This is a genomic window from Paenibacillus sp. NRS-1781 (genome assembly GCF_050467745.1).
In the GTDB taxonomy this organism is placed as follows: Bacteria; Bacillota; Bacilli; order Paenibacillales; family Paenibacillaceae; genus Paenibacillus; species Paenibacillus terrae_A.
The window spans coordinates 1-104944 of record NZ_JBITPI010000051.1 but is presented as its reverse complement, the minus strand read 5'-3'; the positions used below and the strand labels follow the sequence as shown (position 1 = coordinate 104944).

The 104944-nt window shown below is 46.6% G+C and carries 88 protein-coding genes and 4 pseudogenes; 20 read left to right on the top strand and 72 right to left on the bottom strand.

Features of this window, described 5'->3' with window-relative positions; genetic code table 11:
• Positions 1–109: 109 nt before the first annotated feature.
• The gene (locus tag ACIFO6_RS19635) at positions 110–1069 is read right to left on the bottom strand and encodes a radical SAM protein (RefSeq protein WP_430043080.1); all 960 of its coding nucleotides are present in this window, start codon (positions 1067–1069) and stop codon (positions 110–112) included.
• A gap of 366 nt (positions 1070–1435) precedes the next feature.
• Between ACIFO6_RS19635 and ACIFO6_RS19630 the strand changes: the two genes are divergently transcribed.
• Complete coding sequence (locus tag ACIFO6_RS19630) at positions 1436–1999, top strand: NAD(P)H-dependent oxidoreductase (protein ID WP_430043078.1); 564 nt, start codon at positions 1436–1438, stop codon at positions 1997–1999.
• Between the two features lie 85 nt (positions 2000–2084).
• On the opposite strand, the gene ACIFO6_RS19625 is transcribed toward ACIFO6_RS19630, so the two are convergent.
• The gene (locus ACIFO6_RS19625; protein WP_430043076.1) at positions 2085–2444 is read right to left on the bottom strand and encodes a winged helix-turn-helix transcriptional regulator; all 360 of its coding nucleotides are present in this window, start codon (positions 2442–2444) and stop codon (positions 2085–2087) included.
• 286 nt (positions 2445–2730) lie between these two features.
• On the opposite strand from ACIFO6_RS19625, the gene ACIFO6_RS19620 reads away from it, so the two are divergent.
• Positions 2731–4239 carry an aminotransferase class V-fold PLP-dependent enzyme gene (locus tag ACIFO6_RS19620; protein WP_430043075.1) on the top strand — a complete coding sequence of 503 codons (1509 nt, stop codon included), beginning with the start codon at positions 2731–2733 and terminating at the stop codon, positions 4237–4239.
• Between the two features lie 131 nt (positions 4240–4370).
• Here the strand turns inward: ACIFO6_RS19620 and ACIFO6_RS19615 are convergent, their stop codons facing one another.
• Complete coding sequence (locus ACIFO6_RS19615; RefSeq protein WP_430043073.1) at positions 4371–5423, bottom strand: LLM class flavin-dependent oxidoreductase; 1053 nt, start codon at positions 5421–5423, stop codon at positions 4371–4373.
• Positions 5424–5673: 250 nt separating this feature from the next.
• Here ACIFO6_RS19615 and ACIFO6_RS19610 point away from each other — a divergent pair, with 250 nt between their 5' ends.
• The gene (locus ACIFO6_RS19610; RefSeq protein WP_430043072.1) at positions 5674–6429 is read left to right on the top strand and encodes an AIM24 family protein; all 756 of its coding nucleotides are present in this window, start codon (positions 5674–5676) and stop codon (positions 6427–6429) included.
• A gap of 153 nt (positions 6430–6582) precedes the next feature.
• On the opposite strand, the gene ACIFO6_RS19605 is transcribed toward ACIFO6_RS19610, so the two are convergent.
• The 4 genes from ACIFO6_RS19605 to ACIFO6_RS19590 all read right to left on the bottom strand — a co-directional run bounded on the left by ACIFO6_RS19605 (position 6583) and on the right by ACIFO6_RS19590 (position 10167).
• Positions 6583–6924 (bottom strand): zinc ribbon domain-containing protein YjdM, encoded by a 342-nt coding sequence (locus tag ACIFO6_RS19605; RefSeq protein WP_025686189.1) that lies wholly within the window; start codon positions 6922–6924, stop codon positions 6583–6585.
• A gap of 258 nt (positions 6925–7182) precedes the next feature.
• Positions 7183–8049, bottom strand: coding sequence for an SDR family oxidoreductase (locus ACIFO6_RS19600; RefSeq protein WP_430043069.1), 867 nt, complete (start codon positions 8047–8049; stop codon positions 7183–7185).
• Between the two features lie 192 nt (positions 8050–8241).
• Positions 8242–8598, bottom strand: a complete 357-nt coding sequence (locus tag ACIFO6_RS19595; protein ID WP_430043067.1) for a hypothetical protein — start codon at positions 8596–8598, stop codon at positions 8242–8244.
• A 189-nt stretch (positions 8599–8787) separates the two neighbouring features.
• Complete coding sequence (locus tag ACIFO6_RS19590) at positions 8788–10167, bottom strand: PLP-dependent aminotransferase family protein (RefSeq protein ID WP_430043065.1); 1380 nt, start codon at positions 10165–10167, stop codon at positions 8788–8790.
• A 109-nt stretch (positions 10168–10276) separates the two neighbouring features.
• Between ACIFO6_RS19590 and ACIFO6_RS19585 the strand changes: the two genes are divergently transcribed.
• From ACIFO6_RS19585 to ACIFO6_RS19575, 3 genes are all read left to right on the top strand, one after another.
• Entirely contained in the window at positions 10277–11173 is an 897-nt protein-coding gene (locus ACIFO6_RS19585; RefSeq protein ID WP_430043063.1) for a DMT family transporter, read from the top strand.
• 104 nt (positions 11174–11277) lie between these two features.
• Complete coding sequence (locus ACIFO6_RS19580; protein ID WP_430043060.1) at positions 11278–12105, top strand: GNAT family N-acetyltransferase; 828 nt, start codon at positions 11278–11280, stop codon at positions 12103–12105.
• A 191-nt stretch (positions 12106–12296) separates the two neighbouring features.
• Complete coding sequence (locus ACIFO6_RS19575; RefSeq protein ID WP_430043058.1) at positions 12297–13427, top strand: RDD family protein; 1131 nt, start codon at positions 12297–12299, stop codon at positions 13425–13427.
• Between the two features lie 78 nt (positions 13428–13505).
• On the opposite strand, the gene ACIFO6_RS19570 is transcribed toward ACIFO6_RS19575, so the two are convergent.
• Complete coding sequence (locus ACIFO6_RS19570; RefSeq protein WP_430043055.1) at positions 13506–13631, bottom strand: hypothetical protein; 126 nt, start codon at positions 13629–13631, stop codon at positions 13506–13508.
• Between the two features lie 66 nt (positions 13632–13697).
• Positions 13698–14654 (bottom strand): endo-1,4-beta-xylanase, encoded by a 957-nt coding sequence (locus tag ACIFO6_RS19565; protein ID WP_430043053.1) that lies wholly within the window; start codon positions 14652–14654, stop codon positions 13698–13700.
• 309 nt (positions 14655–14963) lie between these two features.
• Between ACIFO6_RS19565 and ACIFO6_RS19560 the strand changes: the two genes are divergently transcribed.
• Complete coding sequence (locus tag ACIFO6_RS19560; RefSeq protein WP_430043051.1) at positions 14964–16409, top strand: DEAD/DEAH box helicase; 1446 nt, start codon at positions 14964–14966, stop codon at positions 16407–16409.
• 106 nt (positions 16410–16515) lie between these two features.
• Here ACIFO6_RS19560 and ACIFO6_RS19555 read toward each other — a convergent pair whose 3' ends face one another.
• The 3 genes from ACIFO6_RS19555 to ACIFO6_RS19545 form a co-directional block, all read right to left on the bottom strand.
• Positions 16516–17595, bottom strand: coding sequence for a PRK06851 family protein (locus ACIFO6_RS19555; RefSeq protein ID WP_430043050.1), 1080 nt, complete (start codon positions 17593–17595; stop codon positions 16516–16518).
• Between the two features lie 178 nt (positions 17596–17773).
• The gene (locus ACIFO6_RS19550; protein ID WP_430043048.1) at positions 17774–18712 is read right to left on the bottom strand and encodes an alpha/beta hydrolase; all 939 of its coding nucleotides are present in this window, start codon (positions 18710–18712) and stop codon (positions 17774–17776) included.
• Between the two features lie 22 nt (positions 18713–18734).
• Positions 18735–19796, bottom strand: a complete 1062-nt coding sequence (locus ACIFO6_RS19545) for an LLM class flavin-dependent oxidoreductase (protein WP_430043046.1) — start codon at positions 19794–19796, stop codon at positions 18735–18737.
• A 370-nt stretch (positions 19797–20166) separates the two neighbouring features.
• On the opposite strand from ACIFO6_RS19545, the gene ACIFO6_RS19540 reads away from it, so the two are divergent.
• Positions 20167–20748 (top strand): TetR/AcrR family transcriptional regulator, encoded by a 582-nt coding sequence (locus tag ACIFO6_RS19540; protein ID WP_430043044.1) that lies wholly within the window; start codon positions 20167–20169, stop codon positions 20746–20748.
• Positions 20749–21011: 263 nt separating this feature from the next.
• The gene (locus tag ACIFO6_RS19535; RefSeq protein ID WP_430043042.1) at positions 21012–21458 is read left to right on the top strand and encodes an N-acetyltransferase family protein; all 447 of its coding nucleotides are present in this window, start codon (positions 21012–21014) and stop codon (positions 21456–21458) included.
• Positions 21459–21573: 115 nt separating this feature from the next.
• On the opposite strand, the gene ACIFO6_RS19530 is transcribed toward ACIFO6_RS19535, so the two are convergent.
• The 4 genes from ACIFO6_RS19530 to ACIFO6_RS19515 all read right to left on the bottom strand — a co-directional run bounded on the left by ACIFO6_RS19530 (position 21574) and on the right by ACIFO6_RS19515 (position 31916).
• Entirely contained in the window at positions 21574–24699 is a 3126-nt protein-coding gene (locus tag ACIFO6_RS19530) for an ATP-binding response regulator (protein WP_430043040.1), read from the bottom strand.
• A gap of 39 nt (positions 24700–24738) precedes the next feature.
• Complete coding sequence (locus tag ACIFO6_RS19525; RefSeq protein WP_430043038.1) at positions 24739–25899, bottom strand: response regulator; 1161 nt, start codon at positions 25897–25899, stop codon at positions 24739–24741.
• A gap of 419 nt (positions 25900–26318) precedes the next feature.
• Complete coding sequence (locus ACIFO6_RS19520; protein ID WP_430043036.1) at positions 26319–30167, bottom strand: glycosyl hydrolase 53 family protein; 3849 nt, start codon at positions 30165–30167, stop codon at positions 26319–26321.
• Positions 30168–30416: 249 nt separating this feature from the next.
• On the bottom strand, positions 30417–31916 hold the full coding sequence (locus tag ACIFO6_RS19515; protein WP_430043034.1) for a malate:quinone oxidoreductase: 1500 nt from the start codon (positions 31914–31916) through the stop codon (positions 30417–30419).
• A gap of 464 nt (positions 31917–32380) precedes the next feature.
• Between ACIFO6_RS19515 and ACIFO6_RS19510 the strand changes: the two genes are divergently transcribed.
• The 4 genes from ACIFO6_RS19510 (at position 32381) to ACIFO6_RS19495 (ending at position 36073) form a co-directional block, all read left to right on the top strand.
• Positions 32381–32923: a PadR family transcriptional regulator gene (locus ACIFO6_RS19510; RefSeq protein WP_430043033.1), complete on the top strand. Its 543-nt coding sequence runs from the start codon at positions 32381–32383 to the stop codon at positions 32921–32923.
• 83 nt (positions 32924–33006) lie between these two features.
• A complete protein-coding gene (locus ACIFO6_RS19505; RefSeq protein WP_430043031.1) occupies positions 33007–33825 on the top strand; it encodes an SDR family oxidoreductase in 819 nt (272 codons plus the stop codon).
• A 327-nt stretch (positions 33826–34152) separates the two neighbouring features.
• Complete coding sequence (locus ACIFO6_RS19500; protein ID WP_430043029.1) at positions 34153–35040, top strand: LysR family transcriptional regulator; 888 nt, start codon at positions 34153–34155, stop codon at positions 35038–35040.
• A 91-nt stretch (positions 35041–35131) separates the two neighbouring features.
• Positions 35132–36073: an NAD(P)H-binding protein gene (locus ACIFO6_RS19495; protein ID WP_430043027.1), complete on the top strand. Its 942-nt coding sequence runs from the start codon at positions 35132–35134 to the stop codon at positions 36071–36073.
• A gap of 166 nt (positions 36074–36239) precedes the next feature.
• Here ACIFO6_RS19495 and ACIFO6_RS19490 read toward each other — a convergent pair whose 3' ends face one another.
• The 6 genes and pseudogenes from ACIFO6_RS19490 to ACIFO6_RS19465 form a co-directional block, all read right to left on the bottom strand.
• Positions 36240–37958 carry a diguanylate cyclase gene (locus tag ACIFO6_RS19490; RefSeq protein ID WP_430043026.1) on the bottom strand — a complete coding sequence of 573 codons (1719 nt, stop codon included), beginning with the start codon at positions 37956–37958 and terminating at the stop codon, positions 36240–36242.
• Positions 37959–38197: 239 nt separating this feature from the next.
• Entirely contained in the window at positions 38198–38959 is a 762-nt protein-coding gene (locus ACIFO6_RS19485; protein WP_430043024.1) for an AAC(3) family N-acetyltransferase, read from the bottom strand.
• Between the two features lie 181 nt (positions 38960–39140).
• Positions 39141–39659, bottom strand: coding sequence for a hypothetical protein (locus ACIFO6_RS19480; RefSeq protein WP_430043022.1), 519 nt, complete (start codon positions 39657–39659; stop codon positions 39141–39143).
• A 165-nt stretch (positions 39660–39824) separates the two neighbouring features.
• A complete protein-coding gene (locus tag ACIFO6_RS19475; protein ID WP_430043087.1) occupies positions 39825–40133 on the bottom strand; it encodes an immunity 51 family protein in 309 nt (102 codons plus the stop codon).
• A gap of 42 nt (positions 40134–40175) precedes the next feature.
• Positions 40176–41537, bottom strand: a pseudogene (locus tag ACIFO6_RS19470) (SMI1/KNR4 family protein); the annotation flags it as partial.
• A gap of 270 nt (positions 41538–41807) precedes the next feature.
• The gene (locus ACIFO6_RS19465; protein ID WP_430043020.1) at positions 41808–42737 is read right to left on the bottom strand and encodes a helix-turn-helix transcriptional regulator; all 930 of its coding nucleotides are present in this window, start codon (positions 42735–42737) and stop codon (positions 41808–41810) included.
• Positions 42738–42834: 97 nt separating this feature from the next.
• Between ACIFO6_RS19465 and ACIFO6_RS19460 the strand changes: the two genes are divergently transcribed.
• On the top strand, positions 42835–43269 hold the full coding sequence (locus ACIFO6_RS19460) for a pyridoxamine 5'-phosphate oxidase family protein (protein ID WP_430043017.1): 435 nt from the start codon (positions 42835–42837) through the stop codon (positions 43267–43269).
• A 218-nt stretch (positions 43270–43487) separates the two neighbouring features.
• Here the strand turns inward: ACIFO6_RS19460 and ACIFO6_RS19455 are convergent, their stop codons facing one another.
• Positions 43488–44384, bottom strand: coding sequence for a LysR family transcriptional regulator (locus ACIFO6_RS19455; protein WP_430043016.1), 897 nt, complete (start codon positions 44382–44384; stop codon positions 43488–43490).
• Positions 44385–44518: 134 nt separating this feature from the next.
• On the opposite strand from ACIFO6_RS19455, the gene ACIFO6_RS19450 reads away from it, so the two are divergent.
• Positions 44519–45529, top strand: a complete 1011-nt coding sequence (locus ACIFO6_RS19450) for an alpha/beta fold hydrolase (RefSeq protein WP_430043013.1) — start codon at positions 44519–44521, stop codon at positions 45527–45529.
• Between the two features lie 22 nt (positions 45530–45551).
• Positions 45552–46736, top strand: coding sequence for an MFS transporter (locus ACIFO6_RS19445; protein WP_430043011.1), 1185 nt, complete (start codon positions 45552–45554; stop codon positions 46734–46736).
• Here ACIFO6_RS19445 and ACIFO6_RS19440 read toward each other — a convergent pair.
• The 14 genes and pseudogenes from ACIFO6_RS19440 to ACIFO6_RS19375 form a co-directional block, all read right to left on the bottom strand.
• A complete protein-coding gene (locus ACIFO6_RS19440; RefSeq protein ID WP_430043009.1) occupies positions 46677–47006 on the bottom strand; it encodes an NADPH-dependent FMN reductase in 330 nt (109 codons plus the stop codon). The two genes, ACIFO6_RS19445 and ACIFO6_RS19440, sit on opposite strands and share 60 nt — an antisense overlap.
• Positions 47007–47098: 92 nt before the next feature.
• Complete coding sequence (locus ACIFO6_RS19435) at positions 47099–47563, bottom strand: phage tail protein (protein ID WP_430043008.1); 465 nt, start codon at positions 47561–47563, stop codon at positions 47099–47101.
• 90 nt (positions 47564–47653) lie between these two features.
• Positions 47654–48988, bottom strand: coding sequence for an SMI1/KNR4 family protein (locus ACIFO6_RS19430; protein WP_430043007.1), 1335 nt, complete (start codon positions 48986–48988; stop codon positions 47654–47656).
• A gap of 344 nt (positions 48989–49332) precedes the next feature.
• Positions 49333–49443: pseudogene (locus ACIFO6_RS19425) on the bottom strand (CatA-like O-acetyltransferase); the annotation flags it as partial.
• Positions 49444–49513: 70 nt separating this feature from the next.
• On the bottom strand, positions 49514–50881 hold the full coding sequence (locus ACIFO6_RS19420) for an FAD-binding oxidoreductase (protein WP_430043006.1): 1368 nt from the start codon (positions 50879–50881) through the stop codon (positions 49514–49516).
• A 481-nt stretch (positions 50882–51362) separates the two neighbouring features.
• Positions 51363–52142: a class B sortase gene (locus tag ACIFO6_RS19415; protein WP_430043004.1), complete on the bottom strand. Its 780-nt coding sequence runs from the start codon at positions 52140–52142 to the stop codon at positions 51363–51365.
• A 19-nt stretch (positions 52143–52161) separates the two neighbouring features.
• Positions 52162–58311 carry a DUF7601 domain-containing protein gene (locus ACIFO6_RS19410; protein WP_430043003.1) on the bottom strand — a complete coding sequence of 2050 codons (6150 nt, stop codon included), beginning with the start codon at positions 58309–58311 and terminating at the stop codon, positions 52162–52164.
• A gap of 1070 nt (positions 58312–59381) precedes the next feature.
• Positions 59382–59561, bottom strand: a pseudogene (locus tag ACIFO6_RS19405) (IS3-like element IS655 family transposase); the annotation flags it as partial.
• An 81-nt stretch (positions 59562–59642) separates the two neighbouring features.
• Positions 59643–60041 (bottom strand): ATP-binding protein, encoded by a 399-nt coding sequence (locus ACIFO6_RS19400; RefSeq protein WP_430043000.1) that lies wholly within the window; start codon positions 60039–60041, stop codon positions 59643–59645.
• 321 nt (positions 60042–60362) lie between these two features.
• On the bottom strand, positions 60363–60680 hold the full coding sequence (locus ACIFO6_RS19395; protein ID WP_430042998.1) for a hypothetical protein: 318 nt from the start codon (positions 60678–60680) through the stop codon (positions 60363–60365).
• Positions 60681–60961: 281 nt separating this feature from the next.
• Complete coding sequence (locus ACIFO6_RS19390) at positions 60962–61798, bottom strand: ImmA/IrrE family metallo-endopeptidase (protein ID WP_430042996.1); 837 nt, start codon at positions 61796–61798, stop codon at positions 60962–60964.
• A 9-nt stretch (positions 61799–61807) separates the two neighbouring features.
• Positions 61808–62158, bottom strand: coding sequence for a helix-turn-helix domain-containing protein (locus ACIFO6_RS19385; protein WP_044648108.1), 351 nt, complete (start codon positions 62156–62158; stop codon positions 61808–61810).
• Between the two features lie 196 nt (positions 62159–62354).
• On the bottom strand, positions 62355–62834 hold the full coding sequence (gene rlmH / locus ACIFO6_RS19380; RefSeq protein WP_430042993.1) for a 23S rRNA (pseudouridine(1915)-N(3))-methyltransferase RlmH: 480 nt from the start codon (positions 62832–62834) through the stop codon (positions 62355–62357).
• 161 nt (positions 62835–62995) lie between these two features.
• A pseudogene (locus ACIFO6_RS19375) lies at positions 62996–63773 on the bottom strand (DNA-binding protein).
• A gap of 165 nt (positions 63774–63938) precedes the next feature.
• On the opposite strand from ACIFO6_RS19375, the gene ACIFO6_RS19370 reads away from it, so the two are divergent.
• On the top strand, positions 63939–64283 hold the full coding sequence (locus ACIFO6_RS19370; protein WP_430042991.1) for a helix-turn-helix domain-containing protein: 345 nt from the start codon (positions 63939–63941) through the stop codon (positions 64281–64283).
• A 72-nt stretch (positions 64284–64355) separates the two neighbouring features.
• Positions 64356–65231 (top strand): hypothetical protein, encoded by an 876-nt coding sequence (locus tag ACIFO6_RS19365; protein ID WP_430042989.1) that lies wholly within the window; start codon positions 64356–64358, stop codon positions 65229–65231.
• Between the two features lie 41 nt (positions 65232–65272).
• On the opposite strand, the gene ACIFO6_RS19360 is transcribed toward ACIFO6_RS19365, so the two are convergent.
• The 5 genes from ACIFO6_RS19360 to ACIFO6_RS19340 all read right to left on the bottom strand — a co-directional run bounded on the left by ACIFO6_RS19360 (position 65273) and on the right by ACIFO6_RS19340 (position 69745).
• Entirely contained in the window at positions 65273–66367 is a 1095-nt protein-coding gene (locus ACIFO6_RS19360) for a DNA cytosine methyltransferase (RefSeq protein ID WP_430042987.1), read from the bottom strand.
• Between the two features lie 760 nt (positions 66368–67127).
• Positions 67128–67619 carry a DinB family protein gene (locus tag ACIFO6_RS19355; protein WP_430042985.1) on the bottom strand — a complete coding sequence of 164 codons (492 nt, stop codon included), beginning with the start codon at positions 67617–67619 and terminating at the stop codon, positions 67128–67130.
• A 28-nt stretch (positions 67620–67647) separates the two neighbouring features.
• Positions 67648–68586: a DUF6597 domain-containing transcriptional factor gene (locus ACIFO6_RS19350; protein ID WP_430042983.1), complete on the bottom strand. Its 939-nt coding sequence runs from the start codon at positions 68584–68586 to the stop codon at positions 67648–67650.
• A 118-nt stretch (positions 68587–68704) separates the two neighbouring features.
• Complete coding sequence (locus ACIFO6_RS19345) at positions 68705–68872, bottom strand: CxxH/CxxC protein (RefSeq protein ID WP_007433184.1); 168 nt, start codon at positions 68870–68872, stop codon at positions 68705–68707.
• Positions 68873–68980: 108 nt separating this feature from the next.
• Entirely contained in the window at positions 68981–69745 is a 765-nt protein-coding gene (locus ACIFO6_RS19340) for a class I SAM-dependent methyltransferase (protein ID WP_430043084.1), read from the bottom strand.
• A 259-nt stretch (positions 69746–70004) separates the two neighbouring features.
• Here ACIFO6_RS19340 and ACIFO6_RS19335 point away from each other — a divergent pair, with 259 nt between their 5' ends.
• Entirely contained in the window at positions 70005–71726 is a 1722-nt protein-coding gene (locus tag ACIFO6_RS19335; RefSeq protein ID WP_430042982.1) for a cellulase family glycosylhydrolase, read from the top strand.
• Positions 71727–71815: 89 nt separating this feature from the next.
• On the opposite strand, the gene ACIFO6_RS19330 is transcribed toward ACIFO6_RS19335, so the two are convergent.
• A complete protein-coding gene (locus ACIFO6_RS19330) occupies positions 71816–73051 on the bottom strand; it encodes a S1C family serine protease (protein ID WP_430042980.1) in 1236 nt (411 codons plus the stop codon).
• A 486-nt stretch (positions 73052–73537) separates the two neighbouring features.
• Between ACIFO6_RS19330 and ACIFO6_RS19325 the strand changes: the two genes are divergently transcribed.
• A complete protein-coding gene (locus tag ACIFO6_RS19325) occupies positions 73538–73744 on the top strand; it encodes a hypothetical protein (RefSeq protein ID WP_430042977.1) in 207 nt (68 codons plus the stop codon).
• Here the strand turns inward: ACIFO6_RS19325 and ACIFO6_RS19320 are convergent.
• From ACIFO6_RS19320 to ACIFO6_RS19180, 29 genes are all read right to left on the bottom strand, one after another.
• Positions 73713–74519: an MBL fold metallo-hydrolase gene (locus ACIFO6_RS19320; RefSeq protein ID WP_430042976.1), complete on the bottom strand. Its 807-nt coding sequence runs from the start codon at positions 74517–74519 to the stop codon at positions 73713–73715. The two genes, ACIFO6_RS19325 and ACIFO6_RS19320, sit on opposite strands and share 32 nt — an antisense overlap.
• Before the next feature lie 6 nt (positions 74520–74525).
• Positions 74526–75290: a two-component system regulatory protein YycI gene (gene yycI, locus ACIFO6_RS19315; protein WP_430042974.1), complete on the bottom strand. Its 765-nt coding sequence runs from the start codon at positions 75288–75290 to the stop codon at positions 74526–74528.
• Between the two features lie 34 nt (positions 75291–75324).
• Positions 75325–76668: a YycH family regulatory protein gene (locus tag ACIFO6_RS19310; protein ID WP_430042971.1), complete on the bottom strand. Its 1344-nt coding sequence runs from the start codon at positions 76666–76668 to the stop codon at positions 75325–75327.
• Positions 76665–78419 (bottom strand): cell wall metabolism sensor histidine kinase WalK, encoded by a 1755-nt coding sequence (gene walK, locus ACIFO6_RS19305; RefSeq protein WP_430043082.1) that lies wholly within the window; start codon positions 78417–78419, stop codon positions 76665–76667. The genes ACIFO6_RS19310 and walK overlap by 4 nt, the downstream gene beginning before the upstream one ends.
• 71 nt (positions 78420–78490) lie before the next feature.
• Positions 78491–79222: a response regulator YycF gene (yycF, locus tag ACIFO6_RS19300; RefSeq protein ID WP_430042969.1), complete on the bottom strand. Its 732-nt coding sequence runs from the start codon at positions 79220–79222 to the stop codon at positions 78491–78493.
• 227 nt (positions 79223–79449) lie between these two features.
• Entirely contained in the window at positions 79450–80973 is a 1524-nt protein-coding gene (locus ACIFO6_RS19295; protein ID WP_430042968.1) for a peptidoglycan DD-metalloendopeptidase family protein, read from the bottom strand.
• Positions 80974–81273: 300 nt separating this feature from the next.
• Positions 81274–81921: a hypothetical protein gene (locus tag ACIFO6_RS19290; RefSeq protein ID WP_430042966.1), complete on the bottom strand. Its 648-nt coding sequence runs from the start codon at positions 81919–81921 to the stop codon at positions 81274–81276.
• Positions 81922–82065: 144 nt separating this feature from the next.
• Positions 82066–82782: a GntR family transcriptional regulator gene (locus ACIFO6_RS19285; RefSeq protein ID WP_430042964.1), complete on the bottom strand. Its 717-nt coding sequence runs from the start codon at positions 82780–82782 to the stop codon at positions 82066–82068.
• 38 nt (positions 82783–82820) lie between these two features.
• Positions 82821–83828, bottom strand: a complete 1008-nt coding sequence (locus tag ACIFO6_RS19280; RefSeq protein ID WP_430042962.1) for a CehA/McbA family metallohydrolase — start codon at positions 83826–83828, stop codon at positions 82821–82823.
• Positions 83821–84288 (bottom strand): hypothetical protein, encoded by a 468-nt coding sequence (locus ACIFO6_RS19275; protein WP_430042960.1) that lies wholly within the window; start codon positions 84286–84288, stop codon positions 83821–83823. The genes ACIFO6_RS19280 and ACIFO6_RS19275 overlap by 8 nt, the downstream gene beginning before the upstream one ends.
• Positions 84285–85799, bottom strand: coding sequence for a hypothetical protein (locus ACIFO6_RS19270; protein WP_430042958.1), 1515 nt, complete (start codon positions 85797–85799; stop codon positions 84285–84287). The genes ACIFO6_RS19275 and ACIFO6_RS19270 overlap by 4 nt, the downstream gene beginning before the upstream one ends.
• Positions 85800–85830: 31 nt before the next feature.
• Positions 85831–86673 (bottom strand): ABC transporter permease, encoded by an 843-nt coding sequence (locus ACIFO6_RS19265; protein WP_025683715.1) that lies wholly within the window; start codon positions 86671–86673, stop codon positions 85831–85833.
• A gap of 2 nt (positions 86674–86675) precedes the next feature.
• Positions 86676–87845, bottom strand: a complete 1170-nt coding sequence (locus tag ACIFO6_RS19260; RefSeq protein WP_430042956.1) for an extracellular solute-binding protein — start codon at positions 87843–87845, stop codon at positions 86676–86678.
• Positions 87846–87943: 98 nt separating this feature from the next.
• On the bottom strand, positions 87944–88975 hold the full coding sequence (locus ACIFO6_RS19255; protein WP_430042955.1) for an ABC transporter ATP-binding protein: 1032 nt from the start codon (positions 88973–88975) through the stop codon (positions 87944–87946).
• Between the two features lie 52 nt (positions 88976–89027).
• Complete coding sequence (locus ACIFO6_RS19250) at positions 89028–89852, bottom strand: ABC transporter permease (RefSeq protein ID WP_025683712.1); 825 nt, start codon at positions 89850–89852, stop codon at positions 89028–89030.
• 244 nt (positions 89853–90096) lie between these two features.
• On the bottom strand, positions 90097–91383 hold the full coding sequence (locus ACIFO6_RS19245; protein ID WP_430042952.1) for an adenylosuccinate synthase: 1287 nt from the start codon (positions 91381–91383) through the stop codon (positions 90097–90099).
• 379 nt (positions 91384–91762) lie between these two features.
• Positions 91763–93121, bottom strand: a complete 1359-nt coding sequence (gene dnaB, locus ACIFO6_RS19240) for a replicative DNA helicase (RefSeq protein WP_014278975.1) — start codon at positions 93119–93121, stop codon at positions 91763–91765.
• Positions 93122–93123: 2 nt separating this feature from the next.
• Positions 93124–93567: a 50S ribosomal protein L9 gene (gene rplI, locus ACIFO6_RS19235; protein WP_014278976.1), complete on the bottom strand. Its 444-nt coding sequence runs from the start codon at positions 93565–93567 to the stop codon at positions 93124–93126.
• Entirely contained in the window at positions 93564–95552 is a 1989-nt protein-coding gene (locus tag ACIFO6_RS19230; protein ID WP_430042949.1) for a DHH family phosphoesterase, read from the bottom strand. The genes rplI and ACIFO6_RS19230 overlap by 4 nt, the downstream gene beginning before the upstream one ends.
• Positions 95553–95563: 11 nt before the next feature.
• On the bottom strand, positions 95564–96481 hold the full coding sequence (locus tag ACIFO6_RS19225; protein WP_430042946.1) for a DUF2232 domain-containing protein: 918 nt from the start codon (positions 96479–96481) through the stop codon (positions 95564–95566).
• Positions 96482–96486: 5 nt separating this feature from the next.
• Complete coding sequence (locus ACIFO6_RS19220) at positions 96487–96789, bottom strand: MazG-like family protein (protein WP_430042944.1); 303 nt, start codon at positions 96787–96789, stop codon at positions 96487–96489.
• A gap of 121 nt (positions 96790–96910) precedes the next feature.
• Positions 96911–97339 carry a CBS domain-containing protein gene (locus tag ACIFO6_RS19215; RefSeq protein WP_025683707.1) on the bottom strand — a complete coding sequence of 143 codons (429 nt, stop codon included), beginning with the start codon at positions 97337–97339 and terminating at the stop codon, positions 96911–96913.
• Positions 97340–97385: 46 nt separating this feature from the next.
• The gene (locus ACIFO6_RS19210) at positions 97386–98444 is read right to left on the bottom strand and encodes an LCP family protein (protein ID WP_430042943.1); all 1059 of its coding nucleotides are present in this window, start codon (positions 98442–98444) and stop codon (positions 97386–97388) included.
• Positions 98445–98690: 246 nt separating this feature from the next.
• Positions 98691–99632 (bottom strand): D-alanyl-D-alanine carboxypeptidase family protein, encoded by a 942-nt coding sequence (locus ACIFO6_RS19205; protein ID WP_430042941.1) that lies wholly within the window; start codon positions 99630–99632, stop codon positions 98691–98693.
• Positions 99633–99810: 178 nt separating this feature from the next.
• On the bottom strand, positions 99811–100776 hold the full coding sequence (locus ACIFO6_RS19200; RefSeq protein WP_430042940.1) for an ABC transporter ATP-binding protein: 966 nt from the start codon (positions 100774–100776) through the stop codon (positions 99811–99813).
• The gene (locus ACIFO6_RS19195) at positions 100773–101756 is read right to left on the bottom strand and encodes an ABC transporter ATP-binding protein (protein ID WP_430042938.1); all 984 of its coding nucleotides are present in this window, start codon (positions 101754–101756) and stop codon (positions 100773–100775) included. The genes ACIFO6_RS19200 and ACIFO6_RS19195 overlap by 4 nt, the downstream gene beginning before the upstream one ends.
• Before the next feature lie 13 nt (positions 101757–101769).
• Entirely contained in the window at positions 101770–102693 is a 924-nt protein-coding gene (opp4C, locus tag ACIFO6_RS19190; protein ID WP_430042937.1) for an oligopeptide ABC transporter permease, read from the bottom strand.
• An 11-nt stretch (positions 102694–102704) separates the two neighbouring features.
• Positions 102705–103667: an ABC transporter permease gene (locus ACIFO6_RS19185; RefSeq protein WP_430042934.1), complete on the bottom strand. Its 963-nt coding sequence runs from the start codon at positions 103665–103667 to the stop codon at positions 102705–102707.
• Positions 103668–103738: 71 nt separating this feature from the next.
• Positions 103739–104944, bottom strand: a 1206-nt coding sequence (locus ACIFO6_RS19180; protein WP_430042933.1) for an ABC transporter substrate-binding protein, incomplete at its 5' end; no start/stop codon positions are given.

Genomic DNA, 104944 nt, shown 5'->3' with positions numbered 1-104944 from the left:
CGCCCATGCCGGGCGCACATAAAAAATAGCAAGGATGCTGTAACATCCCTGCTATTTAGCAATAGCCGCTTTTAAGGGCAATCACTCCGTTATTTACATCTTTACCCTCTCAGATCCCGTTCGGAAAAAGCGCATCGTATGCAGGACAAGGCAATTTGTCGAGAAACTCCTCTAGTGCCTTGGGTTTATGGGTATAAATATTTTTTAAGGAAGTTCCGTTGTAAATGTTGCCAATGACCACAGGATGGCACAGCTCACAGATCAGAATATCGCCATTCCCGTGAAGGTGGAGCTGCTTTTTACCATCTACGCAGTTTGAAAAATAAACACCCGGCTGCTCCTTGAAGCCCAGTGCTTCTGCAAAACGATCCATACAAGTGAAATACAGCACGGTATCGTCCTTTTTATGTGCGATCAAGTCATGAACGGAACGAACAAGTGCCTCCTTGGTGGAGATAGCGTTCCAGTTGGTATGATCCATCACGATGCTATTTTGGATTTCATGGATGCGTACACCGAGTTCATATACTTTTTCACTGATCGTTGGCATGTTGTTCTGCGTCTCGGCAAATAGCAAGGTCTCCAGCACCGTTTCCAGCTTGGCTTCGGTACATAATCGAATATTCTGCGCAATTTTCTCATACATGCGAGGATGAACATGATAATATGCCGCATATTTCTCGGGGTCCGTGAAGTTGAAGGAGATATGGATGTTGGAAAGCCCCGCATCACGCAGCCTCTCAATCCGTTCAGGACTGAGCAAGCTCGCATTAGTGTTAAGCTGGGTAGCGATTCCCTTGCTCGAACAATGAGCCACAATGTCCAGACAATCCTGATACTTCAAGGTCACTTCTCCCCCTGACAGCCGGACGCGCTTTAAGGTGGGGATTTCATCGATGATGCGTATCACTTCTTTACTGCTGATGCATTGTCCATCATTCCGCTGGTATGCACAGCAATAATCGCATTTAAAATTACAATTGGAGGTGACCCCAACTTCCAGCCCCTCCAACTCGTAGATACCCGGCCTTTCCAGTTCAAGCGCTTTATATTTGTTCTCTATACTCACTTTCTCATGATCCTCCCGATCTCAGGCTTGTGTCTTGAATTCCCTTGAGATTATACAGAATGGGAGCGGTTTGGAGATATGACATTGGTAACGGTCACTCTAAATGAATGGTATGGAATACACGCATATAACCGAGAAGACATGGCTTTATCCGGTCATGTATTTTACTCGCATTATGCCTATAACAACCCATACCAACCGCCTAGCAAAGATAATAGTATTCTATAAATCTGTAGGCTAAAAAATATACAAAACTGAATTGACACTAACCTTTATGTAAGTACCTGTACTAAAAGTGCATACTTACTTATTTGCAGTGCGTACTCTATACTCTAGAAGTAAATCATATTCAAGGAGGGAAAATCTTTGAAAACTCTCATTATTGTATCGCACCCAAATATAGAAAATTCCGTGATTAATAAGCGATGGGTAGAAGAACTCAAAAAATATCCTGAAAAGTATACTGTACACGAATTGTATAAAATTTACCCTGACGGAAACATTGATGTGGAAAAAGAACAGCAATTAATTGAATCACATCGTAATCTTGTTTTACAGTTCCCGTTCTATTGGTTTAATTGTCCGCCACTTCTTAAAAAGTGGCTTGACGATGTTTTTACTTATGGTTGGGCATATGGCTCAAATGGAGGGGATAAATTAAAGAATCGTAAAGTCGGCTTAGCTGTATCTGCCGGAATCAAAAAAGAAGATTACAGCGAAGAGGGAAGATACCACTATACGCTTGAACATTTATTATCTCCTTTTGAAACTACATTGCTATACTGCAATGCGGATTATCGTTCGTTTTTTGCGTTTTATGGTATAGAAAGCGAACCTGGTGAAAATGAGCCTGGCAAAGAAAATGAGCTGGTTACACTTCATTTGGAAAAAAGCGCGAAAGATTATTTAAATTTTGTGGACAACCTGTAATAGGTAGCTTTAATTAAAGCTACAAAAAAGAAGTATTTCCTTGTTTAGGAGATACTTCTTTTTGAATTAGACTAAATAGCTATGCTTACCGCTGTATAGCCTCCAGAGCTGGCGAACTGTTATTCTCTCCCCACTCGCACATCATATTTAACAATGGAATGAGAGAAAGACCACGTTCAGATAATGAATATTCAACTTTTGGAGGGACTTGGGGAAATTCCTTGCGTATGATCAGGCCATCTGCCTCCAGTTCTTTTAACATGATACTTAGCGTTTTAAAGGAAATGGTACCGATCCTTCGCTTCAGCTCATTATGCCGCATAACCTTATTTTCAGCTAAACAATACAAAATGATCATTTTATATTTACCGCCTATTAAGGACAACGTATATCCGAACCCAGTATCTTTTAGCATCACACCAGTAGGAACACAACTTTCACTCATAAGTTACACTCTCCTTTGGGTGGGTATAAGACATACATATGCATACTTTGTATTTTACAGTGTTACTGAAAGGAGGTAAAGTAGCGAAGAGGCACAGAAGAGACTAGCCCGATGTTTCCCCATCATTCCTTCTTACGATAGTTGCCCTCCAATTGGGCTGGATGAGTACGGCTTTCGGATGAGGTTTTTATTTTGTCAAAATGATGACATTCGCCTATTTTTCTTAACCCATTCGGGTCTTCCTACGTACCCTAGAACGACAGAACCACGTGGGAGGCGCCGCAGTATGCTCAAGGCTCGGATCGGAAGCAACAATTGTGCGTACCAGCCTTCTGGCGAGGCTTATTTCGCACGATATCGGGAAGGTACGATTGGATATCGTCAAACCTTTGAATCTCCATACGGGCCAAAAAAGCTGATGTATGCGGATTGGGCAGCCAGCGGCCGTCTATACGGACCTATTGAGTCCAAAATAGCTAACGATTTTGGCCCTTTTGTAGCAAATACCCATACAGAGTCTAATTTGACAGGTACCCTGATGACCCAAGCCTACGAAGAGGCAAAGCGAATCATTAAGAACCACGCTCATGCTGACAAACACGATATCATTCTGTTTGCCGGGTCCGGAATGACAGGGGCCATAAATAAGCTTCAACGCATGCTGGGATTGAAAATACATGAAAAGTTAAAGCATCACTACCCTATCGCTGAAAAAGAACGTCCCGTTATTTTTGTCACCCATATGGAGCATCACTCGAATCATATTTCCTGGGCGGAAACGATTGGAGACGTCGTGTGCATTCCTCCCGGTCCCAGTGGTACCGTTGATCCGGCAAATCTGGAACGTTTGCTGCTTCAATTCCGTCATCGCCCTATCAAGATCGGCGCTTTTACAGCCTGTTCCAATGTTACGGGGTTTGAGCCGCCGATTTATCAGCTATCCCGCAAAATGCATGAGCATGGCGGAGTGTGTTTCATTGATTTTTCCGCAAACGCCCCTTATGCCGAGATCAACATGCATTCCACAGAGCCGCTTGAAAGATTAGATGCTATTGTATTTTCTCCCCACAAATTTCTCGGTGGCCCCGGAACAAGCGGCGTTCTAATCATGGATTCGCGGCTAAGCCTCAACCATGCCCCGGATCAGCCTGGGGGCGGTACGGTAAGCTGGACCAACCCTTGGGGTGAGTACGAATATAAGGAGAATATCGAGGCACGCGAGGATGGAGGAACTCCTGCTTTTCTACAGGCCATTCGAACGGCGCTCTGCATTCAACTAAAAGAACAGATGGGCCAAAGCCGCATTTTGGAGCGAGAAAAGGAGTTAACGTCATTATTGTTAAAAGGGTTGAAAGGAATACCATGCTTGCACATTCTAGGAGGAACAAGCCAAGAACGGCTCGGAATCGTTTCTTTCGTTGTCGACCATATCCACTATAATCTGATCGTAAAATTACTGAATGATCGGTTCGGAATTCAGGTCCGCGGCGGTTGCTCCTGTGCAGGAACGTATGGACACTATTTGCTGGGCATCGACCAACAAACCTCTCATCAGATGTCAGACCTCATCCATGCGGGAGACCTATCGAGAAAACCCGGCTGGGTGCGCCTGTCCCTCCATCCCATAATGACGATTCAGGAAGTCTCCTATCTGATCTCTTCCATACGAGCGGTTGTAGAAAATATCATAGCGTGGCAAAAGGATTATACGTACCAGCCCGACTCCAACGAGTGGCGATATAGGTATGAACATCAAAAAATAGATGTCAGCAAATGGTTCAATTTTAGTAATTAGGAGATCCCTGTCCAATCCCTTCTCTTAAATGCCCTTTGTTGAATACTCGATAACTCTCAAAAAAGAAAGGAGCCACCTTGTACCGAAGGCTGCTCCTTTCTTTTTTATCCATCCACTTAGAAGAAAAACGCTTATTTACTCTCAGTTTCCCACTTGGATATTTCCTCGCGCACCCGTGGGGCTACCTCTGTTCCCAATAGCTCAATGGCTCTCATGACATCCTCGTGCGGCATCGTACCAACAGGTACGTGCAACAGGAAGCGTGTAATGCCTACCTGCTTACGCAGGTGGATGATTTTCTTGGCAACCGTATCGGGATCGCCTACATACAACGCCCCTTCAAAGCTACGAGCGGCATCAAAGCTGGAACGAGTGTAAGGACCCCATCCACGCTCCCGCCCAAGCACATTCATACTTTGCTGAGTAGAAGGGAAAAACTTGTCGGCTGCAATCTCGGTATTTTCCGCGATAAAACCATGCGAATGGGATGCCACAGGTAACAGAGATGCGTCGTGCCCTGCATGCGCAGCCGCTTTTTTATACAGCTCCACAAGTGGTGCAAACTGCACAGGGCTACCACCAATAATCGCCAGTACCAGCGGCAATCCGAGCAAACCGGCACGAACTACAGATTCCTGATTGCCTCCGCTACCAATCCATACGGGCAACGGATTTTGAACCGGACGTGGATACACACCCAGATTATTGATCGCAGGCCGATGTCCGCCCTTCCAGGTGACTTTTTCAGAATCCCGTATTTTCAATAATAGTTCGAGTTTTTCATCAAACAGTTCGTCATAGTTATCCAAATCATAGCCAAACAGCGGGAACGATTCGATAAAAGAACCCCGGCCTGCCATAATCTCAGCTCGTCCATTCGAGATGCCGTCCAATGTGGCAAAATCCTGAAATACACGTACCGGATCATCTGAGGAAAGCACCGTGACCGCGCTGGTCAGCCGAATCCGCTGGGTCTGCGAAGCAGCAGCAGCTAATATTACCGCAGGAGCAGATGCCGCATAATCTTTACGATGATGCTCTCCCACGCCATATACATCCAGTCCTACCCGATCTGCAAGCACAATCTCCTCGACAACTTCACGTATTCGTTGCGCATGACTGATGACCTCACCCGTTTGTGTATCCGGCGTTGTTTCTACAAATGTGCTGATACCTATCTCCACTTGCCCTACCCCCTGCTTCAATGTCTCGTTCTCATAGGCTGCTTTGTGAGCAAACCATTTTAAAAACCGATATCTTTATATTGAACCTTTTCCGCGTTTTTTTCAAGCTCTCCTTTTCTGAGTCTGAAAATCAGCCAAAGGGAGTGTCAAGATTCGCCGCAGGAAACGAAATCTTTTTGTCGAATATTTTATGGAGTAAAAGAGATTTCCATCCTCACAACATGAATACAACAAGGAGGCTCATACATCCATGGCTTTTGTCATCAATAACCTAAAGGATAACAGCAATGTTGCCATCACAGACCAATTAGGTGGATTTAGCGTATTGGAATACATATCGGATTTAAGCTGCACCTCGGTTGCGGCTGCGGAAGCCAATTACTATATGAGCAAAAGTAACATGCGACGCAAGCAGCTCATGATCGAAATCAACAATAGTGAAATTATGATGAAGGCGGGCGCCATGCAATATACGGTGGGCAGTATGGAGATGACTACCGGCGTAAAAGGCGTAGGCGGCTTAATGCGAAATTTGGTGTCTGGTGCGGTAACGGGAACAAGTGCCATCAAACCTCACTATAAGGGCACGGGTACGATTATGCTGGAACCTACTTATAGTTACATTTGGCTCATTGATGTCGATAATGATCACATTGCCATCGAAGACGGCTTATTTCTAGCTTGTGAAACCACGCTGGACATATCCGTCGTTGCCCGTAGCAACCTTTCCTCGGCCGCACTGGGTGGAGAGGGATTATTTAATTTAAGCGCCCGGGGAAAAGGAGTTCTTGCCCTGCAAGCGCCTATCCCATCCGAGGAAGCCGTCATTGTTGAATTGCAAAATGATGTGCTAAAAGTGGACGGCAATTTTGCCCTCATGTGGTCCAATACCTTACAGTTTACCGTCGAGAAATCTGGAAAGACCAAGCTTGGCTCTGCCGCTTCCGGCGAAGGTCTGGTTAATGTGTACAGAGGAACCGGAACCGTTTGGCTGGCACCGCTGTAAACGATGTATATTCCAAGGAGAAGCCCCTAGCTTCTCCTTTTCCTAAATCCTTATTGAACTAAAAAGTGTCCGAACATAAAGAAAAACCCCTCTTATTTCAAAGGGGTTTCCCAGTACAAGCTCCACACTCGTTGGATTGCGTTCAAACGATCGCTAGTTCTTTTTCACAAACTCCGATTTTAATTTCATCGCTCCGAAGCCATCAATTTTGCAATCAATATCATGATCGCCTTCCACCAGACGGATATTCTTTACTTTTGTGCCGATTTTCAGGACGGATGAGCTTCCTTTGACTTTAAGGTCTTTAATGACGGTTACAGAATCACCGTCTTTCAGGACGTTACCATTGGCATCCTTGATGACTTTTACATCTTCGTTATTCGCTGCTTCTGAATCGGAAGACCACTCATGAGCGCATTCCGGGCAAATGAAAAGACTCCGATCCTCGTACGTGTATTCTGAGTTACATTCCGGGCAATTTGGCAAATTAGACATCGTCTTATGTACTCCATTCATTTTCAAAATTCTACTACTGTGATCACCCTATGAACAAACCTTGCTCCAAGCCCTCCCTGGAGTTCCTTACAAGTATATTGGAAAATCAGCAACGATTCCACTAATAGAGGAAATTAGTTTGGGATTTCCCTTTTCATTTGGATGATAATGATGACTAAAAAAGAATGCCCGCCTTGTTAGGGGAGCATCCTTTATCATAAGCAGAATCATATTTTGAAAATGTATTCTACGGCAGTGTTATGCCTTTATTTGCTCAACCAGCTCACGAATTCCTTGGCTAAGCGGCGTAAGTGGGCGTTTCAGAAGCTTTTCGAAATCGTTGCTTGCAGCATCCAAAGCTCCTTCGCGAATCGCTTGCTGAATACCGACCACAATAGGGATTGCGGCTTCCGGAACACCCGCACCAAGCATAATGTCGGTATACGCAGCATCGTCTACCTGCTGTACAGGCACATCCTTACCCAGCACCTTAGCAAGAATCGCGGCAAACTCTTCTTGGGTAATCGACTTGCCGGAAAGCTCGTATATTGTGTTTTCATGCCCTTCGCCGGACAAAACGACTGCCGCCGCTTGCGCATAATCTGCACGGGTAGCCCAACCTACTTTACCGGAGCCTGCTGAGGTCAGCCAAGGAGCCCCGGCCAGCACGGATTGAATCGTGCCTGCTTCATTTTCAAGATACCAGTTATTGCGCAGAAAAGAGTAAGGAATGCCTGATTTGCGAATGAACTCTTCCGTTGTACGATGTACAGGTGCAAGGAACAGAGTGCTGTCGGCCGCATTGGCAACGCTGGTATACGCAATGAAGCCTACTCCCGCACGTACAGCAGCATCCACAGCAGCCTTGTGCTGGCGGATTCTCGTATCATTATCGCCGTCTGCGGATATAATCAGCAGTCGGTCTACACCGGTAAACGCTTGGTCCAGCGTCTCCGGTTTATCAAAATCGCCGTGACGAACGTCAACACCACGGGCACGCAAGCTTTCTGCTTTTTCCGGATTTCTCACGCTAACAATAAGGTCTTCTGCCGATACGGATGCAAGCAACGCCTCTACTACGATGGAGCCCAGTTGCCCGGTTGCTCCTGTTAATGCGATTTTCATAAGAAATCCTCCATTCAGATTTTATTTACCTTTCTATAGTAACTATAAATATGACAATTGTCTAATTTGGAGTTGATGAATACACAGCTGCTGTCAGCAAATTAATGTTAGGCTGATTGATGCATTAACGTGAATTGTTAAAGAGGTACGCGGGGGCGTAGAAGGTTTGCATTTGCCCCGTGGTGAGGGGTCTTAAGCTTTTTTCAAGATAACATTCTTACATAGAACAATTAATATTTGGGGGATCAATACAATAAATACGTGTAACAGCACAATGAATGGCAAGGATGAAATAAAAATGGCCGGACCTTGGTCTTCTCTCATGCGCTCAACGAACAGCCACCACATAGGTGCGGATACCAGCCACATTAAGACATTGGAGATAGCTAGATACCAAAGATTTTTCCACAAAAAACAAAACAATATCGCAAGGATCGCTGGAATAGTCCATGAGCCGATCAAGCGACCGTTGCTGAGTATTACGAAAGCCGCAATAGGATAGAGAATTGCAATGATAATTTGGACTATTTTATTTTCATAAAACCTCAATTTGATAGCCTCCTTTTTTCATCGGCAATCAGGGTGTAGAACTCAGGATTCTCACCAAAACCTTCTTCAGACCTGAGCGGTCTTCTTCAGGCAAAGCGGTCGCACCAGGAATAATAATTTCCACTCATGGAGGGCGTCTTGGAAATGGCTGAACTTACACCTCTTCCAACGAAATGGTTTCGTATTCGCTCATATGTACCGTTGCAGGGCATTCCTAATCCTGCTAACCCCTTCACGAATCTCGCTTTCATTTAGATGCCCATAGCCCATTAGCAGTCGGTTTCCTTCGAGCTGTGCCGCAAATACATTTTCGCTACGGAAACATTCCGCCAAATTCTCTCGGAGCGTGAACTGAAACTCTGCTACCAAATGCAAACCAGCTGGCCGACCACATACCCGGAATTCCCCCGTAAAATGCTGCTCCAGACTATCAAGCAGGACTTGACGCCGTTTGGCGTACACTTTTTTCATCTTATGTACATGTTTATGAAGAAGTCGCTTCCTGATGTAACGGCTCAATACAATTTGCTCCAAGCTCGCCGTCTGGTAATCCGCCAGTTGCTTTAACCTGATAAAATCCGCGACACGTGACGGAGGAAGAACAATATAACCAATCCGCAGTGCAGGGAATAAAATTTTGCTAAACGTTCCGACGTATAGCACCCGTTCCGGGTCCAGACTCTGCAAGGAGTGAACGGGCATCCCATCAAATCGGAACTCACTGTCATAATCATCTTCGAGCAAAAGGCATCCTGTCCGAACGGCATACCGGATGAGCTCGATCCGCCTTTGGATCGGCAGAATCCCCCCCAGTGGGAACTGGTGCGAGGGTGTTAGATAGGCCAGTTTAGGGTGATTTATTTGCGGCAGATCCGCTGTTATAACTCCCGAATCATCAACAGGCATGCTCCGCAGTGTTGCCCCTGTAGCCGACAGGATACTTTTTAAATCTTCGTTCGTGGGTTCCTCCACCAAGACTTCGTCCCCCGCCGACAGCAGCAGACGGGTGACAAGCTGAATCGCTTGTACCGCTCCGCTAGTAATTACAATATGCTCCGGTCTGGCTTTCACTCCTCTGGTGCGAATCAGATAGTCAGCCAGCTCCCTTCGTAGCTCAGGCTCACCAGCAGGGTTACCATAACCCAGTGCCAGATCGGGAGCCTCTTTGCATACGCACTGAAGCAAGTCGGCCCATGATTTGCGCGGGAACAACTCCAACGCGGGCAGGCCGGTCCGGAAGGAAATGACCGACACCTCATTTGAAGATGGAATACCTATTGCAGACACAGACGTTTCAATAGGCGGTGAGGATACATAGCCTGGAAGGACGGCTCCCTCAGCTACATAGGTACCTGAACCTGGGCGCGCCGAGGCTAAACCTTCGGCCAGCAGCATTTCATAAGCTTCGAGAATAACATTCCGGGAGACATTCAACTGTAAGGCCAGCACCCGGGTCGAAGGAAGCTTATATCCTGCATGCAGTTCTCCAGCTAAAATACGTTCCCGTATGGTCTGATACACCTGACGCAGCATAGGAACTGTCACATTCTTATCAATAGATACCCACATACGCTGCCCCCTCAAGCGGTACTGTCAAAGACCTGTTCAACTGGATCTACAACGAACCATTTTCTATGGTTACAGTATATAATAATATTTGTACAAGAGGTGAGAAGGAATGAACAAACCCACCCTTTCGACTTACATGGAATTACTAATCGCAACCTTCATCGTCGGCAGTTCTGTGGTAGTCGGTAAACTGGTCGTGATGCGGCTGCCTGTTTTTTTATCGCAATCTGCCAGTCTGGCCGTTGCCCTTCTGTTCTTGGTACCCATTGTGTTAATCAGGAAATATTCACTAAGGATCAGCAAACGAGATGCCTTAATCCTGCTCATTCAGGCCCTGATCGGCATGTTTCTCTTCCGTGTCCTGATGCTATACGGGCTCACCTACGCCACTGCTTCCGAAAGCGGTATCATGACAAGCTTGACGCCAGCTATCGTTGCCCTTCTTTCGTATGTGCTGCTGAAAGAAAAGATTACGCTACGCCCCCGACTCGGGATCGCCTGTTCGTTGCTCGGCGTTTTGGCGCTACAAGCCCCTCACATATCCGCTCTCTGGTTTTCTGCGCCCAAGGCAACCTCATTCATTGGCATGCTGCTTATCCTGTCCGCCGTATTCGGGGAAGCGGCACTAACGGTATTACGCAAGATGCTATCCAGCCATGTCTCTTCCCTACTTGGAACCATGTATATAACACTCTTTTCGTTCCTCATGTTCCTGGCTTGTTCCTTTGGAGAGGCTCGGCAATTCAACTTCAATCACGTTGGTGCTGGGGAGGTTGGACTTGTGTTATATTATGGTATCTTTGTCACAGCATTAGCCTATGTATTATGGTTCAGGGGCGTATCTAGGGTACCGGCCAGTACGGCAGCTGTATATACCGGTTGTATTCCGTTCAGTACGCTGCTACTGTCCTATGTCATCCTTCGGGAACCTTTTTCAATTGCTCATCTGGCGGGTGTAGGCTTTGTCTCCCTTGGCATCATGCTTATTTCACGTGGGAAACGCTGATGACTCACGCAAAAGAGCTTTTCCCGAACTCGCTCCATATCCTTTGTACTTAACCAAGGAGGGAATAAACAATAATTACCTATAAAAGAAGCACTGACGTTGGCATGGAACACATTTTTCAGGCATTTTCGCTTGGGTTCTCGGATTATTCGATTCGCTTGTCCGCAGACCAGGACGATTTCGCAGCACGTTTTTTGGGTCCGGAGGGCAATTCACGGGATCACTCTTTCCTTGCCATGGATCAGGATCAACCAATCGGCTTGGTCCTCGGCGGTATCCGGCAGTTTGACGGGTACAAGACCATGCGTTGCGGTACGCTGTGCATCGCTCCGGCTTACCGTGGTCAGGGGATTAGCAACAAGTTGCTTGAACTGCATAAACAATCAGCTCTATTGGCGGACTGCCAGCAGCTATGGCTTGAAGTCATCAAGGATAATCATCGGGCTGTAAAATTATATCAAAAACATGGCTACCAGACGCGCTATACGTTGAAATACTACAACGGAACCCTGCCTTCTGCACCACCCGATGCTTCCTCAACTTTGTACACAATTAAGAAAATTACCTTTGAGGAAGTTGAGGCTTTCCGTAAGACACTCACCGATTGTCACATCCATTGGCAAAGCGACACACCTTATTACGCCGCCAGTACACTGGAAGCTTTTCTCGGTATCTACGATGTGAATCAAGCCTGCCTCGGCATGGTGGCCATGAGTCCGCAGGGTAAAGTCAACTTTCTTTGGGTTGATCCCAAGCACCGCAGCCAAGGACTTGGACGCACCCTCCTTCATGGAGCAGCAAAGCTCCAAAGGGTTGAGAAGGTGTATATCAGCCTGCCCGACAATGACTCTATTGAGCGTTTTATTCAAAAAATAGGTCTCTCGAAAGACCCCATTGAGCAATATGAAATGTGTATGCCGCTTCAACGATAATGGTTCATCACATTTAAATCTTTTGCATACCTATGCCTCCTGAGTCTATCGTTACTTTCTTCTTCCAATTGTAGAGTAAATGAGAGGAAGGGATATTTATAGTGATTTCTTTTTTTATAGAATATTTTCCTAAACATGGATTGCAAAATGACCGTTAATATAAGGAGTATGTTTTTAATTATTAAGAAGAGGTGTATTTTTTGGACGAACAGCACGTATCACACAATCCACAGGAAACTTCAAGACAGATGTACATTCGGCATGGTCAAAATTATGGGGCAGACACCAACAGGATGGCCGAAATATCAAAAACGTACGGGAATTCTACTCTGTATAGCCGGTGGGGAGCAACGGCTTTTGATTTCATATTTTTTTTAATCGGGTATATTTGTTTTTTTGTTTCTGTCATTCAAATAACGGATAGATGGTTTTTGCCTTTAGCGATTGCATCCCGTTGTATTCTGCTTATTGCTTTCTTCAGTTATTATTTGCTTTTGGAAGGTTACACAGGCTATACGCTTGGTAAGTTCGTTTTTCGTATTAAGGTGGTTAACGGGGAAGGAAAGCCTCCTGGTTTTCTTAAATCACTCATTCGTACGCTACTCAGGCTAATAGACACCAATCCGTTGCTAATGGGTGGGATACCTGCTGGTATCAGCGTGTTAGTGACTGCATCAAGACAACGAATTGGTGATTTAGCCGCAGGTACATATGTTGTAAAGGTGCGGGATTTAGAGCCGATTAGCAAAAAGACAATGAAACGTTCGCTCTTTATATTTTTTACCGCAATGGTGATCTTGGGAGCCTCGTTTGTAAATGCTATTTTTATACTGGCAAATAGCTATGTGCCTCCTGAAGCCCCGGTGAGCAAGAAAGAGCAAAGCTATGTAAGTAAAGATGGACGGTTTCAAATCACGGCCCCACTGGACTGGTCAACAGACCCGGACCGTGAAGGAAAAGCAGAGATTGCGATATTCAATCCGTACATTCAAAAGTCCGTTGTGGTACTATCCCACTCGAAAAAGCAATTGGGCAATATAACTCTTCAACAGTATGGTAAGAAAGCTGAAAATAACTTAACCAAAGAGTGGAACCTGTCCAGTGTAGGACCTGTCTCTAACACAACCATTCATGAATATCCTGCCCTTGAGTTCACGATTAAAGGCAAGAAAGATGTGGACAAATATGTCACCCATGTGGCGATTATTAAGACCGAAAAGAATTACTACCAGGTGCTTGGATATGCACCAGCGTCTAAAGACGGCCGTTTAAAGAAAGAACTGCACGACATTACCTATAGCTTCCGCGAGGTTCATCATTAGACTGCGTGGCTGGAAATAAAAAGGATAAGACAGAAAAAGCAGGTTACTCCTTAAGAGCAGCCTGCTTTTTGGTGCTTGTTACCTGATACATGTCTTTAATTCTTCCGTAATTTTCTTCCGTAGTTCTTCATTCGGAGGAGCTAACCCGAACATTTCCGCAAACCACAAACCGTCTATAGCTAATCGGACCATAGACTTAGTCAAGTAAACGTCTCCCCTACCCCAAACGCTCAGCAAAAGTCCCACATCTGGTTTTGCATCGCCATTGGACTAGCTGCCCAGATATTGTCTCAGCCATTGGAGCGCGGGACGTTCCGAGCCGTTCGAGTTCAGTAGATGTGTATTCGATATCCAGGTTTGCCCCTGAATGTATCCCCAGAGCGTAACGCCCTTCACCGAAGAATGCTTCCATAATACTGGGAATTTTTCCTTGTATCTGGCAAGCTGGGTGTTGTCGTCACCAGTTATATCTAGTTCCGACACATAGATTGGCAATCCTGTTGCCGATAGCTTGTTCAGTACAGTGTTCATCGTGTTAACTGAGACGGTGTCCATACTGAACTGGTGGCATTGAATGCCAATTCCGTCAATTAAGCCTCTACTTTTGAGCTGATTAATAATATTGACGTATTGGTCGGTTAATGAAGGGTCGTTGATAATTCCATATTCATTTATAAGTAGCTTGGCATTGGGAAAAGCTTGTCTGGCCTGTTGGAACGACCATATGACCCAATCCCATCCGGTCGACCCGTCACCGCCGATGGCATGACGGAAGGACGGCTTCTGATGCAGTGGCTCATTCACCACATCTACAAACGCCGCATTCGGATAGCGCTGACCGGCAGCTTGAATCCACTGGGTCACTTCCGCCTTCTGATCAGCAGCCGACAGTCCGCCAATCCATCCTGGCTCCTGGGCGCCCCATACCAAGGTGTGAAACTTGAATGGGAAGCCATTATTACGGGCATAATTGTAGGCGGTATCCGCCTGCGACCAGTTCATATTGTTACGGCTGCCTTCAACCGAGCCCCACTTGGTTGAATTCTCCGGCGTCACCTGATTCCAGTACGTTCCGTAACTAGGAGGGACACTGCCGGCAATGACGTTCCCGAGGAATTTGCTTCCCTTCGCCAGACCAGCATCAGCCTGATTTACCAGAACAGACGATAACAATACACCCGTCAACGCCAAACAGCTTACCAACTTGCCTACTTTAACTCTCAACATAAAATCTCCTCCTCATAGGTATAGTTTTTAATACCTCACCCTTTAAAATAAAACGCTTACATTTCCAATTATAAGGATGAGTGATTATTTTCTGCTACCTGTGAAAATAAAGATTTAACCCAAGAAACTTTACATCCTTGCGGGACAGCCAAACATCTGTTTTTGCAGTCGGTAACGGCAAGATTGGGGAATATTCGATATGTATTAGAGTGAATCTGGATATAGAGTATACTATATAAGCATACGTTAGATGCACGATGACATTCTATATGTATAGGTACTCCAAATACAGCGCAGAAGAGGTTGAAAATGAGTCAGAAGCATTTTTCAGATTATCCATTAAGTGAAGAAATCGTGAGAGCGCTGGATAGTCTAGGCTATGAGACGCCAACAGAAGTTCAGACGAAAGTCATTCCCGTTGCGCTTGAGAAGAAGGATCTTGTGGCCAAATCACAAACAGGTAGCGGCAAAACAGCATCATATGGTATTCCACTCTGTGAGCTAGTAGATTGGAATGAAAATAAGCCCCAAGCTTTAATCCTGACGCCAACCCGTGAACTCGCGTTACAGGTCACCGAAGACATCACGAATATTGGACGCTTTAAGCGGATAAAAGCAACATCCCTTTATGGGAAACATCCTTTTCATATACAAAAGGCCGAGCTAAAGCAAAGAACACATATGGCTGTAGGTACGCCAGGTCGTGTACTGGATCATATTGAACGAGGCACGCTATCGTTAGATCGGATGGCCTATCTCGTGATTGATGAGGCTGATGAAATGCTGAATATGGGCTTTATCGAGCAAGTTCAGTCGATCATTCAGGCCCTGCCTAGTGACAGGGCTACGATGTTATTCTCCGCTACTTTTCCTGAGGATGTAGCCAGACTGTCACACAAGTATATGAACAATCCTGTTGAAATTGAAATAAAAGCGACCGGTATAACGACAGCTACCATTGATCACTCCTTGATTCAGGTGGCAGAGGCGGACAAGCTGGTATTACTTCAAAATCTGCTCATTGTTGAGAATCCTGAGAGCTGCATTATTTTCTGCCGTACGCAGGAGAATGTAGATAAGCTATTCAGAGCCTTGGCTGATCTGGAGTATCCGTGTGATCGTATTCATGGGGGGATGGAGCAGGAAGAGCGTTTCGAGGTGATGAATGCGTTCAGAAGAGGACAATTTCGTTACTTGATTGCGACTGATGTAGCTGCTAGAGGTATTGATATCACGAATATCACCCATGTCATGAACTACGATATTCCTCTTGAGAAGGAAAGCTATGTTCATCGCACAGGACGTACGGGACGTGCAGGCAAGACGGGAAAAGCCATTACCCTGGTTACCCCTAAGGATGACAGACGATTAGCCGATATTGAAGCATACATTGGATTCGCGATTCCGAAAGTAAAAGCTCCCTCAGAAGAGGCTGTAGATCGGCGTAGAGAGGATTTTGAGCAGAAGCTGCATGTCAGAACTGTACTTAAAAAAGACAAGCGTGAGCAATTAAACCAACAGATTATGAAGCTTAACTTCAATGGCGGCAAGAAGAAGAAACTTAGAGCCGTAGATTTTGTGGGAACCATCGCTAAGCTTGATGGGGTAACCGCAGGCGATATCGGGATCATTACGATTCTTGATCATGTAACCGATGTTGAGATTTTGAATGGTAAGGGTCCACTTGTGCTGGAGATTATGAAGAATACGACCGTAAAAGGTAAACTGTTAAAGGTACGCAAGGGGAATAGGTAGAGGCTACTCGTTATAAAAGAAGGGCTGGGAGAAAGGCGCTATAGACGCACCTTTCCTCTAGCCATTTTAATTATCGAGGTCAGTTGTTCCTGCTCATGGCTGCCAGCTATCCCCCAATTTCCTGTTCGATCCGGGATCTTATTTGATCTACAAGGTGGACATCCATCGTCGCTGAATAGATTTCCTTTAACTCATCCCGTAAGGACTTAGCTTGTGTCAGATGCTGTATGGATTGCTTCATGGCTTTAGAGTATCGCTCTTTAATGTCGGCAATAGCATCCGAATGCGCTTCATCTGTGCCGGGCTGTATACATCGCGAATACATATCGACGATTTCATCGGTGGCGTGGACCGGCTCGTACTCATGCGGTGCCGTGCTGTCGAAAATAGCAAAACCAAGCTCTCGCACGATAATCATATCGAGACTGTTCGGATCGAAGCCACAATGGTAGATTTCGATATCAAAGCCACGTTGTATTCCTTCATCCGCTAATTTCTTTAACAGAGTAGACTTACCGGATCCGGCGCGGCCTTTAACCAGATATCTCTTTAAGCCCGCAGTCAGATTAGGGACGTAATCAACAGCCCCCTTCGGCGTAGTCGCACCTAGAAAACGACGGTCTACCCGACTTACTCTCTCCAGTTTCCGATCACCATAGAGGAGTTCAATATACTCCTGGGTCAGTTCATCAGCTAATTGAAAATTCATGCTGGCTATATATATGGTTTCCCATTCGTCGTGAATACGAAGTGCTTTGGCAAAGCCGGAATAGGCTTGGTTATGTGCTTGCGTGATTTGTTCGGTCAAGCTGTCTATTTCTTGCTTTTGCAGATTCAACTGAAGCCTATCGGCTGCCTGCTCTACATCCACGTGCACGATGACTGTCTCAGGCAGTTCGGGCTCAATGACATGTGGTGCCGTTCCATCCACGACTCCTACTTTTAACTTGGGTATAATTACTCCGTCCAACGAATCGTTGTCCGATGCGCAATGGAGAATCCATATCTCATAGCCTTGCTGTGCCATATGCTCTCCAATTTCTCGAATAAGCCTTGATTTCCCCGTTCCAGGGCCTCCTTTTAAGACAAACAAACGTGTTAATCCTTGAAGTGACGAATTATACAGGTTAGCAAATCCTTCAGCCGTGTTGCCGCTGGCATAGAAACTAAGGATTGTTCCGTCCATAATCACACACCTTTCTGGGCTAATGTCATGCTCCATTGTATTAATTTTCTACGGAAAAGGTGCCTTTCATTCCCTACCATCTTTGATAACTGAGGAATTTGCAAATTCCTAAACTGTGTATTACAAAGGGGCTATCTCCCAAGTCGTTTCAGACCTTTGGAGACAGCCCCTGGATGATTTAAGGATTAAGCGCTCTTGCAATGGCGTCCACATAACTTTGGCTGGCGCGCTGGCTTACTTCCGCTTGCGGAACCATCCCTTCAAAGCTGTGGAATGTGCCGGGATACAGATGAAATTCGACGTCTACACCCGCTTGAGCAAGACGTGCCACATATTCGATCGTCTCATCTCGGAACAGATCGAGCTGGCCTACGCACGTATAGGTCGGCGGTAGCCCCGCCAAGCTTTCCGCTCTCGACGGGACGGCATGTGGGGACACATCGCTATCTTCGGTACGATCGCCCAAGTACATGTTCCAGGCCGCCAAATTGTCCGTCCGGTTCCATGTTGCATTATCGGCCTTAATTTCATGGCTTGACGCCGTAATATTGCGGTCGTCGAGCATCGGATACAGCGGCATTTGGAAGACGAGGGCTGGCCCGCCTTTGTCGCGAACCATTAAAGCAAGCGCTGCGGTCAGACCGCCGCCCCCGCTTGCACCGGCAATCGCGATCCGATCCAAGTCAATGCCCAGCAGCTCAGCTTCGCCCGTCATCCACGTCAAGCTGGCATAACAGTCATCAATAGCAGCTGGGTAGGGGTGCTCCGGAGCAAGTCGATAATCGACCGATACGACGACGCATTTGGCCGCCTGCACGAAGCGTTCGCACAAAGCGTCGTCCATATCAGGATGCCCCATCACATAGCCTCCCCCGTGAATCCACAGCATGGCCGGAAGCTTAGCGTCAGTGCGCTGGGCAGGCTCGTAGATTTTGACCAATATCTCGCCTGCTACGGTTGGAATCATCCGGCTAGTCGTATGTACGTGCTCCGACTTCTCAATGGGAGGACTCGACAAATAGCTTCTGCTCAGTTCTAAATTTTCCTCCAGTTGAAAACCAGGAAATTGTGCTAATATCGGCCTTAATTCTGGCAATACCCGACTTTCAAAATTCATCCGAATCACTCCTGTAATTGAATTATGACCTTTTTTCTGTCTCGGCTTCCCACTTGGCTATTTCTTCCCGAACTCGGGGTGCTACCTCTGTACCTAGCAGCTCAATGGCTCTCATCACCTCGGCATGCGGCATCGTGCTTAACGGAACATACAGCATAAATCGTGTAACGCCTACATTTTTGCGAAGATGAATGATCTTCTGGGCAACAGTCTCGGGATCGCCAACATACAGTGCACCTTCAAAGCTACGCGCGGCATCGTAGCTAGAACGATCATAATGTGCCCAACCCCGCTCCTTGCCCAATCTATTCATACCTGCCATGGTAGAGGGGAAAAATGTATCAGCAGCCCGTTCAGTATTCTCTCCAACAAATCCTATCGAGTGCGATCCAACCTTAAGCCTTGATGCATCATGACCAGCGTGCGCTGCTGCTTTCTTATAAAGCTGCACAAGCGGTGCAAAATCCGTCGGTTTTCCACCAATGATCGCCAGCATCAATGGCAGTCCTAACAGACCTGCTCGGATCGCAGAATCCTGTCTGCCCCCACTGCCAACCCATATAGGTAACGGATTTTGAACGGGCCGTGGATACACGCCCAAATTGTTAATCGCTGACCGATGCCCGCCCTTCCAGGTTACTTTTTCGGACTCCCGTATTTTAAGGAGCAATGCCAAATGTTGTTCAAACAGCTCATCATAGTCGTCCAAGTCATAGCCAAACAGTGGAAAAGATTCTATAAAGGAGCCCCGGCCGGCCATAATCTCCGCACGTCCATTCGAAATACCATCCAGCGTAGCAAAATCCTGAAAAACGCGCACCGGATCAGCTGAAGAAAGCACCGTCACTGCACTGGTCAGCCGAATCCGTTTCGTCTGCGATGCAGCCGCAGACAGCACAACTGCTGGTGAAGCTGCCGAATAATCCTTCCGATGATGCTCACCTACACCAAACACGTCAAGTCCCACTTGATCAGCAAGGACAATTTCCTGGACAACTTCACGCAATCGCTGTGCGTGGCTCATTACTTCACCTGTCTGAACGTCCGGTTTCGTTTCTACAAACGAAGTAATACCTATTTCCATGATCCATCTCTCCTATACTAATAGCTTTCTCTGTCATCAGCTTCAAACTATTATTCCGGTTCTTTTCAAGCAGGTTGATGTGTAGCCTCAGATTAATGCTGCCCTCTATCTACATTGGTTTTAAGTTTCTCGAAAATAACATACCGATTGGTACGATAATTTTCCCAGTAAATATAACTCACACAAACGAATAATGTCAATAAATAAACTTCCCTTGCTAGGATAAGCTAATCCACATTTGACAATATAAACGGCTAATTATAAGATAATATATACTATTTGGTACGCAAAAAAAGACTGCTGACAATTTCACATGATCGGAGTCATTGAGCAATTAAAATAAAATCAAGAGTAACGAGGGGTATTGATTATGGGACGGACCCGCGAATTTGACGAAGAAAAAGTATTAGATGCAGCTATACAACTGTTTTGGGAGAAGGGATATGAGGCTACCTCATTAAGTGATTTAACTTCCAGAATGGCAATTCAACGCCCCAGTATATACTCAGCTTTTGGGGGCAAAAAGGAATTGTTCGAAGTCGCGCTACGCAAATACATGATGTCCCGTGCTTCTCTGGTCCGAACCAGACTTCAAAGCAACCCATCTGTAACAGAAGCATTTCGCACTTTTTTTGAAGGTGTGGTCGATGAGGAATATACAGGAAACCCTAGAAAAGGATGCTTTTGCATCAATACAATGGTCGAACTTGCGCCTCATGATGAGAAATTTGAAATTCTTACAAGGGAACATCAAATGTACCTATCTGTCATATTTCAAGAAACCATTGAACGAGGTATACGATCAGGTGAATTTGAGATTGGGTTAGATGCGAAGGCAGTATCACAGGCGCTAATCGTATCGTTAATTGGACTAACCGTAATGATGAAGTCTCGTCCAGAGCGATCATTTATTGATAATACGATAGAGGTGACACTTACATTGCTTAAATAATTCGGAATGAGTTCAATTTTAACGAATGGGAATCACGATTGGGTCATTCATTTATGATACGGTTCAGCTTAACTGGTTTATCGGCCAAAAACGGCCTATAATTGATAGGGATTAAGCCATCTAACCCTGTATAAACCTATTGGTGGAACGTCGGCAATGGTTGTTAGTATGCGCTGTCCACATTCTCACAGTACACGCCCCTTTGAATATTCATGCTTAATATAGTATAATAATTCAAAATTAATGAAAAAGGAGTCTATTTAATGTCATTTGTAGTAAGAAACGCTGCGCCTGATGATTTACACAGTTTGACCGAGTTAATGTATGAGTACATCGTTGGTTTTTATCAAAACCCTAGGCCACCTGTCGAAAAAATTCATAATTTGATCCAAACCCTTTTTGAACAGCACAATGGTATACAATTTGTGGTAGAGCAAAATGGAGAGTTAATCGGCTTTGCCACATTATTCTTTACATTTAGCACGATGAAAGCAGACAAAATCACAGTTATGAACGACCTTTTTGTAATGGAGCCATTTAGAGATACAGAAGTGGAATTTCAGCTTTTTTTAGAATGCCAAAAGTACTCACAAAATCATGGATATGCTCGCATGACCTGGATCACTTCTACTGAGAATAAACGCGCTCAAATTTTCTTTAAAAAGATGGGTGCCACCCAAGGGAAAGATTGGGTTCACTTTTCTTCATAACAAGGCAGGGTTTTGATTATACAAGGCCATTGGATTAAAAAAACAACCATCGACGACTTGGAACATCGTCAATGGTTGTTAGGGTGGCTTGCTTACTTGCCGCCAATAACTCCGTCTACTTCATCGGAATGACAAAGGACACTGTCGTTCCCTCGCCGGGTTTGCTGTCAATCGACAGTCCTCGACCGTACAGCTGGATCAATCTTCGGTTCGTATTGGAAATGCCAATGCCACCTTTCTCTTTCATGGCGGGATTTAACAGATGAGCCACCATTTCCAGGGACATGCCAATGCCGTTATCTATGACTTCGATGAGGATGCTGTGGTACTGGCGAACCACCCTAAGATGAACAGTACCACCAATTGCTCTGCTCATAAGACCGTGATTCACGGCATTCTCAACCAGCGGCTGGATCGACAGCGGCGGCAGTAACAGGCTAATATCCGACTCTACTTCCCAGACGACTGACAGCTTGTCCCTGAAACGCTCCTTTTCAATATATAGATAAGATTCGACCAGCTCCAGCTCATGGGATAGCACGACCATTTCCCCAGTATTGAGATAATCGAAGCTAATCCGCAAGAAGGACGTGAGAGCTTCTCCCAGCATACGCATCTTCTCCGTGTCGATCTCGCTAAGCACCATCAGCGCATTAAACGTATTAAACAGAAAATGCGGTTGGATTTGCGCCTGCAGATAAGCAGCTTCAATTCTCAGCCTGTCATGGATCGACTGCTTCAGCGTAATTAACGCCCGAATCCGGTATTTGAGCTCTAACGCGTCCGCTGGCTTGGTGACGTAATCGCTTGCCCCTGCCAAAAATCCGGTGTAAATGTCGACGGATTGACTGCGTGCGGTCATCAGCAACACCGGCAGCTCCGACATGGAGTAACGCTCTCTCACCTTCTGTGTCAATTCATAACCAGACATTTGCGGCATCATCACGTCGGCAATCAACAAATCCCATGGTTGCGTCTCCAGCAAGTCCAACGCTTCTTGAGCCGAATAAACCGTCGTGACGTGATACGGCTCCGCCGAAAGGATGCCTACGAGCACATTCAGATTGATCGGATCATCGTCTACCGCCAGAATATAAATCTTTTTGTCCTGCAGCAGAGGCGGAATTCCGTCATGAGCGGCCCAGTTGTGCAGCTCATGATCTGACGCACGGAAGCGGGCATACGTTGGGATCATTGCGGCTGCTTCCTGCTCGGGAAGCAGAACCGTTGGCGGCAACAAAGGGGCTGGCTTGAGAACAAGCGGCAACTGGAAACGGAACGTCGAGCCTTGGCCCGGTGCTGAAACCACCGATAATGTGCCACCGTGCAATTCGATCAGCTGCTTGCAAATGCTAAGGCCCAGCCCGATCCCTCGACCGTCGCTTATTCCGTATGCCCCTTGCACATATGGCATAAAGATACGCGCTTGCGTCTCATCGTCCATGCCGACGCCAGTATCAGCGACTTCGATCAAGGCATGTTCGCCCTTAACCTTAGCAGAAACAGAGATCGTTCCCTTCTCCGTATATTTGAGAGCATTTTCCAGAAGATTGTACATGATTTGCACAAATCTTTTCTCGTCCAGCATTACGGCAGGCATCGTTTCCGCAATCTCCATTTGCAGTTGGACGGGTTTTCCTTCCGTCATATACTTGAGCATAGCCAATACGCCGGGTACGATCGCTTGAATCTTTAACACCTCAAGCTGTAAGGTGATGCGATGTTCCTGAAGCCGCGCGATGTCGAGCAAATCGTCCAGCAAGTAGGACATGCGCCGGCTAATGGTGCCAAGCAGCTCCATCTCTTTGCGGCTGCTCTCCTCAAGCTTCCCTTTCTCCCTCGCATAGATGGTCCCCGTAATATTCATAATGCCGTGCAGCGGCGTCCGCAGTTCGTGCGAGGTGTTGGCCAGGAACTGGTCCTTCATTTTGTCGACAACTTTCAACTGCTCATATAATTCGCTGATTTCATTGACATTGCGTAAATATTTTTTAAACCAATACGCGGAAAATACCATTACGGCGACCGTGACATCGATCGGATAATAGACGCTCGTCATATCCTTGAACGACTCGATAATGCTCCATGCCAGATTGGACATAATGCTGGCCGCAGTAAACAGCAAGAGATTCACATCTTTGTCACTGTGCTTCTTGAACACCATCGTTACTACAATCCAAATAAACCAAAAGTACGACATCAAGTAGAATGAGAGAAAAATCTGCAAATCGACTACACTGTTCACGACCCAAGCAGGCCCCACCAGAATAACCACCGTTAGGAGCACAACAACGGCGATATAAGTCTGTAGCCCTCTACTGCGTGGTGGTGCTCCGGCAAACTTTCTGTAGACCAGCAGAATGGATAAATTCTGATACAGCAGCATGATCGTTCTTAGCTTAATCGCCCACTCATAGTTGGCGGGCAGCCACCAAAACAACACCTTCTCGTGACCGCTGAATATCGCGATGCCGGTCGACAAATAGATCAAGCCCGTGATCAATAGAGAGCGGTCTTTGGGGTTGTACATGTAGACGATACAAGCATATAAACCATGCAGCAGAATAATTAAGACGGCTATTAATTGGAACCCGATCGAATACCAGCTCATGGTATCAATCGCCGTCTGCGAGCCGAACCGTATGGAGCTCACAATCCCTCCGGAGAAGGGAGCGTCATAGTTGGCTACGCGTATGAGCAGTTCGATCTCTGTCTTCCCTTTTCCCCAATAGGAGAGCTTATACGGAACGTTATTCGGGGTGTACTCGCTTGCTATTGCAGAGACGCGACCGGCTCCGCCCAAGACGGTGCCATTGATTTCGACTTCCGAAGAAGCCTGAATGCCTTTTTTAATCCAGAACGCGACAGGCTGCTTAAGGGGATCGGTCATAATACGCAGCCGGTACGTTCCATACCCGTAGGAGGTATTGGAATCAGGATTTAACGTTTCCCTCCAGTCCCCCGGTACTGAAATGCCGTGAACCTCGTGATCCTCCGATTGAATTTGTTGACGGGTCAGCAGCTGACGGGGATAGAACTCCCATTGTCCGTCCAAGGTTATCGGTGAGGAGTCCTCAAGATCCGATCCTCGCAAGTCGACGATCCCGTCGACGGCGCGGAAAGACTTCTCCACCGGAAAAACTTCCGACCAAGCCCATCTCAGTCCCGAGAGAATACTAAGCAACAAAAGGATGAAAATGATGTTACGACAAGAGGTTCTGGATGGAATTAGTCTATTCATACCGTGACAGTTCGACAAAAGCCGGAGTTATTCCTTTATTTATACTACGAACGACGAGGCGGTATCCTGGGACTTCCACTGCTTATACCAACGGGTAATGTCGGCGCTAATCGGCAGTTCTAACTCGCGTTCTATTCTCTCTTTCAGAATCAAATATTGTTCTTCTACGTCGACAGGATTGCCAGCGGCGTGATAGAGCTTCATCAACGAAAAATAGCATTCTTCCTCGTCTGGACATATTCGTTGAATGCGTAGGTTCACTTGGATGGCTTTGTCCAACGATCCTTGCTGCTGGTAAAACTCGCTTAGTCTATTCATCTGGTACAGCCATAGTAATCGCAAGCGTTCCCGTTCATGTTCCGCCCACAAGTATCCACAATCTCCAAGGTAATCACCCGTGTACATCCCAAGCACGCACTCATAAGCGTCGACGGTACGCTCACCCATGACGCCCAATTGCTTCATCTCATATTCCCATATATTAATATTTACACGCGCTTCTCCAATTTCAAGCTGGTATCCAGCTTCTAAATCTCCGGCGTGAATGGATACCGTTTCCATACTATGTTTTTTTAAGGTTTGACGAATATAATAAATGGCCGTATAGAGATTCTGCGCTGCCTTTGCCTCCTCAACATCCGGCCATAACAATTCAAGCAACACACTACGGTTAACCATCCGGTCCCGATGATGGAGCAAATAGGCAAACAATTCTTGTGCCTTACTTGTCCTCCATTTAACGTTTTGAAACTCCATACCGTTCGGTTTGAACTGAATCCGATTGAAACAGCAGATCAAAGGCGAGTTCGTATCCGGCCGTTTCATCAAGACTTTCATGTTCAGCTTCTCTTTTATCCGTATAACAGTATTTCGTAAACGCTCTCTTTGCACTGGCTTCATAATATAGTCCAGGGCATAAAGTTCAAAAGCGCGCACTGCATACTGATTGTAACCGGTCACAAAAACAATTTCGATGCCCGGAGCGACTGCCTGTATCTGCATACCAAGTTTTAAACCGTCGATCTCGGGCATTTGTATGTCCAGGAATACTACATCGGGCCGATGCTCTAATACGCCTGTAATAGCCTCTTTTGGATTCGAGAACGCGGCCACAATCTCTATATCACTTATTTCACTTTCAAGTATTTTTTGAAGCCCGATCAACGCTAACGGTTCGTCATCAACTAATAGGACTTTCACAGAGGACCTCCTGAACAAGAGAGATAGTATATAAAATAACGAAGAAAAAAATAGTTACTTACGACATGGCTCAGTTTAACGGTTTATCGGCTAAAAACGACCTGTGATGAATAGGGATTAATCTTAGTATTAATTGCTTCCATAGGCTACGCTTGGCTTTCCTTTCATCTTGTAGATTCATTCATTAGCATTAATATCATTATATCCGAATCCCCTACGTACATTGTAAACCTTGTTAATAATTTTTTGATAAATTATCCGCTTTGAGAGGTAAAAAAAGAGCAAGAGCATCTTCTACTCCGAAGACGCCCTTGCTCCAATACTGATCTAGATACGATGGACTTCCAACCAGAATGAACGGGACATGCCCAGAATTAAGATCAAACGGGGGACGCTAAGCTTCGCTTACCAGTAATATCCTAGCGAATGCGGGTTGTTGCTGCGGCAATGTCCCCGAAAGCCCAATGTCCGACCGGGACATCTGACCATCTGGACGAGTCAGCGAAGGATATCGGCTCTCTCTTCCATACCCGATTGAACATAGTAACCGCCTCTGCCCGGCTCAGAGTCTGATCCGGCTGGAAGCTGCCGTCCGGCATGCCATGCATATAGCCAGCTTGCTGCACCCGTGCAATATCATCTTTCGCCCAGTGTCTGGTCGTATCCGGGAAGGTAGCCGAAGCTGCTCCGTTCAGATTCTTCCAGCGTGCCAGCACTGTCGCCATCTCCGCTCTAGTGATCGGACGCTCCGGTGCGAATGTGCTGCTGTATCCCTTCATCCATCCGGCCGTTGTCACGGTATCAATCGCTTCGGCAGCCCAGTTCTGCCCAGCAACATCCGTATAGCTGGCGCGATTCTGCGATGCTGACGATTCCACCAACGGCTGCTCCGATCGGTTAACAGCCAGACGAAACAGAATCTCTGCCAGCTCCGACCGTGTCATCCTACGCGCCGGTTGGAATGTCCCATTCGGGTAGCCTTGCATATACGGCTGCGAATGCTCACTCTCCTGCTCTCCGCCTACGCTCGCGATCTGCTTGTTCAGATGCAGTACCGTAAAGGTGCCGAACTTGTTTACACTAAAACTAAGTCCTGCCGGGTGGTTACCGTCCCAGAGCAGCGTAGGCGGCACCAGTTCTCTGGTGCCGTCGCTATGCTCCACATACACAGCCAGATTGGTCAGGAAAGCCCGGCGTTCTTCGGCAGAGTTCGGCAGCAACTGCTGCGGCAGTGGCAGCACCAGTTCTACTGACTGCCCCTGCAGATTCGTCTCGATCATCACCGGTCGGCCAATAACGCGAACTTCACCCTTTCCGGCGGCTGCTTGGACGAGGCTATTCTGTTTTGCCCGTTCCGCTACCGCCTGGATTGCCGCTTCACTCTTTACCGGACTGAGCGTAAACTGACGGTTCCCGTCCATCGAAGCGAGCGTTGATGGGGACAGGATCAGACGCGCATGGTTAGTGTATACTTCCAGACCGACCCCCGCATCCGCCAGCGTCTTCGCCGTATCCTTTGGCAGAGCGAATTCAAGCTCGGAGACTTCATCCTTTGAATCAGGCATCACCAGTCGGACGCTGGAACGTCCTTCGGCCTTCACGCTGCTCAATGCCTCCCGTGCCTGAGCAGCTTCATAGCTGACCCGGTCTTTTTTCGTCCCGTCGGACAGCGTTGTCCGCTGAATGATGACATTGGAGAGCATAGTACTGCTGTTCTTGCCGCCGTCCACACTGACTGTCACATTCTCGCTCTGTACGGCAGATATACTGCCGCCACCAGTAGACAAATTTTTGGAGGAATCTTTGCCCGGTGCTGCCTCTACATCCCGGACGAACGTCAGATAGAAATCATCCAGCGATCCCCACGCCCCGCCGTCTGCCTGGATGGAAGCACCCACCGTCAGCTTGCCGTCGGTTACCCGTATATCGCGAATGACCGGCTGATTCCACTGTACCCAGCCATTTACACCAGTATCTACCTTATCCTCCTTACCACCGGTCGCGGCAAACAATTTCATTTGCGCGTTCTTCGCATCGCCGCCCTGAATCGACATCGAGAGGTCGTAGTAGCCGGGCTTCAAACCGTAGACCGCCTGTTCCACTTGGAAATGGACCGCATCCGTCGAATAGAAATGCAACGAATACTGGCCCGACTTCGCATCAGAGGCTTTGTTCTGGTAGTCAGTGTGCGGTGTGCTTTCGGCACCGTAAGTAATCTTCCACATGCTTAGATCGCTCTGTTCAAAGCTTCCGTTCACCAGCAGATTCGGCCGACGAATCTCCAGCACCACCTGCGCCGGATAACCTCCTTTGGCTGTCCCCTTAATCACGTAGCTGCCCGCCCCCTGGCTCACCGCTTGCGCTAAGGCTGCCTGATCCCACTCCACAGCAAGCGTTCCGGTGCTGCCGTCGTTATACGTCACGGTGACCGAATGCGGCAGCGAGATGTTCTCGCCCGCGTTGACCGTTAATGTTACCGCTTGGACCTCATCGACCTGGAGCGCAGCAACCGCTCCCGTGTTGACGTAGTTGAACACCTTCAGCGAAGGAAGTGGATGACCCGTAAAATCAAACAGCGCCTGATTGTCTACCGCGCTGCCGCCATACCATTTGCCCGCATCGTCAGGGTCATATTCCGCAGCATAGCTGGCCGCCCAGCCGGAACCATATTGTTCCCATAGCTGCTTGTTCTGCTCTACATCTGCTTGTGTTCCTACCGGCAGCCAGGCTGGCTCCCAATAAAATACACCAATGCCTGCATCGCCTACCTTGGACACCGCTTCAATGACATTACGGACCGACGTGGCCTGCCCCTGAACACTGATCGGATAGTCCAGCGTCTGTCCCGAGCTTGCCGGGGCGGAATTCCCATGTCCATCGCCATCCTCAGATGTATAGGCATAGGACGTTTCCGCCACCATCACTTTTTTACCATACGTATCTGTTACCTGCTTCAGTACTGCTGTGAGATTGCTCAGTGAACCGTGCCAGAACGGATAATACGAGCTGGCAAACACATCATAGTCCACATGGTTGTCCGACAGCGCCTTCGCATAGGAAGCATAGCGGCCCGGCGTCTCCGGGTTGGTAAAATGCAGTGCCACGAGAATATTCGGATCGACGGCACGCACCGCCTGGCTTCCCTTATTAAATAAAGCACTAATCTTCGTCCAATCCTTCTCTCCGATAAACGACTGGTTCGTCTCATTGCCGACCTGCACCATCCCCACATCTATGCCCTGATCGAGCAACTGCTGAAGGCTGTCCCGGGTATAGTCGTACACCGCCTGTCCCTTGTCAGCAAAACTCAGATTCTGCCAGGCCTTCGGCACATGCTGCTTGCCCGGATCGGCCCAGAAATCGGAATAGTGGAAATCCACCAGCAGCCTCAGCCCGTTGTCGGTTGCCCGCTTACCGATTTCGATCGCTCTGGCCAGATCGTTGTTCCCGCCGCCATAGCCGTTACCTTTTGCATCATACGGATGATTCCACACACGCACCCGGACATAGTTTACGCCGGATTCCTTTAGCGTCTGGAATATATCCTGCTCTGTGCCTTGCTCGTTATAGAAGCGTACTCCACTCTGCTCCAGGGAAAGAATACTGGATATATCGACACCTTTGATAAAATCAGACTTCAATCCTTCGACCTTCTTTACGAAAATATCCGCTGCCACCGGGTGGGTCGTATCCGTGCTGGCCTGCTTTAAGGTAAGGCGGTCCAGATAGCCCCACGCAGCCGCAGCGCTGCTGATCCTCGCCCCAATGACCAGATCGGAAGTCTGCTCGGTCAGCACGAATTTCAAGGTCACGCTTCCCCATTGGTTATAGCCTGACGTTGCCACCTCACTGCTCTGATCGGTACCTGCGAATACCTGTACATGTCCCGCTTCGGCATCGGCGCCGCCCATCGATTGCACCGACAGCTCATAACTGCCTGGCTGCAGCGTCGGAAGCTTCTGGCTGACCGTGACCTGCTGGTCCGTCGGCGCCGCGTCGTTGATCCAATACTTGAGTGCATACGTATCTTCAGACGGCGTAATAAAAGGATCACTGGCATAGGCATAATGCTGAATATCCACCTGATTCCAATCTGATGCTTCCACCTGCCACGATTGATCACTCCAGAAGTCCGTCTCGAATCCCCCGTTTACGACTGCCGAGGCACTGGCCGATTCTGCCGCCACCGCTGGTGTCAGCCGCATCGGCCACGAACTGAACATAATCGCCACCACCAGCAGCCACCATGCCTGTCTCTTTCTTCTCATCTCTCTGTCCCCTTTCTTCAACCCCGAATACCATAAACGATTCCGTTTTATGTGAAGCGCTTACATAATTACTTTGATCACTATATCAGACACCTATGATCGGAAACATGGGAGGATTGCAACATTTTGTATTCTTATGCAAGCATTTTAGCGGTGGGGAATATTCCCCACCGCTTGACGTTGTTGTTTATGCGATTTTAATACCTATCGTAAGATTGTTGAGCCTGGGGCTAGGTTCTACATTCAAAATTAACGATGGAGTGGTTCTTTTTCCCCCAGACCAAGCGCCTGTGTTGTGGAAGCATGAATTTCCTGGAAAAGCTCCGGGTTTTCTGCTAGTGACACACCATAAGAAGGAATCATTTCTTTTATCTTCGGTTCCCACTCTTTCATATATTGTGGGAAACATCTTTCTAATACTTCCAGCATAACAGTAACAGCAGTAGAAGCACCGGGAGAAGCACCGAGCAATGCAGCTACCGAGCCATCAGCGGCACTAACCACTTCCGTACCAAATTGAAGGGTTCCTTTTCCAGCCTCCGTATCTTTGATCACCTGCACACGTTGGCCCGCTATTACGATCTCCCATTCCTCGATTTTGGCGTTCGGAATAAACTCACGTAATTCTTCCAGACGCTTTTCATTCGATAACATCACTTGCTGGATCAGGTATTTGGTCAATGCCATCTCTTTTGCGCCTGCCGCTAACATCGTAAAGAGGTTATTGGGTTTGACAGAACAGATCAAATCCAAATTTGAACCCGTTTTCAAAAACTTTGGTGAGAAGCCGGCAAACGGTCCAAACAATAGTGCTTTTTTGTTGCCGATGTATCTTGTATCCAGATGCGGAACAGACATGGGAGGAGCACCAAGCTTAGCTTTACCGTATACTTTTGCATGATGCTGCTCGACAACTTTAGGATTGTTACATACCATAAACAGTCCACTTACCGGAAATCCTCCGATATGCTTGGACTCAGGAATACCCGTTCTTTGTAGTAAAGGTAGACTTCCGCCACCACCACCAATAAAGATAAATTTGGCAGTATGGTATTCGATTTTACCGCTTTCAAGATTATGCACTTTGACTTCCCACGAGCCGTCGCTCGTACGTTTAATATTCTTAATACTATGCTTGTATTTGATCTCGACGTTTTTACTTTGTAAATGGTCAAACAACATGCGTGTTAAAGCACCAAAGTTGACATCTGTTCCAGAGTCGATTTTGGTTGCCGCGATCGGTTCATTCGATGTACGACCTTCCATGATCAGCGGAATCCATTCCTTCAGCTTTTCAGGGTCATCAGAAAATTCCATTCCTTGAAACAGAGGAACGTTTGATAGCGCTTTAAATCGCTTATTCAAAAAAGATACGTCTTGTTCCCCTAGTACCAAACTCATATGAGGTATTGGCTTGATAAAGTCCTGCGGATTACGAATCAAATTGCTGTTTACAAGAAAAGACCAAAACTGTCTTGAGAGCTGAAATTGCTCGTTAATATTTACAGCTTTACTAATATCTACAGATCCGTCGGTTTTTTCGGATGTATAGTTCAGCTCACACAGTGCGGCATGGCCCGTACCGGCATTATTCCATTCGTTAGAGCTTTCTTCTCCTGCGCTTGCGAGTTTCTCAAACACTGTGATTTCCCATTCCGGTGCTAACTCTTTAAGCAATGATCCCAGAGTCGCACTCATGACTCCGGCACCAATTAAGATAACGTCTGTTTTTTTCTGTATGCTACTCATAAAAACCTTCCTTATCTCTTATTTTGCAAAAAAGAGCAGGCCCTCCTGCTTAGGTGATACAAGAAGCAAGGCTCCACTCAGGAACATACCTTTTCTGTCTGTCTCTATTATAACTAAAATATAATATATTAAAAATGATATCGACTATTATCTGATAATTATAAACCATTTGAGTATGGAAAAAAAAGTGATAAGTTGTCCACAGGGCTCCAAGAATATAATACCCAGGCCTTAACTCAGCTTTTTGTAAGGGTTATAGCTTGGATTGGCCGTTACTTGTGGTATCGTTCTCCACTTCATTTTCTCGAAATTATTGAACAAATAAGCATAAACTAGACTAAAGATGGGGCTTCTTCTTGTTACCTACATGCAACAATAATTTTATATATTGACATAGCATATATCATGTTGATATATTGTAATCGTGATATACAAATATTCCTAAGTTGCAAGGAGGTTCTATTTTGAACAGTCAGGATGTTATTTTAGGCATGCTTATGAAAGAATCGTTGACTGGATACGAAATAAAACAGTTATTGGAGGATGTATTCTCCAATTTCTATAGTTCAAGTTATGGAACGATTTATCCCACACTTACTCGAATGGAGAAGGAGGAATTGATAACTAAAGAATTTGTGCTCCAGGAAGGTAAGCCTAACAAGAATGTTTTAAATATAACGGCTAAAGGACGAGATTGTTTTAACGCCTATTTACAAGCGCCACTAGAGGGAGACAGTATTAAGAAATCTGATTTTATGATGAGGCTTTATTTCGGTGAATTTGTTGGGTATGACAAGGTGATTATTTGGTTGAAGCAAGTACAAGAGGAATCACACAAAAAGTTAGATCGATTATTTGAGCAATATTCGCTTTATAAAGATGAAATGCATCCAGCACAGATCATCTGCATCCAAATTGGGATAGAAGAATATAAAGCTAAACTTACAACCATTGCCCAGGGATTGTTAAGCATGGAGCAGTTAGTGCAAGAGGAGAGCAGAATTTAGTGAATTCAAATGCTTACGAAGTAAGTTTTGTACCAGCCATGTTCAAGATGCAACGCTCACAAAATTTTTAGGAGGAATTATTAATGAAAACAATTTTTATCACGGGTGCTTCATCGGGCATTGGGAGAGCTACGGTAAAACATTTTGCTGAAAGAGGATGGAACGTAGTAGCCACGATGCGTTCACCTGAACAAGAAACTGAATTCATTACACTAGATAATGTGTTGGTGCTAAGGCTTGATGTTGAGAAAGAAGACACTATTCAATCTGCGTTAGCGGAAGCGATTCAACAGTTTGATAAAATTGACGTTCTTCTCAATAATGCTGGATATGGAACAATGGGTCTTATAGAAGTAGCTACGGATGAGCAGATTAGAAGACAGTTTGAAGTGAACGTTTTTGGTCTTATCCGTATGACTAAAGCCATGCTGCCACATTTTAGATCTAATCAAGAAGGTTTGCTGATCAATATCTCTTCTATGGGAGGGAAAGTGACCTTTCCTACGATGTCTCTGTATCATTCATCCAAATTCGCGGTAGAAGGATTTTCTGAATCCGTATCTTATGAATTAGCATCACAAAACATCAAAGTAAAGTTGATTGAACCAGGTGCTATTAATACGGACTTTGGTGGAAGATCAATGGAGTTCTTTTTTAATGATGCATTGACGGACTATAAGCCGTTTACTACTGCATTTCTGGGTAAATTGGGTGAAATGGAAAAACACCCAGCATACGCTTCGCCTCCAGATATTGTTGCCGAAACAATATATCAAGCGGCTACAGACGGCACAAATCAATTCCGATATGTAGTAGGAGAAGATGCAAAGATGCTCATTCATATGAAAGAAAATACGGATGAAGAAGAGTATCTAGCAAATATAGCTCAGCATTTTTCTTGAAAAGAGAAAATTTGAAAGCATCGTTCATATAAAGCAAATACTTGAGTTCACATTTTGCATGTCTGCTTGGTATGTCTAAGAACCTGTGAGCGTGATATACTAATCAGGAATTATCCTTGCTTGCCCAACAACCAATACCATAATGTGTTCCATCTACGATTTGCCCTATGAAATGATTCCGCATGATCATGATAATTTTGGTGACTATCCTGTGCTAAATACCTTCAAATTATGAACCGCCGGTTTGCCATTAACATTAGGGTATGCCGGCTTGAATTTATGACGGGAACGTAAGCTATATTCAATTTCATACATTTGGAGGTAAACATGAATCTAAAAAGGATAAAATATTTTATAGATCTCGTTGAATGCAGAAATTTTACAGAAACAGCAAAGAAAAATTTTGTATCGCAGACTACGATTAGCCAACAAATTGCCGCAATTGAGAATGAGTTCAACATTCAGTTGATCGACAGAAAACAAATTCCGATTGAGCCTACAAAAGCGGGATGGCTATTTTATGCAGAGGCCGTCGTGCTTTGGAAGCAATATAATCATATGCAAACAAGCATGGAAAATTTTCAGAAAAATAATACCCAACTATTGAGCATCGAATATGCTGCGATCACAGATATCCAAAGCTTGTTAAAATTCATTCCTTCTTTTAAAGAAAATCATCCAAAGATTAAACTTGAATTAAATAAAGTATTGCTAAAGGATGTCGCTGAGTATCTGCAAAAAGGAATATATGACGTGGCCGTTGCCTTCGACTCAGAGTTTATAGGGAAAGAGGAAATCCTAACCCACACATTATATAGCGGACGATACTACGCAGCTGTAAGTAAACAACATCCCCTCTTCTGTTGTGAATCCATCTCAAAGGATGAATTATATAGGTATCCGCTTGTCATGCTGAATCCAATGGTTATTGGAGACTCCTATTATTTAATGATTCAACATGCCATGGAAGATGGTTACCAGCCCAACATCCTCAGAACCGCAGATGATGTCGAAACCAAGCTGTTTTATATCATTACAGAGAATTTAATTGGCTTTTTCCCAAATAACTATGATCTTGCTGACCTGAAGGAAGAGGTCCGATTCATTCCCATACATGATTCTCACCATACTTTTAAAATCGAAATAGGCTACTTAAAAAATAATTCAAATCCGGCATTATACTCATTCCTGCATCAAATACAAAATTCGATTTAGCAATAGTCCATAAGTTTTTTGTGTTATACATTGTCATTTTTTTCACATAGTATATAAGTGTAGATCATTTCAGCAAGGAGTGACGATGAGTATGGGTAAGTTACTATTAACGGGTGTAGATGGCAATCTGGGCAGACAAGCGGCTGAATATTTATTGAAATTAGTGGAAAAAGACCAAATTATTTTTTGTGCATATGATCCGGCATCTTTACAAGAATATGCAGAACAAGGTATTGAAACGCATGTGACCAATTTCAATAAAATAGACGGTCTTGCAAAAGCTTTTGCTAATGCAGATCAGCTTGCTTTAATCTCCATGCCTTTTGTAGGGGAAAAGCGCCAAAATGCACACAAAAACGTGGTCGATGCGGCGAAAGAAGCTGGAGTAAAACAAATCATCTATACTTCATTGGTTAACGCGGCTGATGAATCCAATCCAAGTGTTGAGAAACTGGACCATGTGTATACGGAGGATTATATCAAAAATGTCGGGTTAGATTATATTTTCCTGCGTAATTCGCAATATGCGGAAGCCATGGTTACCAATTACTTCACCTTTGTGAAGTCGGACGGCGTGTTGAAAAATAACCAGGGTGACGGCAAGATGGCCTATATCTCACGGAAAGATTGTGCAAAGGCTGTCGCTTATGCATTAGCAGCAGACAACTATCATGAGGCAATATTAAATATAAATGGTCCTGAATTAATAACAATGTCCGACTTTATCGAGATTGCAAATGAAGTAACGGGTCATCATGTAACCTACAAGCAGATCACGGATGAAGAAAATTACGGCGTATTTGATGCAATGGGAGTTCCCAGAACAACGGATGGCAAATTTGCAGAAGATTCCGAAGCCCCCTTCTCTTCAGAAGGTATGGTTACCTTTGGACAAGCGATTCGCTTAGGGAAAATGGATATATTTACGGACGACTTCAAGAAGCTGACGGGCCAAGATCCCGTAACGGTGAAATATATGTTTGAACATGCGAATGAATACCAAGTGGGGGAACGACACTCCAAAGATAATTAATCCAAGTCATGACCATGTTTGCAGAGAGAGATTGGAAGCCGATGTATGACCGAAGAGTGGGGTGCGCGGCTCCCAGCATATCATCAACAAAGCGAAGCTCTGGGTACCTTCACCAAGGAACCCAGAGCTTTTCGAATTTTCATAGTTACTTACGTGAATATGAGTTTCAAAAATTCCTTGTATCATATGTGTAGCCTTCCTTTATACTCTGGAATTCTGCAAATTCGATCCGATTGCGTCCATTTTGCTTGGCTTGATAGAGCGCCTTATCTACCGCAGCAAAAAGTTGGATTAAATACTCTTCTGGATTGTCCAGTACATGTTCATGATCAAAATCCTCAATGGATAAAATCCCTATACTTATCGTAATGGAAACCTGTTCGATCTCATGCTCCACTACAATGTGGTTCGACTCTACCGATAATCTCACTCGTTCCGCTAATTGTTTGGCTAACTGGCGTTCTGTATGCGGAAGGTAGATCATGAATTCCTCCCCGCCATATCGAGTTAGAATATCGGTACTACGAATGGATTGTTTGACTGCTTGAGCAGTACGATAAAGAACTTCATCCCCTTTTACATGTCCATAGCGGTCATTGATAGCTTTAAAGAAATCAATATCGAAGAGTATGAGTGAAAACGGGGTTTTATAATGAATATTGGTAATCACCTCATGAGTCAGGTGTTGGGTCAAATAACGGCGATTGTAGCAGTTTGTTAAGCTGTCCGTAAGGACTAATTCTTCCAGTTTTCGATTGGCTATGGATAACTCATGACGAATGCGATCAAGTGAATGATTTCGTTCCTGAAGAATCTCATTCTGCCGATTCATTTCTTTAACCAGATAGCGCTCTTGTGAGACATCCTGAAACGTAAGGATATGACCGATTTGCATACGGTAAGAATCAACAATCGGAGAAGCTTGTAGTATAAAATGACGCACGCCGTCGCGCTCAACGATGATTTCCATTGGAGACAAGGTATTTTCTTTTTGCTTATAATGCTCCAGAAATCTCTTGCTACTGTCCTCTACACGAACAGACCCCAGAAACGCCTCCATATCAAAGTGATCGCCCACATGTAGATCTATAAAGGATCGTAAAGCTTTGTTGACTTCAACAATGGATTCATTTTCATCTAGCACAAGTATTCCATATGGAATCGTATTGATCACATCCTCATGAGCGATGTAAACAAGATCAAACACATTGTATTTTTTAATCACATATATGAAAAATAGATCTGAAAGAAAAATCCCAAGAGAAGTCAATCCTGGAATAATCGGCAACCACTCGCTTAGGACCACATTAAGAAGGGCGTCGCTACCTGCAAAAGCGAACAGCACGAATATTCCCCACAGCATTATTTTTACTTGTTTTTTAATCGTTAGGGACGTTTGGGAGGAATACAGTGCCCGAAACAAAACAAAGAGGGAAGCAAAAAAGTAACTGACCAGAATAACGATCACAATCCAGAACCATGGGCCATATGCTCTATAGATGTAACCGCCCTCCAGCGGAGCTACAAACAGACCAACCGGGTTTATGACCACTCCAACTGCTGCAATAACCGCTGGCGCAAACAACAGGAATAATCTTTTTTTTCCTAATTTATCAGCATTTCCGGTAAGAAAAACGGTAAGAAGCAGCCAACCGCTCCCCAACATGGAGAGTGAGACAAAGGACATGGCCACATAAAACAACTGCAACCGCCGATCATGAGCCATATCTGTGGCAAATTGACACAATGGCCAAAGCATCATTAAAAAATGAAATAAGAAGTAAACCTTATGTAAGTTTGTAATCCTAGCGGTAGCAAAAACATAAACATATAAAGCAAACAATAGGAGGAATAAAACGAGATCATACCATACTGATGGGCTCACAAATCTTCTCCTTTTTTGATTCGACAACTACCATTCATTGAAATACAGGATTTTGAAAAATCCTCAAATCGTATATTCCTTTACTATTGCGTTCAGTTAAATTAACTACATCTTATCATATAGCAAAAAGAGTGATCTAGCTTACATAATCGCAGTCTAATCTCTGACGGTTCACCGGGTTGTCTGTAACGGCAAGTTTTAGGGCCATCCGTTACCGGACGGCCCTTTCATAATCCATATTAATGATCCAGGGGAAGATTATCCGAGAACAAATCCGGATTGTCCTTGAGCATTTCCGTGATGACGTCCGCCACCATCGCCGCATCACAAACCCTTACAACCGCATCGCCAAGCTGTCCCTTATACATTGCACCTTTACGTTCAAGGACCTCATCTACTTTCCAAAAATGCTCCGACCACGACAACCCACAATGTCTGCGGGAAGGTACAGGGATTTCCGTTCCATCAGGTAGAACCGTGTAAAGCAGCTCATGCTCATCCGTTAGTCTGCCCTGGATGTCCAACCATTCTTCAACTCCATGGATAAATGTGTTGCGTTTTAAATCGACCCCCACCAACAAGATGGTCGCCTTTCGATCGAGCAGCTTCCCCCAGGCGGAGCCTCTTGCGCATGGCGTATCGTAAAGATGATCGTCGTTGGTGAAAGCTATGGAATCCTGACCTAATGCTGCCACCGAATGGGTGGGGTGTAAAGAACGTATCACGCCAGGCCGTTTGCGAAAAAGTTCAGGTAGGATACCCACGCAGCATGATGACTGCTCCACGTAAAATCTCGGATTATCCGCATTGATGTAGGACCACGTATGGGTAGGTAACACCAACAGCCCATCCTTCATATACTCTGTAAACGCATCCAAGACTGTGTCCGCACCACCCTCGACCGCTCCCATACTTTTCATCGAAGAATGGACCAACAATGTCCCTTTGCTGTCAATACCCATTTGCTCTAATTGCTTCATTAAGCTCTCTATTGTATGCATGTTCTTCTCCCTCCCAGATTATTATACCAAAAAATTTCCATTATTTATAATACAATTCACCACACTGTCTGAAACACAGCGAAAAGACTGCTTGTCCAGAATCATAGCTATCTTCCCGATAGGGTACTCCTTTTTATTGTAAAAAAAGGAAGGCATAGCGTACACCTTCCCTTAACTCGTATTATTCGTTATCCGGGGCGGCCGGGGACATCAAGCCTTGAATGGCGCCGAAGAACGGACGAATGGACTTGATCATGCCGTAGCCCATCTTTACGACCGGAACAAATTTCTGGATCATGCCGAACAGCCGCAGGCCGCCACCGAGCGCACCGCCGAGCGCTCCTGCGCCTGCACTGGCGCCACCCAAGCCGCCGAGCAGCGAGCCCATCATCGGCAGGAATGCCGACACCTTGGCGCCCGGCTTGCGGGAGCGCGAACGGATGGACGGCTTGCGCGCGCCGCTTCTCCGATTGCCCAGACGGACGCCCGGGGCATGCGAACCGGCTCTGTGTTTGGGAGATCGGGAGCCTTGCTTCCCGGAAGAAACACGTGGGGGGGCTCCAGCGCTGGCAAGTAACAACCCGCCGCAATTAACGTCGGTGATGTAGCCGACGTAAGTCTCTCCGCTGTGCAGGGTGACGCAGACCGGACGGCCCTGAAGCTTCTTAGCCCGTTCACGCATCTCATTCGATTGTGCCATGGAAGTTCACCTCGCTCACTGATTATAATTCAGTTTACGACAGGGGCGGGCTGCCTGCTTGTGCGAATGGGGTATGCGCACGCCCAAAATCGCCTGATGGACTCGCCGTCACCGGAGCATTAACTTGTTATTGACTCCCTGCATTTTCATACCTGATGCATTCTCTCAATCCAGCTCCGCGCGGGAGAATAGATCCCGGATCACCATCTCATCCTCACAGACCTGCTTCAACCGTACCGCGAACCGCTTAATAGCTTCGCTATTCTCCGAATAAGCACAGAACATATCTGCTTCCGGGTCAAAATGAATCGTATCTACCCATTCAGGCATATATTCGTTCATAAACACAGCGGCCAAAGAAGCCCAATCGTACCCGTTGCCTTCAAACCCTTCGTCTGCCCGGGTCTCGAACAATTCCGATCGGTAGCTGCCGACATTTAGAATGACAGACATGCCTCCACCCCGCTGATCCACGAGTATAAAAGGGGCAACGTCCTCTTCTGCGGCTTCCGCTTCCAGCCGTGCAATGACCTCTGAGCGTGCTTGATCCGTAAAGCAAAGCACCCCATTTTCCTGAACGATCAGCCCTTCCCGTATCCGCCCATCCAGCCAGTCGCTGATCCAGCCGGGAGCATACCCGCCTTGACCGAACTCGCCGCCAAAAGCGATCATTTTCTCATATACATCCAGATATTGTTGACGGCTCGTATTCGGATAAGAGCTTGTGTACAGCCAGAACTGCACATCGTACATCAGAGTAGAAAGCTCATCCGCATGAAAGGAAAAGTGTCCCTTCTCTTCAACAATTCGGGTACAGACTTTGCGGATCTTCTGCTCAAGCTGGTCCACCCCAGGCACATGGCTGCACAGCTTCGCGAGCAAAAGCGAGAATTTGCCTACGGCTACTTTGCGCAGATCCTCCTCTTTATCTTCTTGAGAGGTATCGTATTCCTCCTCATTTACCAGGCCGCGTATAAAGGTCTCGAAGTCTGGGGCCAGGACCGTAATCTCATAATTGTCTTCCTGATCCACATGAATCACCTCGGGTTCGCCGTCCCTCCCGCAGTTCCGGTAATCCAGCATCACGACATCATGGCCTGCCGAAGGGCAGTCACAAATCACCACGCCGATGTCAGGATACCCCCACTCCTCAATCATAAACGGACTGCCGAGATCGCCACCGAGTGAATAGCTTTTCTCGCGTCCGATGCCCATAATGCCCGTAATCGCAATATGATCCCCGGCCCATGAGGTCGCGTCCTCCGTCGGAAAACAAGTATTATAAGGAACTCCCCCATTGTGCTGCTTCATCAGACTGATATAAGAAGCAGGAAGCTTGTAACCGAGTTCTTCTTCTATAGAAGCAATCAGCTCATCCGTAGGCGGGGCAGAAACATATTCTCTTAGCGCATAACCGCTATCGTCCCAAAAATCGGAGAGATCCATCCCTTCAAAAGGAGTTGCAGCCGTCCCCGAATCATTATGCTGCTCTCTGATTGCCCGTCTAGCCGCGGCGTGTTGTCCTTTGCCTAACTTGCGCTGGCTGAAGTTCAGTAACATGGCCGTATTCTCGTCGTCAGGATCGAGGTCATGGGCGATACCCAGTACTCTCACTGCTTCCTCATATCGATTCAAATAGTAGCAGGCATATCCCACACGAAAATGCCACAAACATTCATTCTGCCCCTGTTCCGCAATCATCTCAAGCTGTTCAAGCGCTTCTTTATAACGTCCCAGATTGTTATATGCTCTTGCCAGGCTGCTGACCACCTCGTAATCTCTGTCCTCTGGAGGAATCTCCATCAGGGTGTCTACAATCTTCTGGTACTCATCATCTTCATGCCACTGCGTCAGCTGCGCGATTAGTTCTTTGTCCATGCTCTACCTCCCCAGGCGTATAATCAAGTTACTATAAATATGGAAAAATATGGTTTTATCCACAACATTATTTTTTGCCGTCACTTATGATAAAATTCACCGCGATGGCTGAAGGGGCACGTTTTTCACACAATTTTTGAGTACATTTATAATATAAGTTGAATCGATGTTCTTAGCAAACCTTGGCAAGGAAAACAAACCATTTGTCGAATTCAAAAAGAATTCCGGTGGTGAGCGGCGTTACCATGAGAAGAGTGGGTGCTTTGTATCTCAATAATATGCTCTTATTGAATCATTGAGCCGTCTCTTCATTTCATCGCGCACATGCTTAGGTTCAATGCATTGGCATTTATCCCCGAAGCTCATTAGGATTCCGTAACCATAATCATCTTCAATAAAATCAAGATATGCATAGAATTCGCCATTGCCGAGGGGAGTAATGTTCTCTTCTCCACAATAATCCAACATCCTGTCGAGAATGGAATGGTCTAGCTGCAATTTTATTTTTTGCATTTTTCTGGACATGGTATCTGTAAACTCTGAAAAAGCCGGGGGAATCTCACGCATAGCAAAACGCTCTTCCGTTCTCTCCAATTCAGATATGCGGGATAGCTTGAATACCCGAAATTCTTGCCGCTTCAAACAGTACCCCTGCACGTACCAGTGATTTTCTTTCAATAACAGACGATGAGGTTCCAAGGTCCGCATAACCTTGTCTCCTTTAGCGCTTAGATACATAAAAGACAGTATGCTACAATGCTCCAAGGCTGTTCGAATCATTTCAACTTTGGTCTGCAGATCATTGTTGCCCAGCCAAGCAGATAAGTCAAAAAAGATTTGGTTGGCTTTCAGCGTAATTTCATGCTGTTTATCCTCCTGGATAAAGCTTTTTACTTTGGCCAGGGTAGCAGTGGTTTCCTCACTGGATAATGCATTGGAAATAAAGCCAAGCCCCATCAGTAGAGTGGTTATGTCCTTGACGGTAAAAAAGCCTTTTTCTATCTTATATTCATTCATGATCCCAATTCCCCCTCCTACACCGGAGCTGGTCACAATTGGAATACCTGCTTGATTAATTGTTTCAATATCACGATAAATGGTTCTAAGTGAAACTTCGAACAGCTCGGCCAGCTCTTTCCCGCCCATTTTCTCTCTTTGCAAGAGCAGCATAATGATAGCGATTATTCGTTCCAGCTTCATAATCATCCTCCTGAAATTTATGTACTATGACTGACATAAATGCTGTCAGCGATACATTGCTATACTAAGCTTATCAAATACTAAGGAGGAACTATAAATGGATTACAAGAACGAATTTTACCACACTTTAGACAAGACCAACGAAATTGCTCTGGCAACAGCGGTAGCAGGCGTACCCAATGTTAGGATCGTCAACTTCTGCTATGATGTCAGCAAGCCAGGAATCTTGTATTTTGCGACAGACAGAGAGAACCAGAAGGTGGTCGAGTTTGCTCAAAATAACAATGTTGCCTTCACAACCGTTCCCTCTGATGCTTCTTCTGTGCCGCATGCGCGCTCCAATCATGCAGTTGTACATAAGAGCCAGTACACCATAGAAGAGATTAAGGACCTGTTTATCCAAAAAATTCCCGGATATAATGAGACACTCTCAGCCATTGGCGACACATTGGATGTTTTTGAAATTCACATCAAGGATGCTTTTGTCATCGTGGATTATGAAACCGCCGGACCGATTTCTTTTGAGATATAGCGTACGGTTCAGCTTAACAGGTCTATCGGCGAAAAATCCAGTGCGACGAAACACTCTGTCGACATCCTAGCCGCATACAAAATAGCAGATAAAGTATGACCAGTACCTGCCGAATTCAAGCGACTCTATTCTTATATTCTAAATCAGCGAATGATCAAGACTGGCATTCAGCATGCGTAGGATCATGAGTTAATTGCACACCTGTGCGCGAAATTTCTTTAGGTGTTATTTTTCAAAAATGTTTCTCTGGTCAAGCTCAAAAAGGCTTCGATTGCAGGCGATATCCACTTCTCTTCATGCCACATCATTTGGGTTGCAAACGATGTGGCGGTCAAATCCCACGGCAACGGAACCAGTTCTCCACGATTCACTTCTCCGATCACGGCCATTTCAGGCAATATGGCAATGCCCATTCCTATTTTCGCACATTGTTTAATAGCCTCGGCACTGTAAAACTCCAATTCGGTAATTCCCCCCGTGCCCTTCTGTGAAAGACTTCGATCAAAAAAAGTGCGATAGGAGCATCCCTTCTCCGTCAACAAAAAGGTCTCGCCATGAAAATCTTCAATGGCCAATGCAGGATGTGCAGCCAAAGGATGATCTGGTGATACCAATAGATAAAAGGGCTCATCCAGCATTTTTTCACCGCAAAATCCGGTCTCGCCCTTATCCTCATCCAGCATAAAAATAATGTCAGCGTCCCCTTCACGCAAGCTCTGTTTGAGGTTCGAATTAGCCAGCGGTCGAAACATTAACCGAATCGCTGGATAGCACAAACGAAACTGGCGTAATACAGCCGGCAACCGGTACGTACACAACGTTTCATCGGCACTTATGACTACCGTACCCGTCAATTCGCCGGATTGCTTGACGGCATGCTGTGCTTCTTCAACCACACTCAATATGTTATCTGCATAGCGCAGGAACGTTCTCCCTGCATCGGTCAAAGTCACATTTTTACCCAATCTGTCCACCAACTTGACACCCAATTCTTCCTCTAAGGCCTTCATTTGCATCGTAACCGTGGAAGGGACATAGTTCTGCACTTCGGCAGCTCGGGTAAAGTTGAGTGTGGAAGCAAGCGTATAAAAGGTTTTTAATTGGCGCAATTCCATCGAGTTCCTGCTCCTTAGTTCAAAAAAAATGAACGTTATCTTCATTAACGTTTCTTTGACTTAACAATAGCAGCATCGTAGAGTGATGACAAGGAAGGAAGTCCATACTTTAGCTATGAAAAGGAGTTTTTTATATGAGAGATTATGAAATTTATGAACTAGGAGATGTTCTGCTGCAATCCGGTGACACTCTGCCAAATGCCATTCTCGCCTACAAAACATACGGCATGCTAAATGCAGCCAAAAATAATGTGATTGTATATCCCACTTGGTTTGCCGGCTTGCATACTGATAACGAATGGTTAATCGGACCTGGCAAGGCACTGGATCCAGAAAAATATTTTATCATCGTTCCCAATATGTTGGGCAATGGACTCTCCTCCTCGCCAAGCAATACGCCACCGCCTTATCATCAAGCAAATTTCCCGCTGATTTCGATTTATGATAATGTGCGACTACAGCATCAACTGGTGAATCAAAAGTTTGGTATTGAAGAAATCGCCCTCGTTGTAGGTTGGTCACTAGGGGCTGTACAGACCTTTCAGTGGGGGGCAAGTTATCCTGATATGGTACAACGAATCGCTCCATTCGGCGGGACTGCCATGACCCGGACACATGCAAAGGTTGTATTTGAAGGAATGATCGCTGCCCTTCAGGCTGATTCTGCTTGGAACAATGGCTTTTACACGCAGAAACCCAAAACGGGATTGGCAGCCATGGGTCGAGTCTACGCAGCTTGGGGGTTCTCTCAGGCTTATTATCTAGAGCAGCTCTATCAGCAAGAGGGCTACCACACACTGGAGGAATATCTCGTCGATTACTGGGATCACGTATTTTTGACCTTTGACGCGAATGACCTGATCACCATGTTACGTACCGGAATTACAGGTGACATTAGCGCTAATCCGACGTATAACGGCGATTTTAACCTTGCATTAAGCAGGATAACAGCACGGGCCCTGGTTATGCCGGGAAGTACAGACCTTTTCTTCCCTCCCCAGGATAACAAAGCTGAAGCATCACTTATGCCCAATGCATTCTTCCTCCCGATTGAATCGAAGTGGGGTCATTGCGCAGGCATTGGACAGCATGAGCCAGATTCCGTATTTATAGATAACAGTCTAAAAAGCTTCTTGCTTGAATGAAGCTGAGGAGGAGCGGATTAAATTGAAAAATAAATTGATTATATATGTCCTTGCACTTGCTGTTTTTCTAATTGGAACCATTGAATATATTATTACAGGAGTCATTGAAATGATCGCCATGGACTTGAGAGTATCTACTTCCGAAGCTGGTTTACTGGTGACTGTATTTGCTCTCGCAGCGGCCATTGTTGCTCCGATTCTGATTGCATTAACAATTAATATGGATCGCAAGAAGCTACTGATGGCTGCCCTCAGTGTGTTTATTGCCAGCAACGGACTTATGCTTGTAAACCTTTCTTACGAAACATTACTATGGGTACGAATTATTCAAGGGGCTAGCGGAGGAATCGCTACCGTAGTAGCCATGGCAGTAGCGACACGACTCGTCGAAAAAGAAAGAAGGGGCAATGCCATCGGTATTATTTTGATGGGGCTCAGTAGTTCGTTAGTTCTGGGTGTTCCAGCTGGTACATTTTTTAGCGAGATGTTTGGATGGAGAGTTTTGTTTATTTTGATCGGTATAATAAGCGTTCTTCCATTGTTTATCATCTATAAAAAGGTTCCTGCAATCAGAGAAGAAGAAGCTGTTACCTTCAGGATGCAGCTCTCTATTTTAAAAGATTCAAAAATTGTAACTGCCTTGGCTATTACTTTATTTTATATTGGTGGTTACTCTACGCTCTTTACTTATATTACACCTTTCTTGCAAGCCGCATCCTCTCTTTCCATAACCGAAATTAGCGGTGTTTTATTCCTAGCGGGAATTTGCAGCTTCATCGGATCCAAAGTGGGTGGACAATTGGCAGATACAAAGGGATCGAAATTCACAATTTGTATTGGACTCCTGTTACAGGGAGCAATGCTCCTTTTATTCACTCTAGCTGGTGTCAATATCATTGTATTAATCTTGGTTTTAATGATCTTTATGTTAGCAACCTGGAGCATTTCCCCTGCTCAGCAGCTATTTTTGGTCACTCTGGCACCTCGAAATCCAGACATTGCCCTGAGCGTAAATACTTCCTTCATCCAATTTGGTTTTGCGCTAGGATCTGGATTAGGCGGCCTTGTCATCAGTCGTACCTCTGTTCTGAATTTGAATTGGGTAGGTTTGGCTGCTGTAAGCGTTGCATTACTTCTTGCCATCTTGCTATTCAAAAAAATGAGCAGTGGGATTGGAACGTCTACTGTTACTAAAGAAAAACATTAAATAGCTCCCTCTTTCTACAATCCCAGCATTCAAATCCAAGGCATTTTTTAACACACCGGGCACGCCATTCCCATATTCAGATGTACATAAAAGTACATCATTTGCCTCCCTCAGCTGTGTCCGTATTTCTTTTACCGAAGCAGGTCCTTCATCGAAATCGAGATCAGGGTTGAAAGACGGAAGAACGCTCAACCCTTTCCTTGGAAAAAATTTCGCTCTACTTATGATCCGGTTCTCCGTGCTGTTTGTAACGGCAAGATTTAGGACCATCCTTTTGCGGGATGGTCCATTCTTTGATATCGTATCTTTTTTTGCAAATAGAACAAGTGAATCAATTCCTCCAAATTACACTTTTGCTTAATTTAATATTCTCTTTTAATTACAAAAAACGAACCTCGGATTGTTCCAGCTAGTTTAGACTTCTGCCTGGCAAACTTAAACTTTCCTTCTAGCTCCTTTGGTACCTCCATCCCCTCAGAAAGCTTAAAACCAACGGCCCGCTTCTTAGGGTCATCAACCGTATACATGACGTTGACCTCAAGACCATCCTCATAAAAGACGTAAGCAAATTTGATATTTTCCACTTGAAACTGCGACGTTTCTAAAGGTTTAGCCGCAAACTCAATATCACGTTCTTCTTTCAAAATTAGGTTCACATAATCAAGGGTCTCCTGACTTTCACTAGCTGCCACAACCGTAAATTCATGCTTGTATTTGTTCATAAAGTAACGGGCTTCATTAGCACGCAAACCAGCGAGCGCTTCTACTACAGGTGAAGACTCTAAACCAGCCGTAGACACATTATTAAAATCAACCATATAGGACATTTCCATCTCTCCTTTTATCTCATTATTCCCCAAAAAACTTGCTGCTACTCAATAGGCTCAAATCTACTAACGGGATCATCTAGACCTTCCTCACGATTCTTCTTTGTCAAAATAATCATCTGGCAAATGTAGTTCTCGCAAACAACCGATAAATTTTTCTCTGAATTTCGGATCTCTTTGATATTTCGGCCATACCGCCTTATAGTAAGGCAGCAACTTCTCATGTGGAATAATGCCCCAGTACAAAATTAAGTTATTCATAACCTGCGGACCGCCTCCCATCAACATCTGTTCAATGATCTGCCAGCCTCCCAGCTTGTTTTCGCAACTGCGCGCGGCATAGATGGCCGTGGTTTGCATTTTCGGGTCGGCGTGACACAAGAAAGGCGCAAAGTTCTGGAGAGTAATCGCACCGTAATCTTCCAAAATATACCCTGCATAACGCAACGTTTCCGGGTCATGAATCCTGTCAAGCCTTTGCAAGATCACTGAAATACATTCCGTTAAATTCACAATTTTACCGTAATCATGTAGAATCTGTAAAGCTTGCAGAAAACCCTCATGCCCATCCGATTGCAACAGCTCCAGAAGATATTTTCTACCCGCGTCAAAAGAAGTTTTGCAGATTAGCCAAATGGCTGCGGTCCGATTTTTTGGGCTTTGCTCCGCAATATTTTTCAAAAAATCAAGGGTTGGCTGAGATATTTTCTTAAACTTGGACATTCCATCAAGCGCTTTTGCTTGGATTTCTTCGTTTGGAGCGCTCTGATAAATCTGGATCAGCGCATTCTCATCACCCGGTATTCGACTGCCAAACCACCCGATATCATAATCCAGAATAATTTCATCCAGCCAGCGCTCGTACCAGTCCAGAAAGCTGTCTTCATAGACAAAGAAAAAAGGATGATCGGGATGAAAATCGGAGGTGTACACAATTCTCCCCCTGTATTTCCCTTCAAGTACGAGATACATGTCGTATTCGCAGCCTTGGGTGCCTATGTACAACATGCCGCCCAGCACCTTATTACAGACGTCGTCGTATTCCTCATCGGGGATGTCCTCATCCTTGGTCAAGGGCTCAATCAGATGGTTCCATTCCTCTTTGGCCATCCCGGGATGCAGAACGGATTTTGCAAGGAGTGCCTGGCGCTCGGTATTGGAAGCTGCCTTTTCAATCGGATAAATTCCATAATAGGGTCCGGCGCCTCCGTTGCCGACTTTCGTTAAAAACTGCGCGTAAGGCTCAGGAAGAGTGACCTGATTGTGGGCTTGCCAGTCCGCCAGCTCTTTTGCTGTAAGCCTCTCATTAACCTTGTATTGATGTGAGGATGCTCCAAACACCGAGAAAGCCGTGTCTTTGCGCATGGCTTGATTCAGTTTGTTTTTTATTCGATCCAGTTGCGTTTCTTTCTTCCCAAACCACATATTTGAACCCTCCTATTGACTATAGCCAGGTTTCCTTTGTTTGCTTAACCAGCAATTTTATTATTTTTTCTAAGGGTCCAAGTGGAGAATTTCAAACGAGCGGATTCGTTTCCATTATAAAAGCATATAATATATTCGAAATCTGCTTTCTTACTTATAGTTTAACAAGCTTATCTAAAAAATGCGTATACATTTCCCTAACTATCCGCTTCTGATACGGTTCACCGCGCTGTCTGTAACTGGAAAGTTTTAGGGCCATCCTTTGTCGGATGGCCCTTACCTTGTAATCACATACGTTTAAACCATCAAGCACCATCGAACGCCAAACTTATCAACAAACGAGACTAAACCCAGTCTACGCTTTCATTAGCTAATATTTGTAAATCATTCATAAAAACAGATGCATGGTCGCCATCACAAACAGAATGATGAATTTGTAAAGAGACAGGCAGGAACTTTCACTGCTTTTTTCAATATCAGTTATCCTTTTTAATATTTTATGCCATTATATTGTCATTTTCCGACCTATTTATCCACTGGAATACTCTGAGCAAAACGAAACACATTATGAGGATCGTACTTTCGTTTCACCTGCTTCAATCTGCCAAAGTTCACGCCATAATACGCCTTGGGCCAGTTCTTAATCTGTAGATCGGGAAAATTCACATAATCCCCTTTAACAAAGGGACGTAACGCTCTGCGAAACCTTTCCACCCACTGAATATTCCGCTCCTGCTCCCCATTGTTTCTCCAGCGGGCTGACAGTTCGTAGATTGTCTCAGCCTTCCGATGAGGATAGGCCGTTGCAGTAGGCGATACTCGGCTCACCGCGCTTCCTGCACCACCTAAGCTTTGACTCCACACGCTAGAATGTCTGTTGGGTGCTTTGGATAAAAAGTCACGTATAATTCGTACTCCTTCAGGCGGCAAAGCTTGGAACCCGTAGGCCCCGGTTATTTTAAACTTCGGTTCCAAATTCAGGTCCGATTCGGCAAAAAATTTGGTTGCTTCAATAAAAGGTACTGTCTTCACCATCACCTTCACCGGAGTGCCTGCTCGCAAGAGCGGTCTAATCAATCGACGCAGCTCCTCTGCACCGCCAAGCAATTGCCCGGTAGATACAATGGTTCCCACCTGCTTGGCAGCCACCTCAATTGTTGAGGTTAAGCGGTTCGTGACAGACGGGGCCCAGCGCTGCCAAGCTGGTAACACCTTCTCAAGGTCACTCCATTTCCATGTAATACTGTAAATAGATACCGAAGAAATCGGCCTAACCCGAAATGTATATTCTGTAGCAACACCAAAGTTCCCTCCCCCTCCGCCTCGTGATGCCCACAACAGATCGGAATGTTTCTTCCGGTTTGCCACAATCGTCTTTGCCCCATACCGTCCCGAAGCTACGACCATCTTCACTTGTTTCAAGTTATCGCACGTAAGTCCATATTTGCGGGAAAGAAGTCCAATGCCTCCTCCCAGGGTAAGGCCAGCTACGCCTACGTCGGGCGCAGTCCCCGCCGGAATGGCCACACGCTTATCCCACAGCTTTTTGTACACACGGGCAAGTGGATTTCCCGTTTGTACAATGGCCACTCTATTTTTTCGATCAACCTTAACCTTATTCATCTCGCTCACATCAATAATAATGCCGCCATTTACAGCCGAGAAGCCTTCATAGCTATGCCGCCCGCTGCGCACTCGCAGACGTATGCCCCGCTCACGAGCCCATTTGACTGCGTTGATCACATCCTGAGTCCGTTGGCAAAAAACAATGACCCTTGGAAATTTGGAAAAGCGCCTATTGAACTCCATTCTGGCCGTATTGTATGATGGATTGCCCGGAATTACGATCCTTCCGGTTAATCGTGTACTTTTCTTTTGCAACTTTTGTGCCATCTACTTTACACCATCCCTGCTCATGACATAAGCCTTTCTCATCAACTTATTTCTATGTAGGGACACCTGTCCTAGTAACGGCAAACGCCCAGTTTATATCGTAAAAGTAGAACAAAGACGTGGGAGATGTATAAGTTCTTCATTCATCAGGTAGCCCACCTTTTGCTCAACCAATCCTGTAATAAACCTCCTTTAAGTAAAACTATTTAAGAGCTGCACATCTTACAGAGCATTTAAATGTAGTATGCTGTAGTATTTTTCACTAATTTCCTATATTATACACATGGCTAACATGACTAATAAGGGATGATCCATTTCCTTGTCTGTATGAAGAGGATATGCTGGAGGTGCATTTGCTTAAGGAACGAAACGGTGGCGTCAGATGGAGAGATTGGTCACAAAAAAATAGAAGAGAGGCACTAATGCCCTGCCTCTCTTCTATAACGCATATGAAGCAGCTTGACACCGTGTTTCAATATCGTCATTTACGCTTTCGGGCGATCACCGCTAACCGGCCGTCCTCGGTTGAGTATTCACACGTAGACAGTACAATAAGCTTGTGGCTATATCGGGCTGTCACGCCCGTATCGTAAAGAGCGAGTTTTTTGATGTTCTGAATATATGAGTCAAACTCGGCGGGCGTACTTACCTTCTCAATCTGGTAGTATTTAAAAACGTCGTCCGATTTGCGATAAACTTTTGACAGAATAACGGCAACAATTTCATACTCTTCCTTTTCGTAAAGCGTGCTGAACTGGAGCGTAGCATGCTCTTTATAAAAGCTTTCGTTCTTGTACTTCATTAAATCCTTAAACATCCAGCCGCTTTTCATGTGGTGTCCGTGAATCAGCAAAATGTCCGAACCGTTGGTCCGGCTATGCGCGTCTAAAAAGGGGAGGCCCCCTTTGTTTTCCTTTTTATCGAAATCATGATTGAGATAGTACTCCGCATCCTGTGGATTCTGCATGACTGGGTACTCAATTCGGGTGCCATCAATCTTCAGCCAGCCGACGATGTCCGAGTTCCTCTCGTAAAGCTCTCGAAATTCGGGAAGCATAATCGGCTCATTCGCCTTATTGAACAAAAGGGAGGGGAATGCATCCCCTCCGCCTTTGTCCGACCCTTCCTCCCAAACTTTTGTCAGCTCTTCGATTTTCTGCTGCTCGGCATAATCCCCCAGAAAGGTTCTCGCAATATTAACGAGGGAAAATACCAACAGAAGGGAGGAAACGGCGATAAGAAACTTTTTAGTTTTGCTCATTTTCTTACCGCCTTCCCGGTCACTGGATGTGCTTTTTCTTCTTGTTACCGAGTAGACAGAACCCAATCGTCATCAAGGACATCAGCGCCAAAACCATATAGAAGATTGGCGATACGCTGTTGTCTCCGGTTTTCGGAGCATCGTCCAGCTCGTTGCCAACGTTGTCGGTTCCGTTGCCGACGTTGTCGGTTTCGTTGTTGCCGTTGTCGGTTCCGCTGTTGCCGTTGTCGGTTTCGTTGTTGCCGTTGTCGGTTCCACTGTTACCGTTGTCGGTTCCGTTGTTACCGTTGTCGGTTCCGTTGTTGCCGTTGTCGGTTCCACTGTTACCGTTGTCGGTTCCGTTGTTACCGTTGTCGGTTCCGTTGTTGCCGTTGCCGGTTCCGTTGTTGCCGTTGTCGGTTCCACTGTTACCGTTGCCGGTTCCGTTGTTGCCATTGTCGGTTCCGTTGTTGCCATTGCCGGTTCCGCTGTTACCGTTGCCGGTTCCGTTGTTACCGTTGCCAGTTCCGTTGTTGCCATTGTCGGTTCCGTTGTTGCCATTGCCGGTTCCGCTGTTACCGTTGCCGGTTCCGTTGTTGCCGTTGCCGGTTCCGTTGTTGCCGTTGTCGGTTCCGCTGTTACCATTGCCGGAGTTGCCGCCGGAACTGATCGGCTTCATTGGCACGTCGTATTTTATAATGTCAAAATCGACAGAAATCGTATCACTACGGTGCGTCTCGTATCCGTCCTTCGTTACGATCAGATAGTAATCCGCTTCAGGAAACACCATGTACGCATAGGAGCCATTTGCATCGCTATCCTGCTCCGGGCTCTCGTTGTTGTGCGGTGGAAAATTCGGAACCGGAGGAAGCGTTACTTTCGTACCCGGAATGCGGCCGTTATCTCTATTCCGCTTCGTATCCGCATAATACAGTGTAACTTTGGCTCCGTCAATTTTCTTGCCAGTGATGGCATCTCCTGTCGTTTCATCATAAACCGTACCATAAGGGTCGACCAATTCCTCGGAAATATTCAGCTCTCCGTTAGCTTTCACGTCCAGTTGCGTCACTTTGAGGAGCAGTTCCTCGCCGGTCTCAGCTTTATAGCGAACTTCCATTGTGTACTTCTGCTCGCTTAGCCCTTCCACAGAGAAAGTTCCGTTCGAAGCCATCGGAAACGCCTTAGGACGACCGTTCTCCTTAATATAATTGCCGTCCTTGTCCTTCAAATAGATATGCATCTGGTTGGTAAACGAATCGTTGAATAGCTCTTTTGCTCCATTCAGCTGCTTGAACAGAACGATCCCTACCGCCGTAATGTCCGCCGGAACGGTCTCGTCCGTCACGCTGCCGTCCACATTTGCTTTTTGCGTGAACTCGACAGGCACACCCTTCCCACCTACCTGATACCACTTCGTATATGTGATCGTATAGTCGGTATCCGCTGCGGCTGGGACCGAATATTCACCCTTCTCATTTGTCTTCGTCTGAAGCTCCTTGCCTGTGTTCAGATCGGTCACCGTGATGGGGGCATTCGGAATGACTTCTCCTGTGTTGTTATCACGCAGCACGCCTTCCAGATACGGGCGGGTATTGACAAAGTGTGCTTCGGCCGCTTTTTTCTGTGGAATGGTGCCTGTGCGAACGAGACTTTCAGGATCTGTCACATAGCCGTCTTTCGTATAATCATCCTGGGTCACCTTATACTGGAGATATGTCGGAAGTCCTTGCACAATGAGCGTCTGGCCATCTGTAAGCTCGAAGGTCTCTCCGCTCTTGATCGTGCCCTTACTGCCATCCGACTTCACATAAGAATAGGATTCGTTCGCTCTCTCACCTGTGAAGGTGACTGTGTACTTGAACGGCTTCTTTTTGTCGTCGTCTTTGCCTTTAATCGTGTTGCTGATTAGCAAGTCGCCCTCCAAGACTCGCACGTTCGTAAACGGGGCATCTTCATCTTTGCCCTCCATGACTCCGGTATAATACCGTTCCTCAGGAATGGTCACGTATTCGTCGGCTGTGTATTCCTTCTGGGTAATTGTGTATTTCAGACCCTTAGGCAGACCCGAAATATCCAGTGTCTCTCCATCCTTGAGCTTGAAGGTATCGCGGGACTTGATCGTACCTGTGCCCCCGCCCGACTTCAAGTAAGAGTAGCTTCCATCCTTGCCTGCATCCTCAAAGACGACGGTGTACTCGAACACCTTCGTCTTGTCGCCGCCGTTGCCCATGACCGTATTGCTGACGGTCAGTTTGTTGACGGTCCGTTCATTGATGAAATCCGCCTTGTGGTCGCCTTTATTCACGATTGTGCCGGACAGCTCTCTCGTCCCCGGCGTGGTGATATAACCGTCAACGGTCGTATAATCGGCCTCGGTTACGGTATAGACCAGATCCGCGGGCAATATCGGGAGCGTCACAGATTCCCCGTGCTTGAGGGTAATCTTATCTCCGCTCTTGATCGTGCCAATCGTATTATCCGGCTTCTTATAGGTGTACTCTCCGTCCTTGCCTTCGCCGGTAAAGGTCACGGTGTATTCAAATTCCTTGGAAGAATCGCTGCCGTTTCCTCCAACCTTATTGCTAATAGTCAGCTTTCCTTGCGCCGGCGTAGGTACAACCAGCGGATTATCAGAGGTTACTTTTACGCCATCTACCCAGATGGGCTTCCCGGGCGTATTCCCTACGTACACCTGATAAATTCTTGTAGTCGGCAACCATGTCGTTGTGTCAATATAAGTTTCCTTCAGCTCATAATACCCTGGATCTGGGAATAGCAGATTAAGTTTCCCTCCGCTATCGGTTGTTCCTTTGGCGATTTGAGTTCCATCGTCCTTCTTATAGAGCGTAAGCTCTACGCCTTTTAGCGGATTTCCATTAGGATCCACCTTTTTCAGGGGCAGCAGGGCATTGGAGCTTGAACTGCCGGCTACGTCCGAACTGTCCAGCGTGCTTTCGCTTCTGGCACTGACAGATTTCAGATTGCCATCACCCTCCAGCTTTACCTCGTTGCCCATTTTGTCTCCGGCTTTCGCTTTAGATGAATCAACCTCTGTTTGGTACACAAACTGGTAAAACTTATTAGGGTCGTTCATTTTGAATTTTAAAACTGTGGTGCCTCCCGCGCCTGGTGCAGCTTCTACCTGAACTTCAGCATTCGGGTCGCTTAGATTCAGTGCTGCGCCCTCTCGTTCCAGAGCACCGCTGGCAGTCAGTTTAGCACGATAGACTGCCATACTAGGCGCTGTCAGCACAAGCTTTCCGCTTTCTTCATAGCGCAGATTCATGCCTGCACCTAGGGTATCCTGCAGATAAACGCCCTGCTTCATGTTAAATGGCGGGGTATAGTTCACTGTCCATTCCAGCACCCCTGGAACTGGCTTAGTTACCGACTTGCCCAAGGTCTGAATAGGTACGATAATCTTACGTTGTTCAGTGAGAACCTTTTCCTCTCCGCCCCATGTCATATGAAGGTCAGCTTTATTATACAACACCTGCTTGGTTGTGCCGTTTGTAGTGTATTCCTCTAAATATTTGCCTAATGCCACATTGGATGGTCTTGCCTTTACCAAAATAACATAAGGACTTTCCAATTTAGAGAAGGTGAAAGTTCCTACGTTTCCATTATGGGAAAAGTTTACCACATGAGCATTAGTGCCTGGTTCAATCATTGTTTTGGCGTCGTTTCTGACACCATACTCGGTACCTCCATTATTGTCCGAGTAGCCTTTCCAAAGCTCAACATCTTTGCTCTCAGAAAACGGAACGAATTCCCAGCCTTCAGGCAGTGTATCCACTAGCTTGATGTTGCTGATTACTCGGCTACCACCGTCCTTAGCCATTTCTTCTGTGTTGTATCCTGGCATATTCACCCCTAAGCGGAATGTAACAGTCTTGGTTGTCCTGTCATAGCCAGAAATCGTCCACGCTTCATTGCTGTCGTTTCTAATGTAGCTACTTACGTTATTTGGATTAACATTTTCAAGTGTACCATCTGCTTTCAATGGCTTCGACGCAAAGAGCATATCCTTGTTCAGCATACGCAGATGAAGATTAACAGCGTTTTGCGCAGCAGTTTTTACGGTTTCTCCGTCAAAGAGCAAAGCCCGATTCCAACTTGTTTTCCCTGCATTAATATCCTGTCTGAAGAGGATATCCGGCTTGGTCTCAAGTGAACGGAAGCTGAAGGATGCAGCTTTGTCGGTGTATCCGGTTACCTTGATCAAATCGGCCACGACTTCACCGTTCACTGTCAAAGGGATAACCTTCAAGGTTAAGCCGTTTGTGCTCTTGAGGGTACCTTCGTGATATTGCTTCCAAAGCTGAGTAGTATTAACATTTGCCTTGATTTTCGCAATCGTTTCCGCGCTCACCTCGCCGGTTGCATCCACTGCGTTGTCCAAGACGTTCGAATCTCCGCCATGCACCAGCACATCGTATACCGCCGCATTTGGCAGGGCATACTGTGGCGTTAGATTAACGCTCCACGTGATGCCGCCCAGGTTATAATCCTCCATTGAAACAGATCCATTTTTTGTAAAATTATGCGCACCAATAGTAACGATTGCCTCGTCAGTTACTGCGGCAGGTCTTATACCAGTTATCACATCATTGTTCTGAATACCGCCTGGTGTGTCCAAATTCCAGTTAGCGCGTGGATCGATTCTGAAATTTGAACCGTTTTTCACCTTAGTCTTAATCACTAGTTCCACTTTACCGTTAATGTCCCCAAAGGAATAAACACTGTTCGCATCCGGTGCAATTGATTGTACCTCAGATGCAGTGCCATCCACCCATGTCTGCCATGTGGCTGAAGTAAAATCCAACCCTTCAGGTAGTACATTTGTGATGGTAAAGTTCTTTAAACCTTTTTTGTTATACTGGTTAACAGTGACTTTCCATGTGATTGTTTCATTAGGATTGTCATACGAGGCGCTGGCTTGAATCCAGTCGGGTGCGAAAGAAATTTCCTGACCTGCCTGCACCAACATATTATTGCCCTGTCTCAGTTCCACTTTGCCATTCATATCCCGATAGCTACGACCAAGATTGCCTGGCGGATTCCGGTGCTCGTAATAATAGGCTTCCTTTGGAATCCATGTTTTATATTCAACCTTTGGATCTACACCTGTTCCCTGTGGGAAAGTGTAAGTCAGCGATCCGTCTGCCCCAATGTCTGGAGTTACATTTTGGTCATTTACTTTGAATGAATCCTCCATATAGATACCGCGGACATTTCCAAAGCCGGTATTATAAGTTGAAGGATTCGTATAAAATGTCTTCCCGTCTAGCGGTAATTTGATTGTTTTATCAAACTGATCGAATGCAGATACGCTTGACTGCCAAGTAATCGCTCCCTCAACAAATTGTGCCGGTTGAATTCCGCGATAACCATACTGATCCCACCTGATCATTCCAGGCGAGCTTAAAGTAATGCTATACGCTGCTGTAACATTTGGGTTCTCTAGCTGATAAGCACCGCCAAAGATGTTGATAGGCTTTGTATCGCCATACTCCATTCCCGTTACATCTGCATCGGCAGTAGTTACAAAGCTGAAGACAATACCTCGTCCAACACCATTGAAAAAGTTATCATCACCGTTAAATACAATCCTGATGCTATTTGGAGTGAAATAGGCGGTACCAAGCTGTTTCATACCTGATTCAGTCTGTGCATTCAGGGTTTTATTAGTTGTCGGCAACACCACTTCCTTGAAGTAGTCTTCTCTTTTCAGCTCGATCCAGTCACCCTTCTGAATGTATAGGTCGAGATTCGCATTTGTCGGATTAGAGTCATCACCATTCACTGGCACCTTCAGACCTTCCGATTTGAGAGTAAATGGCTGTCTACCCTGAATAATACCGTTTGGATCAATAACAGCATTTCCCTGCGTCACTTCCAGCGGAAAGGTTGAATTAGCTTCCATGAACACCGCCGTTTTGTCCGTCGGGACTGCCGCCATCGCTACGAGATTGGCCGGCATCGCGAACACCGCCTCTGGTACTGGCAACGGTTCGGTCGGCGCAGCGTACACTGCCTCAGATACCGACGACGGTTCGTCCGCCGTCCCGAAACCGTCTGACGTTCTCTCCGCAAACGCGACAGCAGAGAACGTCACCGTCTGCAAGACAAGCAAAACTGCTAGGCAGAAAGATAGCACAGCTTTGCTCAAACTGCGTTTTCTTTTCAAATAAATTACCCCTTTATTGCCAGATTTTTTTCTATATCGAGCTCATTTCCTCGATTTAACCGCTCAAGCGAATAAACATATGCTATTGGCTTGATCCCAGCAGCCTTTATATCATCGAAACTCTTGCGGAGTTCCAGATGAACGTGTACGTGCCGTGGGGTGCTGGCTGTTGATCATGCTTAGTAGCTATCTTCCCCTCTCCTTCGATGGTCTTTGCTACTTACATACTGCAAACGGCAGAATACGCACAGTTTACACAATGTATTTCAACATTATATTACGAGGGACCTATACAAAATCTAAACAACCGCTCGACAATATGAAGCGTGAAACTCAATTTCTACCATCACATGCGGTCCAACCATCCGTTCAGTTGATTATTCTTGGAACTAGGTATGCTTAAACCGTCTGCCGAGATGTAACTTGCTAAGTTCCCTCTTTTTCACCTCCTCTTAGAAACGGATTGGCTTGCTGGTAGATGTAGTAGTTCCTTCTTCCTAGTATCTTAGTTTCGATGTAGACTATTATCACAAAAAAACTCTCAGATGTAGGACGCCGATTATAGGACATCTACATATAGCAAGCCTATCTTAGTTCTTTTTTCATATTTTAAATTTGAGACAATTTACCTACTCAGTGTAAGCCAATAAACTTTTTTCGACAAGACTTGGAAAATATACTTCTAGTATCTTGTCTGACAATGTTGAAGAATATCTGCTTTTTCAAAACACATTTTATTGTGATCCTTAGGAAATCAGCTCATGATAACTACATTTTCACCAAACTTTTTTCAAAGTTTAAATCCTAGCCTCTACAAAATCTCTATAAAATACAGACCGTACCCTCTCCCTGCAAATCTCAATAAAAAAACAACCTCTGACAGACTTCAAAGCATCAGTGGTTGTTGGGGTAATTATTAGAATAGTTGTTGAGATTAAGAATGCCTTCCTGCCAAGGTCGATTAGCTGACTTTGGATTGTCAACAGTAAATCAGACAACTTTTTTAAGGGCTGCATGACGATACTGAACAGGCGTCATATATCCTAGTGTTCCATGGATACGAAGCTTTTTTCAAACGTCTCCAGCAGTTCGTCCATCTTTTGATTTTTAAACTCGCTGCCACGGTCCGTATGAAACCACTAAATCTGACACAAATCGCCCTTGACGCTCGCAAAAGCGCGGGAAATCAGAGCAGCATCCTTGTTTGGACCTGCGCTATGGCCAATGATCTCTCGATTGGACAAATCGACCGTCGTAGATCGTTTTGTTTCATTTGTTAAGTGTATATCTTCTACTTGTGTAACACCATCTTCAATAGTAAAAGAAAATGCTCACCCCTTAAGTTCAACAATATCAGAAAATGAACTTTCAATTTCAACTGTATCGAATGCTTTTAGCCAAGTTAATCTCCCGACCCCTTTTCCACCAATAATGCTTTTATAAGTAGAATCTGAAGTTCTAAAAGAATTAAAATTATCTTCATTAAACCCTATTCCAGAATCGGTAACTACAAAGCCCGAGATTGGATGTATATTGGAATTCTCTTGGAAGTCCATAGCTGCTTGCCTAGTATCTCTTAGGACTTGAATACGAATAAAGTTATTCCTTAAATCTTCCCCAGTCGCCTCAACTGCTTGAATAGAATTTACAATCGCTTCGAAAAGAGGAATCAGCGGTGTATATGCAGGTAGATTAATATTTTTTATGCGTCCTTGTAAATCAATTTTCAAACATATCACCTCTATGCTAATTAGTTTCTCTTCATAAGTTTATTCGCCTGCCTAATGATTGATAATTCTATGCATTAAGGCAATAATCTTTCATTGAAAATACTTATCCATTTGGAAAAAGAAGCTTAGTGGTCTGACCTCGCCTTTCTCATGCTAATAGCCATAGACTACACCATATTTGGAAAAATGGAAAATACGCTCTTAAACATCTTTATATCAATAGATATTTCATGCCGCCGCTTTACCACTATTTGTGATACGGTTCAGCTTTACTTCATGGTAAATACAAAAAAAACGACTTAAATACATAGTCGCTTAAAACTACAAACACCAAATATCATTTTGAAAAGCAATCTTTGCTTTTTCCATCTTTGTTTTGTCTCTTTCGTCCTGATGTGCAAAACACCACATTGCGTATGCTTCTTTTCTTGATAAACCTTTTTCCTTCATACCCACAATAAAGTCTCTAAGACGAACCACTATAATATCTTTATCAGTCCCACTATTCAGTTCTTTATCTAACAACTCTTGAAGTTCTCGTTCATCCGAAAGTATATATGGAATTCCACTTGCAAAAGCGTAGGCAGTTGAGACAATTTCCCCCCCAGTTTTTTCCGCCAGTTCTTGTCTCGGGATCAAGCTTCTCCAAGTGCTGTATCGTTTGGAGATAAATCATAGGTTTATAAACGCCGTGTCGTAGAACTTCAGCATCCACAATAACAGCATTATCGTTCTCTATTAATTTGTCGATTTGATCTTTCGTTCTTTTCGGCATTAAGATTTCATTCTCGTATACGTAACGATGAATATATAGTTTTTTTACTAATAGGGGGATGTATTTCTCTATTGCATTAAACTTTTGGACTTTCCCTAGTTTAAGAGCGAAATCTGTGTCTAGTATCGCTTCTTCCCAAATCCAATCAGTCATCCCCGTCGTAATCCCCCATAATACTATCCCAGTCACCTTCTGTTCCTAGTTCAATAATCTGCATTGATTCAGGAGATTGATTTACTAGAGATAGAATATTCCGAAGTTTTTGTTCATTAATGATTTCTTCATTATACGCTGAAATCGCATTCTCAACCAGATTTTCAAAAAAAACCTCGTTTGTTCTGTCTTGTGTAGAATCGTTTAACTGTAACCTCTTTCTAACTAGAATTACACCCGCCTGTGAGTCCCGATCTGGTACAGTCAAGAATTCACGCATCTTCTTCTCATCGATAAATTCAATTTCAAACAAACGCCTCACAATAGTCTTAAATGGCACATAAAACAAAGCCATTAACCTAACTATATCTTCAATCTTTAAAGAATTTTTTTGTATTCCACGAGATTTTATTTCGTTAGATAAAACCTCTGTAGGGACAAGTAAAAGAGCTGCAAATAGATTAGCTTTTAACTCATTAACATCCTCGGTGTAATTCTCTAACACCTGATCGTGTAATAATTCAGTTTGATTTAGCTTATCCTGATCATACCAGATATGATATAATTCATGAGCTGCTGCAAACACTTGTTTTTCTCTAGGAATAAATGTGTTTATATAGACGAAAACCCTGTCTTTTTTCTTGCAAACAAAAGCACATAACTCATTATCTTTTATAGGGTATTTAAGCAAGGTTGCTTCCTGTTGGATTAATTCTAATACTTCTTCTCTCAACACCCTGTGTGTTTTTAACTTTTCTCCAAGCTTAGCCCGAACTTTTGCTTCAATTTCATCAAATTCCTTTGGACTTAAAGAAGGAAATTCTCTCATACTGCCTCCTTATTTCAAATGAAGAATTTCTTCTAGTTCAATCATCTCATTCATTACATGATTTAGAAACTGAAGTCCTTCTTTTGTGTTTTCGTTTTCTAATTTTCCAATCATGAACAAAATCGGTTCTTGAATCACTTGTGGTATTTCCTTTGGTCTTACAAGTTCATCCACCGTTACTCCAATGATACTTGCTATTTTTGTAATTTCATCAATATTAATTGCCTTTTTTCCATTGACTATTTTACTCATCACTTGTTTAGAGATGCCCATTCTCTCTGCAAAAAAAGACTGCGTCTCACCTTGCGATTCAAGCCAACTAGCAACCTTCTCTCCTATTTGCTCGAAGATTGTTTTCATTTTTACACATCCCCTTGGTTTTATATTATTAAGTATATGCTCAGTGCAACTAAAAAGTCAATGAATCATTGACTATAAATAATTTTAAGTAAACATATTGAATACAACCTTGAACTATCTAAGCACTTTATAGTTCCCTCTACTTGCTAATAAATATCCACTGCAGTTAAAATTATCTCCACCCTTTGCTTTACTATCATTTATGATACGGTTCACCCCGATTAATCTTCACCGCTCGGTAAATCTGCTCCACCAGCACTAGCCTCATCAGCTGATGAGGCAAGGTCATCCTTCCGAAGCTCAGCTTCTGCTGGCCACGGCGAAGGACTTCGTCAGAGAGACCATGGCTGCCGCCAATGACGAAGACGACATGGCTTGTACCGTAGGTACCGAGCTTGTCCAATTCCTCTGCGAGTTCCTCCGAGCTCCAGAGCTTGCCGTCGATGGCGAGCACAATGACATGTGCCTCACTCTTCACATGGGCAAGGATGCGCTCTCCCTCTCGCTCCTTGACCTGTCGAACTTCCGCCTCGCTCAGTGTATCGGGAGCCTTTTCATCGGCTACTTCGATCATTTGAAACTTGATGTATGGCCCCAGCCGTTTAGCATATTCCTGAATTCCCATGACCAAATACTTCTCTTTTAACTTGCCCACACCTATAAGTTGAATAAACAAATTCCATACCCCTATCTATGTCGATTGATAATGTAAAATCGTATTTACGATCCCTAACATGAAAAAATACCTTTAACATAGTTATTTTAGCACCTGAAACACCTCTTACCTATCTATTTCCTCTCCGCTACGAGCATATTCCCTGTTCAGATCATAACGGATCATTCATTTACGCTCTTCATGATGCTATCCCTACCAGTTCCGTATTCATCAAGACACTGCATTAGCATCTTTCGATATTCGCTGATTTGTTCAAATGTCGCTGACTCCCGTAATGATTCGAACAATGCAGTACATCTCTTAAATTGACCATCATTACCCGACTGGTTGGCTAGTTGCATCGCCTGCAAAGTAACCCCCACTGCTATAATAGTATGATACGTTCTCCGCATCCTCGTAATCCCCAAATTCATCAATCTGCTCTGCAAACGTATGTAAAATATCTGCCACATCCAAATGATACATAAGCGCTGCCGGTAATATTTCCTCTAGATTATCCTGCAAAAAGGCTACGTATTCCTCCAGCAGCTCTATATTTCCAGACAAAATATCTACTGCATATAAATTAGTTTTGGCTAAAAACCTGAATTCCTCCACAACCTGATTGTCTTCTTCCTTTAAATCCTCCATCCACCCCAGCTCAGCATACTTATAGATGCACTCCCTTGCCTGCTCATATGCGCCCTGGTTCTGGTGAGCCATTCCACACATCAGGTGACTGAGCCCAAAATAATATACCAACGGACGTTCTAAATTGACATGCGGAATGAGTAATTTCATTGCTTTATGATACTGCCGTTCTTCATAGATACGCTGTACACATTGGTACAAAATATCCGCCGTCTCCATCACCTTTTTCCAATTTTCAAAAACCACAGCCATCTCTAACATTTCAACAATGATGTCCGGTTTGAGTGATTTCAGAATAGAAGTTCTCAAGAGTAGTCCCTCCTTATATTCCCATTTAGAACCAATTGTATAGAAAGTGAAAAAGGAGGTCAATATAAAAAGTACTTAAAAGTACAGTTTTATATGTATTTATTTTGTATAAGATGGTCTGTAACGATATTCTCTCCTCTTCTAACCTTAAGTGGAGGTGATTACATGAGTTTACCAGAAAGTGTCGGAAACCGAATACGAGAACTAAGAAAAGCTAAAGGATGGACACAGGAACAACTAGCAGAAGCAGCAGAACTTCATTACAGTTATATTGGTGGAGTAGAACGTGGAGATCGAAATATTTCATTGGAGACGTTGGAAAAAATAATTTTAGCGTTAAAAGTTCCGCCTTTTGAACTTTTCCAATTCGATGAAACTACGGATCGAAAACAAATCATAAATGAACTTATGTTACTCATAAATTCAAGAGAAACAACAGAGCTCGAAATTCTTACTACTATAACAAAAAATATTGTTGGTTTAATTGAGTTACAACAAAAAGCTAATTGAACTATTTTCTTATGATCTTTAAGCAATTTATTAAAAAAATCGGCGACGTAATCACTATGAATAGAGGCTAACATGAATACAGCAATTAGAATTTATAAGAGTATAGGGAAACTTTCCAAAATTGATGCCCAGAATTCTGAAATAACAAACTTATTTATTGAACTCCATAGGCATTGTCAAAATATTTTAGCTGCTTCAACTAAAATAAGTTTAATATCTAAGATTCCCGGTAAACAATACTTTGTATTTCATAATGGAACTAAAAATTCTAGAGCAGTAAATGAAGATTTATTTATTAATGAAGTGCAGTTAGTGGAGAATACATTAGCACACCTAATTAACAATCAATTGAATAGTACTACTCCAAATGATATAACTAAGGCACTATACACAATAGCTATAAGTTTTTGTGCTGTTATTGACTTAGGGAAAAGCGGAGACCAGAAGACCCCAGGGACATTTTTTGAGTATTTCTCAAGTCATTGGTTCGCAAAAACTCTTCAAGTACATCCTCAAACCTCAATTCAAGTTTTAAATTTGGACAGAGACACTTCTTTGCCTACTGATTATATTTATGATCTTGGCTATAATCGTCCTAAAATTCACTTACCAGTCAAAACATCGACTCGGGAAAGAGTCATACAAGTATGGGCACACCAGCGTGTGCTTGATGGTGTATACGGGACAGGAAGATTCCTAGGTATGCTAGTTTGTTTATCAGAAACCAAAACCGATCAAAAAAAATTAGAAGTAACCGACATATGTTTGCCGGAGCAATGGCGTGCATATCAATTATTTATAGCACAAATGTATCGTATATACTATTTAGACGCACCTACTAAATACTTAGCACTTAATAATGTGTTTCCTCCAATCAATGTTAGACCTTTGGGAGAATATTTCTACGAAGTTAATAGCTTATTCGATAATATTAGTAATTATTCATAAATAAAGGAGGTGCTCAATTACGAGCACCCCCTTTATTTAGATTATCTTGCAAGACTGGCGTTTGCCTCAAATAAAATCTCATTCTCATATTCAATTTCTAGTGAACGTATGATTTCATCTCCGATCGCCTCGGATAACAACGGTGGAACTGCATTCCCAATTTGATGCCTTACTTCATGTTTATTTCCGTAAAATCGGTACTCTATAGGAAATCCCTGTAAGAGCGCAGCTTCTCTAGGTGTAAGCGGACGATTTTGTAAAGGATGACCATATCTACCACGTGTATAACTATCAAAGCCACCCGTTATGGTTGGAGCTTGGCCGTCCCATCTTAAACGCCCGTATACATCTGGCCATCCACCTTTTGATGTGTCGGCTTTTTTATGACAATCCAATCTATATTCCATAGGGATATCTCTCCAACCACCACCTTGCTTAACGTATGAAAATCTCTTTACATTCATAGCAGAGACGTTAGCTCTCTGATGGTTAGCTAATTCTGGATGCTCAATTCTATGATCCTCTGGTGGCTCTGGTAAATCACTAAGAACTTCACCCACAGTTTTCCATACATTAACAGTTGGAGTAGGTATCATAAAGGGCGCTTTGATTTTAGAGTGTTTTCCTACAATGATAAATCTTTCTCTCGTCTGTGCAAGTCCATAGTCCGCTGAGTTATATATATTAGGGAATAACGTGTATTCTTTAAGTTCCTCTTTAAGAGCATCTATAAAATAAGTTCCTCTTTTTTGGCCTAACATAGCAACATTTTCAAGCATAAAAAATTTAGGTTCGAGCTCTTTTACTAACCGAACAAACTCTAAGACCAATTTATTCCTTTCGTCATCTCCTAAATGAGCTCCTTTTTTTTGTTTAGAGAACCCTTGACATGGAGGGCCTCCTGCAAATAAATCAAGCTCACCCTTTTTTATACCAGCATACTCTAATAAATAATCTCCAGATAGCTTTGTAGCATCAGCAACAAAACATCTATTGGATAAATTTTCCTGGAAAGTTAACACTGCTGGCTCATTGAGATCAAATGCAGCTCCTATTTGGAAGCCCGCCCCACGTAGCCCAAGACCAAGACCACCTGCACCACAAAATGACTCGATGCTGACGTAATCCCTTTTCATGAATGGTATCCTCCATATAATATAGATGCATAAATTTCCTAAATTTGTAATTGTCATTAGCCACAAAAAAACTAATTGAATGAAAATTATTATATCAAAGACTACGAAAAAATGAAACATGCGTTCTGTACAGGAATGGTATTGAAAAAGCAAGACCCTGCGAACTGTACATGAAATGCAGTTTAGGCTACAAGTGCGTTGGTACTCAAGATAATTTGACTTATTCCGAAAAAATAAAGTTTGATCATGTTGCATTATTCTCAGCCCTTGTTGTACAAGGGAATACTGAACATAAAAAGGACTAACCTCAAGTTGTAGAGGCTTTTCAAACCAAACCCAAAGGTGAAAGTCACTCTTTCTATTCTACAAGAAAGTCAATATCTATTCCTATGAGAAAAGAGAACTGAAGTACAAAGTGGGCTTACGGGCAATGTGAACTGGGCGAAAAGCTGGCTACTTTGAGCAACAAGATCAATTGTTTTGGCTACAAACTCCTTCTGGCTGTCGATGCCAAATGTGAACTTTCTCTTGCGTTAAAAGTAACGCTCCCTGTCCATAATGAGGATAATATTTCTACGCTGATAAAGCTTGCCAAGGTCCAATGTTAGTTTCTTTATCCTTATGCGGGTTATGACCGGATGAAAAACTATAAAATCTTCAGAACGTGGGGACGGGAGAAGAAACGGTTTACAAATAAGCCTAAACTGACGAAGAAAAAGAGCACCGCACAGGTGCCCTCGAAACCTTTTATAAAAAATACTCAAGCATACAACATAAAAAAGCTCACTTCATGCCCCAACTGCTTCAAATAATTATATATTTGCGAACGGTGATGGAACACGTGTGTCATGGTCTCAATCTGCCATTGGACCTGCACATGTCCATGCTCCATATAAAAGGCTTTGGTCGAACGATTCAGATAATCCTCTTCGCTAAGCGAAAGAATGTAAGCCTTATACGTCTCAAAATTCTCCCTGAAACTTGCAGCCAAGCGTTCGGGATCGTCTACCTCGGACAGGCTGTTTTCAATATTCCCTACTTCTTCCTCGGACTTCTCCTGATGCATAATGGCAAGATCCGAGGCAGGAATGAGTACAAAATGATGCACTAGTTCCAAAAGTGAGCGGAAATTGTCCTGTGGACGAAAGCTCCAATCCTCTGGACGTATTTTACGGATCAGGGCTTCTCCTGTTCGTACTCCAGTCTCCAGCTCATTCAGCAGATGCTCGCGAACTTGCAGCGTTCCACTCATGTTCTCATCTCTCCTTTGTCATTCTTCTTCATGTTTTGAGTATAACGGAGGCCTCGGGGCGCGTATTGTAAAAATCGGACAACCTGCGAAAATCCCTTGCCGCTGTAAGCGGAGAATCACCATAGAACCTGCGGAAATCGCGGATCAGGTGCGCCTGATCGAAAAAGCTGTATTTCAACGCAAGCTCCGTCCAATCCAGAGGGTCACCGCTTTGAATACTTTGCAGAACGCTCTGGAAGCGGACGACTTCACTGAACTTTTTGGGACTGATCCCGATCCATTGCCCGAACTTGCGGTTGATCTGTCTTTCACTGATCGCTTCGCGCTCTGCTAGCTCTTTAACACTCATACTCCCACTACTTACAAAAATACGATGCAGCAGATTTTTCATCAGGTCACAATCGCTCATCCCTTGGCGCAGTATAAGCTGGTTCAGATACTCGTCCATCATCCGCACCCGTTCATTGAAATCCCGAGCTTCCAAAATGCGCTCACCTATGATCTCGATATTCTCGGGCCATATATCATCCAAGCGATAATTACCGCCTGTAAACAAGTGAGTCGGCATACCGTGAAAATAATGTGCTCCGCCCGGAAAAAATCGCACAGCAAAAATGCGTGTCTCGGTACCTGCTTGTCTAGCAGACACGAACGGATGTGTAAACGTCCCGCAGTACGAGATATCCTGACGCTTACTCACCGGGTTGTATTTTAATAGAATATCCGTACAGCCATCAGGTAATACCCGATCCACCGCTTCTTCACCTAACAAGCTTAATGTAGCTTCGTTACCACAGGAAATACCATGATTCCCCTCCAAAGCCTCTCCAGTAACCGGACCGGACTCCCAATAGCAAGCGACATAAGCCCTCAGCGGAGCAGACGGCCTTTTTTCGATATAATATGTGGAAGAATCACTTCCATTAACCTGAATCGGACGAAACAGTGAATGCAGCAAAGGGTCCATCCATCGTTCACTCCTGTCTCAGCACCTGTTGGGAATAAGTATAGCTATATGTATAAGGATTTTGCAAAATCCTAGTATACAAAAAGGACGTTTCTGCCCGAAACGCCCGTGCTTGTTTTTATACGACCAAAAATTCTGCTTTGTTCTCACATTCCTTGCACTTCACCGGAGGGTCCCAATCCGAAAATTTCGTTTCCTTGAGATCGACGACATCCGGTGCATCCTCGTATTCATCGACGAACATATCAATTGCCAGTTCCACATGCTCTTTACATACCACGTACATCCCAGTTGCATCCCTTTCCGTATGAAGCTCTACCAGTTGTTTGGTGTCTGTTACAAACACCTTCTTTTGTTCTACCACACTTGACGCGGAAAGAAAAGAGCCTGTTTCCTATCCCTGACGCTTGGTTTTAAAAATGAGAAAATGACTGACGTTCAGGTCCTCATGGAAATCGGGATATCGCTCCAGCATCTCTGCGGACGGCTTCGGTTCGATCATTGCCTCTAGCAGCAAACCCGCTCCAGTAATAGCCTGTACGTAGCTGCCCAGCGTGCGATGGAAGTACAGAAGCTTTTCCTCCTGATCATAAGGCATATCTTGCTCCAATGCGCCTTCACTGAAATAACGGTTTACTTTCCAGTACATCTTTTTCCCTGCCTCATCCTTTACCCATCCACTCTCTGGTGTCTGAAAGCACGGATGCAATATAGAAAAAATAAAGCTGCCCCCTGGCACCAACAGCCGCCGCATTTCGGCAATCGCCTGCTCATAATCCTCCAAGTCCTGTATGACCATATTGGATACGATTAGATCAAAGCTCTGATCCCCGAACATCTCCAGCTTCTCCAGATTACCGTGATGATACGTAATTCCCAAATCTGACGGTGTCCGCTTTCTTGCAAGCTCCAGCATCTCTGTAGAATAATCGACACCTTCCACCAGCGCACCCGCCCTGACCATTTTACGGCTCAGATAACCTTCGCCACACCCGGCATCCAGCACTTTTTTACCCGCGAGGGTGCCCATGCATTCTTGCAATGCAGGATTCAACAGCACCTCGCGAGAGCGATCCCCTTCCTCAGTGTATCTTGCAGTAAAGCTCTCTGCATGCATATTCCAGCGCCGAATGGCCTCTTCCGTGTCCCACTTGTTCATATTCATCTCCTTCTTTCTCCTGTATTTACCAATTCGATACTACTCTGCTTTCTGCGTAGGGCCATAGATTTTACACTCATTCTTACTTTTTGGCAATTATAACGTTTACAATCTAGAATTTTTCAAAATCGAGAATCACAAAATAACGAATTATCACATGATTTTCCCACTAATTATATAGGTACTCTATAATGGAATAGTATGGTAATATCTCAATGGAAAGCGCTTTCAAAATAACTCTGTAAAGGGGCCTGCCTGTATGTTCAAACGAAGACCCGTTTCATTGCTGTCGTTGACGCTTGCCATCATCCTGTTATTATCCACGTTCGCGTCCGTTGCCGCCGCTGCTGAATCTGAAGGACAAGCACCACAAGCCACCGCCGCCAGCAGTATGCAATCGTATGTCGAAGCCATGCAGCCCGGATGGAATTTAGGAAATTCCCTGGATGCTGTCGGGGCAGATGAGACTGCCTGGGGCAATCCACGCATTACTCAGGCACTGATCCAGCAAATTGCTGCCCAAGGATACAAAAGCATTCGTATTCCCGTCACCTGGGAAAAACACATTGGAGCTGCACCGAATTACACCGTTGACACTGCCTACATGAACCGTGTAGAAGAAGTCGTCCGCTGGGCACTGGATGCCAATCTGTACGTCATGCTCAATGTCCATCATGATTCATGGTCATGGGTAAGCAGTATGGAGCCCAAGCATGATGAAGTGCTGGCTCGTTATAACTCACTTTGGACACAAATTGCCAATCGCTTTAAAGATCAGCCGAACAAGCTGATGTTCGAGAGCATTAACGAACCTCGTTTCTCCGAAGGAGGAACGACGGATGAAGCGAAAATGAACCAGATGCTCCAAGAACTGAATGTTTCCTTCCACAAAATCGTCCGCGCCTCTGGCGGTAATAATGCAACACGCCCACTTGTTCTGCCCGGCTTGGATACTTCACCTGCCCAAAACAAAATCAACGAGCTGTACAACACCATAACCAGGCTGAACGATCCCAACCTAATTGCAACCATTCACTATTACGGCTATTGGGCTTTCAGTGTAAATATTGCGGGCTATACTACATTTGAGAAGGATACCAAAAACGATATTATTCAAACCTTTGATAACGCCTATAACACATTTGTGGCTAGAGGTATTCCGGTCATTGTCGGCGAATACGGTCTGCTCGGCTTCGATAAAAATACAGGTGTTATCGAACAAGGCGAAAAGCTGAAATTCTTTGAATACCTGACTTATTATATGAAAGAGAAAAAATTAACAGGCATCCTCTGGGATAATGGCCAGCATTTCAACCGCACAACATACAAGTGGTCCGATCCTGAGCTCTTTAATGTCATGAAATCCAGCTTAAAAGGACGATCCTCCAATGCAGTCAGTGACCTCATTCACTTGAAGAAAGGCACCTCCGTTCAGGATGCCACGGTCACTTTAAACCTGAACGGCAATCAGTTGAGCACACTAAGCGCCAACAACAAGCAACTGAAACAGGGCACCGACTACACACTGAGCGGAGATACACTAACCTTGAAGGCCAGCTTGCTTACCAGCCTAACCACCTCCGGTAAATATGGTGAGAATGCAGTCATTAACGCCAAGTTCAACAAGGGGGCAGACTGGAATTTTAAAGTCGTCGTGTATGATACACCAAAATTAAGCGCAACCGAGGGTACTACGCAAACCTTTACCATTCCAACGGACTTCCGTGGCAGCCAGCTTGCCACCATGGAAGCTGTTTATAGCAATGGCGGCAATGCCGGTCCGCAGGATTGGACACCGTATAAGGAATTTGGCAATACCTTTGCCCCTGCGTATGATGCGAATGGCATCAAGCTGCTGCCTGAATTTTTTAACAGTGTGAAGGATGGTGAAGTCACGCTGAAGTTCCATTTCTGGAGCGGCGATGTGGTAACCTACAAAATTACCAAGAGCGGAACCCGTGTGACGGGAACGGCATCCTAACCTACAATACAACCGCGAAACTAAAAAGGCGCTCCCGGAAAATGATCCGGAGAACGCCTTTTTTTATAGTTATGCCTAACCATTAAAACTTAGCCTTCCGGCTTATCCGTTAATTTCAACGTCACGGATTCTTCCTTGCCTGCCCTGTAAAAGGTAACCTTCAGCTCGTCGCCAATTTTCTTGTTATCGTACAAGTAGCGTCGCAAATCAAGCGTCGAGTTGATCGGTTCACTATCGAACGCGGTAATGACATCGTTCAGCTTCAAGCCTGCCTCCTTGGCAGGGCCGTGTGCCTCCAGAACAACCGCCCCGTCCTTTACGGTGTCAGGCAGCTTGAGTTCCTTGCGCTGTGTTTCATCCAGCGGAGCATACTCATTATTGAGGTCAACCGTGTATACCCCCAGATAAGGGCGGGTAATCTTGCCGTCCTCAACCAGTTCATTCACCGTCTTCATGACCTCATTGGCCGGAATCGCGAAGCCGAGTCCTTCCACACCGGTATCGGCAATTTTCATCGTATTGATGCCGATCACACGTCCGTCCAGATCGACCAGCGCACCGCCGCTGTTTCCTTCATTAATTGCTGCATCGGTCTGGATAACATGCTGTTCCCAGTCATATACGCCGTCCTGATTAATGGAAATGGGAATAATCCGATTCGGATAGCTCACAATACCGGAGGTGAGCGTATCGCCCAAGCCGAGCGGATTACCAATGGCAATCACAGTCTCGCCCAGAAGAAGCTTACTGGAATCACCGATGTCTGCTATCGTGCTAATGCCCTTATCGTCTACCGCCAGCACTGCGATATCGCTAATGCGATCCTTGCCGATCAGCTTCGCCTCTTTTTTGACACCATCCACAGTTACAATCTCCAGATCATCCGAGCCTTCAATCACATGGTTGTTAGTCATAATGAAGGCTTTGCCGGAAGCTATCCGGAAAATAACACCCGATCCAAGCGCCGACGGCTCCGTGCTACGTCCGCCTTCCCCTTTCAGGTTCACAATGCTGACGACCGCCGGACGCACCTTGGCTGCCGCCTGCACAATCCGGTCATACGGGTCACCCGCCGCCTGGCGCATGGGATAATGACTTGCTCCGGTTACTGCTGTCGTGGAGGGCAGACCTGTAATAAAGCTGAACAGCAGCACCGCAACCACCGCACTGACTGCACCGCTAATGACAGCAGCCTGCACCGGACTCACGCTTCGACGCCTGTACGGCCAACGTTCCTGTCCTCGGCGACGTGCCTTGAATGCCTTTTTTTTGGCCGCACGCGTAGATACCCTCGTTGAATAAAAATCGTCATCAAACAAGCCCATGTTCATCCTCTCCCCTTCGTTGTCATGCACCGACACTCACTAAAAAAATAGGGCTATTCGGGCTTGCGCCAACCTATGCTACAGAGACTCGCTCCGTTTGAACGCCAAAATGGATTGAATATCCCCCATGACCGAAACAGCAGATCATTTCAGCCTACTTATTAATCACCACAAATGGGGCCTCCCTAAGCATACTGATCTCATTAACCAGCATACACGCCGCAATCCACTCCGAATAGAGGAAAAAGGAGGAATGATTTCCAAACCAATTGACTACAATAGTAACAAGTCTTCTATTCTATTACAAAATGATCGTCTCATAGAGACGTTCTGGCCTGTTCCCGTTCGCTTGTAACAGCTTATGCTTTCTGATACAAGCTTTCTTTCAGAAAGCTTTCAGTTGTTAGCTTTATTGTATCACAGCACCCGGCAAAACCAAGCCGATCACACGCCATTTTTAAAATATTTTAACAGGAGGAATATATGATGAATCAACATCGCTCAGCTATGGATGAAGTTCGTATGGCTGCCAAGCTTGCGGATCTGAAAGACGAGCATTACCGCAACACGCTGGCGTTAAGTACACTCATTGAGCTACTGGTGGACAAAGGCATTGTGACCCGCGAAGAGGTTGAACGCAAAGCCGCCGAGCTGGACAGCTTTATGGCTCACTCACCTTATCCCACGGTGTAGGACGATCATAATACGTATCGCACAATCGGAACTCACTATCCTTGTAAAAGCAGCCGCGGTCCTCCATCGCCCCGCGCACGGTCAGCTTTGCCAGCTCCATCATATTGTGGTCGCGGCTCAAATGCGCCAAATACGTTCGCTTCGTCCGTCCCGTCAGCAGCTCGCTCAGAATCGCACCCGCCATCTCATTGGATAAGTGACCGATATCACTGAGAATACGGCGCTTGATGTTCCATGGATAACGCCCCATGCGCAGCATTTCCACATCATGATTAGACTCCAGCACCAATACATCTGCTTCGGAAATCGCCTGCTTCACCTTGTCGCTGACATAGCCAAGATCGGTCGCTACACTGAGCTTCTCTGCCCCATCGTAAAAGCTATACCCTACTGGCTCAGCCGCATCATGTGATATACCAAAAGACTCTACACGCAACGATTCAAATTCGCGTGTTGCGCCTGTCTCCAATATTCTGCGGTTATCGTCCGCGATCTGCCCGACAGCATTGCTGATGGCAAACCACGTCTTCTCATTCGCATACACAGGTAAATTATATTTACGCGCCATGGCGCCTAGTCCTTTAACATGATCGGAATGCTCATGTGTGACCAAAATACCATCCAACTCTTCTCCGCTCAGATCGCGTTCCTTCAGCAATTCATCAATACGCTTCGCGCTGAGACCTGCGTCGATGAGTAATGTCGTGTCTTCGTTCCGGACAACGGTGGCGTTGCCGGTCGAACCGCTCGACAGCACGGTAAATGAAATCCCCATATCTGTTCAAGACCCTTCTGTTTGTTCTGTCTTTGGACTAATGACATCTCCGTTCATCTGCACGTAATACACGCCTTGCCCGTTATCCAGCATAAACCGCCATACAGGTGCAGCCACCTGGCTATCCGAGTTAAAGGTCTGTCCATAATAGCCCAGCCGGATATCCTTCACAATCGCATCACGCGGCAAATAACTGTCAATCAACCGTGCCAGCGCCTTGGATGCGGGCAGCATTTTCTTCGCTTCATCCGAGGGCTGGAGATCGACCTGGATTTTGCGATATCCGATAATTTTTTGGTTACTGTAAAACAGGGCCAGCTTCACATTAAATAAAGGCCACTTTCCCTGTACCAACGGGTGTAGCACAAAAGCATCTGCCTGTCCGGATGCAAGCTCCTCCTGAACATCCAGCGGATCATACTGGTAGTTGTCTATGTCCCTGATTTGCGGCTGCAATGCCTCAACCAGCGCATCGTGGGTGAATACCAGCTTGCTGTCTACAGGCTCCGGTAGCTTCACACGCACATCCTTTTCCCCGCCATGAACATAAGTGTAAGACAGCTTCGGCAACTGGGGAGTATCCCCGGGAATCGGAGCCAGCACCTGAATGCTCTTCTCTTCCATTGAACGCTGCGTATTTTCATCCAGCGAAGTAAAATCCAGATTCGGCCCTGCCGTTTCCTGCGCATCACTCCACAACTGGCGCCCCAGTACTATATTGAGCAGCAAAAACGTGCAGATCAGTACGTTTTTGGCGCGACTCCAATCCATTCCCGTTCCCCCCTTCTGTCATAAGCCTATATGGTCACTTCTTTACCACCTGAGCCTGCTGCGCTTGCGGTGTACTCGCCGTTGTCGCCGTCACTGCCACAGCGTGAATCTCTGCCACAGAACCGTCGCCCAACGTAACCCGCCACTCGGGAACGAGCTTTAACCCATCATTGATCAGCTCCGGCTGATATACAGGGGTCAGATCTCTAATCGTTTTCCCTTTAGCTACAGCTTCGAGCTGCTTCTTCAAGGTTTCGCCACCCGGAAGCATAACCTTCTTCGAGGATGGCTCGCCGCCCTTGAGGTACAACAGCGAACGATCATAAACGGATGCCGTTTCCTGCTGGATTTCCAACAAAATCGTGCCAAACCGAAAGGATGGCGTATCCAGCACCGGATAAGATCCGTAATACTGCTGGAACAGCACATTGGTACGGTTCTCGTCGCTGCTTCTCATTTTCAACTGATACGAAGCATCCCAACCGCCATGCTGATTCACAAAATCAACCGCCGCCAGTACATCCCTCACCGAACTGCTTCCGCCCGCCCCCGGCGCACTCGGATCGGTATAGCTCATCCAACGCTGCTCCTGCTTAATTTGCAGACTGCGCTTGCTGTCCGTATAAATTTGGGAACCGTCCTTCTCCTGAATATTTCGCGTAATCCCCGGATCGAAAAACAAATTCCGTTGCATCTGCTCAGTCGTGAATAGCCCGGCATATACCACCGGCTGAACCGTCTCCAGATCATCTGCCGGAATGTAATACTGATTATCCACCAGCTCGTACAACGGGGCATTTTTACCGAAATTCACATGCTGCCGGATATCCTCCATCGTCATATCAAACTGATTCGCCTCATACACCACATCGCCTCTGGCACTGAAAAAGAGGGCGTGCGGCTTGGCATTTTTCTCATCTATATAGATCCAGATACGATTAATCGTCTCTCCCTGAAACACGGAATCCGGCGTCAGACGCATAACTCGCTCCAGTAATGAGACCGGGACACCGCCTGAAAAGGATAATTCCATGCCCTCATTCTCGCTGCGAATCCGCGCCCAATCTGCCGACTGGATACTCCGACGTTGAAAGCTGTTAAAGCTCCGGCTTTCCAGCCGTGTAAAAATCAAATCATAGAACGCAACGCCCGGATAAAAAACGGTATGCTTGTTTTGCCCTTGGTGAATCAGCATTTTATCAGGAAACACGAGCTTTTCAATCTTTTTCTCCTGTCCCATACTCTCGGTTTTGACATAGTTCGTCTCCGAGGTAAGTACAGAATCACTGCCTGGAAGACGGTAAATCAGAAAATAACTCTGTACGAGGCTGGAAGCAACCAGGAAAATAAGCGCCCATGATTTCAAACGTTCCTTCACTGTGCTTCCCTCCCTTCACCCAACATGGGGAGCGTAAAGGTCGTACAGGTCCCTTGACCATATTCTGACTCCAGAAAAATCTGGCCTCCATGCGCCTTTACAATTTCCCGGGCAATCGACAGCCCTAGTCCCGTACCGCCCATATTGCGCGATCTGGCCTTATCCACACGGTAAAACCGTTCAAATATCCGATCCAAATCCTTTTTGGGAATCCCTATTCCGGTATCCTGTACCGAAATAGACAGCATTCCCTCACTATTGCGGCGGGCTTCAATCCGAATATTTCCGCCCTCCGGTGTATATTTCAAAGCATTGGACATCAGATTGTCCAACACCTGCTCAATTTGATCCCGGTCAATCACGACCTTGCCGATCCCCTGCTCCACGAACATTCCAGACCGGATATGCTTTTGCTTCATTTGAAAAGAAAACCGATCCGCGACTTCGTCCAGCATTTCTATCACATCAGTAGGCTGCATCCGCAAGGGCGCTTCATTGGAATCCAGCCGCGACAGATGCAGCAAATCCGTGACTAACCGGATCATACGCTCCGTCTCGTTGCGGATCACACCTACGAAACGCTCCGCGAGCTGCGGTTCACCCATTGCGCCATCATCCAGCGCTTCGGCATAGCTGCGGATCGTCGTCAACGGAGTACGCAGCTCATGCGATACATTCGCTACGAACTCCCGACGTGTCGTCTCCATTTCCTCCTGCTCCGTCACGTCCTGGAGCACGGCAATCGTCCCCGTAATGCCAAATTCCCGCCGATGAATCGGCGTGAACGTCACGCGGATGACGATTGGCTCGTCCTGACCCGCTGGCTCCAGTTGCAGCAGCGTGGAAGCCGAAGATCCGCTGTAGAGGGCCTCGGTTTCCTCCGGGTCGATCCCGAGCAGCACCGCGATATGTCTGCCGGCCATTTCGTTCTCGTTCACGCCCAGCATCGCACTGGCCCGGCGGTTGACCAGAATAACCCGGCCATTGTCATCTGTAGCGACCACACCGTCGCTCATATTGGTCAAGATGGAGGAGAGCTTTTCCTTCTCCTCTTCATTTTGTGACAACGCCTCGCGCAAGCGGCCTGTCATATAGTTAAAGGCCACACTGAGCCTGCCGATCTCATCGTCGCCAAACACAGGCATCTGCTGGTCGAATTTGCCCTCGGCAACCTCTGTCGCATGACGCGTCATCACCTTGATCGGGTGTGTAATCGTATGCGCCAGCACCACGCCCAACACAGCCGTCAACGCCAGCGCAATCAGCATACCCGAGAGAAACACATTGTTAATGCGCTTCATCGTATCGTACAGCTCCGTCATCGAGGCGGCGATATACACCGCACCGACAATCTTGCCTTGGCTGATGACGGGCTTGGCGACGACCTTCTTGCGGACATTATCCTCGTCCACCATGTACTCCTCATTGTCACGGATACCCTGGAGTGCACGGCTGACCACCGTCTGCGTATTTTTGCGTCCGACATAATCGGCGTGTGAGCCTTGAGAAGTAATCAGCACCTTGCCGCTGGCATCCAATACCTGAATTTCTGCGCCGCTAAAATCAAACAGATTATTCACACGTGCGCGCAGACTTTCCACGCTGTCTTCCTCCATTTTACCGTCACTGCCGTTCAGATCCTGCTCTGCCAGCACAGACAGCATTTCCGCCCGCGCCTGCAAGTCCTGTGTAAAGTTGCTCGTCAAAGAGTTCTTCATGGAGCTGACAAAATAGACCCCGATCAGCTGCATCGACACTAAAATCAACAGCACATAAATAATGATCAGCTTCGCATGAATCGTGCGAAAGAAAGACAGCCATCTCATGCCCGCAGGCCACCCTTGCCCCCGCTAATAATGTATCCGAGTCCACGACGCGTCAGGATCGTCTCCGGCTTGCTCGGGTTTTCCTCAATCTTCTCGCGCAGCCGCCGGATCGTCACATCCACCGTCCGCACATCCCCGTAGTATTCGAAGCCCCACACCGCCTGGAGCAAATGCTCCCTTGTCATGACCTTCCCGGCATTTTTCGCCATATAATACAGAAGCTCATACTCCCGGTGCGTCAAATCGAGCGGTGTACCGTTTTTGTAAGCTGTATACATATCCGTATCAAAAAAGAGGTCAGCCACGCGCAGCCCCTGCTTCTCTTCCTGCGAGCGGCTTTCCGACGTGCCTACCCCGCCGCGCTGCTGTCTGCGCATCTGTGCCTTCACCCGCGCCAGCAATTCCCGTGTGCTGAACGGCTTCGTCACATAATCATCTGCGCCCAGCTCCAGCCCCAGCACCTTGTCAATTTCCCCGTCCTTGGCAGTCAGCATAATAATCGGCGTCTGGAGCTGATGCCCGCGCACCTCGCGGCACACGTCCATGCCGTCCATCCCCGGCAGCATCAGGTCCAGCAAGATCAGGTCAGGCTGCTGCTTGACTGCGATATCCACCGCGCTGATTCCATCGAAGGCGCAAATCACCTGATAGCCCTCTTTTTCCAAATTAAATTTCAAAATATCAGCGATAGGCTGTTCATCATCCACCACCAGAATCGTTCCCTGCATACAGCGCTCACCTCTTCCTACGGATCATGTTATATATTAACTTTCGTTTGTCAGTGTCCATAAGCTGCTTATTCTATTCTACCATACCCGCACGCCATTCCATTACTTGTCCAGCCCCTTTTTCTTGCACAAAAAAAGCCATGTCTGCACCCACTGTTAAGCATGCAGAAAAACATGGCCTTCCCCGTATCCTCACCAATCATCATCCAGCGTTATAAACGATCCTTCTATCTTAAATACGTCATTGGATTGCGTGGCGTATTGTCTTTACGAATTTCAAAATGTAGATGTGTTCCTGTCGAGCGTCCTGTGTTCCCCATAACTCCGATCGACTCGCCTTGCTGAACCACCTGTCCCACATGAACGCCAATGCTGCTCAAATGCCCATATACTGTCTGGTAGCCATTACCATGGTCAATCATAATGACATTGCCGTAGCCATTCTGCTGACCTGCAAATGTAACTACACCTTCATCCGATGCGCGGATGTCAGGACTGCCAACCAAATCGACACCCTCATGCATACGTCCCCAGCGTGCGCCAAAGCTGCTCGACATCGCTGCGCCAGACACCGGCCAAGCGAACTCTCCCGATCCTTCGCCTACGACCTTTGTTCCTTTCAACACCACCTCGGAAACAGACGGCTGCAACACCTTTTGACCGAGCCATTCCTCTTGCACGACCTCGCCGTTCTCCTTGGTCAGACGGTAATCCATTTCCTTCAAGCCTGCCTGTCCAGGTCTGACAACCTTGGTAACTCCTGCTTTCAGCTCGTCACTTTGGCGAACCTCAATCTCAGGCTCAATGGCAATCTGCTCGACGACCTTTTCCACCGTCTGGACCGTAACCGGAGCCTTTGGAGCGGTAAGCTTCAATTCATCCCCGATTTGCAGATACAGCTCACGCGAGCCGGGGTTGTTCTGCTTAATCTCCCAAGCGGTCATATTAAATTTATTCGCAATCGACGACAAGGAATCGCCTTCCTGTACCGTATACGTTACAGGTGCCTCACGCGCCTCAGTCAGTGCTTTAACCGCTTCTGCCTCTGTCAGCACCTTATTCGGGTCCGCTTTTACAGGCTCATATGCAATTTTCTCACGAATACTAGCAGACTCCAGCCATGCTTTAGGGGCTTTGCTACTGGCATTTGCATGACTGCTGCCCACGGATGTTTTGCGGACCAGTCCCTTGATGCCTGTAGCCGTGCCTTCACCCGCAGGTGTGTATTTCTTCTGCACTTGCTTCAAAGCAGCCTGTGCAGTTGCTTTATCCTTTACAATACCGACCGTCTGGTCGTTGACCTTCACTTCTACTCCTTTGGCATACGCGGTGAGCATCCCGTCCAGCTTCTTCAGTGTTGCTCCGCTATCAATATCCACTTTATACGCCTTTTCAATGCCTGTCGTTACCGCACTTGTATTGAGCACCATGTCCACACCGGGATACTTGTCCTTATATTGCTTGTTCTTCGTTGCATACAGTTGCTTTAGCTGTTGCTCATTGAGAATACTTCCAACCTCAACACCCTTTACATACACTTTATAATAAGGAACCGTATTCGCCCCGACATATTGATTTCCAGCAAAAATAAGACTGCCTGCAATCACCACACCGCCTGCGGTCCAGCTCAACCATTTTCTCCGTCCGTTCCACCACATTGCTATTTTCCCTGCTGCTCCAGCAGGCTTGTGTTCAACGCTCGAATCTTCTTTCCTGCTGTCTGGTGAATGCTTCCCCTTAAAAACCTCCATGATTCTCTCCTTTTCAGCATATCTTATCTCTATATAAATGCGTTCGTTATTGGTTTTTCTCGCTATGATTCCAGCCTGTATTTACAAGTATCTATGATATTAGTCGCTATCTAGCATTGCATAGTTGCGTAAAAGGTTTCAAAATTTTAACCTTTTCACGACACTGTCTTACTTTAACATAGCCTTTACAAAGAATTCAACTCCACTCCAATTCCTTCCTGACACGCAAAAAAATCCGCGCCCGGCGCGGATTCCAATATTCTGTTGTGAGCATGAGCATTCCCCATAATCGAATCGTTACTATTTAAGCATACCCATCAGCTTGTTATACTCTTCTTTCGTTAGATACTTCGCAAGCACCTGCTGGATATCCTGCAGCTCCTGCTCGGTCAGGCCACCTTCCATCGCGGCAGATATTTTCTGCATTTCCTCAGGCGGCAATTTATTCATTAGAATCGCAAAAATTTCCTGCTTCTGCTCGGCGGGTAAGCTGTTCTTCTTTTCCGTCAAATGATCGGGCGTGATGACCAGCCCATGACCTTCAATACTCGTTTCAGGTGTAGCGTTCCGTGACGCACCAGTCGACGAAGAACCGCCATTCTGCGGGGTTTTTCCATTCGTTGCCCCACTGGTACCCGTGCCTTTTGCGCCGCTCCCACTCTCAGCTAAGCCCTGTCCCATGACGGATAAAGCATCATCAGGCGGTGTTACACTTTCCGAACCACCGCCCGTAGCTTTGTTTTTCCCCGTATCTGTACTTTTATCGGTTCCAGAGCTTCCCTTCAGCCAACCCAATCCCCATACCGGCTGATGATCCAGCTGAATGTTAAACTGCCGCAGCAGCGATTGAACATAGGCATTCACGACCACACCTGTTACCGCCAGCGTTAAAGCACTGACCAGCACCACTGTCATTCCTTTTTTAAGCAGCCATCCAAGCCACCTCATATCCCGTTACCTCCTTATACGCATCTTGCCATGTGTATCATCATGAAGTGCATATAGATCAGTATTGACGAGATATGACGATTTTTAACCCTTGGAATATGTAAAACTAGCACGATTGGATAGTAGATGTAATTCTTACATGAATCAGCGCGTACGGCGCACCCAAAAATGGAAAATGTCGCTGCGGACATAATCCAGTGAATACAACACCTGTCTGTTCAGCTCATCATAATGAAGCTGCTTGAGCAGTAACACGGTAGCCTGCGGATGCTTCAACAGACGCGTCATATGGGCATCGTCATGATTCGGGACGGTAAGCTCCGAATACGCACCAACAATTCGTACCCCGGCTTTAAGTTCCAGACTTTGAAAAAGCGAACCCGAAAAAGACCCGCCGTCCAAAATCGAACCTGCTAATGTCTCCGGCATCCAATTGATAGAATGGGCTACCGCTTCTCCATCGGCTGTGCGAGTCCGCTCCAGAACGATCATGGGCTCATTCTCGGAAAACCTCATTCGTTCGGCAATATCAGGGGGACATACCGTCATCCTCTTGATAGATTCCAACTGCTCATCCTCCCGCAACCCTGCCGAACGGATCATGTCCCCGATGCTGTACAGGCGGTCCAGCGAGCTTGGAATGCTCGGCAGCGGGCAAGTAGCGAACGTACCACTCCCGTGCTTCACCAACAGCTTGCCTTCCGTTTCCAACTGGCGAACGGCTCCCCGTAGCGTCGCACGCGAGACGCAGAACAATCGGGAAAGTTCAGCTTCCGAAGGCAGCCTCTCGCCCGGCTCAATTTGGTTGACCTCTATATATTCCTCTATAAGCTGCTTAATGTTCTCTTGTTTTGTTGACACCGTCCAAAGCCCAGCCTTTCTATTATAGTGACCTGAGTTCAAGTGATATACATCGGATTTGTAAAGGCAATCATCGTGACGCAATCTTCCATATATCCATATAATTCGGCTCGCACCCAGCCTTTCCCTGCGGGATCTTGTAATGACAACGTATATTCTCCTGATTGAGCAGGGATCTGAGTCTCGGAGCATACTCCATGGCTACTTGTCAGCAGAAGGCGAAGGTTCTGTGGCTCAAGGGTGTAATGGGCTGCTCTCGTTTCCACATCCAATTGAACCGTCACAGACAGTAAATCCTCCACAGCCAGCTCTACACATTCGCCGATGTGATATCGCTTTTCACTGCCCTTAACTTGTGCCGACATCGTCAGTAACGGTCCCATCGTAACCGACACCGAACCGAGGCGGATCGCCTCAACTGCCCGGTTAACTAAGCTCTCCTGCTCTTCTGCTTCACCACGAACACCCAGATACGTGACAGCCGGAAGCGCATCATCCGGTTTCGATACATGCCAGTCCCGACCACTTACAGCCGTGATGTGATACCCCTGATTCAATAAATCCGTCCACATGGCAAACGCCCGCTGGCTATCCCGCTTAATAGACGGCATAAGCGTTGACCAGACCTCAATATAATCGACCTCATGCCAGTCCTGAATGGTGTATTCCCAAAAGCATCCCGTACAGATCGGACTTCCGATCCTGAATGGATGGGCAAGCCCTGCAATGCCTCCCTGCTCATGCACCTGCCGGATTCCCTCATGAATGTCATCCGGTCCCAACACACGCCAGTCAATAAAGCGGTCTACCCCCAGCGTCAGCATATGCCCGTAAAAGGTCGTCCACTCCATCCCTGAAATGATCGGGACACCGAACTGCTGCTGAACCCGTTCCTGATCCACAAGTGCCGACTGGGTATTGTGATCCGTCATAGCGATGCATTCAAGCCCAAGGTCCGCTGCGCTTTGGGCAAGCTCCTCCAGCGTTTGCTTTCCGTCACTGTGAAGCGTATGGGTGTGAAGCTCAGACGGAATCCATTTAAGCATATATGGCTCCCTCCCCCAATACGTGAATTTGGTAAACAAGCGTCTCGGTCACAACGGCATGCAGACTGACGGTAATCCGCCACATTCCCGCCGGATTATTTCCTGCGAGAAATCCCGGCGAAGCCGCAGACGAACCGAGCCAATGCTCCTGCTGCCTCTCGGGACGGTGTGCATTTCCCCGGTGGCGGAGAGGGTCATCGACAGACAGCGTCAATAAATTTTGCAGTGGCATATACTTCTTCCACAGATCTGATGAATGTCCCGGTTCGTCGTATCCGTATTTGCTCATGCTTTCCTCAATAATTTCTCGCGCTTGCTCTTGATCCTCCAATAACTTGGGGGTGTAAGAGAAGTGAATGCGGATCGTGTCAGTCGGCTGTGGGATGTGAAAAGAGTACGTAATATGGCTCTGGGTGCAGGTTCTATCGACCGTTCCTTCCACGTACAGTAGCCTGCTCATGACTCCCCATCCTGGCTTGTCGGGTCATCCACAGCATCGTTCACAGTACGATTTACAGTAGGGTCGCCAGCACCCGCTCCGTTTTTGTCTGCTGCCCATAAAATACCCGCTGGATGATGCCGCGTTAGCTCAATCACCCGATCCGTACGAATACCAGGAAACTGCGGCAGGTTTTCCTCGTTTAGCGTAAAAGCATACAGTCCAGCCACTTTCATGCTGTCCGCACCGCCCTCCAGCAATACGGCTCTGATTTCAGCTATATCCTCCAGCACAGCCTCTCCAGATAACTTGACCGTGGTAGAAAAATGTGACTCTGCACCCTCATAAGCAGCCCTGAAATCACCCAGTCGCAGATCATGATAGCACGATGAATGCCACTCCTCCGAGCCGTGAAGGCGAAGCTGGATATCCACACAGGCATCTTCCTCGCGTCGGTTAAAGCCCCGCTTGGACGTTGGAGACGATTCACTGCTGGAATCCCGTAAGGGGCGTTTTGAAGTCTGGATAAATACATAGCTGCGCTGGTGGGCAAGCATAATGGAAGACGCATTGGACGGCATTTCCAGCTCCTGCTGACGCTCCATCTCCCATCCAGTGACCTGATAAGCAAAAGGAAAACGACTCATGACCGCCTCACGCGGCTCTTCCTCTGGCTTCCATTGGAAAGCAGGCGGCAGCATAAAACGATAGTCCGATGAAATGGTATCTTTAAAGTTTCCATTCGTCGTTGCGGATTGGAGAACAGGATGCCCGCCCAGATCATAATTGCCTGAAAACGCAGTCGTAATATGATGTGCCCCCTGGAAAACAGCACCCAGAACATTGCCCCCGGCATCCAGCTCGACGCGGTACATCCATTCGATATCGGTGGTTCTCCCCCATTTGCTCATGAGCAGCGGTGCGGGCGTTCCTTCATCCTCATGGCTGTACATCATCTGGTATTCAATGACCGTTTTCCCCTCATTCTCTTCCACGGAGTAGAACATAACAAGCGGTGTATCCGTAAAGCGGTTCTCATAGGGATGTGCCAGATTGCGACCATATAAAAGTGGGGTGTGGCGATAAATCAGCGATCTTGGAGACGAATCGGCCACACAGCGCATTTCAACCCCGTCGATCCATGCTCTGGATACAAGCGGGGCCGACTCCAGTTCTCGAAATTCGGCATAGACCTCATAATCGCCTTCTTTTAGATACCCCAACAAACGGGTGTACACACCCTGACTGCTGCCATAATACAAAATAACATCCTGATTATAGGCTTCGTTCAGGTAGAGGCGCACGAAGGCGGATTCCCGATCTGTCGCAGCCCAGTCACTGTCCGATCTGGCGAGCAGATCAAGCTCCGCGAACCCGTCTTCCGGCATGGAAAACGTGAACCGGAATCCGTTCCCCGGACTGAGTTCAACCTCCGCTTTGTGTAAGGCAATCCGATACCCGCAATCCAGCAGGTCCCTTTCCCACACTCGCCCACTAAACCCGGTAATCTGCACCTCTGCTTGGCTGTTCATCCCTGTAACCTCCTTAGTGTATAGCGGCTGTCTAGCTCGCATCCGCATCCTTCACCATTGTCCGAATATAAAAGTAGCCCATAAAAGAACACAGCAAAAACATAAACACTGCCATAGCGCTGGCTGTATGCGTCTCCTGATAGCTGGAAAATACCTGCTGCATTGCGACACCCAGCACCTGCGGCGAGTTGGCGCCAATCAGGAACGGAGCTGTGAAGCTGCCCATAATCCCCATAAAGATGAAGGTCACCGCAACCCACATCGTTTTGTAGGAAAGGGGTAAAATAAAGCGCCCAAACAGTTGCAGCGTGCTGGCTCCCGCGTCTCTGGCACTCTCCACAACAGCGTTTGGAATGCTGGCAAGGGCCGAGCTTAGCAGCATGGTGGCGAATGGAATGTTAAACCACAGATTAGCCAGCACCAGACCTTTGTAGTCGTAAATAATCCTCGGAATGGTTTCAATACCCAGCGGCAACAAAAGGCGTGCAGCCCAGCCATGATTGCCGTACATCGTAATGATCGCATAGGTTGCAATTACGCCAGGAACGAACATCGGGACAAAATACAATCGGCCGATCCATTTGACAACAAAACCTTTTCCAAATCGCAGATAAATCGCCAAAGCGTAGCTGATGACCAATGTGAGGGCTGTCGAGACCAGTGTGACATTGATCGTATATATCATGTTTTTTCGCATCGCAGGCTCCGTAAAGAGGCGGATATAGTTCGCCAGCCCGTAGCCTGTTCCATGCTGATCTATCAGGCTTTCCTTTACGGCATAGAGAATCGGAATAATGACGACAACCAGCAAAATGAGAAAAGACGGGATGACCAGGGCAAGCCCCAGCATCCCCCTTTTGGACGATGAACTCATGATTAACCGCCCGCTACTTCACTCTGCCAGCGTTTGTAGATTTCCTGCTGGAGCTCGCCGCTGTTAAAGCTGCGGTATCCAGAAGATACACTGTTGAATTTCTCTTGCAGTTCACTTGGCATCAGATTCCACTTAATCCCCGGATAGCCGTACATTTTGTTGATGACCACCGTTTGCGCTTCCGGCGTCAGCACGTAGTTCAGAAATTCCTGTGTTGCTTCTTTCTTGGAGGAAAGCGAAGGAACCATCAGATAAGACGGACCGCCTGTAAAAGCAGGGTCGATCTGTGTCAGCTTCACCGTGTCTGGAAGCAGACCTTTAGCCAGTTGTTCAAGCGCCATATCGGACCAGGCCGGAACCATGTCCACCTCTCCACTTGCCAAAATATCAAGCGTGCCTTGGTTCTTTTTCGGATAAACTCCCTTTTGGTACATCGAAGGACCCAGTTCCTTGAGCAACGAGAAGCCTTGATCCCATTTCTTCATATTTGCCGGATCATCACTGTTCATCGCTTCTGGAGGAAGGAAATTATAGATAACCGTGTTCACAAACGAGCTGCCTGATCCACCTGTGGACGGGTCGTTATAAGCAAACTTGCCCGGATGCTGGCGAATCCACGTATACAGCTCATCCGCTGTTTTCGGAGGTGTCGCCACTTTTGCACTGTTGTAGGCAAGGACAACCGAAGATGCCCGATATGGAATGGCCTGATTGTTGACTTGCTTGAGATACGTTTCATCGACATTCGCCAAGTTCGAAACTTTGGCGGTGTCTACCGTTTCCCACAGTTTTTCGCCTACCCCTTTGGTGATGTCATCCAGGCTGCCTTCGTACAGGTCGATATCTGTATCGGTTTGCCCGCTTTTCTTGGCTGCAATCAGACGATCCAGCGTAGATGCGCCCCCGGTTCCCGCTGGCAAATACACCAGCTTGACCTTAACGTGATCATTTTTAGCTTCAAAGTCCTTGATTAACGTTTCCCACAGCTCTTTGACGTTCAAAGAACCGCCAGTGTACAAGGAGATTTCTGTCGTTCCCGTAGCTGCTCCTGCTTTCGTATCCTTGGCTTCCCCTGTAGCTGTAGCGGCATTACTGCCGGTTCCACATCCAGCCAACAACGATAAGCTAAGCACCCCGGACAAAATCAGACCTATCTTCTTTTTCCCAAACACATTGTTGCCTCCTTTAGATAGTTGCACAAGTTCGCAGCATCACCAGATGATGCGTTCATGATGGACATTGATGCGATGTAGAGGTTGATCGTGAATCTTCACTGTGCTGCTGGAAAAGTAACCATTTTACTGAAGCTGAACCTGATTTGCTCTCCACTGCGCAGATCGGCCGCCCGTTCACGCGGCACAAACATTTTCAGATGATCGGTACCGCTATCCAGCGAAACCTCCGCATAATGCCCGAGAATCATCACTTGCCTGATCGTTCCGGCTAGAGAGCCGTTTTCTTCCGTCGTCAGAACAATATCCTCTGGCCTTACACCGACCATGGATTCACCGCTGTATTCATGCTCCTGCGCGAACGCAATTCCGCTCACGGACACACTGCGACCTGTACTCACCCCCTTTAATAAATTGATGCGACCAATAAAGCCCGCTACAAAAAGCGACTGTGGCTTGTCATAAATCTCCTGCGGCGAAGAGAGCTGCTCAATCCGTCCCGCATTCATAACGACAATCCGGTCGGAAATGGACAGTGCCTCCTCCTGATCGTGGGTGACGAACACCATCGTCATTCCCGTCTGGGTCTGGATGTCGCGCAGCTCTTCCCTCATCTCCATGCGCAGCTTGGCATCGAGCGCGGAAAAAGGCTCGTCCAGCAGCAATACATCCGGCTTTAGCAGCAGAGCCCGAGCGAGCGCTACCCGCTGCTGCTGACCGCCAGAGAGCTGTCCCGGCGTTTTACGCTCTGCCGTCTCCAGCCGAACCAGCGCCAGCGCTTCCTTCACCTGGCGGTCGATTTCCGCCTTTTTCACCTTACGAATCTTCAACCCGAAAGCAAGGTTGTCATACACCGTCATATGCGGCCACAAATTATAGCTTTGGAACACCATAGCGGTTGGGCGTTTTTCGGGTGGCAGCTTGAGCACACTTTTACCCTGAATCTGAATGTCGCCACTGTCCGGGTCCAGAAAGCCGCCAATGGAGCGAAGCACGGTTGTTTTACCACAGCCGGAAGGACCGAGCAGGGTCACAAGTTCCCCTTTCATCACGTCAAGTGAAATGCCCTTGACCCCGTCTCCCGTCTTAAAGCGTTTGGTTAACTCACGAATGGATAATTGAATGGACATTAGCTTTGGCTCCTTTTTCAGGATTTTGCAAACTCCTCTTTTACCAATTGCGTTATTTCACCTGGAATCCGCCAGCCAGCACGTCCGCGCTTACGAAACGCCTTGCGGCCAGCAGCAAGATCACCGTGGGCAGAGTCAAAATGACGGAGAATACAGCACCCGTAGTACTCGGATAATCCGCAATAATGGAATACATAATGACAGGCATCGTTTTATAGTCCGGTGTCCCGACGAGCAGCGTTCCCTGCGCCTCATCTAATGAAGCGAGAAATGTAAAGATGGAAGCGACCACAATACCGGGCAGCGCCATGGGGAATGTAATTTTCCAGAAAACCCGTAACGGTCCTGCCCCGGCATCCCGGGCAGATTCCTCTTGAGCACGATGGACGCTGCGGAACGCAGAGGAAGGAATCCAGGTCATGTACATCAGCGTGTTCACCATGTGGATCAATACAATGCCCGTAAAGGTGTTCATCAGCCCGAACTTGTAGAACAACACTGCGATAGACACGTACAATCCCATTTTCGGAAAAGCATGCGTGAGCAAAAATGAAAACAAAAACCACTTGCTAAGCGGAAACGAAATCCGCGCGAAGGCGTAGGCAGCGGGAACACATACGATAATCGAGCACACGGTAACCGTAATGGCGATCAGGAAGGATAGAGATATGGAGCTGAGCACATCATCCTGGGTCAATACAAATTTCCACCATTCCAGTGACAAGCTCTGTGGCAGCGGTGCAGGATACTGCCATTTTCCCGAAACCGCCAGCAGCAACAGGTTGGTCAGAGGCCCCAGGAAAAAAATGACGAAAATCACGAGCACGATGAACTCCATAATTTTGCGTGTGCCAAGTGAGCGAAGATACCAGTTCATAATTCATCCCTCTCAAGACGTCTAGACGTCCGAATCTCTTTCTATCTGGATTATAGAGAGGGTTTGTTATCACAAATCGACATGGGCGATAAGATTTTGTAAAGGGGAGGGAAATCAGAGGAACGGTTTTTACATAAGAAAAGGAGAGGGGGGCTTTTAACAGCCTCTCTCTCCTTGGTCGTGCAGGAATAGCTATACAATTAAATAGGCATAACGCCTTAACAGATAAAACGATTCCGCTGGTTTACAGGTAAATCGGAAGCACTTGGTTCGTTTGGTCACGGTTACGACCAACAGAGAAGATCGCAATTGGAATACCTGTCAGCTCGGATACGCGTTGTACGTAATTACGAGTAGTCTCAGGCAATTCCTCCAGCGTTTTCACGCCAGTAATGTCTTCGCTCCAGCCTGGCAGTTCCTCGTATACGGCCTCGCACTCCGCCAGCATTTTCAAACTAGCCGGATAATGCGTAATCACCTCACCGCGATACTTGTAGCCTGTGCAAATTTTCACCGTTTTCAGACCTGTCAATACGTCCAGCGAGTTCAAGGACAAACCTGTAAGTCCGCTGACACGACGGGCATGACGTACAACCACACTGTCAAACCAGCCAACACGACGAGCACGACCTGTAACGGTACCGTACTCATGACCTGTTTCACGGATGTAATCGCCGATTTCATCATTCAGTTCCGTTGGGAACGGACCGTCACCGACACGAGTTGTGTAGGATTTAGCTACACCGATGACTTGTTGAATCTTGGACGGGCCTACACCGGAACCGATACATACGCCACCAGCCGACGGGTTGGAGGACGTAACGTACGGATACGTACCTTGGTCGATATCGAGCATAACGCCTTGCGCGCCCTCGAACAGTACCTTTTGATTCGCATCAATCGCATCATTCAACACAACAGACGTATCCCCTACATAAGGACGAACAAATTCTGCATACTCCAGGTATTGTTTCAGTATTTCTTCTACATCCAGCGGCTTGCCACCGTATACTTGTTCAATCATTTGATTCTTCTCTTTTGTTTGATGGCGCAGCTTCTTTTCGAATTCCTCTGCATCCAGCAAATCAGCAATACGAATACCATTACGTGCAGCTTTATCCATATAAGCAGGGCCGATCCCTTTACGCGTCGTACCGATTTGGTTAGGTCCTTTGCGGTCTTCCTCCAGCACATCCAACGTGATGTGGTATGGCATAATAACATGTGCACGGTCGCTAATGATCAGATTTTTCGTAGAAAAGCCATTATCGTGAATGTAAGTAATTTCTTCAATAAGAGCGGCCGGATTAACTACCATGCCGTTGCCAATGACACACTTTTTATCTTCATAAAAAACGCCGGATGGAATCAGGCTCAGCTTGTACTTTTTACCGTCAATGAGAATCGTATGACCAGCATTGTTTCCGCCTTGGTAACGGGCCACCACTTCAGCGCTTTCTGCCAAATAGTCCGTAATTTTACCTTTGCCTTCGTCTCCCCATTGTGTTCCCACAACGACTACAGTTGACATGTTTCATTCCTCCGTGGAGTGCCCACAGACACTCTGATTTTGGGCTGACGCGCTGCGTATATCTGACTTCAACCGCCTGAGCGGACAGATATAGAGCGTTCTCGGACAGCAGGAAAAAACGTCCGTCGTAGACATTCCGTAGGTTCGGAAAGCCCCGGGCGTAATGATCTCCCTACTGCGTTGAAGCAGCACTATAAGTGTAACAGCACCATTTTTTAAAGTCAAATAAAAAGCGAACAATATATCACATGAAAATAGTATTGTTCGTAATTGAGAGTTTCGGTCCTTATATGAAAACATATGAGCATGATATGTAAAAGGCCCCTCCGACATCGCGAAAACCGCGTCGAAAGAGCCTTTTTTCAAATATATCATTCCGTTATCCAGCGAACGCATCCGAATGGGCACGCTCATAATTAGCGAATTTATTATAATTTTTGAGAAACACCAGCTCTACCGTACCGACCGGGCCGTTACGCTGCTTGGCAATGATAATCTCAATAATATTTTTCTTTTCCGTTTCCTGATTATAGTAATCATCCCGGTACAGAAACGCGACGATATCAGCATCCTGCTCAATGGAACCGGATTCCCGCAAGTCACTCATCATCGGACGCTTGTCCTGACGCTGCTCTACACCCCGGCTCAACTGGGAGAGGGCGATTACAGGCACTTCAAGCTCACGGGCAATTTGCTTCAAGGTCCGTGAAATTTCGGATACCTCCTGCTGCCGATTCTCGCCCGATTTCCCGCGCCCATGAATGAGCTGCAAGTAGTCGATCACGATCATGCCGAGTCCCTTTTCCGTCTTCAGACGGCGGCACTTGGCACGGATATCCGCAACCGTAATACCCGGCGTATCGTCAATATAGATCTCGGCCTCTGACAAGGCCGCAATGCCCATCGTCAGCTTCGCCCAATCGTCGTCGCCCTTAAAATCACCTGTCCGCATAACGTTCGCGTCTAGATTGGCCTCGGCGCAGATCATCCGCTGAACGAGCTGGGCCGCCGACATTTCCAGACTGAAGATGGCTACCGTCTCCTTCGCCCGAACCGCAACATTCTGCGCAATATTCAGGGCGAACGCCGTTTTACCTACGGATGGACGAGCAGCCACGATGATTAGATCATTGCGTTGGAAACCCGCCGTCATCTTGTCCAAATCAACAAAGCCGGATGGAATCCCGGTCGTATTGCCCTTGTTCTGATGCAGCAATTCGACCCGGTCAAACACTTCCATCACGACATCGCGGATGGCAATAAAGCCGCTGCCCGAGCGCCCGTTGGATATCTCCATAATCTTGCGCTCAGCATCGCTCAGCATACCAGCGACGTCCTCGCCGCCGCTATAGCCTTCGCTCACAATCTGCGTGGCTGCACGAATCAATCGGCGGAGCATCGCCTTTTCTTCAATAATCTGAGCGTAGTAATCCACGTTAGCCGCTGTCGGCACCCCGTGAGCCAGCTTCGCCAGATAGCTGACGCCCCCGATATCCTCCAGCTGACCCTTGTCCTGAATTTTCGAGGTCAGTGTAACCAAGTCTATCGGCTGTCCGGATTCACCCAGCTCAATCATCGCTTCGTAAATCATCTGGTGAGCCTTATCGTAAAAATCCTCGGTCTGCACCCGCTCCATCGCTGTAATCAGTGCTTCGGACTGGAGCAAAATGGACCCGATAACCGCCTGTTCTGCCTCCAGATTTTGCGGAGGAATCCGATCGAAAAATTCGCCGCCCATAATTATTCTTCGGTCACCTGTACCTTCAGCGTAGCTTTGACCTCAGGATGAAGCTTAACGGTCATTTGAGTCACGCCCAACGTACGAATCGGTTCTTCCAGCTCGATTTTGCGTTTGTCCAGCTTAATCCCCGTTGCAGCGACCGCTTCCGCGATTTGCTTGCTTGTAATTGCGCCGAACAGTCGACCGCCTTCACCAGCTTTTGCTTTCAGCTGAACGGTTGTGGATTCCAGCTTTTTGCCGAGTGCCTGCGCCTCTTCTTTTTCCTCTTGCTTGCGCTTTTCCTCAGCAGCGTTCTGGTTCTCCAGCGTCTTCATATTCCCTTCCGTCGCCGGGCGGGCAATACCACGCGGCAGCAGGAAATTCGCTGCGTACCCATCCGATACTTCCTTAATTTGTCCCTTCTTGCCTTGGCCCTTCATATCTTTAATAAAAATCACTCTCATTCAAATAACCCCTCTTCCCCATCAATTTCGGCCAGCACGTCGACCACTCTGCGTTTGGCTTCCTCCAGCGGACAATCCAGCTGGACCGCCGCATTCGTCAGATGTCCTCCGCCGCCTAGCCGTTCCATGACGACCTGTACATTCATGCGTCCGAGTGAACGGGCGCTGATCCCCACCAGGCCGTCAGGACGTTCACTGACCACAAAGGAGGCCAGTACATCCGTCATATTGAGTAATGAATCCGCCACCTGAGCAATCAGAAGCTGCGGTATCTTCTGTCCAGGCTCTGTCACCGCAAGCGCGATGTGCCCATATATCATTTTAGCATGCTTAATAATTTCCGCCTTAGCAATATATTCATCCAGGTCCTCTTTTAACAAGCGCTGGATCATCACTGTATCTGCCCCGCTACGCCGCAAAAAACCGGCGGCTTCAAACGTACGCGAGCCTGTATGCAGGGAAAAATGCTTGGTATCCACCGTAATCCCTGCAAGCAATGATGTCGCCTCCAGCGGCGTCAGTTGAACCTTCTCATGAATATATTGCAGCAGCTCTGTCACCAGCTCACAAGCCGACGACGCATATGGCTCCAGATAAATCAAAACAGAATCGTTAATAAACTCCTCGCCCCGACGATGATGATCTACAACGACCACCCTGCTCGCCGTCTGCACCAATTTTGGCTCAATCGTCATCGAAGCCTTGTGCGTATCCACCACGACCAGCAGGCTGTGCTCGGTCATCAGCTGGAGCGACTGCTCCGGTGTCATGAGCGCTGCCGACAGATTCTCGTCCTTGTTCACCTGCTCCATCATCCGGTCGATGGACGGATTGGATTTATCCAGCACGATGTGCGCCTCTACGTTGTAGAGCGCTGCCGCCTTCCACACCCCGATAGCTGCTCCCAGTGCATCCATGTCCGGTATTTTGTGCCCCATGATCAGCACGCGGTCGCTCTCCTGCATCAGATCACGCAGCGCATGCGCAATGACCCGCGCGCGCACCCGTGTACGCTTTTCGACAGCATTGGACTTGCCGCCGTAAAAAGATAGACGTTGTCCGGCCTTCACCGCCGCCTGGTCGCCACCCCGTCCGAGCGCCATATCCAGACTGGACTGAGCCAGCTCACCCAGCTCCTTGATGCTCTCCGCGCCGAAGGCCAAACCGATGCTCAGTGTCATCGGCACTTTCAAATCGGCCGTCATTTCCCGCACCGTATCCAGAATGACAAATCGACTTTGCTCCAGCTCCTGAAGCGCCTTGTGATTCAGCATGATGAGATAGCGCTCGGATGACAAACGGCGCAAATAAATATTGTACTGGTTCGCCCATGCTGTAATCTCGCTCGACACCTTCGCAATAAGCGCGGTACGCTGCTGATCGTCCATTCCCTGAGCAGCTTCATCCATATTATCAAGCATAACGATGCCGAGCGCCAGCCGCTCGTTCTCATACTGCTTGCGCAGCACCGCCAGCTCCGTTACTTCATACAAATAAATCAGACGCTCATCCAGCACGATGAGGAACTGATAATAGCGCTCATCATGCTGTAGCTCTACCTTTAGCTCACGCACAGGCTCCTTCGTTTCCTTTTTGGCACCCAAAGCTCCTGCTAGCTGGGGAAAGAGGTCCTGGAGCGGCTCGCCTATCAGTGACTGGTCCTCGAACATTTCCCCAGCGAACCGATTGTGCCATTCTACCGTTCGATTTTCGCTGTATAAAATGATGCCGAACGGCAGTGAGCTGACCGCTTCCCCTTCCACCCGCTTGATGCGAAAGGAAAGGCCGCTGATATATTGATTTAGTTCCCGACGGAAATCCAATTCCGTCTTCAGCATCAGCCCGCCGAGCAAGAATGACAGCACCAGTCCCATCACACCCAGTTCCCAGTTATACATGGAAATACATATGACAAGCACCAGCAGCAGTAAAAACGCCCAGACAGTCTGATAGCCGTGCCAGCGTTTTTGTAGAAATTTAGGCATGACTGTTCACCCTATTTCTTTGATCTTGTAATAGCTTCACGCAGCGGAAAGGCCAAATCAATAATACCGATAATGCGGAGTGGCTGGAACACCAGAACGACGAGCGATAGCAGCACCGCGATCACAGGGTGCATGTTACGGCTATGCGTCCAGAAGTAAATAAATCCGATCGTCTGGATAATAAAGCACGCATGAATCAGCGGCAACATACTAACAGAAACCGCCTGAACCCAACTGCTGTCAGAGGACATAGCCACCCACTCAAACACAATCGCCAGCAGGTAATACCAGATGAGCGCGCGTGGCAGTCTCCATTCTCGGGCAGGCTTCATTTTGCGTACAGGCACATCAAGGCTACTCAATGCTGGACGCGTCAGAGCGTGCGTGATCACAGCCAGTAAAAACGAGGTCAGGATCAGCACATATGGAACTTTGCCGATCATCATCGTACCGAGTCTCTGTGTATCTTCTGCTGTCCAATTCATGCCGGGAAGCATCGAATTGCCATTTAAGATTTGCTGTACCAGATTTGCCGATATAGCAGCCTGATCACGAAGATACTGCGAAAGATCAAACCCGAAGGTATACGTAGCGATGAGCAATACAACCAACAACTCGGCTAAAATCACACCCGTTCCGGTCATCAACGCCTGAAAAGCAGGGGCTCCCTTTTTATATACCCGTCCCATTAACAAGGCGGGGATCAGAAAATAAATCGCGGGAAGCAGCAAATATACATCTTGTAGCGCTATAATCAACAGCACCGGTATGACATGAATCAGAAATCCCTTGAAAGGCAGCGATGAAAACAATACAACGCCAGGCACAATCAGCAAAAATACGGTGAAGATTCTTAAGGGTGTCAATAGAGACAGCAGCAGCAGCAAATAAATAACGCTCCATGCTACAGTTGCCAAGCGGAATTTCAAAGTTTTCACCTCTTACGCATATGTTCTTCCAGTGCGGATATGTCCTGATACCAATCCTCCAGCTGGTGTCCTTCTTTTCTGTGCTTTCTTAGCTTGTCGATGAGGAGATCATCCAATTCACGGTGAGACACTCCAAGACGTCTTCCCAAAATATAACTGCTCATCATCAGACTCGCCAGACAATCGCCAATGCGGGCTGTACTGCCTTCCCACATCGCTTTAAACAGACGGGAAACCTGTTCAAGCACCTCTGTTTTGAGCCATTCAATCACCTTGGCCCGTTTAACTACATCCAGTTCTTTAGGCATATGATGAAGAGTCACACCCCTCTGAAAAAGCTTTATTCTCCATTATAGCATATCCTATTTTGAAAATAACTGTTACCCCATAGGGTAAATCGTTATTTTCAGAGCAGCTATGCTGCTTGCTTTAGGATGACGAGTTAAGCGATTCTCTCGACACAAATTTTTCACAATATTCAATAATCTGGCTACGGCGGACAATGCCGATGAACCGTTCCATATCATCCACCACAGGTACAAAGTTTTGCACCTTAGCCAAATTAATTAAATCCTCCATATTGGCATCAATAGACACCGGCTTTATCGAAACCCGAAGCGGGACGTCCTTGAGCATAAACTTCGAAGCGTTTTCAAAGGTGATCTTCCCCTCAGATTCCTTCATATGCCACAGCAGATCACCCTCTGTAACCGTGCCGGTATATCTACCTTCCTTATCCAAAATCGGAACCGCCGTGAAACGGTGATACTCCATTCGCTCCAACGTTTGCCGTAAAGTTGCATCCGCCGTGACAAAAGCAACCTCTTGTTTGGGAAGCAAGAAAAAAGCGATATTCATGAGAAAAAAATCCCCCTCAAAATCAATTGTAAAATCAAATGATTACTCACTGAATGTCCTGCTTGTCGGGAAGCTTCAGCGTCTGCGGGGTTGTGCCGGAATCCAGCCAGTTTGCGATCATAAGTCTGGCGTATTCGAGTTCCTGTTCATTGGCCCGGTCATAATACAGGCCCTTCTTCTTGAAACCTTCCCCCGTAATCGTAAAGCTCGAAATTTGTAGTTGCCCCTGCGAAATGGCCTGCTTTCCAAGTCCTGTAATAAAAGCAGGCTCCATGTCCGTCTTTAAATTGGCTCCCATAATATCGAGCAGCTCTGGAATCTTGGAAATCCCGTTGATATTCAGCAGCTTATCCGCCATTGCATTCAGAAAAATTTGCTGCCGTTTGGTACGGTTAAAGTCGCTGTCTTCCCTATATCTAACATAATACATCGCTTCTTCACCATTATAAAGCGGCTTGCCCGCCTCGATGCGGAACTTGATATGCAGCGGATTTTTATTCTCAATCGGCTTATCGATGGGAAGTTCAACCCCGCCCACCGCATTTACAGCATCCTGAATACCTTGAAAATTAATCGTAGCATAATAATCGGCCTTATGCTCCATCAGCTTCTCTACCGTAGCTATGGACATATCCTCGCCTCCGAACGCATAAGCATGCCCCAACTTATCCAAATCATCCTCACCGTCATGATTTGGATCATGTCCGACAATCTGGACATACGTATCCCTTGGAAGGGAAACCAGAAGCACACGCGATTCCGCAGGCCGTACAGCCGCGTAAATAACCGTATCCGAGCGGCCACGCGCCTTCTCGTTAGGCCTTTGGTCCGTACCGAGCAGCAGCACCGAAAACGGCTCCTTCCGATAAGCAACCGGCTCCAGCTGCTTATCTCCCTCCGACTGGCGCGGCTGAAAGGACTTCTCCAGCTTGCTCTCCAACGTCGGAGATACGAACCAGTCAAAGGCCACCAGCGTTAGCTGTTTACGGAACAGATATCCTCCCGCCGCAATCAGAAACAAAACAATACATGAAATATATAGAGCGGTAAACCTTTTTTTATTCTTAGGCTTGCCGCCTGTCCTTCTCCTATGTCTTCTCTCCATAACCGTTTCCTTCCTTCTTTACTTCGATAAATCCCATCTCTTCATTAAACCGGATTTGGCTCTTATGAAGCGGAAACTTCCCCCCCACAGCATAAAAGGTCTGCTACCTTGTTGTCAAAAGTGCCATGTCGTAGTCAGCTCCTCGTCACCACATCCACGCCAAAAAAAGGCTTCGCCCTCACGGTCAAAGCCTTGCTTGATGTTTATAGCCTGTACCCTATGTAGCTTTTACAGTCATTCCTCCACTTAGCGCAAAGTCAGCTTAGCCCAATTTTGCAGCCGTACCGGGAAAGAGGTAGACAGAGCGAAACCATAGTCGAATAGCTTCCGTGTCTGCTTGAAGCGTTCCTCCTTGCTCGGTGCCCCCAGCACTACAGCAACCAGCCTTCTGCCATGCTGTTCGGCTGTACCCGTGAAGCAATATCCCGCATCGCTGGTGTATCCCGCTTTCAGTCCATCCGTTCCTGCGTAAGAGTAGGGTCCCGCCAAGGAAGGCAGCATCCAGTTCGTATTACTAATATAGATGCCCTTATCCTTTAATTCCATCTGCGTACGGCTGGACGTTCTCAAAATTTCTGGATGTGACATAATAAGGTAGGAGGCCAGCTTCGCCGTATCGCTTGCCGTCATTTGCGTTTCTCCCCGAATATTCTCGGGATGGTTAGGACCCAGCTCACTCTGCCCCGCTCCTGACGCGTTGCTGAATCGGCTGTAGGACGTCAATCCAATCTTAGCCGCCTTATCGTTCATACGCTTCACAAAAGCCGGTTCACTGCCTGCTGAGCGCTCCGCCAGTGCCACAGCCGCGTCATTAGCCGAATACACAACCATGCTCTGGAACAGTTCGGACACTGTCAGCCTTTCACCATATCGGAGTGACAGATTTACACCACCTACTGTACTTGCGTAACGGCTGATTTTCACTTCATCATTCCAGCCCAACCGCCCGGCACGAATATCCTCCAGCACCAGCAGCTCGGTCATGAGCTTGGACATATTTGCGGAAGGCATAGGCGTATCGCCATTCACATCCATCAACAATTCTCCCGTCTGCATGTCCATCAGCACCGCGGCTCCTGCATCCACATCCGGCTTACCGACCAGCAGCCTTGGTCCAAGTGTAATAAAAATCAATATAATAAGTACTGGGACCACAATAGCCCAACGTAACCAGTATTTTTTCATCATCGTAATAACCCCCATACTTTATTAGACGATGAAAAATCTATTTTGTCTGCAACTTTTCGAAAAAAAGATTCAATTTTTTTGTTTTTTACATTCCACAGCAAAAAACCCGCCAATTCCTGCTTGCAGGCTGACAGATTTTTAGAAGTCAAATGATTCAAAAAGGCTTTCTACTATGGTTCTAGGCAAAATGACAGGCCACAAAATGCTGATCGCCCGCATCCCGATACGCCGGAATTTCCGTTTTACAACGGGCCTCCGCCATAGGACAACGTGTATGGAACTTGCAGCCTGACGGCGGATTCGCCGGGGAAGGAATGTCCCCTTTTAGCACAATTCGTTGTCTCTTGATCGTAGGATCGGGAATGGGAACCGCCGACAGCAGCGCCTTCGTATACGGATGAAGCGGATTGCGGAAGAGCTCCTCTTTGGAAGTTAACTCCACCATCGAGCCTAGATACATCACACCGATGCGGCTGCATAGGTGCTCGACCACACTTAGATCATGCGAGATGAACAGATACGTCAACTGCCGTTCCTGCTGCAAATCACTTAACAAGTTAATGATCTGAGCCTGAATAGACACATCAAGTGCAGATACTGGCTCATCAGCCACGATAAAATCAGGATTCAAAATCAAAGCCCGCGCAATCCCGATCCGCTGACGCTGACCACCAGAGAACTCATGCGGATACCGATCATAGTGATAGGAGGATAGCCCGCAGATATCCAGCGTCTCGTTCACCTTTTTCCGCAGCTTGCTACGGTCAATCAATCCGTGATCCAGCAGTGCTTCCCCGATGGCTTCACCTACCTTAATTCTCGGATTCAATGAGCTAAAGGGGTCCTGAAAGACAATTTGCAGCTTCGGACGAAGCGCACGAATCTGCTCCTTGCTTAACGCATGCAAGTCCTCTCCCTTGTATCGCACCGATCCCTCTGTCTTATCCATCAGTCTGAGAATCGTACGCCCAATCGTGCTTTTGCCACAACCGGATTCTCCTACCAGACCGAAGGACTCTCCCTTATGGATGGTAAAAGACACATCATCGACCGCTTTCACATGTCCCACGGTACGCTGAAAAATCCCGCCTGTGATCGGGAAATATTTTTTCAGACCTTCCACCTGAATTAAAGGCTCGCTCATACCCGTTGCCCTCCTTCTTCCTCATATAGCCAGCAGGCAACCTTATGACCGTTCTTCTTTTCGTGCAGGGGAGGGGCCTGATCCTTACAGATTTGCATACAATGTGTACACCGATCATGAAAATGACAGTTTTCCTCCAGCTCAATCGGGTTAGGAACCTGACCAGGGATCGAATACAGCCGATCAATCTTCTGATTAATGACGGGCTTCGCCTTCAATAACCCTTGCGTATATGGATGCTGCGGATTCTTGAACAGCTCAATGACGGGGGCCTCTTCAATCACGTTTCCGGCATACATAACGACCACATAATCGGCCATTTCCGCCACGACGCCCAGATCATGCGTAATCAGCATAATGGACGTTTTGAGCTTATCCTTCAAATCCCGCATCAGATCGAGGATTTGCGCCTGAATCGTAACGTCCAGTGCCGTTGTCGGTTCATCCGCAATCAGCAGCTTCGGATTACAGCTCAGTGCGATAGCAATCATGATCCGCTGGCGCATACCACCGCTCAGTTCATGCGGGTACGAATGAAATATTTCCTCCGGACGCGAAATACCCACCAGATTGATCAGCTCAATCGCCCGGGTACGTGCTTCCTTTTTACTCATTAAGGTATGCATCAGCAGCGGCTCCGTAATCTGTTCTCCAATGGTGAGAACGGGATTCAACGAAGACATCGGCTCCTGAAAAATAATTGAAATGTCATTGCCGCGAATTTGCTGCATCTGACCTTTATTCAGCGTTAACAGGTTTTTGCCCTCAAACCAGATTTCACCGTCCGAGGTATGGGGGGAATCAATCAGCCGCATCATCGTCATGGCCGTTACACTTTTGCCACAGCCCGATTCTCCTACCACACAGAGCGTTTCACCCTCACGTATTTTAAAACTGACGTCATTGACCGCTTTGACAGTTCCGCTAGAGGTATGAAAGTGGGTTTTCAGGTTACGAAATTCAATCAAAGCATTTTCCATAAACGTTCGTCTCCTACTTCTTCATTTTAGGGTCCAGTGCATCGCGCAAACCGTCGCCAATCAGGTTAATCGCTACAACCGTAATCAAAATACACATTCCTGGTGGAACCCATATCCAAGGCCGTTTGCGGAAGTCGATCAGATTGTTCGCAGCCGAAATCATATTTCCCCACGAAGGTGTGGGCGGCACAACACCGATTCCCAGATAACTGAGCGCTGACTCCGTGATAATCGCCCCGGCCACCCCGAGCGTAGCCGTTACAATAATCGTAGGAATCGTATTCGGTAGCAGATGACGGAATATTTTGCGGCGGTCTCTCAAGCCGAGCGCTTCCGTCGCTTGCATGAACTCCTGCTCACGCAGCGTAAGAATTTGCCCCCTAACCAGACGGGACAAGCTCGTCCAGCTCAAGACCCCGATAATGAGCATCAGAAAATAAATCCGGTTCGCTGGATCGACCTTCAAATCGGACAGAACGGCGCCTAAAATAATCAACAGCGGCAAGGTAGGCAATGCCATAAAAATATCGGCAATCCGCATAATGATCGTATCCACGCCCTTGCGATAGAAACCTGCCAGTGCACCCAACGTCGCACCGATCATGACCGAAATAAACGTGGCCACCAGCCCCACCGTCAACGAAATACGGCCAGCCAGCATCGTACGCAGCAAAATATCTCTGCCAAACTTATCCGTACCGAGCCAGTATTGGGCATTCGGGGCTAAATTTTTGTCAGATAGCTTGTAATCATCCAGATGATAAGGTGAAATCATCGGTCCAAATGTGCAAATAATCACCATAAGAATCAATATAATGAGTCCAGCTAAAGCCAAATGGTTCTGGTTAAAACGGCGAACGGCGATTCTCCATGGAGACGCTTCAGGACGGATCGCCGCCTTTGGATTGGTTACAATCGTGACTGTTTCTGCGGGCAATAGTATCCCTCCTATTTCAAGCGAATTCTTGGATCTGCCATACCGTACAATACATCCGAGAGCAAATTACCGATGAGCGTAAGGAGCGCCAGGAAAATGGTGAAGCCCAGCATGAATGGATAATCCCGCATACTTATGGACTCCAGATATACCTGACCCACACCCGGCCACACAAACACCTTCTCCAAAATCATCGCCCCACCAAATAAGGCGGGAAGCTCAAAGCCGAGCAGCGTGATCGCTGGAATCAGTGCGTTGCGCAGAGCATGCTTGAAAATAACCGTCCGTTCCTTCAAGCCCTTAGCGCGTGCGGTGCGAATATAATCCTGACGAATCACCTCCAGCATACCTGTACGGAAATACCGCGTCAGACTGCCTGTGCTCAGCATTGTAAGCACGAGCGTTGGCAGGAACATGTGCTTGAGAACATCCACAATATAAGCCCATGAGCCTGACTCCATCCCTGCAGTTGTCATGCCGCCAACCGGAAGGATACCCCATTCCAGTGCAAATATTTTGATCACCAAAAGACCGATAAAGAAAGACGGCAGCGACATACACAAAAATATGAATAGCGTGACGAACTTATCGAATAACGAGTATTGGAACTTGGCTGAAAATACCCCGGCAACAACCGCAATCAGCCAGCTAAAAATAAGACTGAAAAAAGCGATAATAAAAGAGTTCCATACATAATTGCCAATGACCTTCGTTACTGGCTGCTTATGCTGTAATGAGTCCCCCATATTCCCCTTCAGCATATTCCCCGCCCATATAAAATAGCGTTGGTACTCCGGCTTATCCAACCCGTAGATATGTCGTAGCTGCTGTGCCTTTTCGGCGGTCATATTCGGGTTCTGCTTGGCTGTAATATAATCACCCGGCACCATGGCTGAAATCGCAAATACGATAATGGATATGCCAATGAGTGTGGGGATGAGTTGCAGCAGTCTTCGAATAATATACTGCTTCATAGTCATTCCTCCAGACAAATAAAGAAGTGATATGCCCAGCCCGTGAGAGCTGAGCATACGATTGGCAATCCTTATTGAGCGAGCTGAGCGTTATACAGACTGAATTCAAAATCCTTGTATGGTGTAATTTCTAAGCCGGATACACGTCCATTAACTGGCCACATATCTCTGCGCTGATACATAAAGATGGCTGGCAAATCCTTGTTCAGCTCTTGATACAGCTCCTTGTAAATCACTTTTCGTTTCTCCTGATCCAATTCCTTTTTACCCGCAATCGTCAGTTCATCGACCTTTTTATTGGAGTAGCCAACATCATTTTGTGAGCCGTTGGTCAGGTAGACCGTTGTATCTGGATCAGGTGTCAATCCCCAAGCGGCAAAGAACATATCGAACTTGCCCGTATCTTTTTTATCCATAATCGCGTTAAAATCCAGTGTTTCAGAATTCAGCTTAATGCCCAGTTCCTTGTAGTTTTTGGACATAATCGGCAGCAAGGCCTCTACTACTGGATTATCCGCAGTCGCTGAGAAGTTAATGGTAAACTTTTCACCATCCTTCTCACGGATACCATCCGCTCCAGCCTTCCAGCCAGCCTCATCCAGCAGAGCCTTTGCTTTAGCGGTATCAAACTCATATTTGTTAATGCCCTCATCCGTATAAGACCAGGCTTCTGTAGACTGTGGAATGTTGATGACGTTCGCGTACGGACCGTACACCCCTTCCACAATCTCCTTCCGATTCAAACCGATGGTCAAAGCTTGGCGTACCTTGGGGTCCTGAAATTTCTTTTCTTTGTGATTAAATGCAATATATCCGTAGCCGTTGGTCGGCATAATATTCACGTCCAGGAAGCCTAGAGACTTCAATTCTTCTACGTTATCTTCTGTAACCGTAATATTGTCTATATCCGTTTCACCCGTTTGCAGCATAGACAAGTTGGTTTCGTCTGTCGTCGTTTTGAAAATAACCGTTTTCACCTTCGGTGCGCCCTTGAAGTAGTTGGGATTGGCTTCAAGCACGACTTGTTGACCCGGGGAGAAGCTTTTCAGCACATACTGCCCAGAGCCGACAGGCTTATTATTGAGCGCCTTGATGCTGTCCAGGCTGCCCTTTTTGAAACCTTTTCCGTAATAAGCTTCTGGCATGAAGTATTGCTCACCCAGAAAATCCTTTGTATAAGCTGTTGCTTCTGTAACGGTTACCTCAACCGTATTATCATCAATGACCTTGATACCGGAAATATCATTCGCCTTGCCATCGTGATATTCTTTACCTCC

Bases quoted from the DNA above. Each gene is read 5' to 3' on its own strand.
- ACIFO6_RS19625 (WP_430043076.1), bottom strand. From the start codon at position 2,444: ATGAGTGAAAGTTGTGTTCCTACTGGTGTGATGCTAAAAGATACTGGG.
- ACIFO6_RS19620 (WP_430043075.1), top strand. From the start codon at position 2,731: ATGCTCAAGGCTCGGATCGGAAGCAACAATTGTGCGTACCAGCCTTCT.
- ACIFO6_RS19610 (WP_430043072.1), top strand. From the start codon at position 5,674: ATGGCTTTTGTCATCAATAACCTAAAGGATAACAGCAATGTTGCCATC.
- ACIFO6_RS19605 (WP_025686189.1), bottom strand. From the start codon at position 6,924: ATGTCTAATTTGCCAAATTGCCCGGAATGTAACTCAGAATACACGTAC.
- ACIFO6_RS19600 (WP_430043069.1), bottom strand. From the start codon at position 8,049: ATGAAAATCGCATTAACAGGAGCAACCGGGCAACTGGGCTCCATCGTA.
- ACIFO6_RS19590 (WP_430043065.1), bottom strand. From the start codon at position 10,167: ATGTGGGTATCTATTGATAAGAATGTGACAGTTCCTATGCTGCGTCAG.
- ACIFO6_RS19585 (WP_430043063.1), top strand. From the start codon at position 10,277: ATGAACAAACCCACCCTTTCGACTTACATGGAATTACTAATCGCAACC.
- ACIFO6_RS19580 (WP_430043060.1), top strand. From the start codon at position 11,278: ATGGAACACATTTTTCAGGCATTTTCGCTTGGGTTCTCGGATTATTCG.
- ACIFO6_RS19565 (WP_430043053.1), bottom strand. From the start codon at position 14,654: ATGTTGAGAGTTAAAGTAGGCAAGTTGGTAAGCTGTTTGGCGTTGACG.
- ACIFO6_RS19560 (WP_430043051.1), top strand. From the start codon at position 14,964: ATGAGTCAGAAGCATTTTTCAGATTATCCATTAAGTGAAGAAATCGTG.
- ACIFO6_RS19555 (WP_430043050.1), bottom strand. From the start codon at position 17,595: ATGGACGGAACAATCCTTAGTTTCTATGCCAGCGGCAACACGGCTGAA.
- ACIFO6_RS19550 (WP_430043048.1), bottom strand. From the start codon at position 18,712: ATGAATTTTGAAAGTCGGGTATTGCCAGAATTAAGGCCGATATTAGCA.
- ACIFO6_RS19545 (WP_430043046.1), bottom strand. From the start codon at position 19,796: ATGGAAATAGGTATTACTTCGTTTGTAGAAACGAAACCGGACGTTCAG.
- ACIFO6_RS19540 (WP_430043044.1), top strand. From the start codon at position 20,167: ATGGGACGGACCCGCGAATTTGACGAAGAAAAAGTATTAGATGCAGCT.
- ACIFO6_RS19535 (WP_430043042.1), top strand. From the start codon at position 21,012: ATGTCATTTGTAGTAAGAAACGCTGCGCCTGATGATTTACACAGTTTG.
- ACIFO6_RS19530 (WP_430043040.1), bottom strand. From the start codon at position 24,699: ATGAATAGACTAATTCCATCCAGAACCTCTTGTCGTAACATCATTTTC.
- ACIFO6_RS19520 (WP_430043036.1), bottom strand. From the start codon at position 30,167: ATGAGAAGAAAGAGACAGGCATGGTGGCTGCTGGTGGTGGCGATTATG.
- ACIFO6_RS19515 (WP_430043034.1), bottom strand. From the start codon at position 31,916: ATGAGTAGCATACAGAAAAAAACAGACGTTATCTTAATTGGTGCCGGA.
- ACIFO6_RS19505 (WP_430043031.1), top strand. From the start codon at position 33,007: ATGAAAACAATTTTTATCACGGGTGCTTCATCGGGCATTGGGAGAGCT.
- ACIFO6_RS19500 (WP_430043029.1), top strand. From the start codon at position 34,153: ATGAATCTAAAAAGGATAAAATATTTTATAGATCTCGTTGAATGCAGA.
- ACIFO6_RS19495 (WP_430043027.1), top strand. From the start codon at position 35,132: ATGGGTAAGTTACTATTAACGGGTGTAGATGGCAATCTGGGCAGACAA.
- ACIFO6_RS19485 (WP_430043024.1), bottom strand. From the start codon at position 38,959: ATGCATACAATAGAGAGCTTAATGAAGCAATTAGAGCAAATGGGTATT.
- ACIFO6_RS19480 (WP_430043022.1), bottom strand. From the start codon at position 39,659: ATGGCACAATCGAATGAGATGCGTGAACGGGCTAAGAAGCTTCAGGGC.
- ACIFO6_RS19465 (WP_430043020.1), bottom strand. From the start codon at position 42,737: ATGAAGCTGGAACGAATAATCGCTATCATTATGCTGCTCTTGCAAAGA.
- ACIFO6_RS19460 (WP_430043017.1), top strand. From the start codon at position 42,835: ATGGATTACAAGAACGAATTTTACCACACTTTAGACAAGACCAACGAA.
- ACIFO6_RS19455 (WP_430043016.1), bottom strand. From the start codon at position 44,384: ATGGAATTGCGCCAATTAAAAACCTTTTATACGCTTGCTTCCACACTC.
- ACIFO6_RS19450 (WP_430043013.1), top strand. From the start codon at position 44,519: ATGAGAGATTATGAAATTTATGAACTAGGAGATGTTCTGCTGCAATCC.
- ACIFO6_RS19440 (WP_430043009.1), bottom strand. From the start codon at position 47,006: ATGGTCCTAAATCTTGCCGTTACAAACAGCACGGAGAACCGGATCATA.
- ACIFO6_RS19435 (WP_430043008.1), bottom strand. From the start codon at position 47,563: ATGTCCTATATGGTTGATTTTAATAATGTGTCTACGGCTGGTTTAGAG.
- ACIFO6_RS19430 (WP_430043007.1), bottom strand. From the start codon at position 48,988: ATGTGGTTTGGGAAGAAAGAAACGCAACTGGATCGAATAAAAAACAAA.
- ACIFO6_RS19420 (WP_430043006.1), bottom strand. From the start codon at position 50,881: ATGGCACAAAAGTTGCAAAAGAAAAGTACACGATTAACCGGAAGGATC.
- ACIFO6_RS19415 (WP_430043004.1), bottom strand. From the start codon at position 52,142: ATGAGCAAAACTAAAAAGTTTCTTATCGCCGTTTCCTCCCTTCTGTTG.
- ACIFO6_RS19390 (WP_430042996.1), bottom strand. From the start codon at position 61,798: ATGAGAGAATTTCCTTCTTTAAGTCCAAAGGAATTTGATGAAATTGAA.
- ACIFO6_RS19385 (WP_044648108.1), bottom strand. From the start codon at position 62,158: ATGAAAACAATCTTCGAGCAAATAGGAGAGAAGGTTGCTAGTTGGCTT.
- ACIFO6_RS19370 (WP_430042991.1), top strand. From the start codon at position 63,939: ATGAGTTTACCAGAAAGTGTCGGAAACCGAATACGAGAACTAAGAAAA.
- ACIFO6_RS19365 (WP_430042989.1), top strand. From the start codon at position 64,356: ATGAATACAGCAATTAGAATTTATAAGAGTATAGGGAAACTTTCCAAA.
- ACIFO6_RS19360 (WP_430042987.1), bottom strand. From the start codon at position 66,367: ATGAAAAGGGATTACGTCAGCATCGAGTCATTTTGTGGTGCAGGTGGT.
- ACIFO6_RS19355 (WP_430042985.1), bottom strand. From the start codon at position 67,619: ATGAGTGGAACGCTGCAAGTTCGCGAGCATCTGCTGAATGAGCTGGAG.
- ACIFO6_RS19350 (WP_430042983.1), bottom strand. From the start codon at position 68,586: ATGGACCCTTTGCTGCATTCACTGTTTCGTCCGATTCAGGTTAATGGA.
- ACIFO6_RS19345 (WP_007433184.1), bottom strand. From the start codon at position 68,872: ATGTACGTGGTATGTAAAGAGCATGTGGAACTGGCAATTGATATGTTC.
- ACIFO6_RS19340 (WP_430043084.1), bottom strand. From the start codon at position 69,745: ATGAACAAGTGGGACACGGAAGAGGCCATTCGGCGCTGGAATATGCAT.
- ACIFO6_RS19335 (WP_430042982.1), top strand. From the start codon at position 70,005: ATGTTCAAACGAAGACCCGTTTCATTGCTGTCGTTGACGCTTGCCATC.
- ACIFO6_RS19330 (WP_430042980.1), bottom strand. From the start codon at position 73,051: ATGGGCTTGTTTGATGACGATTTTTATTCAACGAGGGTATCTACGCGT.
- ACIFO6_RS19325 (WP_430042977.1), top strand. From the start codon at position 73,538: ATGAATCAACATCGCTCAGCTATGGATGAAGTTCGTATGGCTGCCAAG.
- ACIFO6_RS19320 (WP_430042976.1), bottom strand. From the start codon at position 74,519: ATGGGGATTTCATTTACCGTGCTGTCGAGCGGTTCGACCGGCAACGCC.
- yycI (WP_430042974.1), bottom strand. From the start codon at position 75,290: ATGGATTGGAGTCGCGCCAAAAACGTACTGATCTGCACGTTTTTGCTG.
- walK (WP_430043082.1), bottom strand. From the start codon at position 78,419: ATGCAGCTGATCGGGGTCTATTTTGTCAGCTCCATGAAGAACTCTTTG.
- yycF (WP_430042969.1), bottom strand. From the start codon at position 79,222: ATGCAGGGAACGATTCTGGTGGTGGATGATGAACAGCCTATCGCTGAT.
- ACIFO6_RS19295 (WP_430042968.1), bottom strand. From the start codon at position 80,973: ATGGAGGTTTTTAAGGGGAAGCATTCACCAGACAGCAGGAAAGAAGAT.
- ACIFO6_RS19290 (WP_430042966.1), bottom strand. From the start codon at position 81,921: ATGAGGTGGCTTGGATGGCTGCTTAAAAAAGGAATGACAGTGGTGCTG.
- ACIFO6_RS19280 (WP_430042962.1), bottom strand. From the start codon at position 83,828: ATGCTTAAATGGATTCCGTCTGAGCTTCACACCCATACGCTTCACAGT.
- ACIFO6_RS19275 (WP_430042960.1), bottom strand. From the start codon at position 84,288: ATGAGCAGGCTACTGTACGTGGAAGGAACGGTCGATAGAACCTGCACC.
- ACIFO6_RS19270 (WP_430042958.1), bottom strand. From the start codon at position 85,799: ATGAACAGCCAAGCAGAGGTGCAGATTACCGGGTTTAGTGGGCGAGTG.
- ACIFO6_RS19265 (WP_025683715.1), bottom strand. From the start codon at position 86,673: ATGAGTTCATCGTCCAAAAGGGGGATGCTGGGGCTTGCCCTGGTCATC.
- ACIFO6_RS19255 (WP_430042955.1), bottom strand. From the start codon at position 88,975: ATGTCCATTCAATTATCCATTCGTGAGTTAACCAAACGCTTTAAGACG.
- ACIFO6_RS19250 (WP_025683712.1), bottom strand. From the start codon at position 89,852: ATGAACTGGTATCTTCGCTCACTTGGCACACGCAAAATTATGGAGTTC.
- ACIFO6_RS19245 (WP_430042952.1), bottom strand. From the start codon at position 91,383: ATGTCAACTGTAGTCGTTGTGGGAACACAATGGGGAGACGAAGGCAAA.
- dnaB (WP_014278975.1), bottom strand. From the start codon at position 93,121: ATGGGCGGCGAATTTTTCGATCGGATTCCTCCGCAAAATCTGGAGGCA.
- rplI (WP_014278976.1), bottom strand. From the start codon at position 93,567: ATGAGAGTGATTTTTATTAAAGATATGAAGGGCCAAGGCAAGAAGGGA.
- ACIFO6_RS19230 (WP_430042949.1), bottom strand. From the start codon at position 95,552: ATGCCTAAATTTCTACAAAAACGCTGGCACGGCTATCAGACTGTCTGG.
- ACIFO6_RS19220 (WP_430042944.1), bottom strand. From the start codon at position 96,789: ATGCCTAAAGAACTGGATGTAGTTAAACGGGCCAAGGTGATTGAATGG.
- ACIFO6_RS19215 (WP_025683707.1), bottom strand. From the start codon at position 97,339: ATGAATATCGCTTTTTTCTTGCTTCCCAAACAAGAGGTTGCTTTTGTC.
- ACIFO6_RS19210 (WP_430042943.1), bottom strand. From the start codon at position 98,444: ATGGAGAGAAGACATAGGAGAAGGACAGGCGGCAAGCCTAAGAATAAA.
- ACIFO6_RS19205 (WP_430042941.1), bottom strand. From the start codon at position 99,632: ATGATGAAAAAATACTGGTTACGTTGGGCTATTGTGGTCCCAGTACTT.
- ACIFO6_RS19200 (WP_430042940.1), bottom strand. From the start codon at position 100,776: ATGAGCGAGCCTTTAATTCAGGTGGAAGGTCTGAAAAAATATTTCCCG.
- ACIFO6_RS19195 (WP_430042938.1), bottom strand. From the start codon at position 101,756: ATGGAAAATGCTTTGATTGAATTTCGTAACCTGAAAACCCACTTTCAT.
- ACIFO6_RS19185 (WP_430042934.1), bottom strand. From the start codon at position 103,667: ATGAAGCAGTATATTATTCGAAGACTGCTGCAACTCATCCCCACACTC.